This is a genomic window from Flavobacterium sp. U410 (assembly GCF_053570605.1).
In genome coordinates, this window is the sequence record NZ_JBSEFI010000003.1 from 1 (window position 1) to 115,343 (window position 115,343).

The 115,343-nt window shown below is 33.9% G+C and carries 108 protein-coding genes and 1 tRNA gene (1 of these 109 running past the window's edge); 59 read left to right on the top strand and 50 right to left on the bottom strand.

Features of this window, described 5'->3' with window-relative positions; translation table 11 throughout:
* Positions 1–1,199 (bottom strand): Ig-like domain-containing protein (locus tag ACUSJC_RS02860; RefSeq protein WP_449268042.1); only part of this gene is annotated, 1,199 nt, incomplete at its 3' end.
* Between the two features lie 134 nt (positions 1,200–1,333).
* Complete coding sequence (locus ACUSJC_RS02865) at positions 1,334–2,947, bottom strand: helix-turn-helix domain-containing protein (protein WP_449268043.1); 1,614 nt, start codon at positions 2,945–2,947, stop codon at positions 1,334–1,336.
* Positions 2,948–3,077: 130 nt separating this feature from the next.
* Between ACUSJC_RS02865 and lpxK the strand changes: the two genes are divergently transcribed.
* Both lpxK and ACUSJC_RS02875 read left to right on the top strand, forming a co-directional pair.
* Positions 3,078–4,070, top strand: coding sequence for a tetraacyldisaccharide 4'-kinase (lpxK, locus tag ACUSJC_RS02870; RefSeq protein ID WP_449268044.1), 993 nt, complete (start codon positions 3,078–3,080; stop codon positions 4,068–4,070).
* Positions 4,060–4,875, top strand: a complete 816-nt coding sequence (locus ACUSJC_RS02875) for a purine-nucleoside phosphorylase (protein WP_449268045.1) — start codon at positions 4,060–4,062, stop codon at positions 4,873–4,875. The genes lpxK and ACUSJC_RS02875 overlap by 11 nt, the downstream gene beginning before the upstream one ends.
* Here ACUSJC_RS02875 and ACUSJC_RS02880 read toward each other — a convergent pair.
* The 9 genes from ACUSJC_RS02880 to recF form a co-directional block, all read right to left on the bottom strand.
* The gene (locus ACUSJC_RS02880; protein WP_449268046.1) at positions 4,859–7,066 is read right to left on the bottom strand and encodes an ATP-binding protein; all 2,208 of its coding nucleotides are present in this window, start codon (positions 7,064–7,066) and stop codon (positions 4,859–4,861) included. The genes ACUSJC_RS02875 and ACUSJC_RS02880 overlap by 17 nt on opposite strands.
* A 73-nt stretch (positions 7,067–7,139) precedes the next feature.
* Positions 7,140–8,144: a type I glyceraldehyde-3-phosphate dehydrogenase gene (gene gap, locus ACUSJC_RS02885; protein WP_449268047.1), complete on the bottom strand. Its 1,005-nt coding sequence runs from the start codon at positions 8,142–8,144 to the stop codon at positions 7,140–7,142.
* Between the two features lie 4 nt (positions 8,145–8,148).
* Positions 8,149–8,802 (bottom strand): DNA alkylation repair protein, encoded by a 654-nt coding sequence (locus ACUSJC_RS02890; protein ID WP_449268048.1) that lies wholly within the window; start codon positions 8,800–8,802, stop codon positions 8,149–8,151.
* 12 nt (positions 8,803–8,814) lie between these two features.
* Positions 8,815–9,690, bottom strand: a complete 876-nt coding sequence (gene lipA / locus ACUSJC_RS02895; RefSeq protein WP_449268049.1) for a lipoyl synthase — start codon at positions 9,688–9,690, stop codon at positions 8,815–8,817.
* A gap of 62 nt (positions 9,691–9,752) precedes the next feature.
* Positions 9,753–10,325, bottom strand: a complete 573-nt coding sequence (locus ACUSJC_RS02900; RefSeq protein WP_449268050.1) for an RNA polymerase sigma factor — start codon at positions 10,323–10,325, stop codon at positions 9,753–9,755.
* Positions 10,316–11,431 carry a glycosyltransferase gene (locus tag ACUSJC_RS02905; protein ID WP_449268051.1) on the bottom strand — a complete coding sequence of 372 codons (1,116 nt, stop codon included), beginning with the start codon at positions 11,429–11,431 and terminating at the stop codon, positions 10,316–10,318. Before ACUSJC_RS02905 ends, ACUSJC_RS02900 begins: the two co-directional genes overlap by 10 nt.
* A 15-nt stretch (positions 11,432–11,446) precedes the next feature.
* Positions 11,447–11,653 (bottom strand): membrane or secreted protein, encoded by a 207-nt coding sequence (locus tag ACUSJC_RS02910; protein WP_449268052.1) that lies wholly within the window; start codon positions 11,651–11,653, stop codon positions 11,447–11,449.
* A 120-nt stretch (positions 11,654–11,773) separates the two neighbouring features.
* On the bottom strand, positions 11,774–12,781 hold the full coding sequence (gene murB / locus ACUSJC_RS02915) for a UDP-N-acetylmuramate dehydrogenase (protein ID WP_449268053.1): 1,008 nt from the start codon (positions 12,779–12,781) through the stop codon (positions 11,774–11,776).
* A 48-nt stretch (positions 12,782–12,829) separates the two neighbouring features.
* A complete protein-coding gene (gene recF / locus ACUSJC_RS02920; RefSeq protein ID WP_449268054.1) occupies positions 12,830–13,909 on the bottom strand; it encodes a DNA replication/repair protein RecF in 1,080 nt (359 codons plus the stop codon).
* A gap of 180 nt (positions 13,910–14,089) precedes the next feature.
* Between recF and ACUSJC_RS02925 the strand changes: the two genes are divergently transcribed.
* From ACUSJC_RS02925 to ACUSJC_RS02955, 7 genes are all read left to right on the top strand, one after another.
* Positions 14,090–14,875, top strand: a complete 786-nt coding sequence (locus ACUSJC_RS02925; RefSeq protein ID WP_449268055.1) for a tetratricopeptide repeat protein — start codon at positions 14,090–14,092, stop codon at positions 14,873–14,875.
* 6 nt (positions 14,876–14,881) lie between these two features.
* Positions 14,882–15,370: a 6,7-dimethyl-8-ribityllumazine synthase gene (ribH, locus tag ACUSJC_RS02930; protein WP_449268056.1), complete on the top strand. Its 489-nt coding sequence runs from the start codon at positions 14,882–14,884 to the stop codon at positions 15,368–15,370.
* 114 nt (positions 15,371–15,484) lie between these two features.
* Positions 15,485–15,781, top strand: coding sequence for a hypothetical protein (locus ACUSJC_RS02935; RefSeq protein WP_449268057.1), 297 nt, complete (start codon positions 15,485–15,487; stop codon positions 15,779–15,781).
* A 3-nt stretch (positions 15,782–15,784) separates the two neighbouring features.
* Complete coding sequence (mutL, locus tag ACUSJC_RS02940; protein ID WP_449268058.1) at positions 15,785–17,665, top strand: DNA mismatch repair endonuclease MutL; 1,881 nt, start codon at positions 15,785–15,787, stop codon at positions 17,663–17,665.
* The gene (locus ACUSJC_RS02945) at positions 17,662–18,414 is read left to right on the top strand and encodes a rhomboid family intramembrane serine protease (RefSeq protein ID WP_449268059.1); all 753 of its coding nucleotides are present in this window, start codon (positions 17,662–17,664) and stop codon (positions 18,412–18,414) included. Before mutL ends, ACUSJC_RS02945 begins: the two co-directional genes overlap by 4 nt.
* Before the next feature lie 46 nt (positions 18,415–18,460).
* A complete protein-coding gene (locus tag ACUSJC_RS02950) occupies positions 18,461–19,342 on the top strand; it encodes a rhomboid family intramembrane serine protease (protein ID WP_449268060.1) in 882 nt (293 codons plus the stop codon).
* Positions 19,343–20,374: an endonuclease/exonuclease/phosphatase family protein gene (locus ACUSJC_RS02955; RefSeq protein WP_449268061.1), complete on the top strand. Its 1,032-nt coding sequence runs from the start codon at positions 19,343–19,345 to the stop codon at positions 20,372–20,374.
* Here the strand turns inward: ACUSJC_RS02955 and ACUSJC_RS02960 are convergent, their stop codons facing one another.
* From ACUSJC_RS02960 to ACUSJC_RS02995, 8 genes are all read right to left on the bottom strand, one after another.
* Complete coding sequence (locus tag ACUSJC_RS02960; protein ID WP_449268062.1) at positions 20,375–20,986, bottom strand: WbqC family protein; 612 nt, start codon at positions 20,984–20,986, stop codon at positions 20,375–20,377.
* 90 nt (positions 20,987–21,076) lie between these two features.
* Positions 21,077–22,636 carry a signal peptidase I gene (gene lepB, locus ACUSJC_RS02965; protein ID WP_449268063.1) on the bottom strand — a complete coding sequence of 520 codons (1,560 nt, stop codon included), beginning with the start codon at positions 22,634–22,636 and terminating at the stop codon, positions 21,077–21,079.
* A 35-nt stretch (positions 22,637–22,671) separates the two neighbouring features.
* Positions 22,672–23,370, bottom strand: a complete 699-nt coding sequence (gene dapB, locus ACUSJC_RS02970) for a 4-hydroxy-tetrahydrodipicolinate reductase (RefSeq protein WP_449268064.1) — start codon at positions 23,368–23,370, stop codon at positions 22,672–22,674.
* 45 nt (positions 23,371–23,415) lie between these two features.
* Positions 23,416–23,982, bottom strand: a complete 567-nt coding sequence (locus tag ACUSJC_RS02975; RefSeq protein ID WP_449268065.1) for a DUF5683 domain-containing protein — start codon at positions 23,980–23,982, stop codon at positions 23,416–23,418.
* Complete coding sequence (locus ACUSJC_RS02980; RefSeq protein ID WP_449268066.1) at positions 23,982–24,881, bottom strand: ParB/RepB/Spo0J family partition protein; 900 nt, start codon at positions 24,879–24,881, stop codon at positions 23,982–23,984. The genes ACUSJC_RS02975 and ACUSJC_RS02980 overlap by 1 nt, the downstream gene beginning before the upstream one ends.
* 6 nt (positions 24,882–24,887) lie before the next feature.
* Positions 24,888–25,652 (bottom strand): ParA family protein, encoded by a 765-nt coding sequence (locus ACUSJC_RS02985; RefSeq protein ID WP_449268067.1) that lies wholly within the window; start codon positions 25,650–25,652, stop codon positions 24,888–24,890.
* A gap of 162 nt (positions 25,653–25,814) precedes the next feature.
* Positions 25,815–26,630 (bottom strand): formylglycine-generating enzyme family protein, encoded by an 816-nt coding sequence (locus ACUSJC_RS02990; RefSeq protein WP_449268068.1) that lies wholly within the window; start codon positions 26,628–26,630, stop codon positions 25,815–25,817.
* Positions 26,631–26,764: 134 nt separating this feature from the next.
* Entirely contained in the window at positions 26,765–27,367 is a 603-nt protein-coding gene (locus ACUSJC_RS02995; RefSeq protein ID WP_449268069.1) for a PAS domain-containing protein, read from the bottom strand.
* A gap of 181 nt (positions 27,368–27,548) precedes the next feature.
* Between ACUSJC_RS02995 and ACUSJC_RS03000 the strand changes: the two genes are divergently transcribed.
* The 4 genes from ACUSJC_RS03000 (at position 27,549) to ACUSJC_RS03015 (ending at position 31,190) form a co-directional block, all read left to right on the top strand.
* Complete coding sequence (locus ACUSJC_RS03000) at positions 27,549–28,115, top strand: hypothetical protein (RefSeq protein ID WP_449268070.1); 567 nt, start codon at positions 27,549–27,551, stop codon at positions 28,113–28,115.
* 346 nt (positions 28,116–28,461) lie between these two features.
* Entirely contained in the window at positions 28,462–29,853 is a 1,392-nt protein-coding gene (locus ACUSJC_RS03005) for an RtcB family protein (protein WP_449268071.1), read from the top strand.
* Positions 29,854–29,992: 139 nt separating this feature from the next.
* Positions 29,993–30,685 carry a peptide chain release factor H gene (prfH, locus tag ACUSJC_RS03010; RefSeq protein WP_449268072.1) on the top strand — a complete coding sequence of 231 codons (693 nt, stop codon included), beginning with the start codon at positions 29,993–29,995 and terminating at the stop codon, positions 30,683–30,685.
* Entirely contained in the window at positions 30,669–31,190 is a 522-nt protein-coding gene (locus ACUSJC_RS03015; RefSeq protein ID WP_449268073.1) for a tetratricopeptide repeat protein, read from the top strand. The genes prfH and ACUSJC_RS03015 overlap by 17 nt, the downstream gene beginning before the upstream one ends.
* A gap of 92 nt (positions 31,191–31,282) precedes the next feature.
* Here the strand turns inward: ACUSJC_RS03015 and ACUSJC_RS03020 are convergent, their stop codons facing one another.
* The gene (locus tag ACUSJC_RS03020; RefSeq protein ID WP_449268074.1) at positions 31,283–32,416 is read right to left on the bottom strand and encodes a methionine aminotransferase; all 1,134 of its coding nucleotides are present in this window, start codon (positions 32,414–32,416) and stop codon (positions 31,283–31,285) included.
* Positions 32,417–32,480: 64 nt separating this feature from the next.
* Here ACUSJC_RS03020 and ACUSJC_RS03025 point away from each other — a divergent pair, with 64 nt between their 5' ends.
* On the top strand, positions 32,481–33,383 hold the full coding sequence (locus tag ACUSJC_RS03025; protein ID WP_449268075.1) for a phytanoyl-CoA dioxygenase family protein: 903 nt from the start codon (positions 32,481–32,483) through the stop codon (positions 33,381–33,383).
* Between the two features lie 52 nt (positions 33,384–33,435).
* On the opposite strand, the gene scpA is transcribed toward ACUSJC_RS03025, so the two are convergent.
* From scpA to ACUSJC_RS03060, 7 genes are all read right to left on the bottom strand, one after another.
* Entirely contained in the window at positions 33,436–35,565 is a 2,130-nt protein-coding gene (gene scpA, locus ACUSJC_RS03030; protein ID WP_449268076.1) for a methylmalonyl-CoA mutase, read from the bottom strand.
* Between the two features lie 11 nt (positions 35,566–35,576).
* Positions 35,577–35,870, bottom strand: coding sequence for a type II toxin-antitoxin system RelE/ParE family toxin (locus ACUSJC_RS03035; protein ID WP_449268077.1), 294 nt, complete (start codon positions 35,868–35,870; stop codon positions 35,577–35,579).
* Positions 35,860–36,093 carry a hypothetical protein gene (locus tag ACUSJC_RS03040; RefSeq protein WP_449268078.1) on the bottom strand — a complete coding sequence of 78 codons (234 nt, stop codon included), beginning with the start codon at positions 36,091–36,093 and terminating at the stop codon, positions 35,860–35,862. Before ACUSJC_RS03040 ends, ACUSJC_RS03035 begins: the two co-directional genes overlap by 11 nt.
* Before the next feature lie 27 nt (positions 36,094–36,120).
* Positions 36,121–37,482 carry a methylmalonyl-CoA mutase subunit beta gene (locus ACUSJC_RS03045; protein WP_449268079.1) on the bottom strand — a complete coding sequence of 454 codons (1,362 nt, stop codon included), beginning with the start codon at positions 37,480–37,482 and terminating at the stop codon, positions 36,121–36,123.
* 21 nt (positions 37,483–37,503) lie between these two features.
* Complete coding sequence (locus tag ACUSJC_RS03050; RefSeq protein ID WP_449268080.1) at positions 37,504–37,848, bottom strand: FtsB family cell division protein; 345 nt, start codon at positions 37,846–37,848, stop codon at positions 37,504–37,506.
* On the bottom strand, positions 37,849–38,457 hold the full coding sequence (gene udk / locus ACUSJC_RS03055; RefSeq protein WP_449268081.1) for a uridine kinase: 609 nt from the start codon (positions 38,455–38,457) through the stop codon (positions 37,849–37,851). It abuts the gene before it with no gap.
* Positions 38,458–38,634: 177 nt separating this feature from the next.
* Positions 38,635–38,709 (bottom strand) — tRNA-Pro (locus ACUSJC_RS03060).
* Positions 38,710–38,862: 153 nt separating this feature from the next.
* On the opposite strand from ACUSJC_RS03060, the gene trxB reads away from it, so the two are divergent.
* Entirely contained in the window at positions 38,863–39,810 is a 948-nt protein-coding gene (trxB, locus tag ACUSJC_RS03065) for a thioredoxin-disulfide reductase (RefSeq protein ID WP_449268082.1), read from the top strand.
* 82 nt (positions 39,811–39,892) lie between these two features.
* Here the strand turns inward: trxB and ACUSJC_RS03070 are convergent, their stop codons facing one another.
* The 5 genes from ACUSJC_RS03070 to ACUSJC_RS03090 all read right to left on the bottom strand — a co-directional run bounded on the left by ACUSJC_RS03070 (position 39,893) and on the right by ACUSJC_RS03090 (position 44,254).
* Positions 39,893–40,726, bottom strand: a complete 834-nt coding sequence (locus ACUSJC_RS03070) for a GIN domain-containing protein (protein WP_449268083.1) — start codon at positions 40,724–40,726, stop codon at positions 39,893–39,895.
* Between the two features lie 161 nt (positions 40,727–40,887).
* Positions 40,888–41,628 (bottom strand): head GIN domain-containing protein, encoded by a 741-nt coding sequence (locus ACUSJC_RS03075; RefSeq protein WP_449268084.1) that lies wholly within the window; start codon positions 41,626–41,628, stop codon positions 40,888–40,890.
* Between the two features lie 29 nt (positions 41,629–41,657).
* Positions 41,658–43,349, bottom strand: a complete 1,692-nt coding sequence (locus ACUSJC_RS03080; protein ID WP_449268085.1) for a PspC domain-containing protein — start codon at positions 43,347–43,349, stop codon at positions 41,658–41,660.
* A 6-nt stretch (positions 43,350–43,355) separates the two neighbouring features.
* A complete protein-coding gene (locus tag ACUSJC_RS03085) occupies positions 43,356–43,691 on the bottom strand; it encodes a PadR family transcriptional regulator (RefSeq protein WP_449268086.1) in 336 nt (111 codons plus the stop codon).
* A gap of 107 nt (positions 43,692–43,798) precedes the next feature.
* Positions 43,799–44,254, bottom strand: a complete 456-nt coding sequence (locus ACUSJC_RS03090) for a DUF4870 domain-containing protein (protein ID WP_449268087.1) — start codon at positions 44,252–44,254, stop codon at positions 43,799–43,801.
* A gap of 155 nt (positions 44,255–44,409) precedes the next feature.
* On the opposite strand from ACUSJC_RS03090, the gene ACUSJC_RS03095 reads away from it, so the two are divergent.
* On the top strand, positions 44,410–44,865 hold the full coding sequence (locus ACUSJC_RS03095) for a DUF4442 domain-containing protein (RefSeq protein ID WP_449268088.1): 456 nt from the start codon (positions 44,410–44,412) through the stop codon (positions 44,863–44,865).
* A 149-nt stretch (positions 44,866–45,014) separates the two neighbouring features.
* Complete coding sequence (locus ACUSJC_RS03100; protein ID WP_449268089.1) at positions 45,015–45,920, top strand: TIGR01777 family oxidoreductase; 906 nt, start codon at positions 45,015–45,017, stop codon at positions 45,918–45,920.
* A 49-nt stretch (positions 45,921–45,969) separates the two neighbouring features.
* Here ACUSJC_RS03100 and ACUSJC_RS03105 read toward each other — a convergent pair whose 3' ends face one another.
* Positions 45,970–46,641, bottom strand: a complete 672-nt coding sequence (locus ACUSJC_RS03105) for a YceI family protein (protein WP_449268090.1) — start codon at positions 46,639–46,641, stop codon at positions 45,970–45,972.
* Positions 46,642–46,805: 164 nt separating this feature from the next.
* Here ACUSJC_RS03105 and ACUSJC_RS03110 point away from each other — a divergent pair, with 164 nt between their 5' ends.
* The 8 genes from ACUSJC_RS03110 to ACUSJC_RS03145 all read left to right on the top strand — a co-directional run bounded on the left by ACUSJC_RS03110 (position 46,806) and on the right by ACUSJC_RS03145 (position 54,039).
* Complete coding sequence (locus ACUSJC_RS03110; protein ID WP_449268091.1) at positions 46,806–47,354, top strand: nucleotide exchange factor GrpE; 549 nt, start codon at positions 46,806–46,808, stop codon at positions 47,352–47,354.
* A 76-nt stretch (positions 47,355–47,430) separates the two neighbouring features.
* Entirely contained in the window at positions 47,431–48,555 is a 1,125-nt protein-coding gene (dnaJ, locus tag ACUSJC_RS03115) for a molecular chaperone DnaJ (RefSeq protein ID WP_449268092.1), read from the top strand.
* Between the two features lie 153 nt (positions 48,556–48,708).
* Positions 48,709–49,629 carry an ABC transporter ATP-binding protein gene (locus ACUSJC_RS03120; protein ID WP_449268093.1) on the top strand — a complete coding sequence of 307 codons (921 nt, stop codon included), beginning with the start codon at positions 48,709–48,711 and terminating at the stop codon, positions 49,627–49,629.
* A 69-nt stretch (positions 49,630–49,698) separates the two neighbouring features.
* Positions 49,699–51,003 (top strand): ABC transporter permease, encoded by a 1,305-nt coding sequence (locus ACUSJC_RS03125; RefSeq protein ID WP_449268094.1) that lies wholly within the window; start codon positions 49,699–49,701, stop codon positions 51,001–51,003.
* A 1-nt stretch (position 51,004) separates the two neighbouring features.
* A complete protein-coding gene (locus ACUSJC_RS03130; RefSeq protein WP_449268095.1) occupies positions 51,005–51,838 on the top strand; it encodes a mechanosensitive ion channel family protein in 834 nt (277 codons plus the stop codon).
* Positions 51,839–51,996: 158 nt separating this feature from the next.
* Positions 51,997–53,160: a sigma-54-dependent transcriptional regulator gene (locus ACUSJC_RS03135; RefSeq protein WP_449268096.1), complete on the top strand. Its 1,164-nt coding sequence runs from the start codon at positions 51,997–51,999 to the stop codon at positions 53,158–53,160.
* A gap of 38 nt (positions 53,161–53,198) precedes the next feature.
* Positions 53,199–53,816: a DEAD/DEAH box helicase gene (locus ACUSJC_RS03140; RefSeq protein ID WP_449268097.1), complete on the top strand. Its 618-nt coding sequence runs from the start codon at positions 53,199–53,201 to the stop codon at positions 53,814–53,816.
* Between the two features lie 16 nt (positions 53,817–53,832).
* Positions 53,833–54,039: a putative signal transducing protein gene (locus ACUSJC_RS03145; protein ID WP_449268098.1), complete on the top strand. Its 207-nt coding sequence runs from the start codon at positions 53,833–53,835 to the stop codon at positions 54,037–54,039.
* Here the strand turns inward: ACUSJC_RS03145 and ACUSJC_RS03150 are convergent.
* Entirely contained in the window at positions 54,036–55,274 is a 1,239-nt protein-coding gene (locus tag ACUSJC_RS03150; RefSeq protein WP_449268099.1) for an MFS transporter, read from the bottom strand. The two genes, ACUSJC_RS03145 and ACUSJC_RS03150, sit on opposite strands and share 4 nt — an antisense overlap.
* A 136-nt stretch (positions 55,275–55,410) precedes the next feature.
* Here ACUSJC_RS03150 and ACUSJC_RS03155 point away from each other — a divergent pair, with 136 nt between their 5' ends.
* A complete protein-coding gene (locus tag ACUSJC_RS03155) occupies positions 55,411–56,364 on the top strand; it encodes a Fic family protein (RefSeq protein ID WP_449268100.1) in 954 nt (317 codons plus the stop codon).
* A gap of 118 nt (positions 56,365–56,482) precedes the next feature.
* Here the strand turns inward: ACUSJC_RS03155 and ACUSJC_RS03160 are convergent, their stop codons facing one another.
* Complete coding sequence (locus ACUSJC_RS03160) at positions 56,483–57,097, bottom strand: YceI family protein (RefSeq protein WP_449268101.1); 615 nt, start codon at positions 57,095–57,097, stop codon at positions 56,483–56,485.
* Between the two features lie 83 nt (positions 57,098–57,180).
* Positions 57,181–59,316, bottom strand: a complete 2,136-nt coding sequence (locus ACUSJC_RS03165) for a M3 family metallopeptidase (RefSeq protein WP_449268102.1) — start codon at positions 59,314–59,316, stop codon at positions 57,181–57,183.
* Between the two features lie 144 nt (positions 59,317–59,460).
* Here ACUSJC_RS03165 and ACUSJC_RS03170 point away from each other — a divergent pair, with 144 nt between their 5' ends.
* From ACUSJC_RS03170 to ACUSJC_RS03180, 3 genes are all read left to right on the top strand, one after another.
* Entirely contained in the window at positions 59,461–61,095 is a 1,635-nt protein-coding gene (locus ACUSJC_RS03170; RefSeq protein ID WP_449268103.1) for an ABC-F family ATP-binding cassette domain-containing protein, read from the top strand.
* Between the two features lie 177 nt (positions 61,096–61,272).
* Positions 61,273–62,655 (top strand): hypothetical protein, encoded by a 1,383-nt coding sequence (locus ACUSJC_RS03175; protein WP_449268104.1) that lies wholly within the window; start codon positions 61,273–61,275, stop codon positions 62,653–62,655.
* 148 nt (positions 62,656–62,803) lie between these two features.
* On the top strand, positions 62,804–63,706 hold the full coding sequence (locus tag ACUSJC_RS03180; RefSeq protein WP_449268105.1) for a phospholipase A: 903 nt from the start codon (positions 62,804–62,806) through the stop codon (positions 63,704–63,706).
* A 50-nt stretch (positions 63,707–63,756) separates the two neighbouring features.
* Here ACUSJC_RS03180 and ACUSJC_RS03185 read toward each other — a convergent pair whose 3' ends face one another.
* The 6 genes from ACUSJC_RS03185 to ACUSJC_RS03210 all read right to left on the bottom strand — a co-directional run bounded on the left by ACUSJC_RS03185 (position 63,757) and on the right by ACUSJC_RS03210 (position 68,869).
* The gene (locus ACUSJC_RS03185) at positions 63,757–64,251 is read right to left on the bottom strand and encodes a heme-binding domain-containing protein (RefSeq protein WP_449268106.1); all 495 of its coding nucleotides are present in this window, start codon (positions 64,249–64,251) and stop codon (positions 63,757–63,759) included.
* A gap of 79 nt (positions 64,252–64,330) precedes the next feature.
* On the bottom strand, positions 64,331–64,654 hold the full coding sequence (locus tag ACUSJC_RS03190; RefSeq protein WP_449268107.1) for an FEKKY domain-containing protein: 324 nt from the start codon (positions 64,652–64,654) through the stop codon (positions 64,331–64,333).
* A 60-nt stretch (positions 64,655–64,714) separates the two neighbouring features.
* Positions 64,715–66,607 (bottom strand): YfbK domain-containing protein, encoded by a 1,893-nt coding sequence (locus tag ACUSJC_RS03195; protein WP_449268108.1) that lies wholly within the window; start codon positions 66,605–66,607, stop codon positions 64,715–64,717.
* A 75-nt stretch (positions 66,608–66,682) separates the two neighbouring features.
* Positions 66,683–67,609: a hypothetical protein gene (locus ACUSJC_RS03200; RefSeq protein ID WP_449268109.1), complete on the bottom strand. Its 927-nt coding sequence runs from the start codon at positions 67,607–67,609 to the stop codon at positions 66,683–66,685.
* Between the two features lies 1 nt (position 67,610).
* The gene (locus ACUSJC_RS03205; protein WP_449268110.1) at positions 67,611–68,144 is read right to left on the bottom strand and encodes an RNA polymerase sigma factor; all 534 of its coding nucleotides are present in this window, start codon (positions 68,142–68,144) and stop codon (positions 67,611–67,613) included.
* 128 nt (positions 68,145–68,272) lie between these two features.
* Positions 68,273–68,869, bottom strand: coding sequence for a phospholipid scramblase-related protein (locus ACUSJC_RS03210; RefSeq protein ID WP_449268111.1), 597 nt, complete (start codon positions 68,867–68,869; stop codon positions 68,273–68,275).
* Between the two features lie 66 nt (positions 68,870–68,935).
* Between ACUSJC_RS03210 and ACUSJC_RS03215 the strand changes: the two genes are divergently transcribed.
* From ACUSJC_RS03215 to ACUSJC_RS03225, 3 genes are all read left to right on the top strand, one after another.
* Positions 68,936–69,817, top strand: a complete 882-nt coding sequence (locus ACUSJC_RS03215) for a PPK2 family polyphosphate kinase (RefSeq protein WP_449268112.1) — start codon at positions 68,936–68,938, stop codon at positions 69,815–69,817.
* Positions 69,818–69,905: 88 nt separating this feature from the next.
* Complete coding sequence (locus ACUSJC_RS03220; RefSeq protein ID WP_449268113.1) at positions 69,906–71,294, top strand: MATE family efflux transporter; 1,389 nt, start codon at positions 69,906–69,908, stop codon at positions 71,292–71,294.
* 98 nt (positions 71,295–71,392) lie between these two features.
* Positions 71,393–71,620, top strand: a complete 228-nt coding sequence (locus tag ACUSJC_RS03225; protein WP_449268114.1) for a hypothetical protein — start codon at positions 71,393–71,395, stop codon at positions 71,618–71,620.
* A gap of 6 nt (positions 71,621–71,626) precedes the next feature.
* Here the strand turns inward: ACUSJC_RS03225 and ACUSJC_RS03230 are convergent, their stop codons facing one another.
* From ACUSJC_RS03230 to ACUSJC_RS03240, 3 genes are all read right to left on the bottom strand, one after another.
* Positions 71,627–72,265, bottom strand: a complete 639-nt coding sequence (locus tag ACUSJC_RS03230; RefSeq protein WP_449268115.1) for a response regulator transcription factor — start codon at positions 72,263–72,265, stop codon at positions 71,627–71,629.
* A gap of 29 nt (positions 72,266–72,294) precedes the next feature.
* Entirely contained in the window at positions 72,295–73,053 is a 759-nt protein-coding gene (locus ACUSJC_RS03235; protein ID WP_449268116.1) for a sensor histidine kinase, read from the bottom strand.
* Positions 73,054–73,779: 726 nt separating this feature from the next.
* On the bottom strand, positions 73,780–74,433 hold the full coding sequence (locus tag ACUSJC_RS03240) for a hypothetical protein (protein WP_449268117.1): 654 nt from the start codon (positions 74,431–74,433) through the stop codon (positions 73,780–73,782).
* Between the two features lie 212 nt (positions 74,434–74,645).
* Here ACUSJC_RS03240 and ACUSJC_RS03245 point away from each other — a divergent pair, with 212 nt between their 5' ends.
* The 6 genes from ACUSJC_RS03245 to ACUSJC_RS03270 all read left to right on the top strand — a co-directional run bounded on the left by ACUSJC_RS03245 (position 74,646) and on the right by ACUSJC_RS03270 (position 80,440).
* A complete protein-coding gene (locus ACUSJC_RS03245; RefSeq protein ID WP_449268118.1) occupies positions 74,646–75,503 on the top strand; it encodes a hypothetical protein in 858 nt (285 codons plus the stop codon).
* A gap of 10 nt (positions 75,504–75,513) precedes the next feature.
* Positions 75,514–75,921 carry a hypothetical protein gene (locus tag ACUSJC_RS03250; protein ID WP_449268119.1) on the top strand — a complete coding sequence of 136 codons (408 nt, stop codon included), beginning with the start codon at positions 75,514–75,516 and terminating at the stop codon, positions 75,919–75,921.
* Between the two features lie 24 nt (positions 75,922–75,945).
* Positions 75,946–76,662, top strand: a complete 717-nt coding sequence (locus ACUSJC_RS03255) for a hypothetical protein (RefSeq protein WP_449268120.1) — start codon at positions 75,946–75,948, stop codon at positions 76,660–76,662.
* 74 nt (positions 76,663–76,736) lie between these two features.
* Positions 76,737–77,513, top strand: a complete 777-nt coding sequence (locus tag ACUSJC_RS03260) for a hypothetical protein (RefSeq protein WP_449268121.1) — start codon at positions 76,737–76,739, stop codon at positions 77,511–77,513.
* Positions 77,514–77,516: 3 nt separating this feature from the next.
* On the top strand, positions 77,517–79,205 hold the full coding sequence (locus tag ACUSJC_RS03265; RefSeq protein ID WP_449268122.1) for a S8 family serine peptidase: 1,689 nt from the start codon (positions 77,517–77,519) through the stop codon (positions 79,203–79,205).
* Between the two features lie 2 nt (positions 79,206–79,207).
* The gene (locus ACUSJC_RS03270; RefSeq protein ID WP_449268123.1) at positions 79,208–80,440 is read left to right on the top strand and encodes a peptidoglycan-binding domain-containing protein; all 1,233 of its coding nucleotides are present in this window, start codon (positions 79,208–79,210) and stop codon (positions 80,438–80,440) included.
* Here the strand turns inward: ACUSJC_RS03270 and meaB are convergent.
* Complete coding sequence (meaB, locus tag ACUSJC_RS03275; RefSeq protein ID WP_449268124.1) at positions 80,430–81,518, bottom strand: methylmalonyl Co-A mutase-associated GTPase MeaB; 1,089 nt, start codon at positions 81,516–81,518, stop codon at positions 80,430–80,432. The two genes, ACUSJC_RS03270 and meaB, sit on opposite strands and share 11 nt — an antisense overlap.
* Before the next feature lie 174 nt (positions 81,519–81,692).
* On the opposite strand from meaB, the gene ACUSJC_RS03280 reads away from it, so the two are divergent.
* Together ACUSJC_RS03280 and ACUSJC_RS03285 are read left to right on the top strand one after the other, a co-directional pair.
* Positions 81,693–82,604 carry an AEC family transporter gene (locus ACUSJC_RS03280; protein ID WP_449268125.1) on the top strand — a complete coding sequence of 304 codons (912 nt, stop codon included), beginning with the start codon at positions 81,693–81,695 and terminating at the stop codon, positions 82,602–82,604.
* A 1-nt stretch (position 82,605) separates the two neighbouring features.
* Entirely contained in the window at positions 82,606–84,006 is a 1,401-nt protein-coding gene (locus ACUSJC_RS03285; protein WP_449268126.1) for an FAD-binding oxidoreductase, read from the top strand.
* A 48-nt stretch (positions 84,007–84,054) separates the two neighbouring features.
* On the opposite strand, the gene ACUSJC_RS03290 is transcribed toward ACUSJC_RS03285, so the two are convergent.
* Positions 84,055–84,795, bottom strand: coding sequence for a DUF4197 domain-containing protein (locus ACUSJC_RS03290; protein WP_449268127.1), 741 nt, complete (start codon positions 84,793–84,795; stop codon positions 84,055–84,057).
* A 262-nt stretch (positions 84,796–85,057) separates the two neighbouring features.
* Between ACUSJC_RS03290 and ACUSJC_RS03295 the strand changes: the two genes are divergently transcribed.
* The 4 genes from ACUSJC_RS03295 (at position 85,058) to ACUSJC_RS03310 (ending at position 91,998) form a co-directional block, all read left to right on the top strand.
* Entirely contained in the window at positions 85,058–86,761 is a 1,704-nt protein-coding gene (locus ACUSJC_RS03295) for an acyl-CoA synthetase (protein ID WP_449268128.1), read from the top strand.
* A 102-nt stretch (positions 86,762–86,863) separates the two neighbouring features.
* Positions 86,864–90,283 (top strand): methylmalonyl-CoA mutase family protein, encoded by a 3,420-nt coding sequence (locus ACUSJC_RS03300; RefSeq protein WP_449268129.1) that lies wholly within the window; start codon positions 86,864–86,866, stop codon positions 90,281–90,283.
* 6 nt (positions 90,284–90,289) lie between these two features.
* Entirely contained in the window at positions 90,290–91,282 is a 993-nt protein-coding gene (locus ACUSJC_RS03305) for a hypothetical protein (protein ID WP_449268130.1), read from the top strand.
* A gap of 86 nt (positions 91,283–91,368) precedes the next feature.
* Complete coding sequence (locus tag ACUSJC_RS03310) at positions 91,369–91,998, top strand: hypothetical protein (protein WP_449268131.1); 630 nt, start codon at positions 91,369–91,371, stop codon at positions 91,996–91,998.
* Positions 91,999–92,007: 9 nt separating this feature from the next.
* Here the strand turns inward: ACUSJC_RS03310 and ACUSJC_RS03315 are convergent, their stop codons facing one another.
* Positions 92,008–92,994 carry an LLM class flavin-dependent oxidoreductase gene (locus ACUSJC_RS03315; RefSeq protein WP_449268132.1) on the bottom strand — a complete coding sequence of 329 codons (987 nt, stop codon included), beginning with the start codon at positions 92,992–92,994 and terminating at the stop codon, positions 92,008–92,010.
* A 239-nt stretch (positions 92,995–93,233) separates the two neighbouring features.
* Here ACUSJC_RS03315 and ACUSJC_RS03320 point away from each other — a divergent pair, with 239 nt between their 5' ends.
* The 3 genes from ACUSJC_RS03320 (at position 93,234) to ACUSJC_RS03330 (ending at position 97,219) form a co-directional block, all read left to right on the top strand.
* A complete protein-coding gene (locus ACUSJC_RS03320; RefSeq protein WP_449268133.1) occupies positions 93,234–94,676 on the top strand; it encodes a glycosyltransferase in 1,443 nt (480 codons plus the stop codon).
* 255 nt (positions 94,677–94,931) lie between these two features.
* The gene (locus tag ACUSJC_RS03325) at positions 94,932–96,869 is read left to right on the top strand and encodes an ATP-binding protein (protein ID WP_449268134.1); all 1,938 of its coding nucleotides are present in this window, start codon (positions 94,932–94,934) and stop codon (positions 96,867–96,869) included.
* Positions 96,866–97,219, top strand: a complete 354-nt coding sequence (locus tag ACUSJC_RS03330) for a response regulator (RefSeq protein WP_449268135.1) — start codon at positions 96,866–96,868, stop codon at positions 97,217–97,219. Before ACUSJC_RS03325 ends, ACUSJC_RS03330 begins: the two co-directional genes overlap by 4 nt.
* A gap of 2 nt (positions 97,220–97,221) precedes the next feature.
* Here ACUSJC_RS03330 and ACUSJC_RS03335 read toward each other — a convergent pair whose 3' ends face one another.
* Positions 97,222–97,443: a hypothetical protein gene (locus ACUSJC_RS03335; protein ID WP_449268136.1), complete on the bottom strand. Its 222-nt coding sequence runs from the start codon at positions 97,441–97,443 to the stop codon at positions 97,222–97,224.
* A 164-nt stretch (positions 97,444–97,607) separates the two neighbouring features.
* Here ACUSJC_RS03335 and ACUSJC_RS03340 point away from each other — a divergent pair, with 164 nt between their 5' ends.
* Complete coding sequence (locus ACUSJC_RS03340) at positions 97,608–98,141, top strand: hypothetical protein (protein ID WP_449268137.1); 534 nt, start codon at positions 97,608–97,610, stop codon at positions 98,139–98,141.
* 520 nt (positions 98,142–98,661) lie between these two features.
* Entirely contained in the window at positions 98,662–99,048 is a 387-nt protein-coding gene (locus tag ACUSJC_RS03345) for a DUF2147 domain-containing protein (RefSeq protein WP_449268138.1), read from the top strand.
* A gap of 219 nt (positions 99,049–99,267) precedes the next feature.
* Here the strand turns inward: ACUSJC_RS03345 and ACUSJC_RS03350 are convergent, their stop codons facing one another.
* Positions 99,268–102,384 carry a S8 family serine peptidase gene (locus ACUSJC_RS03350; protein ID WP_449268139.1) on the bottom strand — a complete coding sequence of 1,039 codons (3,117 nt, stop codon included), beginning with the start codon at positions 102,382–102,384 and terminating at the stop codon, positions 99,268–99,270.
* Positions 102,385–102,855: 471 nt separating this feature from the next.
* On the opposite strand from ACUSJC_RS03350, the gene ACUSJC_RS03355 reads away from it, so the two are divergent.
* From ACUSJC_RS03355 to proC, 10 genes are all read left to right on the top strand, one after another.
* A complete protein-coding gene (locus ACUSJC_RS03355) occupies positions 102,856–105,045 on the top strand; it encodes a glutamine synthetase III family protein (protein WP_449268140.1) in 2,190 nt (729 codons plus the stop codon).
* A 169-nt stretch (positions 105,046–105,214) separates the two neighbouring features.
* On the top strand, positions 105,215–106,048 hold the full coding sequence (locus ACUSJC_RS03360; RefSeq protein WP_449268141.1) for an OmpA family protein: 834 nt from the start codon (positions 105,215–105,217) through the stop codon (positions 106,046–106,048).
* A gap of 1 nt (position 106,049) precedes the next feature.
* Positions 106,050–106,499: a hypothetical protein gene (locus ACUSJC_RS03365; RefSeq protein ID WP_449268142.1), complete on the top strand. Its 450-nt coding sequence runs from the start codon at positions 106,050–106,052 to the stop codon at positions 106,497–106,499.
* Positions 106,500–106,608: 109 nt separating this feature from the next.
* Positions 106,609–107,787 carry an AIR synthase related protein gene (locus tag ACUSJC_RS03370; RefSeq protein ID WP_449268143.1) on the top strand — a complete coding sequence of 393 codons (1,179 nt, stop codon included), beginning with the start codon at positions 106,609–106,611 and terminating at the stop codon, positions 107,785–107,787.
* A 51-nt stretch (positions 107,788–107,838) separates the two neighbouring features.
* On the top strand, positions 107,839–109,368 hold the full coding sequence (guaA, locus tag ACUSJC_RS03375; RefSeq protein ID WP_449268144.1) for a glutamine-hydrolyzing GMP synthase: 1,530 nt from the start codon (positions 107,839–107,841) through the stop codon (positions 109,366–109,368).
* Between the two features lie 10 nt (positions 109,369–109,378).
* Positions 109,379–111,340 carry a LysM peptidoglycan-binding domain-containing protein gene (locus ACUSJC_RS03380; RefSeq protein WP_449268145.1) on the top strand — a complete coding sequence of 654 codons (1,962 nt, stop codon included), beginning with the start codon at positions 109,379–109,381 and terminating at the stop codon, positions 111,338–111,340.
* A gap of 6 nt (positions 111,341–111,346) precedes the next feature.
* On the top strand, positions 111,347–111,577 hold the full coding sequence (locus ACUSJC_RS03385; RefSeq protein ID WP_449268146.1) for a DUF3820 family protein: 231 nt from the start codon (positions 111,347–111,349) through the stop codon (positions 111,575–111,577).
* Between the two features lie 165 nt (positions 111,578–111,742).
* Entirely contained in the window at positions 111,743–113,356 is a 1,614-nt protein-coding gene (locus ACUSJC_RS03390) for a CTP synthase (protein ID WP_449268147.1), read from the top strand.
* Between the two features lie 36 nt (positions 113,357–113,392).
* The gene (gene yidC, locus ACUSJC_RS03395; protein WP_449268148.1) at positions 113,393–115,273 is read left to right on the top strand and encodes a membrane protein insertase YidC; all 1,881 of its coding nucleotides are present in this window, start codon (positions 113,393–113,395) and stop codon (positions 115,271–115,273) included.
* A gap of 54 nt (positions 115,274–115,327) precedes the next feature.
* Positions 115,328–115,343, top strand: the beginning of a protein-coding gene (gene proC, locus ACUSJC_RS03400) for a pyrroline-5-carboxylate reductase (RefSeq protein WP_449268149.1). The gene runs 800 nt beyond the window's last position; the window shows 16 of its 816 coding nt (coding positions 1–16); it begins with the start codon at positions 115,328–115,330; the stop codon falls past the right edge of the window.

Genomic DNA, 115,343 nt, shown 5'->3' on the forward strand with positions numbered 1-115,343 from the left:
TTATTGAGAACACTAGTTGTATCGTTTCCATCGAATGTGAAAGTATCGTTATTGGCTTCGACATTGTTTTCCACGGTAACGGTAACGGTTGCCGTGTCACAAGCAGCACCTTGACAAACTTCGTATTCGAAAGTAACTGTTCCTGAAAAACCAGGATCAGGAGTATATGTTATTTCGTTAGTAGCCGGATCAACACTTACCGTACCACTTGAAGGAGTGCTGAAAATCGTTACAGTAACAGGTAATGCTACAGTGTCATTTCCTAAAACATCAATAACTACCGGAGTGTTATAACTTGTAGTAACTTCATCATCTACTACTTCAAAAACAGAAATGAATGCTGAATTGTAAGCAATGAAAGCAGGGTCACTTGTACCACCAAGATCATAACGAAGGCGTGCTACGTTCATGTAGTTGGAAGAGTTAATTCCAAAAGCAGAAGCATCTCTCGCCCATAGCTTAATAGGTCTTGTTGAGTTAACAAAAGAAGGACCATTAGAAAGACCAGTATTAGGGTTGTAAAAATCAGCAGCCCAAGTTCCTAAATCCGGAGTATTTGAACCATTGGAAAAATCTATAGTTAGGACATTACCCACCAAGTTACCGGAAGCATCTTCAAAATAGATGGCGTCTAATGTAGAACTGGGTTGAGCCAATTGACTTACCACAATATCAGGAATACCATCGGCAATCATACTCAAATCAGGAATTGAGGATAGTAAAAAGTCTAAGGGAGCTGCATTTCCAGGAATATTTGTAATGGCTGTTCCTAAGTCAAGTCCGTTAGCTCCGTTATTTAGCATTTCTGAAAATAGAGGTGGAGTTGTGAAAGGACCAGGCTCTTGAGCGATACTTGTGCTACCGTCCCACATAGAACCGATAGCAAATAATAAAGGACCTCCACTGCCAGGAGATGTAGGAAAGGAACCATCTTGTACTGGTAAAGCCTTGTACGTTGTATTAGCATAAGTCACACCATTAGCATCCAAAAGAGCGTTGTTAACTCCTGTTGAGTACACAGTAGATGAAAATCTAAAAGCTAATAATTCGTGATGATTATTAGGATTTGTTGGATTCAAATTTCCAACACCAGATTCCCAGTATCCGCCAAAATTAGAGTAAATATAGTCTACGGTTTGGGATTGAAGTGTGAAAAAATTGAGTAAAAAGAGAATTAAAAAAAAGTAGATTTTTTTCATTATTTATAGGAATTACCAAATTAATATATTTTCAATTAATCTTGCAAAAATATGTCTATGTTGCCCGAAATTCCTATAGTTCTACTGTCCGTTTTCCGTAATTTGGATAGTATAAAAAGAGCTATTCTTTTGAATTATATTGTTTCGCCTTCTGATTCTAAGAATTTTATAAAATCGGAAGGAGGAAATCCTGTTATTGACTTGAAAACAGCGGAAAATTTACTATGTGAAGAGAAGCCACTTTTTTCAGCCAGATAACTTAATTTATATTGTCTGTATTGCGCATTGTTCTTAAGTTTTCTGATGATGTAATTAATCCGTAATTCATTCAGATAATTATTAAAATCTTTATTGTAATACTCGTTTAAAATGATGGATAAATATTTTGTATTTGTATTGAGTTTACTAGCTAAAGAAGGAAGGGAAAAATTATTCTTTAAATAATTTTCACCTTCTTCAAATTGTTTTAAGCCTTCAAGAATTTTGAGTTTGGTTTTTTCAGGCATCTGATTTTTCCTTACAACTTTTTTATTCGGATCTTCCAAATCTTCTTGCAGATTATTTTCATTTAGCTGGTTTTTCAAATCACGTATAATAGCTAACTGCTTTTTATCTCTTTCATGTAGATTGTTAAGAACATTTTTAAATCGTAAAAAATCTTTCTTTCTTTTTCTTTGGAACCAAAAAAAGGAGATGAAGATAATTATTAAAAGTAAGCTCAGCGATATTAGAAGAATGTATTTGTATTGGGTAATTCCTTTTTTATGAGTTGTCTTAAGAGAATCGATAAGATCGAGCATTACCTTTTTTTTGTTGGCTTCACTTTTTTCGTAAACCTTTAAATATTTGTCATTATAAAATGAATTTTTTTCCGCATTATAGGTTAACGACTCTTTATAATATTCGGCTAAAGTTTTGTATACTTCTAGTTTTAAACTCGAAGAATCAGAAGAGTCAGCGATACTTTCTGCTTTAGTTAAATATTCTTTAGCCAAAACAGTTTCATTCTTTTGAAAATAAGCCTGTCCTATTCCCGAATATATCATTCCTTTTAAAGAAGAATCGTCAGAAAGAATATCATTTAACATTGATAGTGCGTCCTGAAAAGATTGTAATGCAGTATCAGATTTGTTAAGATGTAAATATACTTTTCCAAGTAATGATTTATTTGTCGCAAAAAAGTATTTTTTTGTATTCCCTTCAGGAAGTTTAGTTAAATATTCTTCTGCTCTAGTAGCATATTCTTCTGCTTGTGTGAAATTTTCGTCCAGAATAGAATAATATGTTTCTTCCTGATAAACCATAGACAAATACAAATTTTTGGTATTTTCTTTTGGTATGAGTTTACTGGAGTTCAAACCTTTTTCAAGAAATTTTCTTCCTTCATTTGTTAACCCTATCAATCGGTATTGAGTAGAAAGAAAACCATATATTCTGGCTTGCCATTCATAGATTTTATTTTGGTCGGCAATTTCTTTTGCTTTCAACGCATAAAGGATAGCAGACTTATTGTCTCCTGTTTGTTGATGTAAATCAGAAGTAAGCATCAACGCTTTTAACTTATGTATCGGTTCCGGAGAATTCTGATATAAAGAATCTGCAATCAAAAAAGCTTTTTCAGGATCATGAGCTGCAATAGTAATAGCAGTAGCATTAAAAATACTATCAAACTTTGTATTTCCTTTTTCCTGAGCAAAGGAATAAATGCAAAAATTAAAAAGGTAAAAAAGCAGTAAAAGATATTTCATAGTCTTTATTTTTTACAGAAAAAAATAAAAGAGGTTGATTCTGTCTTTGGGGCTTACAAAAATATGATTTATTTAAAGAAATAGAAATTAATCTTTAAGTCTTTTCCTTTAAATAATTACCTTCGTACTTATGAATTTATTACGAAAATTTCTTTTCCCTTTAGGATTGATATATTGGTTAACAACCTATTGTCGCAATATTTTTTATGACAAAGGTTGGTTTAAAAGCTATTCTTTTTCGTTGCCAATCATTGCTGTTGGGAATTTAAGCGTAGGCGGAACCGGAAAAACGCCTCATATCGAATATTTGATTCGCCTCTTAGAAAATATAAAAGTAGCCACTTTAAGTAGAGGTTATGGACGAAAGACCAAAGGATTTATTCTTGCTGATGAAAAAGCAACAGCTTTAAGTATCGGTGATGAACCGTTTCAGTTTTTTTCAAAATTTAAAGATATTACAGTTGCGGTTGATGCTGATCGAAGACACGGAATTGAAGAATTACAAGAGAAGATTCACCCTGAAATTATTTTACTTGACGACGCTTTTCAACATAGAAAAGTAAAAGCAGGTTTTTATATTTTGTTAACCGATTATAATCATTTGTTTACTCAAGATTATATTTTGCCTTTTGGGAATTTACGTGAACCTTCTTTCGGAAAAAAACGTGCTAATGTGATAATTGTCACTAAATGTCCAGATGATATTTCTGAAATTGCGATGCAAAATATTCGCAAGGAATTAAATGTAGATGTTCCTGTTTTCTTTAGTAAAATTGTGTATGATACCTTTTTATGGAACAACAATCAGAAAATTAAAATTGAAGAAGTACAGGAAAGTAAGTTGATTGTTGCCGGAATTGCTAATCCAACCAGTTTTATCAATTTTCTGAAAAAAGATACCGATGACGTTTTGTTGTTTCCGGATCATCATTCGTTCTCTGAAAAAGATATCGAAACTATTTTAGCAACAGCCAAAGGACGAAAAATTGTAACAACGGAAAAAGATTATATGCGTTTGCAGGATAAAATAGGAGCCAATCAATTATGGTATTTGCCTATTACTATTGAAATTATAGAAAATCAAGATCAATTCGATAAATTAATACATGATTATGTGGGATAAAGTTCAAGAAACCGTTGCTTTTTTAAAAGATAAAACGAATCAATTTCAACCGGAATACGGAATTATTTTAGGCTCTGGATTGGGAGGTTTTGCTGATGATATAGCTGTAGAATATACAATTTCATACAAAGAAATACCGCATTTTCCGGTTTCAACAGTAGAAGGTCACAAAGGAGCATTACTGTTTGGAACGATTGGTAATAAAAAAGTTTTGGCTATGCAAGGTCGTTTTCATTATTATGAGGGCTATGAAATGCACGAAGTAACGTTTCCGGTTAGAGTAATGAAATATTTAGGAATTGAAAAACTGATTGTTTCCAATGCTTCAGGTGGAGTAAATCCAACTTTTAAAGTAGGCGACGTGATGATGATTAAAGATCATATTAATATGATGCCGGGACATCCATTAAGAGGAAAAAATGATGAACGTTTCGGACCGCGATTTTTAAATATGAGCGAACCTTATTCTAAAAAGATGATGGGAAAAGCAAAAGCAATTGCTGAGTCTTTACAGATTGATTTAAAAGAAGGTGTTTATTTAGCTTTACAAGGGCCAACTTTTGAAACGCTAGCAGAATATAAAATGGTGAAAGTATTGGGGGCTGATTGCGTTGGAATGTCAACGGTTCCGGAAGTAATTGTAGCTCGTCACATGAATATGGAATGCTTTGGTGTTTCTGTAATTACCGATATGGGAGACGAAGAAAATATAACCGAAGTAAATCATGAGGAAGTTTTGGAAGCTGCTAAAAAAGCAGAACCTCATGTGAGAAACTTGATTCAAAAACTTATTTTGGAGTATTAAAATATTCTGAGATAACAGCATAAAAATTATCAGGAATGAATGGTTTGGTAATCACATCATTCATTCCGAAAGATAATAACATTTCTCTGTTTTCATTTAAAGAAATAGCTGTTAAAGCAATAATCGGAGTAGTGCTGTTGAATTTTCGAATTTCCGCCGTAGCTTCAGTTCCGTTGATTCCCGGTAAATGAACATCCATCAAAACTAAATCAAATGTACTGGTTTTTAGCATTTCTATAGCTTCTTCTCCGTTGTCAATTACCGTACAATGAACTCCTTTTTTCTCTAACATTTTGATGGTTATCATCTGATTGATTTTATTGTCTTCAACCAATAAAATATTTTTTTCTTTAAAGCATTGCTCGTCCAGATACAAATCGTAAATTTCTTCATTAGAAAGAACATCTCCCTTTTCAAACTTTAATTCAAAACTAAAAGAAGTTCCTTTTTTAGTATCACTTTCTAAGTGAATTTCAGTGCCTAATAGCTCTAAAATTTTCTTAACAATAGAAAGTCCTAATCCCGTTCCTCCATAAGTTCTATTAATTTCTACGGAACCCTGACTGAAGCTCTCAAAAATAGATTCTTGTTTGTCCTTTGGAATTCCAATTCCGTTATCTTTTATTTCGAAATATAGTTTTATGGTCTGAAAATCTTCACTCAGTTTTTTAACTGTAAACCAAACATCACCATTTTTAGTAAACTTAATAGCATTATTCATCAAATTGATAATGACCTGCGAAAGTTTTGTAGGATCACCTATGAGATAATGCTCTATAGATTTATCAATGTCTTGGCGGCAGTCTACTTTATTTTCCAGAATGAATTCGTTAAAAGAATTGCGAATATTTGTCGTTAATTCATGAATGTTGAAACTGATTTTTTCAACCCTAGCCTTATCAGATTCTAAACGGTTGATCTCAAGAATATCGTTGATAAAATTTAAAAGATAGTTTCCCGAAAATTCTAACGATTTCAAATAATTCAATTGATTTGCTCTTGGCTTTTCCTGAAGCAGTAAATAGGTAATCCCGTTAATTGCATTTAAAGGTGTACGTAATTCGTGACTGACTGTCGCCATAAATTCGGCACGAGCCTTTGATGCTTTTTCTACTTTTTCTTTTTCTTCAATAAGCTCTTCATTTTTGTCCTGCAGTAACTTATTAGTACTAATTCTTATCTTGTTGTTCTTGTAAAGTGACAAACTTAAAAGTGAAAGAATAGAGATTAAAGCAATACTTAAAATACTGATGAGTTTAGAAAAACGAAGAGTCTTTTGCTGGCTTTTTTTCTCTTTGTCAAGAAGCTCAATGGTTTTAAGTTGTTTTTCAAACTGAATTCTATCATAAGCATTTTCATTGACATAGTTGCTGTAAAAATTGCCTAGAGAATCTGTAATGGTGACGTATTTTGTTAAATAATCATACGATTTTTCATAATTAGCATTAGCTTTATAAGTATCGCTGATTTGCTTTAAAATCTTTTTTTGTAAGCTTAAATTGTTGACACCCTCGGTATTTAATTTAAGTGCTTTGTCCAGTAGAGAAATACTTTCTTTGTAATTTTCAGACTTAAACTCTAGCAGCGCTAATTGGTAATAAGCTTCAATTCGGGTTTCCAATAGTGCGTCGTTCTCACTTGAATTATGGATGATTTTTTTGAAAATACCGGTTGCTTCTTTTGTTTTTCCTTTTTCGGCGAACAGAATTCCTTTTTGAAGATTAATCAATTCGATGGCATCAGTAAAATTGAGTTCTTGGAAAATAAGCGAAGCCTTTTTGAAATAAATATCGGAAAGTTCCGGTTTGTTTTTAGCAATATAGCATTTTCCTAAGTTATAGTAAGCCAAAGCTAAATTAGATTTCGGAACATTTTTTCCGTATGAATTAATACTTCTGATGTAATTATCTATAGCATCGTCAACTTTTTGAATTTCAAAATATATTCCGCCTAAAACCAAATAACAATCGCCCATTTTGTTTTGAAGATTGTTGTTTTTTGCAAAGTCAATAGCTTTTTCAGTATAAAAAATAGCCTTATTGAAAGACTTCTTGTCTTCTTTATTAAAAATGGCTATTTCTAAGTAATAATCAACACTATCATTAATTTGAGCGACCTCTTTGTATAAAGCCTGAGATTTTCCAAATAATGGAAAGAGAAGACAAGCTAACAAAAATAGTACTGTTCTCAAATACTTTATTTTTAAGGAATTAGAGTGATTCTTATTTTGATTGTGCAAAATGGAATATAAATATATGAAAAAATTATTTGGTAGCTATAAAATTAATCAAATTGATCAATCGGGAAGAATATCCGATCTCATTATCATACCAACCTACCACTTTTACCATTTTATCAATCACAGACGTTAATTGAGCATCAAATAAACAAGAATTAGTATTTCCAATAACATCTACCGAAACAATTGGGTCTTCCGTATAGGCTAAAATGCCTTTCAAATTGGTTTCCGAAGCTTTTTTAAAAGCCTGATTAATTTCATCAATGCTCACTTCGCGTTGTACATTAAACGTAATATCGGTTAACGAACCATCGGGAACAGGAACACGAATACCACATCCGCCCATTTTTTCGTTCAATTCCGGGAAAATTTTAGTCAATGCTTTGGCAGCTCCTGTTGTTGTAGGAACAATAGATTGTGCTGCTCCGCGAGCTCTTCTCAAATCTTTATGAGGCTGATCGTGTAAGCTTTGGTCGGTAGTGTAGGAGTGAACCGTAGTGATATAGGCTTGTTCAATATCGCATAATTCTTTGATGACCTTAATCATGGGTGCAGCATTGTTTGTGGTACAGCTGGCGTTAGAAATGACTAATTCTGTTCCGTCAACCAAATGTTCGTTCACGCCTAACACAATGGTTTTAATTTTTTCGTCTTCCGGTGGAGCCGATAAAATAACTTTTTTGGCACCCGCATCAATATGTTGTAAAGCTAATTCTTGGGTTTTAAATTTCCCAGTCGATTCTACCACAAAATCAATGGCTAAATCTTTCCAATTTAACTTTTTAATTTCTTTTTCATGGAAGAAGTAAACCAATTTCCCGTCGATCAAAATTCCGTCGTCGTTGTATTGAATATCGTTGGATAAAATACCGTGAATGCTGTCATACTTCAACAAATGACTCATGGTTTTATTGTCGGCAATATCATTGATAGCAACCACTTCTATAGAAGGATGATTGATGAGTAATCGGAAGAGATTTCGGCCAATACGACCAAAACCGTTTATAGCTATTTTTATTTTTTGTGACATAATATTATAGATGTTTACTGGCTTCTTTTTTACTGAGAGAATGCAAAGAATGTTTTTCAATGAATTCAGAAACCCATTTAGGATCTGATTTTGAATATTCCCTTAATGCCCAGCCAATAGCTTTATTGATAAAAAATTCGTTACTATTTAAATTAGAAGTGATAGTTTGAGTTAGAAAAGCGGTATTCGTATTTGATTTCGATTTTAATTGACAAATGATACTGGTTCTTCTCAACCACAAATTCTCTGAAGTAGCCCATTGCAAAATTTCTTCTTGTGCTTCCGGAAAATGTTGGAATATAAAACCCACAAGATGACTCGCTAACAAGTCGACACTATCCCACCAGAATTTAGTGCTGATTAATTGCTTGATAAGGTTGAGATCAGTTGGTGTGAGTTGTTTTTTTTTAGCAATTAAATAATCAATCACAACATATTGAAATTCACGTTCTTTTTCGTTCCAAAGTCCGTGAACTAAATCCCAATCAATTTCCTTTTCGCTCTTAAGATTTTGTAGAAAAGGTTTTTGAAGTGTGTTACGTATAGGTGTTTGAATACCTAAAAATGGAAAATTATTTTTCATATAATTTTCCATTTGCAAGCTCTTTTCAGGATTTCTGTGAGCATGAAAACTAGCTGTCAGTTGTTCTATATTCACAATAGAAATCGCTTAATGAATATGTTTTTCAGCATGATAAGAAGAACGCACTAAAGCACCGCTCTCCACATGTCTGAAACCTAATTCTTTTCCTATTTTTTCGTATTTTTCAAATTGCTCCGGAGTGATAAACTCTTTTACAGGTAAGTGTTTTTTACTCGGTTGCAAGTATTGACCAATAGTAACAATATCTACTTTAGCGTCTTTTAAATCGTGTAAGGTTTGAATCACTTCTTCTTCTGTTTCTCCTAAACCAAGCATGATTCCCGATTTCGTTCTGTTGATACCTTGTTCTTTTAAATAACGCAATACTTCTAAACTTCTGTCGTATTTTGCTTGGATACGGACTTCACGCGTTAATCGACGAACGGTTTCCATATTGTGCGAAACTACTTCCGGAGCAACGGCAATAATTCGGTCAATATTTTTTTCTACCCCTTGAAAATCAGGGATCAATGTTTCTAAAGTAGTTGTCGGATTCATTCTTCGGATAGCCTTTACCGTTTCTGCCCAAATGATAGAACCCATATCTTTGATATCATCGCGATCCACACTAGTGATTACAGCGTGTTTGATATTCATTAATTTAATTGAACGCGCTACTTTTTCCGGTTCTTCCCAATCCACATCTTCAGGTCTTCCGGTTTTAACACCACAAAATCCGCAAGAACGCGTACAAATATTTCCTAAAATCATGAATGTTGCCGTACCTTCACCCCAGCATTCGCCCATATTAGGACAACTACCTGATGTACAAATCGTATTTAGTTTGTATTTGTCAACAAGACCTCTTAATTCGGTATATTTTTTACCGGTTGGCAGCTTTACGCGTAACCATTTCGGTTTAGCTTCTCTTGGAGGAAAAACACTTTCTGTTTCTGTATTCATACTCAAATGTGTTTGAAAGGCAAAGATAAGAAGAATTCAAGAAACAATAGTTAAGATTGTGTTTAAGCTTTTTTCTTTTTGGTGATGGTTTCTGCCAAAAGTTTTTTGGCACGCAAAAGTTTAATTTTGATATTATTCAAAGGTTCATCCAAGATATCAGCCATTTCCTGATAGCTCATTTCTTGAAAATAGCGCAATTGAATAACTTCTTGATAAGCAGGTTTTAAGGTTTTGATGTGATTGAGTAGTTGCGAAAGATTTTGTTCTGTGATTAAATCGTCTTCAGCACTGGGTGTGTCATCGGCAACATTAAAACTATTGTTGTTTTCGTCATCGTTCATGTCAACAAATAAAGAAGATTTTTTTTTGCGCAACATGTCGATATGAACATTTTTTGCAATCGCAATTAGCCACGTATTAAAACCATATTCCGGATTGTAATTCGAAATTTTATCAAAAGCTTTAGCGAAAGTTTCAATCACAATATCTTCTGCATCATGTTCGTTTTCGGTGCGTTTCAGCATAAAACCATAGACTTCATTCCAGTAGAAATCCAAAAGAAAAGTGAAAGCCACTTGGTCGCCTTCTTTGGCCTTTTCAATATTACGCTGTATGATTTCCGAATTTACTTCCAATGAACCGGTTTTGAAAAAAGATTAGTGATAAAAACGTTTAATTGAGTGAAGATAAGGAAAATTTCAATGAATGGAAACCAATACATGACATCTTTCTCTTTTAATTTTCCTGCGGCAAAGCCTAATGAAATCCAAGCGAAAATATAGCGAAAAACTATAATTCCAACCACAATCATCCACTGGAATTGCAATGCTAAAAGTAATACCGCTAAAACGAAGAATAAAAATTGAGAGACAAAGAATAATCCCAATTGAAATTTATCGAATGATTTGTATAATTTGGCAGTAGAAACATGTCTTCTTTTTTGGTTGAACCAATCTTTGAATTTGGTTTTTGGCATAGAATAGGTAAAGCTTGCTTCTGAAAAACAAATGTCCGTATTGCTTCCGCTTGCCACCTGATTGATGAATAAATCGTCATCACCGGAACGAACTTGCATGTGGTCCATAAAACCGCGAACTCTAAAGAATTCGTCTTTTTTATAGGCTAAATTTCGACCTACTCCCATGTAAGGTTTTCCTAGTTTTGCCCAGGCAAAATATTGAGTTGCTGTTAAAAGCGTTTCAAAGCGGATGATTTTATTTAAAAACGAATTTTTAACTTTTTCGTAAGCGCCATAACCTAAAACAATGGTTTTGGTTGAGGTAAAATGAGCCGTCATTTCGGCAATCCAGTTTTGCGATTGCGGATAACAATCAGCATCAGTGAATAATAAGTATTCGTTTTTAGCAGCCTTAATACCTAAAGTCAAAGCGTATTTTTTGTTGCCCCAAAAAGCCTCGTTGTTATCTACTTTGACCAATTTAACGAAATTGTGTTGCTTTTCAATGGCTTCAAACAAATCGCGAGTTTCGTCGCTGGAAGCATCGTCAATTAAAACCAATTCGTAAGCCGGATAGTTTTGCGATAACAATAACGGGATGTATTTTTGAATGTTTTCGGCTTCGTTTTTGGCACAAACAATTACAGAAACCGGTACATTTTTAGGGGTCGCTGTTTGTGATTTGGTAAATGAAAATTTCCCAAAAATAAATACGTAGTAAACTAATTGAATAAAAGCGATAGCACCAAATCCAATAAGCAAGGTGTTGAGTAGAATAAGCATAAAAGTGAAGAGAAATTAGGCTGAATGACTAGTTTCGTTGCAATCTTTGTATTGGTCCGGAGTTCTTCCGCAAAAACTGCAAGATTCTCCTTCTTGATTTAAAAACGGACTTTGACTAGCGCAAGTTCCGGCAAATTTCCCGTCTTTTTTACCCCAAATTTTAATGGCAATTCCGGCAACTGCTAATAATAATAATCCTATGGTAAGTAATGCTAGTTTCATGATAATTCTATTTGAATGCAAATTTACAAAAGAAAAATGATTTATGAATAGAGATTTTTGATTTAAAATACTATCAATATTTTTAAGGATCTATTCTCTTTTTTCTATCGTCTTTTTTCTTTAGATGATGTTAACTTCAGCTTCAATAGCAATTCCGAATTGTTCAAAAATCGTTTGTTGAATGTTTTTCGAAACCTCCAAAATCTCTTGTCCGGTTGCATTGCCATAATTAACTAAAACTAAGGCTTGATTTTTATGAATTCCGGCATCGCCAAAGCGTTTTCCTTTAAAACCGGCTTGCTCAATCAACCATCCGGCAGGAACTTTAACTTCGGTTTCCGAGACTTTATAATGTGGCATATCCGGAAATTGAGTGGCTGTTTTTTCGTATTGTTCTTTAGTAATTATCGGATTTTTGAAAAAGCTTCCACTGTTTCCTAATTCTTTTGGGTTCGGTAATTTACTGCTTCTAATTGCAATAACAGCATCACTAATATCTTTGATAGTAGGATTGGTAATGTTCATTTTTTCCAATTCTGCGTCAATTGCTCCGTAAGATGTATTTAAAACGTGATTGTTTTTCGTTAGTTTGAAAGTCACGGCAGTAATGATGAATTGGTCTTTCAATTCGTTTTTGAAAATACTTTCGCGATAACCAAAGCGACATTCTTCGTTGGTAAAAGTGCTGTTTTCTAAAGTTTCAATAGCAATGGCTTCGCAAGTAAAAAGCGAATCTTTGATTTCTTTGCCATAAGCACCAATATTTTGAATAGGTGTTGTGCCCACATTGCCGGGAATAAGCGAAAGGTTTTCTAATCCGCCAAAGTTGTGTTTGATGCACCACAAAACAAATTCGTGCCAATTTTCGCCTGCATTGGCTTTAACCCAAACAAAATCTTCGTTTTCGTCTACAATCTCAATTCCTTTTAGTGCTACGTGAACCACTAATTTATGAATGTCTTGCGTTAAAAGCATGTTGCTGCCACCACCCAAAACAAAAATATCTTTTTGGTTTTCAAGAACTTCTTTGAGTTCGTTTACGGAAGTTACAGCGGTAAAAGCTTGAGCAAAAGCCTCAATGCCAAAAGTATTGTAGTTTTTTAACGAAAAGTGATTTTGGATATTCATGTTGATGCAATTGAAAAATCAAAGGTAAAAATAAGAATTGAACCTTATTTACAAATTGAAAATTTTATACGATTGGTGTGTTTGTTGCACAATTTTTTCCGTTCTATCGCTATGCGTGTCCGAAATAAAAATTTGTCCGAAAGTATCGTTGTTGACCATGTTTATAATCTTTGCTACGCGGAATTCATCTAGTTTGTCGAAAATATCATCAAACAGAAGCAACGGTAATTCGCCGCTTTTTTCTTTAATGAATTCAAATTGGGCCAACTTTAGTGCGATTAAAAAAGATTTTTGTTGGCCTTGCGAACCAAATTTTTTAATGGGATAACCGCTAATTTCAAAACTTAAATCGTCTTTATGAATACCGAAGTTTGTGTATTGAGCGGCTCTATCTTTGGCTATGCCATTTTGCAATAAATTTTCTAACGAATCTTCGCTCAATTGCGATTGATAAACCAAATTCACAGTCTCCGCTTGATCGGAAATCAAATCGTAATATTTCTTGAAGATCACGATAAAATTGTCTAAAAACTGTTGGCGTTTTTCAAAAATAGTATTGCCTAGCGGAGCCAATTGTTCGTTGTAAATCGCTAAAGTGTCTTGGTCAAACGTTTGGTTCAATGCAAAATATTTAAGCAAAGCATTGCGTTGTGCAATTAATTTCTGGTATTGCAACAATTGATTGAGGTACGATTGGTCTAAAACAGAAATAACACCGTCGATGAATTTTCGTCTCACTTCACTTCCTTCCGCAATCAAATCATTGTCAGCTGGCGAAATAATAACTAGTGGAATCAATCCGATGTGTTCCGATAGTTTTTCGTAAGCCTTATTGTTGCGTTTGATGATTTTCTTTTGTCCGCGTTTTAAACTGCACGACACTTTTTCTTCTTTGTCATTTTTAAAGAAAACCGCATCTAAAAGAAAGAACTCTTCGTCGTGCTTAATATTTTGAACCGCCAAAGGATTGAAATAGCTTTTTCCGTAAGCTAAATGATAAATAGCGTCTAAAATATTGGTTTTGCCAACGCCATTTCGTCCTACAAAACAGTTGATTTTAGTGTCAAAATCAAAATTTTGCTGGTCTATGTTCTTATAATTTAAAAGGGTCAGTTGCTTTAAAAACACGCGAAATCGTTCAGTTGAAAAGTTACGGATACAAAAGTAATAGATATAAACAGAATGGTAAAAGTAAAAATAGTTTTATTTAAAAAGTAAAAGCTTTTGTAGTAAATGAATGAAAATTGATTTATTTTTATGGCGGTTTCAATAAAAATTATATTTTTGCACCCAATAAATTAAAAATAAATGGCAACATATAACAAAAGAGGTTATAAAGCACCTAAACCTAAAGAAGTAGAAGAGAACGTTGAAAATGAATTTGAAGAAGTTGTAGAAACTGGTGACAGTACAACGGCTGAGGTTTTTAATACCCTTGATGAAACTGCTAATAAAGCAGAGGATTGGGTAGCTAAAAATCAAAAAGTTATTTTAGGTGTTGTTGGAGCTATTGCTGTGGTAACTTTAGGGTATTTCTTCTATAACAAGTTTATGGTTGAGCCAAAAGAAGAGAAAGCATTAAATGATATTTATTTAGCACAATCATATTTTAATGATGCGTTAAATAATACACAAGCTGCCGATTCTTTATTTACATTAGCATTAAACGGAGCGGAAGGTAAGTTAGGTTTTGTAGGTGTTGCTGAAGAATATTCAGGAACAAAAACAGGAAACTTAGCAAACTATTATGCAGGTATGTCATATTTACATTTGAAAGATTTCCAAAAAGCAGAAACGTCTTTATTGAAATTTAAGTCAGATGATATGTTTTTACAAGCAGCTGCTTACGGAGCTTTAGGTGATGCATATTCAGAATTGAATAAAGTAGAAGATGCTATTTCATATTACAAAAAAGCAGCTGAAGCTAACGAAAATGATTATACAACGCCAAGATTCTTAAATAAAGCGGCTCAATTAGCGTTGTTGAATAATAAAAAAGAAGAAGCCCACGGTTTATTTGTGAAAATTAAAGAAAACTACGAGAATTCTCGTGAAGCAATGAATATCGATATGTACATTGCAATGACTGAATAAGATTGTATGGCTACAGAAAATAAAAATTTATCACAATACGATAAAAACACAATCCCAAATGCGAAAGATTTTCGGTTTGGGATTGTTGTTTCTGAATGGAATGAAACCATTACAGAAGGACTTTTTAACGGAGCAAAAGCAGCTTTGTTAGATTGTGGAACACAAGAAGAAAATATCGTTCGTTGGAACGTTCCGGGAAGTTTTGAATTAACTTTTGGAGCAAAACGAATGATAGAAACTCAAAATGTAGATTGCGTTATCGTAATTGGGAGTGTGATTAAAGGGGAAACCATGCACTTCGAATTTGTATGTGAAGGCGTAACTCAAGGCATTAAAGATTTGAATATTAAGTATGATGTTCCGACAGTTTTTTGTGTTTTGACTGATAACAACATGCAACAATCTTTAGACAGAAGTGGCGGTAAACATGGAAACAAAGGAACCGAAGCGGCTATTGCGGCTATCAAAATGGTAGACCTAAACAAAAAGGCATAGTTTTTGTCTAAAATAGCAATAGAACATAATCCCGATTCGTTCGGGATTTTTTGTTAACAAAAAATTGAGAGAAAAACAGTCAAAAATCCCTAAATTTGAAAAAATTACCGGTTTATGCTTAAATTTGGAAGAGGATCGTTTAAATTGCCTAAAAACAAAAAGTTTAACTATACACCACGTCATTACGAAGGAAAGAAAATGGATAATCTTTATGATTTTGATTCCGTAATTCGTAAAGATCGTGATGCTATAAGTTATAATGATATGCGTGCGCATTGGAGTGAAGCTCGAGTAAATAGTCGTCACAGAGGTAACCGTAATTTCAATATGAGAATTATGATAATCGTTCTCATTTTACTTTTAATTTTTATGTATATTATTGATTTCGATTTATCGATCTTCAAAAAATAATAGATGTCTAGTATAATTCAACTCTTACCGGATCATGTAGCCAATCAGATTGCGGCAGGAGAAGTGGTGCAACGCCCTGCTTCTGTTGTCAAAGAATTGTTAGAAAACGCAATTGATGCCAAAGCAACTGATATTAAATTGGTCGTGAAAGATGCCGGAAAAACATTAATTCAAGTAATCGACAATGGCATGGGTATGACAGTTACCGATGCCCGCTTGTGTTTTGAACGTCATGCAACGTCTAAAATTCGTCATGCGGAAGATTTATTTGATTTGCATACCAAAGGATTTCGTGGAGAAGCCTTAGCGTCTATTGCGGCGATTGCACATGTGGAGTTGAAAACCAAACAAGATCAAGAAGAATTAGGAACGCATATCGTTATTGAAGGAAGTAAATTTGTATCACAGGAAGCCGCAGTTTTGCCTAAAGGGACTTCTTTTTTGGTCAAAAATTTGTTTTATAACATTCCGGCGCGACGCAATTTCTTGAAGTCCGATACTGTAGAAATGCGTCATGTTATTGATGAATTTCAGCGTGTGGCTTTGGCACATCCTTCTATTTATTTTACGTTGATTCACAATGGAAGTGAAATGTTTAATTTACCTTCTTCTAATTATCGTCAACGAATCGTAAATCTTTTAGGTGGTAAAACCAATGAAAAATTGGTTCCCGTAACTGAAGATACCGAAATCGTAAAAATTAGTGGTTTTATCGGGAAACCCGAATTTGCCAAAAAGAATAGAAACGAACAATTCTTCTTTGTAAACGATCGTTTTATTAAAAGTGCATATTTGCATCACGCTATTATGAGTGCTTACGAAGGTTTGCTCAAGGAAAGTAATCAGCCGAGTTATTTTTTATATTTACAAGTACCGCCTCATACTATTGATATCAATATTCATCCGACTAAAACAGAAATTAAGTTTGACGATGAACAATCATTGTACGCTATTTTGCGTTCAGCGGTAAAACATAGTTTAGGGCAGTTCAATGTGGCTCCGGTACTGGATTTTGATCGCGATCCTAATTTGGACACACCTTACGGCTATCGCGAGAAGGAAAGTGAAATGCCGTTGATTCAAGTGGATTCCAATTTTAATCCGTTTGCGTCAGAATCTCATTCGGTTACTACTAAAAAGAATAGTGGTGGCGGAAGTTATTCGTTTTCATCGCCTTCTTTTCCTAAAAAGGAAAATGCCTCTTGGGAAAGTTTATATGTCGATTTAAAATCAGATACGGAAGAAATTGCATCGATTTCGTTTGAAAGTGAAGAAGTGACCGGAAATTTATTTCAACACGAACAAAAAGCAGAAGAAGTCGCTTCTAAAACCTATCAGTTTCATAAAAAATACATTATCAGCTCCATTAAATCGGGAATGCTGGTGGTAGATCAAAATAAAGCACACCAACGAGTTTTGTACGAACAATATTTGGCGAATATTACCATTAAAACTGCGCCAAGTCAGCAATTGTTGTTTCCGTTAGAGTTGTATTTTTCTTTCGAAGAAATGGGTTTTTTAAAAGAATTGAAACCTTCTTTAGAAAATACAGGTTTTGTGTTTGATGCCATTGAAAAGGAAAGCGTCCAAATTTCAGGAATTCCGGTAACGGTTCAGGAAAGCGAAGTTTCTATAGTTTTGGAAGAATTAATTTCGAATTTGCAAAACGACATTCCTGAAAATAGTTTTTCTTTGAGTGATAGTATTGCCAAGTCGATGGCCAAAAGTTTAGCGGTTAAAACCGGAACGGCTTTGGCAGAAAAAGAACAAGAAAATTTAGTGAATGCATTATTTGCTTGTAAAGAGCCTAATGTATCACCGTTTAATAAACCAACTTTCATTACGTTAAGTGTGGAAGATATTGATAAAAGATTTACGTTATGATGAGAATGACCGACATGGTTAAGCATCTGCTTATCATTAATATTATATTTTTTGTAGGAACTTATTTTGTACCACAAGCCGAAGATTTACTGGCATTGCATTATGTTGAAAGTGACAAATTTCGCTTTTGGCAAATTTTAACCCACATGTTTATGCATGCTAATATCATGCATATTTTCTTTAATATGTTCGCCTTGGTTACTTTTGGTAGCGCTTTAGAACAGCTTTGGGGAAGTAAAAAATTTCTGTTTTTTTATATTTCCTGTGGTTTAGGAGCTATGTTATTACATACTGCCGTAAACTATTATTCTTTTAATGAAATAGTTCATGTTTTGGAAGCCAATAGTTTCAATAAACAGGAAATTATGAATATACTTTCGGAAGAAAAGTACGATACGCGTTGGCAAGAAATTTTAACCAATTCTCAATTCAACGGAATGATGCAAACGTATTTAGGAGTTGCTCTTGGTGCATCAGGAGCTATTTATGGACTGTTAGTTGCATTTGCATTTATGTTTCCTAATGCTGAGTTGATGATGATGTTTATTCCTGTGCCAATCAAAGCAAAATATTTTGTTCCTGTAATTGTCGCTATTGATTTATATATGGGCTTACAAGGAAGTTCACTTTTTGGTGGAAGTGGAAGTGGAGTAGCTCATTTTGCACACGTTGGCGGAGCTGTTGTCGGCTTTTTAATGATGTGGTATTGGAAGAAAAACCAATTCAATAACAACCGTTGGGATAGATAATTTCAGGAGTGAAGTAAAAAGGTAAAAGGTAAAAGAATCAGTTTAGATGGCAATACTAGAAGACTTAAAATTACAATACAGAGTAGGTGGTGTGGTTCAAAAGTTAATCTTTTGGAACATCGGGATTTTTGTGCTAACTATGTTATTACAACTTTTGTATACTACTGGAGTCTTGCCTTTTAATTGTTATGATTTTTTAGGCTTGCATTCTAATTTTTCGTATTTCTTAAAAACGCCGTGGACGATTTTTACCTATATGTTTGTTCATGCCGGCTTTTTACACTTGTTGTTTAACATGTTGGTATTGCATTTTACCGGACGAATTTTCACCACTTTTTTTACAGAACGTCAGCTTTTAGGTGTTTTTATCCTTGGTGGCTTGTTTTCAGGGGCAGTTTTTTTATTGTCTTATATGCTTTTAGGAACGGCTTCTGTTGTGGTTGGAGCAAGTGGCGCTATCATGGCTATACTATTGGCTACGGCTACTTATGCGCCCGAAATGCAAGTTCGTTTAATGCTTATTGGAAATATTAAGTTGATTTGGATAGCCATTACCATTTTATTTTTAGATTTGGTTCAAATGCCAGTAAGCAATACGGGTGGACATTTAGCACATCTTGGAGGAGCTTTATTTGGCTTTCTGTACATTAAAAGTTTAAAAAACGGAACAGATTTATCAAAAGGAATTTCCGTAATTCAAGAATTTTTTGAAAATTTGTTTGTCCCAAAGAAAAAAGCACCTTTTAAAACGGTGTATAAAAATACCACTACTACACAAAGTTCATCGAATAATAGTTCTAACGTGCCAACTGATAAAACAGTAGAACAAAAACGAATTGATGAAATTCTGGATAAAATTAGCCAATCGGGTTACGATAGTTTGTCAAAAGAAGAAAAAGATTTTTTATTTAAGGTAGGAAGAAAGTAAATGCAAAAAGAATCACTGATTACCAAAGTCGTATTTTTTTTCAATAAAGTGCTAGCTTTAGCAACTTTCCTTGCGTATATTTTGCCGTTTTTGGCACCCAAATTATTTCCTTTTTTAAGTGTATTAACGCTGTTAATGCCTTTGTTCTTGATGCTGAATTTCATCTTTTTTGTCATTTGGATTTTACAATTGAAGCGAAAAGCAGTTTTGTCGGGAATTGTGTTGTTAATCGGTTTTCCGTTTATCAGTACATTTTATAAATTTTCAGAAACCAATTTACTTGAGGATCCTTCCGATTTTAAATTGATGAGCTATAATGTTCGTTTGTTTAATTTATACGAATGGCTGCCTATAAAAGATGTTCCGGAACAAATCACAGATGTTATTCAGGATTATAATCCCGATGTATTGTGTTTACAGGAATATTCGCCAAATGAAAAGGTGAGACTTCGAAATTTTCCGTACCAATATGTAAAAGTGTATGGCGAAAGAAACAAATATGGTCAAGCTATTTTTTCAAAATATGAAATCATAAATAGTGGTGAAATTGACTTTCCGAATACAAGCAATAATGTTATTTATGCTGATTTGGTTCGCCAAAAAGATACTATTCGCGTGTATAGCATGCATTTACAATCCGTAAAAATAAGTACTGATATTCACGAAAAAATAGATGAAAATAAGTCGAAGTTTATTTTCAAACGTATCAGTCAGGCATTCAGCGAACAACAGTTACAGGCAGAAATTATTCAGAAGCATTTTTCAGGATGTTCATATCCCAAAATTATTTGCGGAGACATGAATAACAGTGCGTTTTCATACGTTTACCGAACCATTAAAGGTGATATGAAAGACGCTTTTGAAGAAGCCGGAAGTGGTTTTGGAAAATCCTATAATTTTGATTTTTATCCGGCTCGTATTGACTATGTTTTAACCGATAAAGATTTTGAAATCAAAGAATATAAAACGGATGTTCAAGTGAAATTAAGCGATCACTTTCCAGTTTATACACGAATTAATTTGAAAAAATAATTACAGTTTTTGATTCAATAAATAGTCCTTAGCGTGTCTACCTTCGTTAAAAAGTAAATCCAAAATACTTAAATTAGGTAAAAAACCGTGTTTTTCTTCGAAAACTTGAGTGTATTCTTCGTTTACGAAAATATCTTTTTTACCATTGACTAAATATCGGAAATCTGTTTTTTCCGGAACGTCATGGAAATATTCATCGGTTTTAGAAAAAGGAAAGTCAATACCTAAACAATCGTTGATAATTTGGAAAATTTCGAAATTCAAATCCAACATAAAAGTATGTTGTTTTTCAAAAACAGGTCTGAAATCGTCTTCAAAATATTCAAAAAAAGGCGAAGTTCTATAAGCGGCTTCTAACGATTTAAAGTGATTTTTTTGCCAATCAAAAGCATTTTCGATTTTTACATCTTTAAACTTTTGATGAACTTCTTTGGAATGTTTTAACGGAATGTTTAACATTTGAACGCCATTCGGACTGTAGATGTACATTCGGTTTCTGTTGGTTTGTTTTTGAAAATTATCTTCTATCTCAAAAGTAATAGATTCAGCTTGCGCCATAGCTACATAATGACTGATAGAAGGAAAATATGTCGGATGTAATATGATGTTCATTTGGTAAAAATCTTTTTGTCAAGCGAATGTATTTCAGCTTCCTTAAAATATTCAGATAAAAAGAACCCGAAACAAGTTCGGGGTCATTATTTAATTGTTTAATTCTTTTGCTTTTTTCTTTTTCTTCCAAAAATATTCGCCTACAAAATATAAGCCAAGTAAAACTAAGAAATATTTAAAATAAGATTGCGGTTGACCTTCACCAGAAACGGTAGTGAATAATCTGTCCCAACGGATTTTCCAGTTTTTCATACCATTGTTGATACCATCAATACTCATCCAAATGAAAATCGGTTTTCCTACAATATGATCTTCCGGCACGTAACCCCAATAACGAGAATCCTCAGAATTGTGACGATTGTCACCCATCATCCAATAATAATTTTGTTTGAAAGTATAAGAATTTGTAGGTATTCCATTGATTTTTATTTCGTTACCGTTTACTTCTAATGTGTTTTTCTCGTAATCGGTTATGATTCTTTTATAAAAAGGAAGCGTTTCAGTATTTAGAGCAACAGTAGCTCTCGCTTTAGGAATGTAAATTGGTCCCAGATTATCTACGTTCCAATCTTTAGTATGAGGGAAAATAGCTTTTTCAGATCCGTGAGAAATTATTTTTACCACACCTTTAATACCCGGAACGTTTTTCAAACGATTTACGCTTTCTTCAGTAAGTGCTGAAAATAATACAGTATCTTGGGCAGATTGATAGGCAGGATCTGTAATATTCAGTTCTTTTAAAATGTATTCAAAATTAGGTGGAGTTTTAGCGTCAAAAGCTACTTTGTATGAATATTGAGGTTTGGCTCTTTCCGGAAGTTGGATCTTTTTTCCGTCAATATAAACATAACCGTCTTTAATACTCAAAGTATCTCCCGGTAAGCCTACACATCTTTTTACGTAATTAGATTTCTTGTCGATAGGCTTGTCGGCCTTTCTTCCTGAACGATCAAAGAATTTATAAACAGTATCAACAGGCCAATTGAAAACTACAATATCATTATGTTCTACTTTTTGAAAGCCCGGTAATCTAAAATAAGGCAATTGTGGCCAACTGATATAGGATTTGGTATGAACAATAGGCAATGTATCGTGAACCATTGGTGCCGCAACAGTAGTCATTGGTGTTCTTGCCCCATAATGAAACTTACTCACGAAAAGAAAATCACCGACCAATAGCGATTTTTCTAATGATGAAGTAGGAATAGTAAATGGCTGTATAAAGTAAGTATGAACAAACGTAGCAACAATAATGGCAAATGCTAAAGAGCCAACAGTATCCATAGCTTTTGTAGGTGCTTTTAAATCGCGTTCTGCATGATAAGTTACGGATTGTGTATAGTTAACATAGGCAATAAAAAAACCAAAAGTAATTACACCTAAAAGCATTTCAAGTGTTGACTTTTTGCCAAAAGTTCGCAATGTTTCTATCCAAATAATGGGAAACATAAACAAATTGATAATAGGAATGAAAAGCAATAAAGTCCACCATGTAGGGCGGTTAATGATTTTCATCAAAACAATAGCATTGTAAACCGGAACGAAAGCTTCCCAAGCTTTTCGATTAGCAGCTATGTATAATTTCCAAGTTCCTAATCCGTGGATAATTTGAACTAATAAGATAAATAGTAACCAGTTTGATATATCCATTTTGTATTTTGTTTGTTCGTTTAATTCGTTTTTTGTTAAATTCCTAAGACGTCTTTCATAGTGAACACCCCTTTTTTGTCAACTAGCCATTCAGCAGCAATAACAGAACCTAAAGCGAAACCTTCTCTGCTATGAGCGGTGTGTTTAATTTCGATTTGATCCACTACACTATCATAAAAAATACTATGTGTTCCCGGAATGTTTTCAATTCGTTTGGCTTCAATATGAATTTCTCCTTCTTTAGGAGTTTCTAACGTCCAGTTCGTGTAATCTGTATTTTGGATAATTCCGTTTGCCAATGAAATAGCAGTTCCACTTGGTGCATCTAATTTTTGGGTATGGTGGATTTCTTCCATACTTACTTTGTAATCTCTCAAATTAGCCATCATTTTGGCTAAATATTCATTCAATTCAAAGAAAATATTAACGCCTAAACTAAAATTGGAACCGTAAATAAAACTTCCGTTTTTACTTTGGCATAAAGCCACCATTTCGTCGTATTTTTCTAACCAACCTGTAGTTCCGCTAACAACCGGAATTCCTTGTTCAAGACATGCTGAAATATTTTCAACCGCACTTGAAGGAACACTAAAATCAATAGCAACATCGGCATTTTTTAAGGCGTCAAAAGAATCTTGGCTTCCTTTTCGAAGAACAATTTCGTGCCCTCGTTCCAAGGCGATTCTTTCAATAACCTTCCCCATTTTTCCGTATCCCAAAAGTGCTATTTTCATGATGTGTTAGTTGTTGCTTGAAATATTTTGTTAGCTAATAAAATGTTAAAAATTTAGAGTGAGTCTAACACCTGTATTGAATTTATAATCGATTTGATTTTGATGAATGTCAGGAGCAACAGATAAGTTGTCATTAACGTTAAATTGCATTAAATGGGCGTCAACATTGGCGTCAATAATGTTTAGTATATATATCCCTGCAGTGATAAGCGCTGACAAATCTCGATTTCGTTGATGAAAACGCTGTGCACGTATTAATCCGTCATCAGCTAATCCGCCATAAACGGGATGTGAAGAGTCAGATGTTCCGTCTAGTCTTCTTTTGTATTCATCTCTATATTCGTGGTATTTTTTATTATTCCAGGAATAGAAATAAATACCGGCTGCTAAGCCTCCATATACAATGGGGAGTTTCCAGTATTTCTTATTATAAATTTGTCCAAGTCCAGGAACAACAGCAGAATAAAATGCTGCTTTTGATGGAGATAAAGGATCAATAGTAACTTTGGTAGTATCTAATGGTTGAATAGAAATTTCTTCTACTTCTTGAGCATTAGCTGAAAAACTCCAAAGAAACAGGAGAAACAATATTAAAAAACGTCTTAAGTTCACTAAGTATTGATTAGTTTCAAAATTCGATTAAAGTCCTCTTCCGAATGAAAAGGAATTGTAATTTTCCCCTTTCCATTACCGGCTACTTTTACATCTACTTTAGCACCAAAGAAGCTGGTAAATGCTTTTTTATCCGTTTCTTCTATATCAAAAGATTTTGAAGAAGCTGGTTTATCTGTCTTCGGTAATAAGCTTTCGTGATATTTTTTAACCAAAGCTTCTGTTTCACGTACCGAAAGACTTTGGGTAACTACTTTGTGGTAAATTTCGCTTTGAGCATCAAAATCATCAATGTTGATTAATGCTCTACCGTGTCCCATAGAGATAAAACCATCTCTCATTCCGGTTTGAATGATCGGGTCTAATTTTAGAAGACGAAGATAATTAGTAATTGTAGAACGTTTTTTTCCAACGCGCTCACTCAACTCTTCTTGCGTTAAGTTAATTTCATCGATTAATCGTTGGTAAGAAATGGCAACTTCGATAGGGTCTAAATCATGACGTTGAATATTTTCAACCAAAGCCATTACTAATGATTCGTTATCATTAGCTAAACGAATATAAGCTGGAATAGTACCTAATCCGGCTAATTTTGAAGCACGAAGTCTTCTTTCTCCGGAAATTAACTGGTATTTATTGAAATCTAATTTTCGAACAGTAATGGGTTGAATAACACCTAATTCTTTAATAGAAGTAGCTAGTTCTTTTAATGTTTCTTCATTAAAATTGCTTCTGGGTTGAAAAGGGTTAATTTCAATTGCATCTAATTCAAGCTCAATAATATTGCCTACAACTTTGTCAGCACCAGCATCTTCAACCGATTTAATATCGTTTGCCGGATCTTTTAATAAAGCCGATAATCCTCTTCCTAAAGCTTGTTTTTTTATTGCTTTCGCCATTCTTAATTATTTATTTTTCTTGATAATTTCTTCAGCTAAGTTTAAATAGTTGGTCGCGCCTTTACTAGCAGCATCATAGTTGATAATACTTTCACCAAAACTAGGTGCTTCGCTCAATTTGATATTTCTTTGAATAATCGTCTCAAAAACCATATTGTTAAAGTGCTTTTGAACTTCTTCAACCACTTGGTTAGAAAGTCTTAAACGAGAATCATACATAGTAAGTAGCAACCCTTCAATATCTAAGTCAGGATTGTGAACTTTTTGAACACTTTTAATAGTATTCAGTAATTTTCCTAAACCTTCTAAAGCAAAATATTCGCATTGGATAGGAATTACAACACTATCGGCAGCCGTTAAAGCATTTAAAGTTAAAAGACCAAGAGAAGGAGCACAGTCAATAATGATATAATCGTATTTATCTTTTACGCTTTCTAATGCTTGTTTTAGCATGTATTCGCGGTTCTCTTTGTCTACCAATTCAATTTCGATAGCGACCAAGTCAATATGGGCAGGAATAACAGATACGTTAGGAGAAGAACATCCTATTGTTGCTTCTTCCGGTGTGTTGCTGTGTTCCAGGATTTGATAAGTTCCTATTTCAACAGTTTCCACATCAATACCCAAACCAGAGCTGGCATTTGCCTGAGGATCGGCATCAATTAATAATACCTTTTTTTCTAGCACTCCTAGAGCAGCAGCTAAATTTACAGAAGTAGTGGTTTTGCCAACTCCTCCTTTTTGATTGGCAATTGCTATGATTTTACCCATTTGACGTTTAAAATTTTTGAGTGGTAAAAATACAATTATTTATTGTTTTTTCAACTCAATTTTGTTAACAATAGAACTTTTATGGCAAGATAGGAAAAACGTTCAGTTGAATGATTGAAGTTAAGATTTTTTTATAAAAAAAAGAGAAACTTTTGTTTCTCTTTAATTTATAGTTCTGGCTAATCTGAATCCGTAGAATTCGGAACTCACAAAAGGCTTGTCTTTAAGTCTGTTGGCACAGCGTAAAGAATAAAGCCTGCTGTCCCAGCTTCCACCTCTTAAACATCTCTCTGTTCCTCTTTCCGGTCCGTCAGGATTATCGCCACTTTCTGTTAAATAAAAATCTTTGTTATACCAGTCCCAACACCATTCCCAAACGTTTCCGCTCATATCGTAAATTCCTAATTCATTGGCTAGTTTTGTGCCTACTTGATGAATTTTTCCGGCGCTGTTTTCTTTGTACCAAGCCACAATTTCAGCTTTGCTACTGCCTGAGTATTTGAAGTTTTTTGTTTGGTTTCCGCCTTTAGCAGCAAATTCCCATTCAGCTTCAGTAGGTAAACGGTATCCGTTTGCAGAAAAATCGCAAGTATATTGATTGTTGACTCTTTTGTAAACAGGTTTATAGCCGTTTTTTTCACTTAGCCAATTGCAATAATTAATAGCGTCAATCCATGATATAGAACGAATCGGTGAGTTTTTTGATACATAGCTAATATTAGGGAACTTTAGTTTTTGATCTCTTACGTAAGCACTCCATTCGAAAATAGATACTTCAAATTTTCCGATTTCAAAATCATTTACGCTTACCTCGTGAGCTAATTGTTCGTCAGTTTCTATATATGGGTTTTCTTTTGTACCCATCATAAAAGTTCCTCCTTTTACAGTAACCATGTCTGGTTTATATTGGGCATTAATTGAATGGAAAGTGAAAAAAATAAAAAATAATTGTAAATAAAATAGGTAATTTTTTTTCATTTTAGGTTAGTTTTTAAATTATAAGGCGAAGTTATTTTAATTGAAAGTTAACTAATATGATATTTGTTAGTTTTTTGAAAAAAAAACAAAAAAAAGCGCCAGTAAGGCGCTCAAATATATATAAAAAATAATTTTTATCTTCCAAAAAGCTTTCCGAAAAATCCTTTTTCTTCAACAACTTCAATTTCGGGCTGAGGATTATTTTTCTTTTCATAATCAGCTAAAAGTCCTAAAACATATTGGTCATATGTTTTTCCTTGCTCTTCTAAGAAACCTGTTAAGTATTTTTCACAACCTTCTACACCACTAGCTTCTTCAATTTGAATTAATTTTTTGTAAAGAGGCTCAATATCCTTAGTTATAATTTCTTCAGGAACTGCAGTTCTTCTTCCTATATAATTAACAATTTCTCCTTTGTCATTTTCAATTACTTCATAATCCGTAATTACCCAATAATATCTTCCGGATTTAGCTAAGTTTTTAACAATAGCATGAAAATTATTACCTTGTTTTAAGTTGTCCCATAATACTTTAAAGATGACTTTAGGCATATCAGGATGTCTGATAATATTATGAGGCTTGCCTACTAATTCGTAATCTTCGTACCCTGAAGTGTCTACAAATGCTTCATTTGCATATTCAATAGTACCAAATTTATCTGTTTTACTCATTAAGACTTTAGTCTTGTCCCAAATGACTTCCTTGTCAATTACATTTGGTCTTTGTATTTCTTCCATGCGAGATTTGGTTAATATATTTGTTTCGTTGTTATTTGTATACAAAATTAATGATATTTGTCATATTTTTTTACAGAAAAAACGTTTTTTTTTGCTGTAAGCCTCATTGCGCTTTTTTTAACGGAAAGTTTTAAAATTTCATAAATTAAATAGTAATATTTTATTAAATACATTTTTTATCATGAACATAGTCCTCCTCACACCAATGGATATTGAACAGCAGAAAGTACAGAAAGCACTACAAAAAGCAGTGAAATTGAAAAACAACTACAACGTTATAGTGTCTGGAATAGGTCGGGAGAGTACTGCTAAGGCCATGATGAGCCTTCCTGAACATGATTTGTGTGTTCTGTTAGGTTTTGGAGCTATTATAGGACAAGAGAATGTTTTGCCTAAAGAACTAAAATTAGGAAAACCAGTCGAAATTACAGCTTGCTCTTTATACGGTTACCAAGGTGAACTTTTTGAAAACGGAAGATTAATAGTTGAAAATGCCAAAACCAATTTACCTTGTTTAACGTCTTTAACTTCTGATAAGTTTGTAAAAACAACCCATCTTACTACAGGAACTATTGTTAATATGGAAGATTATACATTTATGTATTTAAAGAAACCACAGGATTTTATCATTCGCATTGTGTCCGATTTTTTACCACATGCTACTGAAATTGATTTTTTTAAGGAAATTGAACAAATCTCTTTTGAAGAGGCTATAAAAGCAATTGAAGAAGCTAATTTTCAACTATAATTTTTACACGAACGAAAAAAATATTTGGAAATTTAAAAAATAAATACAAATCTTTGCACATCAAATAAATATTAACTCATAAAAACGAAGAAAAATGTTTGTACTACAATTAACATCTTTAAGTTACTCATCAGTTGGAACTGGTGTAACTTTTCTTCGTGGTCTTTCTGATATTTAGAACAAAAGAATTCAAAATATGAAAAAGCCCGAAGACAATTAGTTTCGGGCTTTTTTGTATTCTAGATTTTCCAAAATTTCCCCGGAACATTTTATCAAAATCCTGTTGAGGACAAATTTGCTATGGCCTATTTTGTTCCAAAGGAATCTATCATTTCAAATTTTTAATATGGGAAATAAATTATCAGGAAGAGATCTAATCAAATTGGGTTTTCCTAAAAATAATACAATCAATATAGCCTTAGGGCAAATTAACAGATATCGCAAAAGAGAAAAAAAAGAAAGTATTTTATCCGAAGCTAAAGAAGTGCTCTTGCATCCTGAAAAGTTCAAAAATCACGGAACTTGGGGAAAAGTAGCGGAAGGTTTAGTTAATCCGGTTCAAGTAAAGTTACAGCAATTACGAAACACCCGAGCGCCTTTTTCTATTTTCGGAGAAAACGAAATTGAAGAGCAAGCTAAGTTTCAGCTGTACGACGCACTAAAACTTCCTATTGCAGTTCAAGGTGCTTTAATGCCCGATGCACATTCCGGTTATGGGTTGCCTATCGGTGGTGTTTTGGCAACAGACAACGCGGTCATTCCGTATGGAGTTGGAGTAGATATCGGTTGCCGAATGAGTTTGTCGGTTTTCGATGTACCGGCTTCCTTCATGAAAGGGAAAGAAGAACAGTTAAAAGCAATTTTAACCGATCATACCAAATTTGGCATGTCGGAAACGCATAAAGTCAAAGCCGATCATGAAGTGTTTTCTCGCAAAGAATTCCAAAACATTCCGGTTGTCAAACAGCTATTGGATAAAGCTTACAAGCAATTGGGAACTTCCGGCGGAGGCAATCACTTTGTTGAGTTTGGCGTTGTCAATCTGCAAGAAACTTTACCTGAATGGAAGTTAGAAGCAGGCGAATATCTGGCGGTTTTGTCGCACAGCGGTTCTCGTGGTTTCGGAGCTAATATTGCGAAACATTATACGTATTTGGCAACTAAACAATGTCCGTTGCCTAAAAATGTTCAGCATTTGGCTTGGCTCGATTTGAACACGCACGACGGACAGGAATATTGGCTTGCTATGAATTTAGCAGGTGATTATGCTAAAGCTTGTCACGAAGACATTCACCGTCGCATAGCCAAAGCACTCGGAAAACGCATTGCATTGACTATAGAAAACCATCACAATTTCGCATGGAAAGAGCAGGTGAATGGCAAAGAGTGTATCGTGCACCGCAAAGGAGCTACTCCGGCCGCTCAAGGCGAACTCGGGATTATTCCGGGCTCTATGACGACGCCCGGATTCATCGTGATGGGGAAAGGAAATGAAGAAGCGCTGAATTCCGCTTCGCATGGTGCCGGTCGATTGCTTTCGCGAGGAAAGTGTAAAGCTACACTAACGCAAAGCCAAATCAAAAAAGAGTTGAAAGAACACAATGTTACTTTAATTGGTGGAAGTGTCGACGAAGCGCCTATGGCCTACAAAAACATTCATACCGTAATGGAATTGCAAAAAGAGTTGGTGAGTGTTTTAGGAACATTTACGCCTAAAATTGTGCGAATGGATAAATAATAAGAACGTTTAGAAGCGAATGGTTTCGGCTGTTCAGCCATCGGGCATTCCCGCTTTTCGCTGTATTTCCGCAAAATTGCGGAAGATGCCGCTGCAATCGGGGCTATTCGGCTGTCTAAGCAAATGTTTGAAAAGTAAAATGGACAAGATTATACAAATTACATCGGGCAGAGGTCCGGCAGAGTGCGACTGGGTGGTGGTTCAGGTTTTAAAAAAAGTACTCGAAGAAGCAGAAATGCTCAAAATTTCGGCAACGGTATTGCATCGCGAAGCAGGACAAGAAAATGGAACAGTAGTTTCGGCTATGGTGGCTTTGCAAGGGAAAGATGTTACCACTTTTACAGCTTCTTGGTTGGGAACTATTCAATGGATTGGCAAAAGCACTTTCCGAAAGTTCCACAAACGCAAGAATTGGTTTATAGGGATTTTTGAAGTCGAATCGCAAACGACATTTCAGTTTTCTGAAAAAGAAATTCAATACCAAGCCATGCGAAGTTCGGGTGCAGGCGGACAACATGTGAACAAAGTGAGTTCGGCAGTGAGAGCCACACACATACCCACAGGAATTTCAGTGGTAAGCATGGATTCGCGTTCGCAACATCAGAATAAAAAAGTAGCAACCGAGCGTTTGATGCAAAAATTACAAGAAGCCGAAAAAGAGCAATACCAAAATCAGTTTCAACAAGTCTGGATGAATCAAATGCAAATTGAGCGTGGAAATCCCATCCGAACTTTTGAAGGAACTGATTTTAAGAAAGAGAAAAAAGGAAAGCAAAACAAAAAAGAACGCCAAAACGGCAAAAAACAAATTAGAGATGCAATCAATAGATAAATATGTAGTTCAGGCATTGGATAATTATCCGTATTATTTGGAAGAATCGTTGGAATCTTTAGGATATGCTTTGGCTTACGACAATAAAAATGTATTGGCTTTATGCTTGTACGGACGTTTTTACGCCGAACAGTTCCAAGATTATGAAGCCGCAAAAGAATATTATAGCGAAGCTTTGGCTATCGATATCCATGCTGTTGTCGTGTATCCGTATTATGCCGAAACCTTGTTTTGGAACGAAGATTTAGACGAAGCTTTGAGATTAATCGACTTTTCTTTAACCGTTAAAGGTGTCGACAAAGTCATGATGTTGTTGAAAAAGAGTAAAGTTTTGGAAAAACAACAACAATGGAAAGCCGCTTTAGAAATCGTTAAAGAAGCTAAATTGTTAGATTTTTCTAATTATTCTTCAGAAATTGAAGAAACCGAAAAACGAATCAAAAGCAAAAAAGAGTTGTTAAAGGACAAGAAAAAGAAGAAATCTAAAGGGAAGAAGCAGCAATAATCGGAAGCAAAAAATGGATATGAAGAATTCTAAATATCTGCCTGAATAAAAAAGACACTGATAAGAAGTGTCTTTTTTGTTTTATAACAGATTCAAACATAGATATTACACAATTTTTCAGTAGCGGCAATCAAAGTTTCATCCGTTTTGGCAAAACAAAAACGCAGCATGTGTTTGTCGGTAGCATCTTCATAAAAAACGGAAATGGGAATAGAAGCCACACCATGCTCGGAAATTAATCGTTTAGCAAAATCAACATCATTTTCTTTTGAAATCGCGTGGTAATTCACCATTTGAAAATAGGTTCCGTCACATGGTAATATTTCAAAATGACTGTCTTTTAGTAAATTTTGGAATAGATCTCGTTTTGCTTTATACATTTTTGAAATCGCATCAAAATCAACAAATTCCAGATATTGAGCAATAGCATGTTGAGAAAAACTATTGACACTGAAAACCAAGAATTGATGCACTTTCTTTATTTCATTCATTAAATGTTCGGGAGCAATCAAATAACCGATTTTCCAACCCGTAACATGTAACGATTTTCCAAAAGAAGAAGCAATGATTGTTCTGTGTTTTAACTTTTCTCGGGTGTTAAATGAAATATGTGGTTGTGAAAACGTGATGTATTCATACACTTCGTCTCCCAAAACTAAAAGTTGAGGATGTTTTTCAAGAATAGTTTCTAAGTCTTCAAAATCTTCTACAGTCCAAATTCTACCTGTTGGATTATGCGGATTATTCACTACAATCATTTTTGTTTTTGGAGTTATCGCAGCCTCAATGGTATTAAAATTTGGAGTGTAATCTGAATTCAATGAAACACGTATAGGTTTTCCGCCTGCCACTAAGACAGATGGTTCATAACTATCATAACTTGGATCTAAAATAATAACTTCATCACCTTGATTTATAAAAGTATTGATAGCCGTGAAAATTCCTTGTGTAGCGCCGGCTGTAATGAGTATCTCAGTTGTACTATTTACTTTTCTGTTATATTGTTTTTGCGTTTGTTGCGCAATTTTTTCTAGTAACAAAGGCAATCCCGCCATTGGTGTATATTGATGGATATTTTCTCGAATAATACGTTCTGAAATGTGTAACAAATGCTCATCTTCCGGGAAGTTCGGAAATCCTTGTGATAAATTAATGGCTTTGTGCTGGTTCGCTAATTGCGACATCACAGAAAATATACTGGTAGTATTATTAGGTAGTTTTGACATGTGATAAATTTAAGAAAATAAATAATAATTTCATATTTTTGATAGGTACATAATAATACAAAATATGAATCCTATATCAGCTTCATTCCGAAATCGTATTTTACAAGGAGAATCTACAGCTACAACAAGTTGGGCTCAGGAAATGGAGTATTTGTATAAGAATGGAGTAGGACTAGACGAAGCTTTACACCACTTATATTTTGATAAGCCTTCCGTTGAGGATTTTGAAAAATGGATAAACAAAAAATCAGTTACGCTTATTTCTGTTGAGGATCAACAGGAAATGGTTTTGAGCGAAAGTGATTTGCAATTTTTTGAGACAAATGGCTATTTGGTGTTAAAAAATGCTATTGCTAAGGAAGATTGCTTGACTACTCAACACATTATTTGGGAATTTTTAGGAATGCAACCCGATAATCCGGATTCCTGGTATGTATCCCATCCTATGCAAAAAGGTTTGATGGTTAATTTTTTCGATCATCCCATATTAGAAAAGAACAGATCCTCAGCACGAATCAAAAAAGCATACGAACAATTGTATCAATCTCAACAAATATATAAGACTATTGATAAAGTGAGTTTTAACCCTCCTGTAACGTCAACTTATTCTTTTAAAGGAAGCAGTTTGCATTGGGATGTAAGCTTGCAACAACCTATACTGTTTCGATTACAAGGATTAATTTATCTTTCTGATTGTGGTTCAATGGATGGTGCTTTTCATTGCGTACCGGGTTTTCATCACAAAATAGGGGATTGGTTAACACAAGTTCCGGAAAACATACATCCGAGAGAATATGCTGTAGAAACTTTACAACCTGTGGCTATTACCGGGGAAGCCGGAGATATGGTCATCTGGGATCAATCTTTGCCACATTGTGCCACACCTAATCATGGTGAAAAACCTCGAATGGTACAATATGTAACTTATTTCGAAGAAAATTACAAAGAACCTACAGTGTGGATTTAAAATAAAAAAAAACACCTGCATAACGCTGGTGTTTTTCAATTAGAGTAGTAGTTTAATCCTCCATTAAAATATCTAAAATAGTAATGGCCGCATCGCTAATTTTTGTTCCCGGACCAAAAACGGCTACCGCACCGGCATCAAATAAATATTGATAATCTTGTGCAGGAATAACCCCGCCCACAATCACCATAATGTCTTCACGTCCGTATTTTTTCAATTCTTCAATTACTTGCGGAACTAAAGTTTTGTGTCCCGCCGCTAAGGAAGAAACACCTAAAACGTGAACGTCATTTTCTACGGCTTGTTTGGCTGCTTCGGTCGGTGTTTGGAACAAAGGTCCAATGTCTACGTCAAAACCGACATCAGCATAACCGGTAGCTACAACTTTTGCACCACGGTCGTGCCCGTCCTGACCCATTTTGGCAATCATAATACGAGGTCTTCGACCTTCTTTAGCAGCAAAGGCATCTGCTAATTGTTTTGCTTTTTCAAAGCTTTCGTCGTTTTTAATTTCTTTACTGTACACGCCACTAAAACTTCTGATTTGCGCTTTGTATCTTCCGAAAACAGTTTCTAATGCATCGCTAATTTCGCCTAAAGTAGCTCTGTTGCGCGCTGCATCTACTGCTAAATCTAATAAGTTTCCGTTTCCTGTTTTTGCACATTCTGTTAATTTGGCTAAACATTCGGCTACTTTTACGTTGTCACGAGTAGCTTTAATTTGTTCCAAACGCTCAATTTGCTGTTTACGAACAACTTGGTTATCTACTTCTAAAATATGTAACGGATCTTCTTTTTCTAAACGGTATTTGTTTACTCCAACAATAATATCTTGTCCACTGTCAATACGAGCTTGTTTACGAGCAGCGGCTTCTTCAATACGCAATTTCGGAATTCCGGCTTCAATAGCTTTGGTCATTCCGCCTAATTCTTCTACTTCTTGAATTAAAGCCCAAGCTTTTTCAGCGATTTCTGCTGTTAAACTTTCTACATAATAACTTCCTGCCCAAGGATCAACCGTTTTACAAATTTTGGTTTCTTCTTGCAAGTAAATTTGTGTATTACGAGCAATACGAGCCGAGAAATCGGTTGGTAAAGCAATAGCTTCGTCTAACGCATTAGTGTGTAATGATTGTGTTCCGCCAAAAGCAGCAGCGGCAGCTTCGATCGCAGTACGTGCTACATTGTTAAACGGATCTTGTTCGGTTAAACTCCAACCTGAAGTTTGACAGTGCGTACGCAATGCTAATGATTTATCGTCTTTTGGTTCAAATTGTTTCAATAATTTCGCCCAAAGCATACGACCGGCACGCATTTTTGCAATTTCCATGAAATGATTCATCCCGATAGCCCAGAAAAACGAAAGGCGAGGAGCGAAGTCATCTACTTTCATTCCGGCAGCTAATCCGGTTCTTACGTATTCCAAACCATCAGCTAGAGTGTAGGCCAACTCAATATCGGCGGTAGCTCCGGCTTCTTGCATGTGGTAACCGGAAATGGAAATGGAGTTGAATTTTGGCATGAATTTGCTGGTGTATTCAAAAATGTCAGCAATAATTTTCATGGATGGAGTAGGTGGGTAAATATAGGTATTACGCACCATGAACTCCTTTAAAATATCATTTTGGATCGTTCCCGAAAGTAATTCCGGTTTTACGCCTTGTTCTTCTGCAGCAACAATGTAGAAAGCCATGATGGGTAACACTGCACCGTTCATGGTCATGGAAACCGACATTTCGCCTAAAGGAATTTGGTCGAAAAGAATTTTCATATCTTCCACCGAGTCAATGGCTACTCCGGCTTTACCTACATCACCTACTACACGATCGTGGTCAGAATCATACCCGCGGTGCGTGGCTAAATCGAAAGCAACGGAAAGACCTTTTTGCCCGGCTGCTAAGTTTCTTCTGTAAAAAGCATTACTTTCTTCGGCAGTTGAAAAACCTGCATATTGACGAATGGTCCACGGACGACGTACATACATAGTAGAATAAGGTCCGCGAAGATTGGGAGCAAAGCCCGCAGCAAAACCAATTTGTTCTAAATTTTGAATATCTTCTTCAGAATAAGTCGGTTTTACTTCAATGCCTTCGGCAGTTGTGAAGTTTTCAACTCCGCTCGAGCTGACAACTTCTGACTTTTCGCCTTTGACTAATTGTAAATGTTGTATATTTTTTCTCATAGTTGTTGAAACTATTTTGGGTATTTATTTGAATTTTGTGAGGTATGAAAACAAGATAAAATTTTAATAGTCTCGTTATTTTCCTCATAGCTATAAAACAAGATAAAGGGAAAAACTTTTAAAGGAATTGCTCTGTACTGTTTATATCTAATTTGATAATTTGGATTAATTTCAAGTTTTTTATAAGCTTCTACTAATTCAGAATAAAATCGTAACGAAAGGTTTGGATTGATTTCTGAATAATAGTCCATGGCATTTTCAATTTCACGTTGAGCTTTTTTAGAAACAAGAATTTTAATATCCATATTTCTTTTTTAATTGCTCTAAAGATTCATTGGAAGTTATGTATTCACTTTCCGGTTCATGAACTCTTTCGTCTAAAATTTTAATTTGCTCTTGTGAAAGACCAGAATCTACTTCCGTTTTAGCAAGAATGATTACTTCGACTTCATCAGCATGGAAATCGTCAGGTAAAGTGATGTTTACTTGATTATTTTTTACTTTTACAAATCTTCTAATGGCTTCCATGGCGTTCTTTTTATGAAAGTTACAAAATTATTCTGAAGCTAATCGTTCTTGTTCCATTTTTTCGGCCAGACGTTTTTCGATGATTGGCGTAACCAATGTTTTTCTCGGATTTTGTTTCACAAACGGATACAATTCCAAATCGTTTTTCATTTGGTCATTCTTATTCGGATATTTATTGGTTCCCAATAAAATTTCTTTTCCGTTTTCGAATAATTCTTGTTCTTTTTGAGCGCTTTCTACAATTTTTCGTTGAATAGTTCCTTCGATTACTTGTGTGATGAAACCGCCATTTGCTTCAATATCTTTGAATAAACTCAATGCTTTTTCTGCTAACTGTTCGGTCAACGTTTCAATATAATAAGCACCATCCGCCGGATTGTTGACTTTGTCAAAATAACTTTCGTTCTTTAAAACCAAAAGCTGATTTCTTGAAATTCTATCGCCAAATTCGTTGTCTTTGTGATAAATGGCATCATACGCTAAATTGCTAACTGCATTGGCTCCACCTAAAATAGCTGACATACATTCGGTTGTGGTACGCAACAAGTTCACGTTGTAATCGTATAATGTTTTGTTTCGTTTGGTTGGAGTTGCGATGATTTGGCAATCGAAGGTATGGTTGTATTCTTTGGCTAACAAGTTGAAAAGTATTCGCAACGCTCTCAATTTGGCAATTTCAAAGAAATAATTAGAACCCACTGCAACTTCAATAGTGATTGGCGTATTGATGTTTTCGATGCGGTTGAAATATTCGTTGGCATGCGCTAAAGTATATGCAATTTGCTGAACAATATTGGCTCCCGCATTTTGATAGGTTGCTGCATTAATGTTTAAAAAGGATAAACTACTATTTTTAGCAATTTGGTTGAGTTTAGAAAAATCTTGTTCTAAATTTTCGAACCAATTTCCGTCTTTAACTAATTGCCCGATACTATCAATTAATAGTGTGATTTGATAGTTGTTTTGTTTTGCAAACGCATTAATTTTAGTTACGAAATCGTTTGAGATAAAAGGCAAATAAAAAGAATACGATGTGTTTTCGTTAGGTAAATCAGCGAATAGGTCTTCTAAAGAAATAGTATCGTTTTCAATTGAAAAACGAATGCTTTCTGCACCACGATTTAAGGTGTTTTTTGCTTTTTCATTAGCTTTACTAACATTGTGTACAAAAACATTTTGTAGAATTTTAAAATCGGTAACGTTAGTGGTAACGTTTACATTGTTTTCAAATTCGTCAACATGGTAAAAAGGCTTCACTTTAATGCCTTCGGGACTTTCCCAAACTAGGGTTTCGTTGTAGTCGGCACCTTTAAGTTCAAACTGAATTTTCTGTTTCCATTCTTTTGAAGAAACAACGTCGAATTCGTCAAACAGTTTTTCGCTTTCCATAATTAGTGTTTGGTTTGTATATTAAAAATCAGAGTCGTCTTCTTGGTTTTGGTTATCTTCATATTCAATAAGATAAACATCTTCGTTAGCTCGTTTCATGTAATATTTTTCGCGAGCATATTTCTCAATCTGATCGGTATTTTTTAGTTTCTTTATTTTAAGGCTGTCTTCGGCAATTTCTTTTTTGTAATAACTAATGTTGTCTTCCAGTTCCTCTATTTGTTTGTCTAAAATGCGATGTTCAAAATAAGAATAATTGTCTAGAAAAATCATCCAAAGAATAAATAAAAAAGAAGCCAAAACGTATTTGTTTCCTAAGTATTTCAGGAAAGGAAAACGATTGACTATTTCTTTTAATTTTTTCAATTATCGGATTCTTTGTTTAATTACGGCTCTTACTACGTCGATAGCAACAGTGTTGTATTTATCGTTCGGAATGATGATGTCAGCAAAAGCTTTTGTAGGTTCAATGAACTGTTCGTGCATGGGCTTTAAAGTGGTTTGGTAACGATTTAAAACCTCTTCCATATCCCTACCTCTTTCGGCAATATCTCTTTTCAAACGTCTGATTAACCTTTCATCAGAATCGGCATGAACATAAACTTTAATGTCAAACATGTCACGCAATTCAGGATTGGTTAAAATTAAAATTCCTTCCACAATCATCACTTTTCTAGGATGAGTTACAATGCTGTCATCCGTACGGTCGTGTGTTACAAACGAATACACGGGTTGTTCAATAGTGTTTCCGGCTTTTAATTCTTTTAAATGTTTGACTAATAAATCAAAATCAATAGCTCTAGGATGATCGAAATTGATCTTAGTTCTTTCTTCATACGAAAGATGATGCGTTTCTTTATAATAAGAATCTTGTGAAATGATACCCACTTCAGTAGAAGGTAACTCATTCATAATTTGATGAACTACAGTAGTTTTACCACTACCGGTTCCGCCGGCAATACCAATAATTAACATTTAGTGTTTTTCGTTTGTTTATGTAAAGCAAAAATAATTATTTCTAAAATATAAAGCCTCACTTTTTATTTTTTTGTGGTAAATTATTATAGTTTAAGGAGAAAAATGGAAATTATATACTTTTTAAGTAGAATATAAAACAAAAAAGACTTCCATTACTGAAAGTCTTTTTACCGGTCGGGGTGGCAGGATTCGAACCTGCGACCTCCTGGTCCCAAACCAGGCGCGATGACCGGGCTACGCTACACCCCGATTTTGTGAGTGCAAATATAGGGTTAAATTTTAATTTACAAAATGTTTTTAGAAATAAAATAGATTTATTTTACCATAACGAATTCTAATTAAATTTTAAGGAATTTTTCTTTCGAATAGTTTAAATTTGCTTTCGTAATAAAAAAATGAATTATGGCCGATACAATAGAAAAAGTTAAATGTTTGATAATAGGTTCTGGGCCTGCGGGTTATACGGCTGCTATTTATGCAGCAAGAGCTAATATGAATCCTGTGTTGTACCAAGGGCAGCAACCAGGAGGACAATTAACAACAACTAATGATGTAGAAAATTTTCCCGGATATCCTGATGGAATTTCAGGTCCGGACATGATGATACAATTGCAAGCTCAAGCAAAGCGTTTTGGTACAGATATTAGAGATGGATGGGTGACTAAAGTTGATTTTTCGGCTGCACCACATAAAATTTGGGTTAATGAAACCACAGAAATTCATGCTGATACTGTGATTATTTCTACAGGTGCTTCTGCAAAATATTTAGGATTACCTTCAGAACAACATTATTTGCAGTTAGGAGGAGGAGTTTCAGCTTGTGCTGTTTGTGATGGATTTTTCTATAGAAATCAGGAAGTAGTGATTGTTGGAGCAGGAGATAGTGCTTGTGAAGAAGCGCATTACTTGTCTAAAATCTGTAAAAAAGTCACCATGTTAGTAAGAAGCGAAAAATTTCGAGCTTCAAGAATTATGGAAGAACGTGTTCGTAAAACAGAAAACATTGAGATTTTATTGAATACGGAGACAGAAGAAGTTTTAGGAGATGGAAATGTAGTAACCGGAATCAAGGCTAAAAACAGAGCTTCTGGAGAAGTGTTTGATATTTCTGCAACTGGTTTCTTTGTCGCTATTGGTCACAAACCTAATACTGATATTTTTGCAGATTATCTGAAATTAGATGAAACAGGTTATATCATTAACGAAAGCGGAAGTACAAAAACAAATGTTCCCGGAGTATTTGTGGCTGGTGATGCTGCAGATCATGTATATCGTCAGGCGATTACTGCAGCTGGAACAGGTTGTATGGCAGCTTTAGATGCTGAACGTTATTTGGCTTCTCAAGAATAAGAGTTGAGATATCTTAGTTATTATTATATAGTATAAAAAATCCAGCTTTAAGCTGGATTTTTTATACTATAAATAGTATTGATTATTTTTCTTTCTTGTATAAAATAGCATTGTTGGTAAACTGAACCATTTCGATTTTAGGTTGACCATAAAGTTCAATCTCTGCTTTTCCAGAAGCTGAAATAGCGATTTCTTCTAAAACATTTACACGAGTTTTAACATGTCCTTCAACGGTTAATTCTAATTTTTTTAGTGTTAAATTATCAGATATTAACGAAGCATTGTTATCTAATCTCATTTTGGCGTCTGCAGCATCACCCTCAATATTAGCTTTGCTATTCTCGTACATGTCTAATTTGAATTCCGGTGAAGCTACTAAGGCTTTTAATTCAGCATTTTTACTTAATTCTAAAGTTGTATTTTGAGATTTTACATTTAATTCAGCCTCTGATTTATCATTTAGAATTAATGTAAAATAGGTTGAGTTTACATTTAAGTAAGAACGAGATCTGCCGTAGTTTTTAATCGTTACGTTTTCGCCTTGCAATTCGTTTAACGCATTAATAACTGTTTCTCCTTTGGCAACTACTAGTTTTAGATCATTGGTGTAGTTAATACGAATAGAGAATTTTTTTGCACTTGAAACGTCTTTTAAACTGGAAACTCGCAATGTATTTCCGGCAACCGAAAAATTAATAGCATCGTGTAAATTGTCATCGGCCTCGATTTCTACAGAAGGTTTGTATCCTTTTACCAGATATACTTCTAAATTATCTTCTACTTCAATATTCTCAAAACTTTCAATTTCGTTGATCGTATGCGTCACGATTTTAGAACCTTTAACTTTTTCTTTTTTTTGTGCCTGAATAAAAGTTATACTGAAAATAAATAGTGTAAGTAGTGTTAATTTCTTCATTTTAAATGGATTTTAAAAAGCTTTGCAAATAGTGTTCCAGAAAAGAAAACACATGCAAACAAACCTACATAAAAAAGAATTGTCAACCAAAGACTAAAACATTTTTTTACAAAAAAACATCGGCTGTAAGACCGATGTTCTTAATACTGTATTTTTTAAAATTATTGTTGGCTAACACTTCCTCCGGAACTTTTATCGGCTGAAATACTTTTAGGTTTGGTTACATAATTGATAGAAGAACCGCTAGAAGCATCTGCTTTTAAACTTTCTGTCGGGTTTACTGTAGTAGAACTTCCGCTTGAAGATTCTGCTTCTACATTTTGAGCTACTAAATTTTTAAGGTTCATGCTGCTTCCGCTTGAAGAATCGGTATCTAACGAAACTGTTCTTCCCGAAAGAGTCATGGTGCTTCCGCTACTGCTTTCGCAATCAATTTTTTCGGCTTCTACAGAAAAAGTAAGACTGCTTCCGCTGCTTGAATCAAAACCTACTGATGTACATTTAAAAGTATTGGCAGAACTCACACTGGCACCGCTTGATGATGATAAGCCAGTAAGGACGGGTAATGTAATATATACTTTTTTTGCTGAGCTTTTACGGATATTGGCATCAACATATACCTCTAATGTTCCGTCTTTTACTTCGGTAAAAATATGATCTTGTAAATTGTCATCAGCTTCAATGACTACTTTTTTGTCTTCTCCTTGTTTTATAATGACTTCTAAACCTGTTTTAGCTTTGATAGCCGTAAAAGGTTCAGTAATGGTTCTGTTTACCGTTACAACGTTTCCGTTTCCGTTTACACTTTGAAAGTTGGATTCAAATTTGGCACAAGAGTTCATTAATAATCCTATAATAATAAGGACTATGACTTTTGTAAATTCTACAATGATTCTAATCATGACTTTTGTTTTATAGTTGTGGTCTGTTTTTATTTGGTTTTGATGTTTATCTCATCATTTTTAACGTTGATATTCAGTTCTTTATTGTTTATTTTTAAAGAAACATTCTCGTTAATTGTATCGTGCTCAATATCATTGTATTCATCTTCATCAGATGGGCAAGTCAAGCACATGATTTTTTTCTCGTTCACTTGATAGATATAATCGCCGGAACTATAATGATAATTAAAAATATCATTGTCAGACCAATCGAAATCTTGCACACTCTCGTCTGGTTTTAAGTATGTTCCTTTTGGTAAATAGAGGTAAATGTTTATTTCCTGATCTCTGAATTTGTTTTGAAAATCAGTTGTGAAATAATTGTCTAAATTAATTTTATTTTTTTGTATTTCAAAATGATAATCAATTTTTTCAGATCGATCTCTGGCTTCTTTATGCGATTTACCGGTTGCGCTTTTTTCTATTTGAACATAAGCTTCATTATTTTCTGAAATTAGAAAATGAACTCTAACTTTAGTCGAAAAGATAATTTCGTTGTTATTGGCATCGTGCGTATATTTTGCATTTTCACGTTCATAAACACTTTTTGTAAAATAGTCGTTATAGTTCATTTTTACATATAAAGTATCATTTGGTTGTACGAAAAAAGTTTCTTTTTGAACTGATTTTCCATCGTAGCCAATAGCTGTAGCTTGTTTTAAGCCAAAATACGTTACACCAATGATAGATAAAATCCAAACTGCCAAAAGTGTGTATTTGAAATAATTGCTAATCGGTTTCATGTTGGTTACCAATAAACGCAAGCCTAACAATAACAAAGCTAGGAACGGAATTCCTACACTGAACAACAATAAAATCCCTTGGATCCAAAGTGGAACTTCAAAGTCAAAAGGTGTTTCTATATGGTTGAAGATGAAAGTGTCTGGCATTGATGAGGTAAAAATCATTACGACAGAGCCAATTAGAATTCCAAGTAAGGCCATGGACGAAAAGAAAATGATAAACGCACCAATGAATTTAGCCAAGAATTTAAAAATTGCTATAAAAACATCACCAATCGTTCTGCCAATTTGATTCGCTCCTGATTTTGCGGTATTCGTGATTTTTTCAGAATCGATACTGTTGATTTTATCGGAGATTTCACCAATTCCTTCCTTTACTTTTTTTTCGATATTTGAAATGTTAATCGGTTCTCCACGCATTTCCAGTTTTTGAGAAGTTGTGATAGCTTCGGGAATCAAGATCCACAATACTAAATAAATTAGGATAGAAGTACCAAAACTAATAAAAGGCGAAACAATGAATAAAATACGAACCCATAACGGATCAATACCAAAATAGTGACCAAAACCGGCAGCCACACCACCTAAAATAGAATTGTCGCGATCACGGTATAATCTTCTGGTTTTTGAAGTTGAAGTGGTAAAGCTAGTCGATTTTTTATTGTAATCGGTGTCTTCATCAATACGATAATCTTCGGGTTGTCCCATTATGGCAATAACCTCGTCAACTTCTGTTAAGCCTACAACTTGATTTTCGTTTTTTAAACGTTCTTGAAATAGTTCGGCAATACGGCTTTCAATATCGTTAATGATTTCGTCTCTGCCTTCCGGATCAAGCGAACGTTTAACGGCATCAAAATAGCGTGTTAATTTTTGATAGGCATTTTCGTCTATATGAAAGAAAAATCCACCTAAATTTATACTGATTGTTTTGTTCATGACTTTTTAGTTTTGACTGTTTCCAGTGATGATGTTTACTGCATCTGCTAATTCTACCCAAGTAGTGTTTAATTCCTTTAAAAACTCTTTTCCCTCATCGGTTAAACCGTAATATTTTCTAGGTGGTCCCGATGTTGATTCTTCCCAACGATAGGTAAGTAAACCATCGTTTTTCAGTCTTGTCAGTAGTGGATAAACGGTACCTTCTACTACAAGCAGCTTTGCTTCTTTAAGGGTTTCTAAAATTTCTGAGGTATAAGCATCTTTCTCTTTTAAGACCGATAGGATACAGAATTCTAGAATTCCTTTGCGCATTTGCGCTTTAGTGTTCTCGATATTCATAATTTTCTTTGATTTTTTAACTGAAGTCCACTTGTTGTTTTTCGGTGGACTTCAGTGTGCATTAAACTGTTCATTTTTTGATTGATTTGATTGATGATTGAAACGTACTATTTTATGAATTTTATGGTTAACGGATACGAAACTTCTTCTCCGTTTGCTGCTTTAAAAGCCGCATAAATAATTAAAAAAAATTCAAATAATTTGATGATAACCGCTAGTAAAACGGCTACAAAGCCTAAAATTATAATACCGCTAATATTTTGATTGGTTAGCAAACTATTAATGTTAATGTGGTTTTCGTCAAAGTTTACAGCTTGTAATTGGTTTACCAACCAATAAATGAATGTTGGAATAGCAACTGCTATAAAAATTATGGTGTACAATAAAATACTCAATTGAAAATTTAAAGCTTGTTTTCCGTGCGTGTCTACAAATTTTGATTCGTTTTTCTTTGAAGACCATATTAATAATGGAAATATAAAATTACCAAAAGGAATTAAGTATTGACTTAATAAACTTAATTGTAAAAGGGTAGCGGTGTTTTTTTCGTTAGAAGTTGTCATTTTACTATAACTATTAATTTCTTATACAAAGATAAGTCTAAAAGCAGGTATTATGTTACGCATAGTACTAATAATTAACAAATAATTAACATTTTAAAAAATAGTATGAACGCATAGTATTTTTTGTATTTTTACAAAAAATAAATCAAAAACAAATGAAATTTACACCGTCAAAACTAAATGCATTTACTTTCTTTAAGTTGCCTTCTGCCTATTGGAGTGGCGTGAGAGTAAAAGAGATAGAACCTGAAAAATGTGTGGTAACCGTAAAATACAAATGGTTTAATAAAAATCCTTTTCGTTCCATGTATTTTGCTGTGCAGGCAATGGCTGCCGAATTTACTACAGGAGCATTAGTAATGTATCAAATTCAGCAAAGCGGGAAAAGTATTTCTATGTTAGTAGCCCAAAATAAAGCTGTTTTTACTAAAAAGGCAACAGGAAGAATAACGTTTACTTGTATTGAAGGTAATATGATTAAAGAAGCTATTGGAAAAGCAGTAGCAACTAATGAAGGGCAAACTGTTTGGTTAACCTCAAGAGGTGTTAATGAAAAAGGAGAGCAGGTTTCTGAAATGCAATTTGAATGGACCATTAAGGTGAGAAACTGATAAATTCGTGAATGGATATACTATTTTTTAAATAATATATTGTTGTTCTATCTGTTAACAAAAGTTAATTTCCATACAATTAGCTTGGTTACTTTGTAAATTTGTAGTAAACCAAAAACTACAAAATAGTTTTTGTTAAATCATAAATCATGAAAGTCTTAATTACAGGAGCAACAGGTTTAATAGGTGGTGAGTTGGTCAAATTATTGCTTCAAAAAGGAATTCGAGTGAATTATTTAACCACCAATAAAAAAAAGCTAGTTAAAGAAGATAACTATCAGGGATTTTATTGGAGTCCGGTAAAAGGAGAGATTGATTTAGATGCTTTTGAAAATGTAGATTGTATCATTCACTTAGCAGGAGCTTCGGTTTCTAAAAAATGGACACCTTCTTATAAACAGGAAATTATTGAAAGCCGTGTTTTATCTACTCGTTTGTTATATCAATCTTTATTAAAAGATCAATTTGATGTAAAACATATTGTTTCTGCTTCGGCTATAGGGATTTATCCGGATAGCAAAACAGCTATCTATACCGAAGATACGACTCAAGTTGATAATAGTTTTTTGGGTAGTGTTGTAGCAAAATGGGAAGATGAGGTAAGTAATTTTACTAAATTGGGAATTATAGTGAGTCATATTCGTATAGGTTTAGTGTTGGCAAGCAATGGAGGGGCGTTAGTAGAAATGGTAAAACCTATTCGTTTGGGCATTGGAGCACCTTTTGGCTCTGGGCAACAGTATCAGTCTTGGATACATATTAAAGATTTAGTTCGCATTTTTTCATTTGTAACGGAGAACCAATTAGAAGGTATTTACAACGGAGTTTCGCCTTATCCTGTGACCAATGCTGAACTGACAAAGGCTATAGCTCAAGTAGTAAACAAGCCTTTATTTTTACCGGGAATTCCTAAAATTGCAATGAAATTTCTTTTAGGAGAAATGCATGAACTATTATATTCAAGTCAACATGTAAGTGCTCGAAAAATTTTAGATAAAGGATTTCAATTTAAATATGCTAATCTGGAAAAAGCACTACAGAGTTTATTACAATAAAAAAATCCCGAAATTTTCGGGATTTTGAGTTTCATATGTACTTGAAAAGTTATTTTTTGGTAGCTTTTACATTTACTTCCAATTCAATATCATCATCTACGAATTTATCTTTTAAGTCGTCAAAAACCGATTTTGAAGCGTAGTTTACACCCCATAGTGTTCTGTTGATTTTAAACGGATCAGAATGTAAAGTTACATCAGTATCTGTAACCGTAATTTCGGCAGGGAATTCTACAGGTTTAGAGATCCCTTTCATGGTTAGAATTCCTTTTACAAAATAAGCTCCGTTAGCATTTTCAACACCTGTAATTTTAAATTCGCTAGTTGGGAATTTTGTAGTATTAAAAAAATGATCTTCCGATTCTTTTCCGCCTAAGCCTTTTAAGTGTCCTTCTAATTTCGCTTTATCATCACCTTCTAAATCGGTAACAGTAATAGAAGTCATATCAACGATAAAAATACCGTTCTCAATTTTTCCGTCAGTAACAGTAAAACCACCTTCTTTCAAAGCAATAGTTCCGGTATGTTTACCGGTAGGTTTAGTTCCTGTCCATTTGATAGAGGAAGCGGCTGTGTCAACTAAATAATTACCAAGCGAATTTTCAGTAACAGCAACTTCAGTTGATTCAGGTTTGGTTGTTGTTTCTGTTTTTTCTTCTTTTTTGCAGCTGTTTAAGCTAATAAAGACTATTAGCGATAGACTTAAAAGGATTTTTTTCATAATGTATTGTAGTTTTTAGAATTAGTTTAACATCAAATATAATAATTTTCTTTTATATTTAGAATGTGTTTAAATAAAAACAGCTGTCAATTTGGCATTTTTTAGGAATTGGCAATACATTTGCTATCTTGAAGAAAAAAGTCTAAAAAATAATATACATACATATGAATCAAGAAGGTACTGAAAATGTTGAAAAAGATGCTGTTCAAAACGGAGGAGCAAACGATCCGATTGAAAATCAGGAGATTCAAGATCCTCAGATGACGATTGAGGAAAAGTTAGAGGAAGATTTAGCCAAAGAAAAAGATAAGTTTTTGCGTTTGTTTGCCGAATTTGAAAATTATAAAAAACGTACGAGCAAAGAAAGAATAGATTTATTTAAAACTGCCAATCAAGAAGTCTTACAAGCTATGTTACCCGTTTTAGATGATTTTGACAGAGCTTGGGCGCAAATCTCAAATTCAGAAGATGAAGCTTTGGTAAAAGGTGTGGAGTTGATTCATGAAAAGCTAAAAAATACATTAGCCTCTAAAGGATTAGAGTTGGTGGATGTGAAAGCGGGAGATAGTTTTGATGCTGATTTTGCTGAAGCTATTACTCAAATTCCGGCACCATCTGAAGAGTTAAAAGGTAAAATTGTAGACGTAATTGAAAAAGGATACAAATTGGGAGATAAAATCATTCGTTTTCCAAAAGTGGTTATCGGAAATTAATAATTAGAGATTGAAAAACAACTGTTCTTAGATAGGACAGTTTTTGTGTTTTCAACCCTCAAATCTCAACAGTAAAATGAAAAAGGATTATTACGAAATATTAGAAATTACCAAAACTTCTACAACAGAAGAAATTAAAAAAGCCTACAGAAAAAAGGCAATTCAGTACCATCCTGATAAAAATCCGGGTGACAAAGAAGCGGAAGAGAAATTCAAAATGGCAGCCGAAGCCTATGAAATTTTGAGCGACCCTGACAAAAAAGCACGTTACGATCAATATGGGCATGCAGCCTTTGATGGTAGTGGCGGTTTTGGAGGTGGTCACATGAACATGGATGATATTTTTAGTCAATTTGGAGATATTTTCGGAGGCGCTTTCGGTGGTGGATTCTCTGGATTTGGAGGTGGATTTTCCGGTGGTGGTCAACGCAGGGTGAAAGGAAGCAATCTAAGAATTAAAGTGAAACTAACACTTGAAGAGATTGTTAACGGCGTTGAAAAGAAAGTAAAAGTAAAGCGTAAAGTTCAGGCTAAAGGCGTTACTTATAAAACGTGTCCAACGTGTCAGGGATCCGGTCAAATTACAAAAATCACCAATACCATTTTGGGTAGAATGCAAACGGCTACGACTTGTACGACTTGTCAAGGGTCGGGACAAATTTTGGATCATAAACCTTCTGGAGCTGATGCTTACGGGATGATTATGGAGGATGATACAGTTTCAATCAAAATTCCTGCTGGTGTTGTTGACGGAATGCAATTAAAAGTTTCCGGAAAAGGAAATGAAGCTCCGGGCAGTAATAGTGTTCCGGGCGATTTAATTGTAGCTATTGAAGAACAAGAGCATGAGTTTTTAAAACGCGAAGGCGAAAATCTACATTACGACTTATATATTAGTTTTCCGGAAGCTGCTTTAGGTGTTTCTAAAGAAATTGAAACCGTTAGCGGACGTGTTCGTATTAAGCTAGAAGATGGAATTCAGTCGGGTAAAATTTTACGTTTGAAAGGTAAAGGTGTGCCAAGTTTAAATGGTTATGGGAATGGAGATTTGTTAGTCCATGTTAATGTTTGGACACCAAAATCCATGAATAAAGAACAAAAAGAGTTTTTTGAGAAAATGTTAGAAGACGATAATTTTAGGCCAAAACCTGAAAAATCAGACAAATCTTTTTTTGAAAAAGTAAAAGATATGTTTTCATAATTAAATAAAAATATATACATTTGAACCTCACTTTATTATAAAGTGAGTTTTTCTTTTTCATAGCAATTTTTCCCATCCTGCCTAAAAATAGGATGGGTTTTTTTGTAACATTTTTTGTAAACCAAGACTAACAGTAAAAACTAAAGTACTGTAATGGACTATATTCTAGACGTTCAAAATGTAGTAAAACAATATGGCGATTATACCGCTTTGAATAGTGTTTCACTACAAGTTCCCAAAGGAAGTATTTATGGATTATTAGGCCCAAACGGTGCCGGAAAAACTTCACTGATCCGAATTATCAATCAAATCACTATTCCCGATGGTGGAACTGTTTTATTAGATGGGGAAAAACTGAACCCGGAACATATCAAATATATTGGTTATATGCCGGAAGAACGTGGTTTGTATAAAACTATGAAAGTGGGTGAACAATGTTTGTATTTGGCGCAGTTAAAAGGTTTGTCAAAAACAGAAGCTCAAAAACAGCTGAAATATTGGTTTGAAAAATTTGGTATTGAAAACTGGTGGAACAAAAAAATTCAGGAGCTTTCAAAAGGAATGGCGCAAAAAATCCAGTTTGTAGTAACCATTTTACACCAGCCTAAATTATTGATTTTGGATGAGCCTTTTTCTGGTTTTGATCCGGTAAATGCAAATTTAATTAAGGACGAAATTATTGAACTGAATAAAAAAGGAACATCTGTTATTTTTTCTACGCACCGTATGGAAAGTGTGGAAGAAATGTGCGATCATATTGCTTTAATTCACAAATCAAATAAATTGCTTGAAGGTAAATTGACCGATGTAAAACGTCAGTTTAGAAGCAATACATTCCAAATCGGTATTTTGACCGATAATATTGAAGGCCTAATGTATCAGCTAACACAAAAATTTACCGTCGGACAAACCGATTTCAAATCATTGGATAACGATGTTAAATTAGAAGTTAAGTTAGGTGAACACAATTCAAACGAGTTGTTGTCTATTTTGACTTCTTTCGGGCAGGTAACGCACTTTGTAGAGAAAATTCCAAGTGTAAACGATATTTTTATTCAAACGGTAAGTAAATAATTTGTAAGGATGACCAAAAAAGAAGCTGCTTAAAAAGTGAGTATTGGTTATCAGCCTAAAACCTAAAAGATGAAAACATTATCCTTAATTATACGAAGAGAATTTATTGCTAAAGTCCGCAACAAATCGTTTATTGTAATGACCTTTTTGAGCCCGCTTTTATTTGTTGGAATGGGCGTTTTAATAGCAACATTGGCTTCCATGAACAAAGATTCGGTTACGCAAATAGCTATTCATGATGAGGCCGGATATTTAAAAACCGACTTTAAAAACGATAAAACAACACATTACATTGATTTGTCGGCAATGCCGTTTCAAGTAGCAAAAGATACAGCAAGCAAAAACTACGAAGGTTTGCTTTATATTCCTAAAGTAGATTCATTACAGCAATTAAAAAACAAAGTAGAATATATTTCAGAAGACAGTCCAAGTATTGAGTTTATTTCAGATGTAGAAACAATAGTTGATTCTGTTTTGACTTCCGATAATTTACAGCGTTTAGGGTTTAACCCCGATAAAATAGAAAAAGCAAAAGCCAATTCGTCTTTAAAGCTGTCTAAATTTTCCGGAGGTGAAAGTTTAAAAGGCTTGAATGAAATTAAAGTCGCTATCGGTGGAATGATGGGCTATTTGATTATGATGTTTATCATTATATACGGAAATTTTGTAATGCGAAGCGTGATCGAAGAAAAAACCAATCGTATTATCGAAATCATTATTTCTTCGGTAAAACCATTCCAATTGATGATGGGGAAAATCATCGGAAATTCATTGGCCGGACTCCTTCAGTTTTTAATTTGGGTTACCGTAGGACTAATTTTAGTATTTGTAGCACAAAGTTTCTTTGGTTTAGAAGTGGGAGCCGGACCGGTAAATCCTGCTACAGTAGAAATGGCACAACAATCAGCTGATTTCTCTAAAATTCAGTTGTATTTCAATGAAATCATGAACCTTCCTTTAGGTTTAATGATTACTTCTTTTATCATTTACTTCATCGGAGGCTATTTCTTATACAGTTCGTTATATGCTGCCATTGGTGCTGCCGTTGATTCGGAAACCGATTCGCAACAATTCTTACTACCTATTATTATGCCATTGATGCTAGGAGTTTATATCGGATTCTTCACAGTGATTAACGATCCTCATGGAACGGTAGCAACAGTATTTTCAATCATTCCATTTACATCGCCTATTGTAATGCTAATGCGAATTCCATTTGGTGTTCCTGCTTGGCAAATTATTTTGTCAATGGTGCTATTATTTGCTACCTTTACTTTAGTTGTTTGGTTTGCTTCAAAGATTTACCGTGTAGGAATCTTAATGTACGGCAAGCGACCAACGTGGAAAGAACTGTATAAATGGCTGAAATATTAAAATGCGTGAGCAAATAATTGACTTTCTTTCATTCAAATTAATTGATACGGATAAAATCGATTTTACCGTATGGAATTTGTTGTTGCTAATTTTTTCTCTTGTTTTTACAACCTATATTCTTCGGTTGATTCGTAATTTAATTACCCGTCGACTGCCACAGGAAGATAAAAATAAGTTTGTTAGCGTTTTTCAATTTATTAAATACATCGCTTATATCATTGCGGTAATGTTTACGCTACATACTTCCGGTGTCAATATTAATGTCTTTTTAACGGCTTCAGCAGCAGTTTTTGTTGGTATTGGTTTTGCGTTACAAACCTTTTTTCAAGATATTATTTCAGGAGTTCTAATGATTTTAGATCAATCACTTCATGTGGGCGATATCATAGAAGTAGATGGAAAAGTGGGACAAGTAACCGAAATCAAGTTGCGTAGCACGCGCATGAAAACGCGTAACGATCGCGTTATGATTATTCCCAACAACAAATTCATGACTGATCCTTTGTTCAATTGGACGCAAAATTCCAGAATCAATCGTGAACAAGTTTCTGTAGGTGTCGCTTACGGAAGTGACGTTCATTTGGTAAAAAAAATATTGGAACAATGTGTACAAGATGTTAACGGAGTGGTAACTACAAAGCCCATTTTGGTGCTTTTTGAAGATTTTGCCGATTCTTCCCTCAATTTTTCCGTGTATTTTTATGTCAATAACGGTATGGAAAGTCCCATTATTCAAAGCGAAATCCGATTCAAAATTGACGATGCTTTCCGAAGAAATAAAATAGAAATTCCATTCCCGCAACGCGATATTCACGTGTACAATTCTTTAAAATAAGAAGCGATTGGTCTGTGCGTTTTCCCCAACCATGTTCTGTCATCCGTTCTATTTCTGCAAAAAGAGATTTTACAGAAGATGTCACTTCTGCCGGGGCTAGGTAGCAATTGTTTTTAATTTTTCCTAACTTTGATTTATATCTGTAATACAACTATAAAATGCCTAAAATATTAGTGATAGAAGACGAAGCAGCCATTCGTCGTGTATTGAGTAAAATACTGTCTGAAGAAAGTGATACTTATGAAGTAGAAGAAGCAGAGGATGGCTTGCAGGGTGTAGAAAAAATAAAAAACGAAGATTACGATTTAGTGCTTTGCGATATTAAAATGCCCAAAATGGATGGCGTTGAGGTGTTGGAAGCCGTTAAAAAAATAAAACCGGAAATTCCTATGGTGATGATTTCCGGGCATGGCGATTTAGAGACTGCCGTAAACACCATGCGTTTAGGGGCTTTTGATTACATTTCAAAACCACCCGATTTAAATCGATTGTTGAATACCGTTCGCAATGCTTTAGATCGAAAACAACTGGTAGTTGAAAATAAAATTCTAAAGAAAAAAGTTTCCAAAAATTACGAAATGATCGGTGAAAGCGGAGCGATCAATCAAATCAAAGAAATGATTGATAAAGTAGCACCAACCGATGCCCGTGTGTTAATCACCGGACCTAACGGAACCGGAAAAGAATTGGTAGCGCATCAATTGCACGAAAAAAGCAATCGTTCGGCTAAACCTATTGTTGAGGTAAACTGCGCAGCAATCCCGTCTGAGTTAATTGAAAGTGAATTGTTCGGACATATTAAAGGGGCATTTACATCGGCCGTAAAAGATAGAGCCGGGAAGTTTGAAGCTGCTAATGGAGGAACAATTTTCCTAGACGAAATTGGCGATATGAGTTTGCCGGCACAAGCCAAAGTATTACGGGCGTTGCAAGAAAATTTAATTCAACGCGTGGGTGCTGATAAAGACATTAAAGTTGATGTTCGCGTGATTGCGGCAACCAATAAAGATTTAAAAAAGGAAATTGAAGAAGGTCGTTTCCGTGAAGATTTATACCATCGTTTGGCGGTTATTTTAATTAAAGTTCCGGCTTTAAACGAAAGACGCGAAGATATTCCGATGTTATTGAACCATTTCACACAAAAAATAGCAGATGAACAAGGAACTTCGGCTAAGAGTTTTTCAAATTCGGCGATTAAATTATTGCAAGAATACGATTGGACAGGAAATATTCGCGAACTTCGCAACGTGGTAGAACGCTTGATTATTTTGGGCGGAACCGAAATTTCTGAAAGCGACGTAAAACTTTTCGCAAGTAAATAATTCGCTAATCACTAATTCTTGTTATTAAGGACTAATTTATGCAATTAAAAAAAATAAATACAAATCTTCAAAAAGCGTTAATCGAAAGCGGTTTAACAGAAGCTAACGAATTACAAGAAGAGACTTTTTCGCCTATAAAAAGCGGGGTGGATTTAGTGATTCAATCGCCAAAAGGAACCGGGAAAACAACAACTTTGGTACTGAATATCATTCACAAGTTGAAAGAACCTATGGAAGAATCGCCTCGTGCGTTAATCATGGTTGAAGACAAGCAAAAGGTTTTGGAATTAGAAGAATTGTTCGAAAAATTAAATAAATACAACAAACTTCGCGTTTTCTTCACACATGATAAAACGGATATTGACGAAGATAAAAACGAAATTTCTGCAGGAATTGATGTTTTGGTGGGAACGCCTAATCGTTTGAACCAAATGTTTTCGGGTGCGGGTTACAACGTTAATAAGTTGCAAATTATCGCTTTCGACGATTTAGATTTAATGCTAAAAAGTCGTTACGATTCTACAATTTTAAGACTCTTGATGAGTATGGAAAAAGGCCAACGCGTATTTTTCTGCTCGCAAATTACAGAAAGAGTTGAGGTTGTCGCGTTGACTGATGAAGAGCGCGAACCTATTTTTTACGAAATGGAAGAATAATGTAACATATTAGGATATGGAAGAAATCAAAATATTTTCAGGAAGTGAAGTAGAAGCTTTAGCAATCAAACAACAATTGGAAGACCGTGGTGTAGAGCCGATTGTTAGAAACGGATTTGAATCGGCTCGTTTGGCTGGTTTCGGAAATACCGATGCTGCGGTGGAATTATATATTACAGCGGAAGATTTTGAAAAAGTAAAAGATATTTTTGAGAAGCTTTAAAATTTGATTTTCAATCGACTTACGATTAAAGCAATCAAAATTCCGAAAATTCCAATTACAGCAAACGAATATTTTAAGCTGGTGGCTTCGGCAATGTAGCCAATAACCGGCGGGCCCATTAAAAAACCTAAAAAGCTGATTCCGGAAACAATGGTTAAAGCCATTCCGGGTTCAACTTTTTCAGATTTTCCGGCGGCATTAAATATCGTTGGAACCACATTGGCAACACCAAAACCCACTAACATAAAGGCTAGTGTACAACTAATCACACTTGGGAAAATAACAGCCCAATATAAACCTGTAGAAATGGCTATTCCGCTGGTAATTAAAAGTTTTTTCGGGCCAATTTTCTCCACAAAAATATCGCTCAAAAAACGTCCGGATGCCATGGAAATCATGAACGAAGTATAACCTAAAATCACTAAATTCTGAGGTGCTTTGATAATGTCTTTAAAATACACTCCGCTCCAGTCAAACATAATTCCTTCGCTTGCCATTCCACAGAAACAAATTACTCCAAACCAAATTAAATTGGAATCTGAAATCTTGAAGAAAGATATTTTTGGTTTAGTTTCGGTAGGAATTTCTTTTTTGTTTTTTCTCTTTGGTTTTACTAACCAAGACGCATTGAAAATAACAATTAGTGAAACAATAAGAAAAACTAAGATAAAGTGAATAAAAGGTTTTAAATGTAAGGAAATCATAATCAAACCAAATAACGCTCCTGTAAATCCGGCTAAACTCCATGAACCGTGAAAACTACCAATAATAGGTTTGCTTAATAATTGTTGGGTAATAACACCTTGAGTGTTAACTGCGATATTGCAAAAATTACCAAAGAAACCAAACAAGAATAAACTGAAAGCCAATTGGTAAACCGTATTTGAAAATCCTGCAAAAATCAATAGAAAAGAGTAGAGCAGAAGACCAAAAATAGATACTTTTTTACTTCCGTATTTAGTTACTACTTTTCCCGAAAGCGGCATGGCTAATATTTGTCCGGCAGGAATAGCAAATAAAAGCGAACCTAAATCGGCTTCTGATAAATGCAAAAATGTTTTGATGTCCGGAATTCTACTAGCCCAACTAGCAAAACAAAATCCCATGCCAAAAAAGAAGAATGCTGTGGCTACTTTCACTCTGTTTTGAGAGGAAAGTCCAAGTTTAAGAAACTTCTTTTTGAACGTTACATTTGAGGTAATTTGTTCCAAGTATCGATAATTAACTAATGGCATAAGAATCAATTTAATGCAAAGATATGGCTAAGTTGTGTAATAGAATAATACAATTTTGTACAAAACAGATGCAAAATAATTAATATCGGATAAAATTTTTTTAAAATCAAAACGATATTAATACCTTTGTAGAAGAATGTGGACAATAGATATAACATACAGACAAGAGTTTGAAAATACATTTGAAAGACTCTATGATAAATTGGCAACTCTAAATAAAAATAGACCTTTGCCTCAAATGGCATTGGCTAAAATTAAAGAAGCCCTAACGATAGAATGGACTTATAATAGTAATAGTATAGAAGGAAATACCTTAAGCTTACGTGAAACACAAATGGTTTTACAAGAAGGAATTACTATAAAAGGAAAATCTTTAAGAGAACATTTTGAAGCTAAAAACCATGAGAAAGCTATTGATCATTTGTATGATTTAGTCAATGAAGATTATATTTTAAGAAGTATGGATGTTTTAACACTTCATGGATTTGTTCTGCGTTCTATTGAGGATGAGTTTGCAGGAAGATTAAGAAATGGAGGTGTTAGAATTTCCGGAGCAAATTTTATTCCTCCAAATGCACATAAGGTTCCAGATTTAGTAGATGAATTGGTTCAGTTTGTAAATGAAAATCCTTTAGAGTTAAATGATATAGAGTTGGCAACTGTTTTTCATCATAAATTTGTTTGGATTCATCCATTTTTTGATGGGAATGGAAGAACTGTGCGTTTAGTGATGAATTTATTGTTAATGAGAAGAGGTTTTCCGCCGGCTATTATTTTAAAAAATGATCGTAAAAAATATTATGAAGCATTAAATCAGGCTAATAATGGTAATTACCAAAAATTGATTCTTTTAATGTGTCAGGCAGTAGAGCGCACCTTAAATATTTATTTAAGTTTATTGCCTGACAACGATACAGAATATCAATTAATAAGTGATATTGTAAATGAGCCTGAAAGTCCTTATGGTCAGGAATATATTAGTTTATTGGCTCGTCAAGGAAAGATAGATGCTTATAAAGAAGGAAAAAATTGGCTTACTACTAAAAAAGCCATTGAAGAATATATGCAAAACAGAAAAAGAAAACGCTAACATGCGAAGTAACTGATAAAAAAAATCAAAGTTTTTACAGAATGTAGAAATGTGCTGCTAAATAAAAATGTCTGACTACAAGCCAGACATTTTTTATTATAAGTTGAGAGATTTTATATTATTCGAATAAAACAGCACCAGAAATAGCAACTTCGCTCCAAGTTTTGCTAACTCCATCAGCACCTTTGTGCAAGTCGAAACATGCTTTATTGATAGATTCAACAGCTGCTTGAGCTCCAAAATCTTCTAAATTAATTACACCTTCTACAGTGAATTTTTTGTTTTCGAAAGCTGAAGTAACATCAATCGATTTAGTAACACCGTTTAATGTTAAAGTTAAAACTGTTTTTCCTTCTTTAAAGTTGATTACTCCACCAATTAATTCAGTATCTTTTAATGCGCTAAAGAAGAATTGTTTTAATTTTTCGTCTCTTTCAGGATTGTTGGTAAATACACTACTTACCGGAATTGAAAAACTAGCACCTTCTAAAACAGCTTCAGGTGTTTCACCTTCTTTAGTGTTTTTTAATTCAATTTGAGTAAAACTACCACCTACCGCTACTTTATCAGTAGTTTTATAAGCAGTCCAGTTTACTTTAGTAGAATCTGAAACTATTTTTAAACCTACTACTTCAGGAGTTGTTTCTTCCACAGGAGTTTCTGTTTTTTCTTCTTTTTTACAACTAGTTGCTAATAAAGCTATAGCAAAAGCAAATACTGCGATTTTTTTCATAAGATTAGTTTTTAAAATTTTCACTCAAAGGTAAAGAGATTTTAACAGTTTAACAATTGTCAATAGTTAAAGAATGCTTAAGATTATAATTTTTGTTGCAGATCTTTTTCAACTTTTGAATTGGTTTTAAGACCTCGTTTTTTAAGTAAAGGTTCTACACTAGGTTCAGTTCCTCTAAAACGTTTGTAAAGTTCCATTGGATCTTCGGTTCCTCCTTTTTCTAAAATATTTTTTCTAAACGAAAGTGCCTTTTCCTGATTGAATAAAGAAGTGCTTTTGAATGCATCAAAAGCATCCGTGTCTAAAACGCCCGACCAAATATAACTGTAATATCCTGCAGAATATCCGCCGGCAAAAATATGATTGAAATACGTGCTTCGGTAACGAGAAATAATAGAAGAAGGTAAACCAATCTTAGCCATCGATTGTTTTTCAAAGGTTTTAGCGTCTGTTGTGATGTTCTCTTTTTGGGTATGATAATCCAAATCTAAAAGTGATGCCGCCAAATATTCGGTAGTAGCAAAACCTTGATTGAAAGTTCCGGCTTTTTGCATTTTTTCGATTAATTCCGTAGGAATGACCGCTCCGGTTTTATAATGTTTAGCAAATAGTTGTAATACTTCCGGTTCTGAAGCCCAATTTTCCATGATTTGAGAAGGAAGTTCAACGAAATCTCTTGGTACATTGGTTCCGGCTAAACTTTTATAAGTAACATTAGAAAGCAAACCATGTAAAGCGTGACCAAATTCATGAAAAAAGGTGTTAACTTCATCAAATGTCAATAAAGCAGGTGTGTTTTCTGTTGGTTTCGTAAAATTGCAAACAATAGAAATAATCGGAATTTGTCGTTCGTTATTTACTGTTTTTTGGCTTCGGTAAGAAGTCATCCAAGCACCGCCTCTTTTAGAAGCTCTCGGGTGAAAATCCATATATAGAATTCCTAAAGTGCTTCCGTCAGTATCGTGTACTTTCCAAACGGTTACATCTTCATGATATTTTGGTACATCTTGAAGTTCGGTGAATTGCAAACCGTATAAGTTTTGGGTTACCCCAAAAACACCTTCGCGAACTTGACTTAAACTGAAATAAGGTTTCGTTTCTTGTTCGTCTAAATCAAAGCGTTCTTTTCGAATTTTTTCGGTATAGTAACGCCAGTCATAGGGTTGAACATCACCTTTAATTCCGTCTTTTTGCATCATGACTTTAATATCGGCTTCTTCTTTTTGAGCCATTTCTAAAGCCGGTGTCCACAAATCCAATAATAATTTACGAGCTGTTTCCGGATTTTTTGCCATCGATTTCTCCAAAACATAATCGGCATGTGTTTTATAACCTAATAATTGAGCACGTTCGCGACGTAAATTGGCAAGATCAATCGCTATTTTTTGATTATTGAATTCGTTAGTGTGATTTGCTCTACTTTGATACGCTTCCCAAATTTCTTTTCGAAGTTTTCTGTTGTCAGCATATTGTAAAAACGGCATTACACTAGAATTGGATAAAGTAAAAATCCATTTTCCTTCTTTACCATGAGCTTTAGCGTCGGTGACTGCACTAGCTATTAATTCATTGGGTAAACCGGCTAAATCTTTAGCGTTTGAAATTATTAATTCATACGAGTTGGTTTCCGCTAGTACATTTTGACCATATTTTAACGTCAAAACAGCAATTTCAGAGTTTATGGCACGCAATCTTCCTTTTTGACTTTCGTCCAAATTAGCGCCACTGCGAACAAATGCCTTATATGTGTTCTCTAGAAGTTTAGTTTGTTCAATATTGAGGTTAAGTGATTCTTTTTGGTTCCAAATCGTTTCAATTCTTTCAAATAATTTTTCGTTTAAGTAAATATTATCATGATGGGAAGCCAAATTTGGTGCGACATCTTTTGTTATTTTTTGCAATTCATCGTTAGTATTGGCGCTATTTAAATTGTTGAGTACTATTGTAACTCGATTTAAAATTTCGCCCGAATTTTCCATAGCTAGAATGGTGTTTTCAAAGGTAGGAAAGGCGGAATTATTAGCGATTGTAATAATTTCTGATTCGTGCTCCTGGATTCCTTGCTCAATAGCAGGTTGAAAGTGTTCGTTTTTAATTTCGTTAAAAGGCGGCACTCCATAAGGTGTTGTGTATTTTGATAAAAACGGATTTTTAGATTCTTGAGCATTCATAGTCAAAACAGAAAATAAAGTGATGATAGTTATTTTGGTAATTTTCACGAAATGAAATTTTTTATAAAAGTAATTCTTTTGCAGAAAACGTAAAAGAATTATAACATGGAATACATTATAAATTAGATTATCTTTGCGCCTTTAAATTTGAGAAACTTTTAACTTTTAGACTTTTAACTTTAGATTGATACAATGATTACAGTTAACGATATTGCCGTTGAGTTTGGTGGAACAACTTTGTTTAGCGAAGTAACTTTTGCGATTAATGAAAACGATAAAATTGCCCTAATGGGTAAAAATGGAGCCGGAAAATCGACACTATTAAAAATTGTTGCAGGAGCAAATAAACCTACTCGAGGTGTTGTTTCGGCGCCAAAAGAAGCTGTAATTGCTTATTTACCACAGCATTTGCTAACTGAAGATAAACTGACTGTTTTTGAAGAAACGGCTAAAGCTTTTGAAGAAATTTTCAAGATGAAAGCTGAAATAGATAACATCAATGAACAATTAACGATTCGTACCGATTATGAAAGTGACGAATACATGAAGTTAATCGAATGCGTTTCTGAACTTTCTGAGAAATTTTATGCTATTGAAGAAGTCAATTATGAAGCAGAAGTTGAAAAAGTATTAAAAGGTTTAGGTTTTGAACGTGAAGATTTTAATCGTAAAACTTCTGAATTTTCCGGTGGATGGAGAATGCGTATCGAATTGGCTAAAATTCTTTTGAAAAAGCCTGATTTAATTCTTTTGGATGAGCCAACAAATCACTTGGATATGGATAGTATTCAGTGGTTAGAAGATTTCTTGGTTAACCAAGCCAAAGCCGTAATGGTGATTTCGCACGATAGAGCTTTTGTTGATAACATTACAAACAGAACGATTGAAGTTACTATGGGACGAATTTATGACTATAGAGCTAAATATTCGGATTATTTGGTTTTACGTCAGGATAGAAGAATTCACCAACAAAAAGCATACGACGAGCAACAGAAGTTTATTGCCGAAAATCAAGCTTTTATTGAACGTTTCAGAGGAACTTTTTCTAAGACAGAGCAAGTGCAATCGCGCGTTCGTATGTTAGAAAAATTGGTTTTAGTTGAAGTTGATGAAGTAGATACATCGGCATTGCGTTTGAAGTTTCCGCCGTCACCACGTAGTGGACAATATCCTGTTGTGGTGGAAGATTTGACAAAATCTTATGGAGATCACGTAGTTTTCAATAATGCAAATATGGTTATTGAGCGTGGTCACAAAGTAGCTTTCGTAGGTAAAAATGGTGAAGGTAAATCGACTATGATTAAAGCCATTATGGGCGAAATTCAGCATGATAGCGGAAAAATGGAAGTGGGACACAATGCGCAAATTGGATATTTTGCCCAAAATCAAGCAGCGTTATTAGATGGCGAATTGACTGTTTTTGAAACCATTGACCGAATTGCAGTAGGAGATATTCGTTCGAAGATCAAAGATATGTTGGGAGCATTTATGTTTGGAGGTGACGATATTCAAAAGAAAGTAAAAGTGCTTTCCGGAGGAGAAAGAACGCGTTTAGCCATGATTAAATTACTGTTAGAACCGGTTAACGTTTTGATTCTGGATGAGCCAACAAACCATTTGGACATGAAAACCAAAGATATTATTAAGGATGCTTTAAGAGATTTTGACGGAACTTTGATTTTAGTGTCTCACGATCGTGATTTCTTAGATGGTTTGGTGACCAAAGTTTTTGAGTTTGGAAATAAACGTGTTAGAGAACATTTTGAAGACATAAAAGGTTTCTTAGAGTTTAAAAAAATGGAAAATTTAAAAGAAATAGAAAAGTAAATAATCATATATTGAACGGTTAAGTTTACGTTTTTTTAAGTATTGTTAAAGTAATTATTTACAAGTTTATAATTTTGCTGTATAATATTTAATTTTACGTTAAATATTATAAAAAAGTTGATAAAAGTCATTTAAAAAAAGACTTTTTAGCAGTACTTTTGTGCAAAATTTTGATATATGAATTATAAAAAATTACTGCTATTAATCACCTTTATTTCTTACAGTATTTATGCCCAAGTAGGTATAGGTACGACAAGTCCAAACTCATCTTCAATTTTAGATGTTTATAGTTCTAATAAAGGAATGTTGTTACCTAGGGTAAAACTAAACAGTACTACTGACGTGTCAACTGTAGCAAGTCCGGCTACAAGTTTATTGGTTTATAATACCAACACCTTTTCCGATGTTACACCAGGATATTATTATTGGGACGGAAGTAAATGGGTTAGATTAGCTTCTGGAGCGGTTGCAAGTAGTGGAAATTCATGGAATTTAGATGGAAATTTATTACCTGATAATACTAAATTTTTAGGATCAACAAATTATTATCCATTAAATTTTAAAGTAAATTCGACTAATATAGGTCGTCTGTATCCTAATGGAGGGTTTTATTTTGGAATGAGTGCGCAGGCAAATGAAAATCGTTCTTTTGCTTTTGGACAATCAGCAGATGCCTCTAATCAACCCGATGCTTTTGCTATAGGAGGAAGTACAAATGCTTCTGGTTATCGCTCGGCAGCTATAGGTTATGGAGCGAGTGCCTCACAAACAGAATCTTTTTCAGTAGGTTTTAATGCTACAGCTTCCGGATATCGATCTATGGCTTTTGGAAATAGTGCTTTATCTTCCCAAAATGACGCTATTGCGTTGGGATATAATACCAGAGCGACAGGTCTTTCTGCTACCGCATTAGGTTATCAGGCCAATGCTTCCGGACAGAATTCAACGGCTATAGGTTATAATGCTTCAACATCTCAAGCTAATGCTATTGTACTGGGAGATTATACAAATACTAATAATAAAGTAGGTATAGGAACCAATGTGCCTGATGAGCGTTTACACATAAATGGTAGTATTAAAATTCAAGATGGGACTCAAGGTGCTGGAAAAGTATTAGTAAGTGATGCTAACGGAAAAGGATCATGGGGCGATTTAGATGCTTTAAAAGCTTATGGTGAGGTTTACATGACTAATAATGCTACATTGTCTTCTGGAGCAATAAATCTTAATGTAAATGGAGTAAGTCAGAATGTGAATTTAACTTCAGGATCTATAGCAATATTAAGAACCGGATTATATAGGGTTACCTATACAGTTACTATTTCAAAAAGTACAGGATCAGCAATTACACCTTATTTTTATTTAGGAGTGTATAGTACTCCAATTCCTGGGACTAGAACCTATTGTACGGTTTCCAATGGAGATACTCAGACTGTATCTATGTCAAAGCTTGTGAATTTGAATGCATATGAAAGAGTAATTTTATTTTCAAGTATGTCAGATAATAATACAAGCGTAGTAGGAGGAGCAACTACTTTAAATGTAGAATTAATTCGATGAGAATGAAATAATAGATATATGAATTTATCAAAAGAGAAGGCTAACCCTAAAAGTTAGTCTTTTCTTTTTTATATAGAAGTAATAAAAATCTGAATATAATTTTAAAATACTGGTTATTCACTTATTTTTGTTTGTAAAAGCATTAACAATGAAAAGAGATAAGAGTAAAAAATGTTTTCTGTTTCTTTGTGTTTTAAACATCTATTTTTCATATTCTCAACAAGGAGTGTTTTCGCTATCAGACGATTATATCGTTAAAAAATACTCACAACGTTGGGAATTGGATAGCATCGACCAACATGGAACTTTCCGATTAATGGCCTATAAACCTACGTATTTGGCTCCTGCACGGTGGTCTTCAAATCCTAATGACAAACCCTATAGCGAGAATCCGAATTATTCAGTAGCAGAAGCCAAACCATATAACAATATTGAAACTAAATTTCAACTGAGTTTTAAAACAAAAATAGTTCAAGGTCTTTTCAATAGAAAAGGCGATATTTGGTTAGGATATACCCAAAAGGCGCATTGGCAGGTTTTTAATGTTAAGTTATCTAGGGTTTTTCGGGAATTGAATTATGAACCTGAAGTGATTTTTATGTATCCTATTTCTTTTTCTTTTTGGAAAGGAAAATTCAAAGCGGCAGGGATCTCTTTAAATCATCAATCTAATGGAAAAGACTTGCCCACATCAAGAAGTTGGAATCGAATTATTTTTTATTTAGGTTATGAAAACGGCAATTGGTTGGTTACGCTACGTCCTTGGTTACGCTTAAAGGACGATGAAGATGAAAATCCATATATCACAAAGTATATCGGAAATGGAGAAATCAATGCTTCTTATACTTACAATCGACATCAGTTTTATACGATAGTAACACATCCGTTTAATCATTTAAAATATGGAAGTATTCAGTTAAATTATGTGTTTCCGTTGAAGGGACATTTGCGAGGACACGTTCAGCTTTTTGAAGGTTATGGCGAAACCATGATAGATTATAATCACCGTCAAACTACTTTAGGAATCGGAGTTTCTTTCTCAGACTGGTAGTTTTAAAGCATAAAAAACTCCATAAATTTTTATGGAGTTCATATTTTATCTTAATCTCTTTCCGGGCGTTTGTGTTCTTCAGCAGGTAAATTATTTGAAGTTCTGATTTCAGTTTCCAATTTTTTGAAATAATCTACTAAAGTAGTTTTCTGAGCTTCAGTCAAAGCAGCATTTTTGTGAATAATCAAATAACTTTCTAAAGGCATCGCACCTTTTTCAACTAACTCAGCCGATTCTTCTAATTTATGAGCTTGTCTTCTGGCTTCATACCTTCCAAAAGTAGAAAAGTTAAGTTCTTCGCGACCTTCGTCAATATGATCTTTCAAAAACCATCCGGCCGGCTGCACATAAGAATACCAAGGATAAACCGTTTGGTTAGAATGACAATCGTAACAAGATGTTTTCAAAATAGCTGCGACTTCCGATGGTGGATTTTTAATTTTTATGAAATCCTGGCTTTCATCAAAAGTGGGATTGGTTTTGTCTATTTGAAAGAATTGAAGGATAACTAAAATGATAACGATGGCTAAAAAGACTTTTTTCATAATAGATAACTTAAAGATTAAGCTTAAAGATACTAATTTTTGTAAAAGAAAAATGATAGATATAAAAATTAAGTAATCTTTAAGATTCCTTCCATTTGTCCAATCCAAAAGCTGATGTTTTGATCTCTTCAAGCCATTGTAAACCAAATTCTTTTTTCAGTTCGTCGAAAACCGTTTTGTTTTTTGTTTCATATTCTTCAAAATTTGCAAGTGCAAGGCAACCAAAATCGTGATAATGAATATGATATTTTTTCTCAAAAGCATTATCTTTTTGAGTGTAAGTCGAAGCAATTCCTCCCATCACGTAAATTGTTTTTATAGGCTTTTTAGGCTCGTTATTTTTATCTTGAGCGTTAATCGAAAAACTAATTAAGAGTAACAAAAAAGCGATTATTTTTTTCATCTTTAGCGTAATAAAACCCGCGTAAAATGTGAACACTTTACGCAAGTATAGTTTAAAATCTTAATTGACAGCATTGACCAATCGTATAAATTCTGCTTTGTAGCCTTCTGTATCATTCGATTTTCCTTGTGAAGCCAATGTTTTAATGTCGTCGCCAGCTGTTTTGCTGATTAATTTGGAATCACGTAATTTTAATCCAAACCAAGCAACTGCCGAACTGAATTTAAAATCATCAGAAGCTTTGGTCAATTCGATGGTTTGATCTTTTATGGTTTCCACAATTTCGATACTTTTTTCGCCATCTGGTTTTTTGTAGCGAAATTTAATTGTAGCCAATTCGTCAGAATAATTCTGAGTCGGACTAACATTGGAATATTTCAATCCGTCTACTTCTTTCAAATAATTACTTTTCACGCCCACAGGAATGATTTCATATAAAGCAGTAACGGTGTGACCGCTTCCTAATTCGCCAGCGTCAATAGCATCATTTTTAAAATCTTCCGGACGCAATTTTCGGTTTTCGTAACCAATTAAACGATAGCTTTGCACGTGTTTCGGATTGAATTCAATTTGAATTTTAACGTCTTTGGCAATGGCAAACATACTTCCTTTAAATTCTTTACCTAAAAAACGATTGGCTTCCTGAATGTTATCGATATACGCGTAGTTTCCGTTTCCTTTATCGGCTAAAGTTTCCATTTTGCTGTCCTTGTAATTGCCCATTCCGAAACCTAAACAGGTTAAAAACACACCGCTTTTTCGCTTTTCTTCAATTAAACGTTGCATGTTATTATCAGACGAAGCGCCCACATTGAAATCGCCATCAGTGGCCAAAATAACTCGGTTGTTTCCGTTTTTGATGAAGTTTTCTTGTGCAATTTTATAAGCCAATTCAATTCCGGCTCCGCCAGCCGTACTTCCGCCAGCTTGCAATTGGTCCAAAGCATTAATGATTGTTTCTTTTTTATTTCCCGATGTTGGCGGTAAAACCAAACCTGCCGCTCCGGCATACACCACAATGGCAACTTTGTCGTCTTTTCGCAATTGGTTGACCAAAACTTTCATCGATTCTTTTAATAAAGGCAATTTGTTCGTTGAATTCATAGAACCCGAAACATCAATTAAGAAAACAAAATTGGAATTCGGTAAGTCGTCGGTTGGAATTTCTTTTCCTTGTAAACCGATTTTTAACAATTTGTGATTTTCGTTCCAAGGGCAATCACTGTATTCGGTATGAATAGCAAACGGCTGATTGTTTTTAGGTTGCGAATAGTTGTATTTGAAAAAGTTGACCATTTCTTCCACACGAACGGCGTCTTTCGGAACTTTTTGTCCGTTGTTGATGAAACGACGAATATTGGTATACGAAGCATTGTCCACATCAATCGAAAAAGTAGAAAGTGGCGATTGTTTTGGACTCTCAAATTCGTTTTCAACTAAAGTTCCGTAATCTTCATTGTCGTTAGACGAAACAGCATTGGCATTGTCGTAAATAGGCTTGTGTTGCATTTGAATTCCTTGGGCATATACTTTTACCGCATCATATTGCGGAGACGATATAGCTTTTACAGTCATTTCGGAACTTTCCTTTTTTCTCTTTATCGATGTGGCACCAACCATTTCAACCGATTCTAATAGAAGGCTTTTTAACGTGACATTGATAACATTGGCTTTGCCTACTTTTCTTGTTTCATGCATGCCAACATACGAGAATTCTAAGATGTCACCTTCCTTAGCTTTAATAGCATATTTTCCATCAAAATCGGTTGTGGTTCCTTTTTTAGTTCCTTTGACGATAACAGAAGCACCGGCTATAGGACCTAATTCGTCTGAAACGATTCCGGTAATTGTTTTTTCTTCATTTTTAATGGTAAATGAATGTTTTAAGGGAGTAAAGCTTAAGAAAAGTATAAGCATAGCAATCCCTGATGAAAAGATTTTTACATTTTTCATGACGTATAGTTTTTAAATTAAACTTGATGTTATTTAGTTTTCAATTTGAGTTAAACGGATAACTGCGACTGAAAACTATTTCTTAGGTTTTCCGTTTTTAGTGGTGATGATGATAACGCCTTTTTCACCTTTTTTTCCATATAATTTGGTAGCATCGTCTCCTTTATAAATCGTAGTGGAAGTGATATCTTGTTCGGTTAAAGGAGAATATGGACTTGTAGGATTGGGACCAAAAACTTCCTGTTCGCTATATTCCACGCCGTTAATAATATAAAGTGGTTCCGCCAGTAGAACAATAGAATCGAGTTCTGTAGCATTCATTTTTGATAATTCTTTTTCAGATATTTTCTGTCCGTCGAGCAAAACTAAAGGTGCTAATTTTTTGGATTGCAAACTTTCTTCTTCGGCGATTTTATCATAATTGGCGGTAGTTTGAGTTCTCTTTTTGGCAGAAGTTGTTTCCATTAAGCTCATTTTTGTAGCTACAGAAATTTTCTCAGAAGAAACCGAAGGTTGCTTTACTTCGTCATCATATAAAGCCGGTGTTGAAATTTCTATTTTTTCGGAATTAATTTCTGCTTTTTTATGTTCTTCTAAGGCTACAGCATTTGGTTTCAACTGGATTTGCTCTTGAATCATTGCAGGTGCTTCCGTTTTTATAGCTGGATTTACAGGTTGCATAGGCTCAGCTTTTTCATTGGTCACAACGGCACTTTCTTCTATTATTGTTTTAACTTTTACAGTATCTTGAAGTACAATAGTTTGTTCCTCTGTTGGTAAAGATTCATTAGGTTGGTAAAAATGATAGGCAATTGTGCCCACAAGAACGACAGAAGCTGCAATGGCTACTTTTTTCCATCGGGAAGTTTCTTTTTGGGAAACATTAGCTTCCAATTTATCTTCTACACGGTTCCATACACTTTCTAGGTTAGGGAAGTCGGGTGTTTCTCCTTTTTGAGCAGCCGATTTAATTTTGTTATATAGTTTATCTTCTGTTTTCATTTTACTTTGCTTTTTGATAATAGTAGGTTGTTATCAATTCTTTTAATTTGCTTTTAGCAGCGTTCAATTGTGATTTTGAAGTTCCTTCGGAAATTTGAAGTTGGGCTGCGATTTCTTTGTGACTGTAGCCTTCAATGACAAATAAACTGAATATAGTTTTGCAGCCTTCCGGAAGATAGTGTACCAAATTGAGTAAATCTTCTTCCTCTAAATCGGTGACTTCTTCTACTAAGGGTTGATCGCTGTAAGCCACGTCCTCTAAATACAAATTGAAGTTGAGGTTTTTCTTCAATTGCAATAAACATTGATTTACCGTAATTTTTCGTGCCCAAGCTTCAAAGGCGAAGTTTTCTTTTAACTGTTCTAATTTTGTAAAAATGATATAAAAAGAATCGGCTAAAACTTCTTCAATTTCTTCTTCCTTTTTTAAGTAGCGTTTACACAAATAGTAAAGTTTAGGAGCCATGAGCTCGTATAACTTCCGCTGTGCATCGCGTTGCTGTTTTCTACAGGCCTGTATGATTTTTTCGTCCATCACAAGTATCGCTTTTTTATATAGAGTGTAAAAAAGAAGAAAAGGTTGGGAGCAAAGTGAAATTTTTTAAAGATAAAAAAATCCTCAACTGAAATTCAATTGAGGATTCATTTGTTTTATTATTGTAACTATTCTTTAAATACCATATCGATACACATAACGGCAGCAATAATCAAGTGTCGAACGGGATCATTTTCAGGAACGCTATTCCCGATTTCAATTACATAGTTGTCAGCACTGGTAAAAAATTCTTTTCCTATTCCAGCCCATTTTTTAGAAACATGCGCAATTTCAGTATTGTTTCGGTCTAAAAATTGAAAATCCCAACCTGTCCATTTTCCTTTTAATGTACACAAAGGGTGATCGTTTTTATCAAAAACTTCAAATTTTCCACCAAATGAGAAGAATTTTTGTTTAAAAACACCTAAAAGGCGTTGGTTTCCGTCTAAAACTTCTACATCTGATCGAAACCATGTTACGCCACGTTTTACAATCATTAATGGCTTTTGTTGTTCGTCTTTTATTTCAATTTCAAAAGGAGTCATTCGTTTATAATCGGTAAAACGGAATAATTTAGTGAAGAATCCTAAATTAGGTTCACGACAAGTCATTACCATTTTTCCATTTTCTAAATCAAAAATATCAAAGTTATTTGATGCTTTGAACATTCCGATGTGTTCTTTAACCAGAAATAAATTCTTGTTTAATACTGATGTTGTTTCCAATTTTTTGTACTTTTAGATTTGTCGTAAAAATAGAAATTAAACTTAATTTTCTGAAAAAAGTTAGTCATGAAAAACATTCCTATAGAAACTTTAAAAATAACCAAGTATGTTCAATTAGCAAAAGTTCCGACTTTTATAGATGTTAAGACATCGGAAAAGAAGAAAGAAAAAGAACTTCAAAAAGTAAGAGAAAAGTTGAGTAAGTTACAAGATAAGATGTATGCTCATAATAAATATGGCGTTTTAGTTTGTTTGCAAGGAATGGATACTGCCGGAAAAGACAGTTTGATTCGTGAAGTTTTTAAAGAATTCAATGCTCGTGGTGTTGTAGTGTATAGTTTTAAAACGCCTAATTCAAGCGAATTGGAACACGATTATCTTTGGCGGCATTATTTGGCGCTGCCCGAAAAAGGAAAATTTTCTGTTTTTAACCGAACGCATTACGAAAATGTTTTGGTTACTCGTGTGCATCCTGAATATATTTTAAATGAACATATACCAGGAATAGAAACAGTAAATGATATTACACCTGAATTTTGGGAGGACCGATTTGAAAGTATCAATCATTTTGAAAAGCACATCACTAGTAATGGTGTTATTGTTCTAAAATTCTTTTTACACTTAAGCAAAGAAGAACAGCGCCAACGTTTGTTGCGACGTTTGGAAAAAGAAGAACATAATTGGAAATTTTCACCCGGAGATCTAAAAGAGCGTGAGTTATGGGACGAATACCAAAAATATTATGAAGAAGCCATCAATAAAACGTCAAAGGCGCATGCTCCTTGGTATATTGTTCCGGCAGATAACAAAGAAACCTGTCGCTATCTAGTAGCCAAAACTATTTTAGAAGAGTTGGAAAAATACACAGACATTAAAGAACCGGAATTAGAGCAAGAAATAAAAGACAACATTAAATTTTATTATAACAAGCTGGCTTCGGAAGAATAAATAAAAGTTAATATTTCTCAAACCCGACAAGATTGAAATTCCTGTCGGGTTTTATTGTGTATATTTGCGGACATTTTTTGAAATCATCATGACATTAAGCCAATATACCAAAGAATTCTCATACAATCTCAGATTAGCCTATCCTATTATTTTAGGAATGTTAGGACATACGGTTGTCGGGATTGTAGATAATATCATGGTAGGGAAATTAGGACCATCAGAGTTGGCTGCAGTTTCCCTTGGGAATAGTTTTGTGTTCATTGCCATGTCATTAGGTATTGGTTTTTCTACTGCAATTACACCTTTAGTCGCAGAAGCCGACGGAAAATCGGATGTTGCAAAAGGTCGTGAAGCTTTTCACCACGGGTTATACTTATGTACTATTTTGGGTGTGGTTTTATTCACCATTATCTTTTTTTCGAAACCTTTAATTGCTTACATGAAACAACCTGATCATGTTGTTGAGCTAGCAAAACCGTATTTAGATATTGTTGCTTTTTCGCTTATTCCGCTTATTATGTTTCAGGCTTACAAACAGTTTGCAGACGGAATGAGTCAAACTAAATATTCCATGTGGGCGACAATTTTAGCTAATTTAACGAATGTCTTACTCAATTATTTATTCATTTACGGTGTTTGGTTTTTTCCAAAATTAGGAATTGTGGGAGCTGCTATCGGAACGATAGCTTCACGTATTGTAATGTTAGCATTTATGCATTATGTATTGAAGAGCAAACGAAAATTTCATCCATATTTTGAGGGATTTTCCTTGAAAGAAATTAAACGAGAAGTTAATATGAGAATCATCAAAATTGGTTCGCCTTCTGCCATGCAAATGTTTTTTGAAGTCGGATTGTTTACTGGTGCTATTTGGCTTTCGGGGAATTTAGGAACAAGTAGTCAGGCAGCAAATCAAGTGGCATTAAGTTTAGCGTCATTTACCTTTATGTTTGCTATGGGATTGAGTGTTGCAGCCATGATTCGTGTCGGTAATCAAAAAGGATTAGGGGATTTTCATAAGCTTCGTTTAGTAGCATTTTCCATATTTCTATTGGCCACCATTTTAGAAATTGCTTTTGCTTTAATTTTCTTTTTATTTCATGAACAATTACCAACAATTTTTGTCGATTTAAAAGATGTCGCTAATTATACTGAAAATTTAGAAGTAGTAACTATTGCAGCACAATTGTTATTAGTTGCTGCTATATTCCAAATTTCCGATGGATTACAAGTTGTAGTTTTGGGAGCTTTACGTGGCTTACAAGATGTAAAAGTTCCTATGTACATTACATTTGTAGCCTATTGGGTAATAGGTTTTCCAATATCCATTTATTTAGGAGTTTACACTAGTTTAGGCGCAATTGGGATTTGGATTGGATTATTGGCAGGATTGACAGCTGCAGCCTTATTTTTATTTATCCGATTTAACAATGAAACGAAAAAGTTGATTGTTAATGAAGTAAAAAAGGAAGAGTAAAAAGGGAAGAGTTGTTTTGTTTAATTATCAAATTGCCGAATCAACAAAGCAACAAATTAACTATATTAACTATATTTATAACTTATAACTAAAAGAAAATGAACTTACCAAAATTTGTACTGGCTGATAATTCTGATTTTCCAGAAGATATTTTTATCATTCACTTAGATTTTCCTCAATTTATTATCAATTTAAAAGACGATGAAGTGGAGATTTTAGAAGATGTAGAAGGAGAAGACGAAAAGGAATTAGAGAGCGAAATGGAACACTTAATTACTCTTGCGGGCGAATTTTACGATAGAGAAATGGAGCGTTACGAAGAATAAAAGAAGCTAGATGCTAAAGATTTTATTTTTAATGGCATAGATCACAAGACCTATTCTGTTTTTTGCACTTAATTTTACAAATAGGTTATCTCTGTAGCCATCAATAGTTTTTGGACTTAAGTTCATTTTATCTGCAATTTCCTTATAAGTCATTTCAGTACAGATTAATTTTAAAAATTCAATTTCTGTATCTTTTAATAATTCTTCTTTAGGAGATTTCCCTTTTATAGAATTAAGCAGGACATTATTGACTAAATTATTATGATAGAAGCCGGTTTCAACTGTTTTCTTTAAAGCGTGTTCCAATGTTTTTTTGTCAACATCTTTTAATAGATAACCTTTAGCGCCGGCCTTTATCATTTTCAGAATAGTATGTTCGTCTTCTTCAACGGTTAAGGCAATCACATCAATTTTCGGATAGTTTTCTGTCAACCATTTTGTAGTCTCTATACCATTCATGATAGGCATGTTAACATCCATTAAGATGATTTCAGGAGCTTTGTGAGATTTTAGTTTTTCAATGAGTTCTGTTCCGTTTTTACATAAAAAAGCAACATAAAAGTCCGGAAAACTATTCACTACTCCCGCAATAGCTTCTGACAATAAAGTGTGGTCTTCAATGATGGCAACTGTTCTTTTGTCCATAATCAAATTTTATGATCTCAATACAATAGTTAGTTTTGTGTATAAACAATCAAAAGGTTTGTTCCGATGTCAATTTTAGAGCTAAGTTTAATATCAGCTTGAATAAGGCTGGCTCTTTTTTTCATGTTTAGTAATCCGACGCCCATATCAAAGTTAGTTGATGTATCAAATCCTTTTCCATTGTCATTGGCTTCTATAATCAGTTTATTTTTTAAATTGTCATATTCCATGATTACATTGAGTTTTGTTGCTTTTGAGTGCTTTATAGTATTTGAAAAAAACTCCTGTAAGATCCTGAAAATGACAATTTCAGCTTTAGGGTTTACAGATGAAAAATTTCCTTTTAACTCTAAAGTTGATTCAATATAATTTAATCTGTTAAAACGTTCTATTTCAAGCTTAAGTGCGTCTTCTAAAGTGATTTGACTTATGTAATCCGGATTAGTGACTTTAGAAAGGGCACGAACTTCATTCAGAATTTTGGTTAAGTTGTTATGTAATTCTTGAGTATCAGCATGTTCTATTTTTTGAAGTTGAATTTTAGCCAATGTTAATAATTGTCCAATGTTGTCGTGTAGTTCCCAACTAATGTTTCGAAGAGTTTGTTCTTTAATTTCAATTTGTGATTCTACAATTTCACGTTCAAAGTTCTTCTTCTCTTCAACTTGTTTTATTAACAATGTGTTTTTCTTTTGTTGAAAAATAACAATGAGCAGAATAATGACAAAGCATAACCCTGCAAGCCCCAGAATGGCAAAAATTACTCCTTCGATTCCGCTTTGCTCCATATAAAACCAGAAATTAGTATGCAATTATAACTTAAAAGTAAGAAATAATTTATTATAAAGATGAATGGAATGGTGTTAGAGTTAGAATAATATTTTCTAACAATATAGAAAGGAACATTAGGAACAAAGTATATGAGGTGCGCAAAGCTCACCCAAAAAAGCAATGATTTCGTAATAAATAAAATCTTATCTGATCGCAATATTTCAAAAAGATAAATAATAATGGTGATAGTTATGAGTGATGCTCCAATGATGAAAGTATTTAGAAAATAACTTTTACAAAAATCTTCAAAATAGAAATTTATGATAAAAGAAAAGATATAGAAATACTTGAAAAAAGAGACTATCTTATAGTTATTTATATTTCTGACGTATTGACTATATATCCATAATAAGGCAGAAAATCGAACAATCTGATAGAAATTATAAATAACAAAGTTATTACTTGTTTTAAATGTGTATTGCATTATCAGCCCTAATACGTCGTTAAGGAAAGTATACCATAAGATAAACAAGAGAATCTTAAGCGGACTTTTGGAATATTTACGAAAAAAAAATGTTCCAAACAATGCCACAAAAAATTCTAACAAGATTAGAAAAAATCGAATATTTTCGGTAGAGAAGAGCGGTATTCGCATATCTTTTTCATTTAAATAAAGAAACTGTCTCAAAGATTAAAGATATATTTAAAATCAATAAAATCTTAAAAACAGTTTCTTCGTTTCTTTAATCATTTTTAGGAGGTGGAAACATGGCCAGTTCATTAAGTAATAAACTGGTTTCATTATTACTGTCTTCTAAAGAGGTATTATTATTTGTAGTGGTAAATCGTTTTATTTTTCTATTCTTCTGATACGTCAGTTCATCAATGACCTTTAATTTCCCGACTAGTTTGTTAGTTCCGTTATGTTGGATGGAAAAAGGAACATTTTCAAGTAAAGGATAAGACTTAGAAAGCTTTGAGCTGTTTGTTTTAATAGTAGGAGCAAAGAATAATGTTTCCCTGCCTGGCAATAATTGTTCTTGTTCTCTTTTAGAGTAACCATACGTTTTATTGGAAGGATATTGGGAGAAATAAATTCTTATGCCAGTAACCTTCGTTTGATTCAATTTGGAAACTTTATCTAATAAATTGATATAATTCTTTAAAGAATCCAGATCTATCCATGCAAATTCTGTTGCCTGATAAGAATCTTTTTCATGATTACTCTCAATAATATATTGAACTCCTTTTTCATAAGTTTCTTTCATCAGTATACCTTTCTTAACAGAAATGATATTATGTGGCATTGTAACTTCATTTGTTTTTTCTGTAGTGCATGAAGTAAAAGAAATTGCTAAAGCAATAGCAATAAAGAGAGTAGAATGCAATAGTTTCATGATATATTATTTTTTAGCAAAAATACCTTATTAAAATATACAATTTTAGGGGAAAAACACCCTTTTTGTGTAGTTTATTTCTATTGAAAATCAGGTAAAGTACTGATAATTAAAACTTTTAAAAACTTCAATTTTGTCCTGTCGATCGATTAATCTTTTAAACAGGAATGCCGAAAACTGTATAGAGTAGGTACAATAGAAAAAACATTTTTATGAGTTTATATAGTCAAATTTATCAGGGAGAATCTTTTTCAGAATCAGATTATTTTGAAGCAGTACGCTATGTTTTAGGCCCTGAGTATACTCATTTGGGAGAGGATGAGTTAGAAGACGTTTTATTATCACATGTTGAACAAATGTCTGAATCAGAAGCAGAAAGTTTTTGGTCTAATTTAGGAAATGTCGCGAGAAGTGTAGGTTCAGGAGTGTTAAAAGGAGTATCTGCTATTGCTCCAATAGCTGGAACTGCAGTTGGAGCAATCTATGGAATGCCTCAAATAGGAGGAGCAGTAGGAGGATTAGTAGGGAATCTGGCAGGAAATGCAGGTAATGCATTAGGAAATTCCAGAATTTCTCAAAACAGAACAGTAAATCGCAGGCCGGCACCAAGACCGCAATCAAGACCTAATTCAGTAGCAAATAGTCAATTGAGACAAACATGGAATGATACCAGAAATTACCTTACGAATGCAGGGAAAGCCGCTTTACCGGCAATCCAACAATATGTACAAAATAACCCTGTACAATTAAATCAGCAAACACAGCAAGGCGTAAAAAGAATCCAAGATTTATACAATCAATTAGGAGGAGTTATTAACAACCCTCAGTTTCAAGCTGGACAAGCGCAGCAAAGTTTAGGAGTCGCAAGTCCAAATGCACCGATTGAAAGTCATTCTTTTTCAGAGTTAATAGAATCTATTAATTATTTGACTGAGAATATTTTATACGAGTATTACAATGAAGGTTTTTTACCGGAAGAGGACTATTTCATTGATGATTATGGTCAGTTTATAGGTGCAAATAGCAATGAAAGAATAAACAGACTTGAGGATGTTTTAGCAACAATTTAAAAAAAATCTGATGGAAGCTTATATACAAATGTTAAAAGAGCAAAATCCTGAATTTGCAAAATACTACGAATTATTACAACCCATGATGCAAAAAGATACGGAATCTGAAGAGAACGTTGAAAATAATCCTTTTAAGGTCGAATTAGAAGACAGAATAAAAAAACTGGAAAGAATAAATAAAAAACTTTTTCAGATAGTTGAAAATTTGAAAGAACAACTTGAGGATAATATGGCTTTGAATGATGATTTAGCAAAAGCAATAGGAGCTTGTATTCACTGTTTTGGTCATGATCCTAATTGTGCAGAATGTCATGGAGCAGGTAAAGTAGGCGCGTATGTTCCGGATTTTATCTTATTTAATAAGTATATAAACCCAGCAGTACAAAAATTTAACAGACACTTTTTTAATAAAAATTAATAGTAACATTTAAAAAGAAAAATTATGTACGAATTTGAAAATTTTATCGATGAAGATTTATTAAACGAAGATTTATTAAATGAAGACCTTTTCGGGGAAGATCTATTAGAAAGTTTTGACGAAAGTTTTGATGAGGCAAAAAGAAGACCTTTTAATAGAAGAAAATTGGCTCCAATAAGTTCTAGCGTTCGACCACGTGTTGCCCAAAAATCAAATTTCGGTAAATCATTAAGTGGTAGAGCGGCAGATTATGCGACTAAAAGCGATTTGAAAAAAGCATTAGATTCCATCTCCGGAGATGTTAATGAATTGAAAAAAACATCAATTGCAACGAGCAAATCGATCAAAGCTTTGGATGCTAAGCATACAGAACTTGTAAAAATTGAAGCCAGAAAAAATGAAAACCAAAAAACGGTTTTAAAAAACATGCAAATGATGAGCATGATGGGATCTTTAATTAATCAACCTAAGTTAAAAGCAGATAATTTAAAGATTGTATCAGATGATAAAGGGATTAAAACAATAGAAGAAGTAACACCAGGAAATTCTATTCAAGTAGATCAAACATTATCATTACTATTACCTATGATGACAACTATGGGTGATTCTTCTACGGGTAAATCAGATAGTTCTAATATGATGTTACCAATGATTCTATTAATGAGTCAAAATGGTAATACAACTAGTGGAAATAATAATTTGTTACCACTTGTTATGATGATGACTATGATGAATAAATAAGAATTAAAAATGCCCATAGGTATTTTATGGGCATTTTTATTAGTATAAATTATTAATACTCAAACCTATTAGATATGAATGCAATGAATATGTTAATCAGTTATGTTTTTGCAGAGAGTAGTGCTCAAAAATATAATGTTGCCAATAAACAAAAACTACAAAGTTTAGCTTTAGTATCAGGTATGGTTTCACCCAATCCAATTTTCGCCTATCTCATTGTTGAGAATGAAGCAAAAAAATTGGAAGTGATTAACCCTGTGGTTGGAGAATCTGTTGTCATCATTGATGATAATTCAAATTCAAATTGTACAACAAGTACACCAATAAAAGAGGAAAGTACTGTTATAGTACAAAATACAGGTCCATCTAAAGAGGAATTTTATGATTTAATAAAAGGAGCCACACATGAAGCTCTAAAAGAAGATATTTCTCCAAATTTTTTAAGATCAAAAAATGTTGACGAAGTTCAATTGGAAAATGAAATCTTAGAATATTCAATTAATCAACAAAGAAAATCAATTGAAAATGCTGAAAGGGATTATGAATTTATAATTTCTCACAAGTATTTTAATGAATTGCCAGAATATGATAAGAAGACTATCATAGAGTTTAGAGAGACAATCATTGAAAAAGGAATTTTAGATAAATTTAAAAAAGTCTTTAATAACAAAAAATTCAGTGGGAATGTCTTTTTTTCATTAGTTAATATTTTTTCACTCTACAGCTCAAATTTTTTCTCTATTAGATACAGTTTAGAGAAAATTGAGTTAGAGAAAAAAGAATTTGAATCAAAGGAAGGTAGTATTGCGGATAAGGATACTTCAACTAAGAAAACCACTGCAAAAAAATAAACTATGGATCCTAGGCTAAAAGTAATTTTGTATGGAAATCCGGATGAAGAACTTTCTCTTCTAATGCGACTTAAAAGGCTATCAAACTATCCTGAAAATTGTAAAATCATTTCTCAGTTTGGTGATATTGTCAGTTGTAGAGTAAAGAGAAAAGATTTGGAAAAATTATACTACAGTAATGAAGTTCTTAGTTTAAAAGCTCCCAGAGTAATTCCTGCAGATAATAGTTTTGGTGAAACAAAAGGTGAAATAATCAATATCAAAAGAGATTATTCCAAAAAGAATAAATCAAATGTAGTCTTTGGTTTAATAGATTTTGGATTCGACTTTACTCATGAAGATTTCATTGATAATGGATTGACTCGATTCGAAAAAATTTGGATTCAAAACACAAACTCTGATGGGAATAATTATGGCTATGGAAAAATTATTGATTCAAATCTTATAAACCAAGCAATTCATAGTGAGTATCCATTTAAAAAAGCACAGTATCATCCCGGTAAAACAGATTTATTTGGAACAGGAACGCATGGAACGCATGTACTAGGTATTGCATGTAGTAATGGAAAAGTAGCGAATAAAGGATTCGCCTCTGATTCTCCTATTATAGCTGTTGATATGGGGTTAAATCTTGTAAACGGGTCTAATCTGTCTTTAGGGGATTCCGTAAAACTCGTAGAAGGTCTCGATTTTATTTTGAAAAATGCAGGCGATAGACCTGTAGTTATTAATATGAGCTTAGGAGGGCATGGTGATGCTCATACGGGGCAAACACCGGTTGAAATTGCTATTGATAATATTTTGACTTCCAGAAGAGGAACAGCTATTGTGCAAAGTACAGGGAATTATTTTCAGGCTAGGGCACATACATTTGGAGATATAAGAGAAGGAGAGACTGTTGATATTCCTTGGTTTTTTAAAAAAAGAGATATTACACCAAATGAAATGGAAATTTGGTATGAAGGCGAGGATGAGTTATCTGTTATAATAATGGATGATGACGGAACAATTTTATTAGAATCTACTCCTTTTAAAGACGAAATAATTGCTCGTAATAATGATGAGGTTGGTATTTGTTTACACCGAAAAAGCGAACCTAATACCGCTAAAAATCACATCAATATTTTAATCAATGGAAAGCAAAGCTCAAAGTTTTGGAAAGTAAAATTAAAAGGACGTAAGATAAAAAAAGGTCGCTATCATTGTTATATAGAACGAGATGATAAAGGACAATCCATTTTTTTACCGGATATTGTTAAAACCACGCATACAACAAACTCCATTTGTAACTCAAAATATAGTATTGTAGTAGGAGCGTATAATCAAGATGATGATTTAAGACCAGTTCTTCCTTTCAGTAGTTCAGGGCCTACAGCAGACGGAAGAATGAAGCCGGAAGTACTCGCTCCAGGATATAAAATTAAATCTTCTTGTTCTTCATCAATTAGAGATGCCAGAGCATTATCCAGACTTTGTTCTAAAAGCGGCAGTAGTATGGCAGCCCCTTACGTAGCATCAATAATTGTAAAAATGTTAGAGGAAGACCCATCACTTTCAATTTTTGAAATTAGAAAAAAACTTTTTGAGTCTTGCGAGTCTTTTAATAGTAAGAACAATCCATTAGACATTTTTAGAGCAGGATACGGTTATGTCACTCCTGAGAGAGTTTTAAATTTAAAAAAAACAAGTTAATCATGGAAAATTTATTAATCAATAATGAATCTGTCAGAACAGATTCCGGTTTATATTCGTTAAGTATTAGAAATAGTGTAGGGTTTAATGCAGTGAATAGTATTGAAGATGTTCAGACTATTCAGATAATGTTAAAAGAATTAGGGTATAATGTGCTTACAAATGGTATAATTATCAATTCTCAAAGTGATGCAACCATTACCTCAATTTTTAATTTTCAAGCAATTAATAGCTTAAGGATTTCAGGACAAATAGAGCCTGATGATGAAACCTATCAACTTCTTGTTCAAAGAGTAAAATCGCCTTTAGTAATTACAGAAAGTGATGATGAATCGATACATCAACCTTTTTTTACCAATGCTTTTATATTTAGAAGAAACGCAGGTAAGGCCGGAACTTTGAATGTTTTTTTTGAAGGAGATTCTTGGTTAGACTATCCGATCCCTAATGTTTTAGATTTATATGATACAATTACAAAAAGAAACAGTAGATTAAATCTTAATAGTTTACATTTTGCAAAATTCGGAGAAACAACCACTGATATGTATAGAGATAGAGCTGATTTTGAGCGATACTTATCAAGCTATAGAATTGATCGGATTTATTTCAGCGGTGGAGGAAACGATGTTTTTCCTAACCTAATTAGAATTATTAAAAGCGGTGTAACACGATTTGATAATTCATTTTTCACCGATTCAACTAAGCTTGCCGAGTTAAGAAGTATGCCTGCTGGAGATGAATTAAATCGAAAATGTGTAGCTTATAAAAGTTATTTAAACACAGCGGCTTTTGAAACAGCAGTTTTTAATAGTACAAACTTAACGTCTATCTTTAACACTATTAGAGATAATTATTTACGATTTGGAAGTATTATTAATGCACATTCGACTCCCAATTTGATTTTTTACATGCATACATACGATTATCCAATGTACAAATTAGGAGTTCGACCTTCTTTAGGAGTAACCTTGCCTATTGGTCCTTGGATAAAACCGGTATTTGATACTTTAGGAATTGCCGATCCAATTTTGAGAAACTTTATTATTATCCGTCTTTTGGATAAATTTTATTCTCTTTTATGGAGTATAAAAAGTCGATTTACGGCATTGGGATACCGTTTCGTAACTCGAATTATTGATTATAGAGGACTATTAAATTCTTCTGAGTATTGGAGAGATGAAATACATCCTAATTCAGCCGGAGCCGCTCGACTGGCAACGAGAGTTACTTTTTAAAATATTTCTCTAAAAGAATTTGAGCGGCTGCAAAAGGTGATATTTCATTGTTTTGCACCGCTTTTTTATTTTGATCTAATAAGGCTTTGATTTCTGGATTGTTATAAAAACGATTTTTTAATTGTTCATTTATCGTTTCCAGCATCCAGTATTGATTTTGCTCTTGTCTTTTGTGTTCAAAATATTGATTTTCTTTCGTTAGTTCAAAATATTCCGCTATGATTTGCCAAACTTGATCGATTCCTGTTTTTTCGTAAGCACTGCAAGTCGTTACTTTAGGAATCCAACCACTGTTTTTAGCCGGAAATAAATGCAATGCTCTGTTGAATTCAGTTTTAGCCAACTTTGCTTTAGCAATATTATCACCATCGGCTTTGTTAATCACAATGGTATCAGCCATTTCCATAATACCGCGTTTAATACCTTGTAATTCATCACCGGCTCCGGCAATTTTCAACAGCAAAAAGAAATCAACCATACTGTGAACAGCAGTTTCACTTTGACCCACACCAACAGTTTCAATAATAATGGTATCAAAACCACAAGCTTCGCATAAAATAATCGTTTCTCTTGTTTTTCGGGCTACACCGCCTAAACTATCTCCGGAAGCACTCGGACGGATATACGCATTTTCGTCTTTGACCAATTCTTCCATTCGGGTTTTATCGCCCAAAATACTTCCGTGACTAATAGAAGAACTTGGATCTACCGCTAAAACCGCTACTTTCTTTCCAATAGAAGTCAAATATTTCCCAAAAGCTTCAATAAATGTACTTTTTCCCACGCCCGGAACTCCCGTAATTCCTATTCGAACCGATTGATTAGCATGTGGCAAACAACCTTGAATCACTTCATTTGCTTTGTCTAAATGTTCCGTATTGGTACTTTCAATTAAAGTTATCGCACGGCTTAAAGCAATTTTATCACCTGTCAAAATTCCTTCAACTAATTCATTGGCAGAAGGTTGCTTTCTTCTGAATTGCTTTACATTTTGTGCAACGGATTGACTGACAGAATCAGGCTGGTTCACACCGTCTTTTTCATAAAGTGCTGTTGGAGTTTTACTGTGTTTTGCCACTTTAGTACGTTTTTGTGTAAAATTACTGAAAAGCAAAAAATAAAACAATTGTATGAATCATCTGTTTTTAACAGTATGCTCACTAATATTGAATTTTTCTAATTTTATAAAAGAATTAGAATGCTTTACTGATCGTTTCCTTTAACTTTGTTATACTAACGCCAATACAATAAAATGGATAATATTATTTTACTTTTTGGATGCCTGTTTTTAGGTGTTCTTTTTCAAAAAGTCCCGGCATTTCCCAAAAATGCACATCAAGCACTCAATCAGTTCGTTATTTATGTTTCCATTCCTGCAATGGCATTGTATTATATACCAAAAGTAGAAATTAATGCTTCTTTATTATATCCGTTAGGAATAGCTTGGTTAGGTTTTGGATTATCATTCGTATTTTTCTATGGATTAGGGAAATTACTAGGATGGTCTAAAAAATTGATAGGTTGCCTTATTGTCGTCGGTGGTTTGGGAAACACATCATTTGTTGGTTTTCCTGTCATTGAAGCTTTATATGGTAAAGAAGGTATTGAAACCGCTATTATTGTAGACCAACCAGGTTCTTTCGTAGTGATGTCAACCTTAGGGATTATTGTAGCGACGAGTTTTTCAAAAGAGACACCAAGCGCCAGAACACTTTTGACCAAAATTTTAAAATTCCCTCCTTTTTTAGCTTTCTTTCTGGGTTTAATGCTCAATATCGCAGAAATCGATTTTCCAACGGCTTTGCAAAGTGTTTTTCAAAGAGTAGGAGCAACTGTTTCGCCAGTAGCTTTAGTAGCGGTTGGACTTCAGTTAAAATTTGAACGTCGAAGTTTACACTGGCCTTTTTTAGGAGTTGGGCTGCTTTTTAAATTAATGATTACTCCTTTATTCTTTTTTGTATTGTACAAATTAGTGTTAGGAGCTGATGGTCTGCCGATTGATGTTTCTATTATAGAAGCCGCAATGGCACCTATGATAACCGGAGCAATTTTAGCGTCCAGTTATGGTTTAAAACCCAAATTAAGTAACATGATGGTGGGCGTCGGAATTCCACTTTCTTTTGTTACCTTAGCATTATGGTATTTTATTTTACTCCAATTTTAATATGGAAATAACGGCTCAGCATATCAATGAATTAACCGAAATTGTAGGTGCAAATTTTATCTTTACCGATGAAGAAACCCGAAAAAATTACGGTCACGATGAAACGGAAGATTATAATTTTCCGCCTCATGTAGTAGTGAAACCGGGCAATACAGAAGAAATTTCCAACATTGTAAAATTAGCCAATCAATATAAAATACCTGTAATTCCCATTGGAGGAAGAACAGGCTTAAGCGGTGGTGCATTAAGTATTCATGGAGGCATCGGACTTTCTTTGGAACGTTTGAACGCAATCTTGGAAATTGATGAAAGAAATCTTCAAGTAATCACTGAACCTGCCGTTATCACTCAAGTGTTGCGTGATACTGTTGCTGAAAAGGGATTGTTTTATCCTGTAGACCCTAGCAGTATGGGAAGTTGTTTTATTGGTGGAAATATTGCCGAAAATTCTGGTGGCGCTCGTGCTGTAAAATATGGTGTGACCAAAGATTATGTCTTGAATTTAGAAGTGGTTTTACCCAATGGCGAAATCATTTGGACAGGTGCCAATACTTTAAAAAATTCTACGGGTTACAACTTAACGCAATTGATGGTCGGAAGTGAAGGAACTTTAGGAATTGTAACCAAAATTGTGTTGAAATTATTACCGCAAAACCAATACAATGTTTTGATGTTGGTTCCGTTCTTCAAATCCGAACAAGCTTGTGAAGCGGTTTCAGCTATTTTTAGAGCAGGCATTGTTCCTAGTACATTAGAGTTCATGGAACGTGATGCTATAGATTGGTCAGTGAAATATATCGATAATATAAACGTAACGGTAAAACCCGAACATCAGGCGCATTTACTCATTGAAGTAGACGGAAATTATCCGGATGTTTTAATGCAGGAAGCTGAAAAGATTTTAAGCGTTGTAGAACAATTTGAAGTAGATGAGGTTCTTTTTGCCGATACTGAAGATCAGAAAAATGCTTTGTGGAGAATGCGTCGTGGTGTTGCCGAAGCAGTAAAAGCGAATTCCGTTTATAAAGAAGAAGATACGGTTGTGCCACGTTATGAATTGCCAACACTGTTAAAAGGAATCAAAGAAGCCGGGAAAAAATATGGCTTTCAATCAGTTTGTTACGGACATGCCGGCGATGGAAATTTACACGTGAACATCATCAAAGGAGATTTAACGGATGAGCAATGGCAAACGGAAGTCAGAAAAGGAATCGTTGAGATTTTCGAATTGACTAAATCTTTAAACGGAACATTATCAGGTGAACATGGTATCGGCTATGTACAAAAAGATTTTATGCCTATTATTTTCAATGATACCAGTTTAAATTTAATGAAAGGAATTAAGCAACTTTTTGATCCGAATAATATTATGAATCCGGGAAAAATATTACCGGATTCATAATATGATGTTATAGAAGTTTTACTACATCCTGAATGGATATTGAAAAATTTAATCTTGTAGTTTGAAAACTTTTTGAAGTAATTCAGTAGTTCTGGAATCGATATTACTTCTAATATCTTTTTCTTCAACAGCTATCATGGTGAAAACTCCCGATAAAGCCTTTTGAGTAACATAATCATTCAAATCAGGATTTACTTTTGTTACCATTGGTAAACTATTATATTTGGTTATTATTTTACTCCAAATAGCGTCAGCACCAACTTTTCCTAATGATTCTTTTACTACCGGATTAAATTTTGAATATAAATCAGTAGTAGTCGTATTCTCCAGATAAGTGGTAGCTGCATTTTCTTCGCCCAATAAAATGTTTTTAGCATCGGTAATTGACATCGAAGTGATGGCATTAGTAAAAATAGGTGTCGCTTCTTTAACTGCCTCTTCCGCAGCTCTGTTTAGTGATTTAATTCCTTCATCAGCTAAACTACTCATTCCCATTTTTCGCAAAGTAGCATCTACTTTTTTTAATTCATCGGGAAGTAAAATTTTTACAGCTTCATTTTTAAAGAATCCGTCAACAGCAGTAAGTTTAGTTACTTGTTCCGAAACTCCTTTGTTTAAAGCTTCTTTTAAAGCCGCACTAATATCGGTATTGCTTAGTGAAATTCCTGAAGTGGAAGAAGTGCTTGATGTAGTTGAACTTAATTTTTCTTCTGCTTTTTTGATCAGATCTTTAAACTGAGCATTTGAAAATAAAGGAAGTAAAACTAAAGCAAAAATAATTTTTTTCATGAGGGGTCCATTATGGTTAAACATAGTTAATCTATAACACAAAACATGCCAAGATCAATTCAATTTTGATAATTCAAAAATAATAAATTCTATAAACTGAGATTCTTAGCAAGCTGTTAAAGTGTATAAAAAGCTATGAAATGTTAAAAATTGCTAAAATGCTATATATTGATTTATTAAAATGCATTTTCGGAAAATATATAGATAAATTTTTAATAGTTTTATAAGAGGAAATAAAAAACAAACCAAATTGAACTAGAAAATGAAAAACACATTTAAACAAATAACAGAAATCATCAGCAATAAAGATTTTAAACAGTTGACCAATATAAAAATCGACAAACCCGAATATTTCAATTGGGTTTCAGAAATTTTTGAAGGAATTCATGTGAAAAATACACCTCAAAAAACAGCTCTGCTTTGGACAGACGGAGAAGAAACAGTTTCCTATTCCTATTCTCAAATGAGTGAAAATTGTAACCAATTATTAAATTTTCTAAGAAATAAAGGAGTACAACAAGGCGATATTGTTTTAACGCAATTGATGCTTCAACCGATTAGTTGGGCAGCGACTTTAGCAACGATCAAAGGTGGTTTGCAAATGATTCCTACGGCGACTATTATGGGGGTTCAGGATTTAGCGTATCGCTTTGAAAAAACATTGCCCAAAGTAATTATTTCTGATGTGAACAACGCGCATAAAACTGATGAAGCCGAAGAAGTTTTCGGAACCAAAATTCCGGTAAAAATCATTTGCGACGGAACCAGAGAAGGTTGGTACACATTGGAAGATATTGAAAAAGAAAGTACAGCTGCAGAAGCTGTGGCAACAAAAGCCGATGATACATTATTCATGTTCTTTACTTCAGGAACCACAGGAATGCCTAAAATTGTTTGCCATACACATTTTTCCTATCCGGTCGGGCATTTAACCACAACCACTTGGATTGGTCTGACTGAAAATGATATACATTATAATATTTCGCAACCGGGTTGGGCTAAATTTGCTTGGAGTAGCTTTTTTGCGCCGTGGAATGTAGGAGCCGCCATTTTTGCATACCATAGTAATAACCGTTTTGAAGCTGCTGTGACACTTGATTTAATTGCAAAACACAAAATAACGACATTGTGCGCGCCGCCAACGGTTTTGCGTTTGTTTATTCAAGAAGATGTAAAATCATACCATTTTTCATTGCGTGAATGTGTGGCTGCGGGTGAACCGTTAAATCCGGAAATTATTGAGGAATGGAAAGAAGCAACCGGAGTTTTAATTCGTGATGGTTTCGGACAAACCGAAAGTACATGTATGGTTGCTAATTTGCCGGGACAAAAAGTGAAGTTTGGTTCCATGGGGAAACCAACGTTTTTATATGATGTAGTTATTGCGGATAACGAAGGAAACATTTTGCCGGATAATGAAGAAGGAAACATTTGTGTACGAATGGAACGAGGAGAAACACCAAACGGAATTTTCAAAGGCTATTTATTCGATAAGGAAAGGGAAGCCAAAGCATTTCATAGCGGATTGTACTACACCGGAGATAAAGCCTATCGTGATGCCGAGGGGTATATTTGGTTTATTGGTCGCGATGATGATGTGATCAAAGCTTCTGATTATAGAATCGGACCGTTTGAAGTCGAAAGTGTTTTGTTGGAACATCATGCAGTTGTCGAATCAGCAGTAGTGGGCTCGCCTCATCATATTAAAGGTCACGAAGTGAAGGCTTTTGTGGTGTTGCATCACGAGCACGAACCAACCGAACATTTAGCGATTGATATTTTTATGTTCAGCCGAAAGTTTTTAGCACCTTATAAAATGCCGAGAATTATAGAATTTGTTACCGAATTGCCTAAAACCATTAGTGGTAAAATTCGTCGTGTAGAATTGCGAGCTTCCGAAGCAGAAAATAAAGCAAAAAATCAGCAATCCGATAATGAGTTTTTTTATTCTAAAGACCGAAATTAGGATTGTTTTGCAAAAAACATAATTTAAAAGCAGTAGGGTATAAAATTTTTACGAATAATGTAATAATTGATTATCTTGCATACCCAAATAACAAAACTAAAAATGGAACAGGTACAACCTTATCAACCTAAAAATAAAGTAAGAATTGTTACGGCAGCGTCTTTGTTTGACGGACATGATGCAGCCATTAATATCATGCGTAGAATTATTCAATCTACCGGGTGTGAAGTAATTCACTTAGGACACGACAGAAGTGTGGAAGAAGTAGTAAATACTGCCATTCAGGAAGATGCTAATGCTATTGCAATGACTTCTTATCAAGGAGGACATACGGAGTATTTAAAATATATGTTTGATTTGCTCAACGAAAAAGGAGCAAGTCATATTAAAGTTTTTGCCGGTGGAGGCGGGGTGATCCTTCCAACGGAAATCGAAGAATTACACGCTTACGGAATTGAAAAAATCTATTCTCCGGATGATGGTCGCGCCATGGGACTTCAAGGAATGATTAATGATTTAGTGCAAAGAGCCGATTTTCCGGTGGGAAATCAATTGAATGGAGAAATTAATCATTTGACAGAAAAGAATAGTAGAGCAATTGCTCGTGTGATTTCTGCGGCTGAAAATTTCCCGGAAATTGCAAAAGATACCTTAGATAAGATTCACCAAGAAAATAAAGAAACTACAATTCCGGTATTGGGAATTACAGGAACAGGTGGAGCCGGAAAGTCTTCATTAGTAGACGAATTAGTACGTCGTTTCTTAATCGATTTTCCGGAAAAAACGATCGGATTGATTTCTGTAGATCCGTCAAAACGTAAAACAGGAGGCGCATTATTGGGCGATAGAATTCGTATGAATGCTATCAATAATCCTAGAGTTTATATGCGTTCTTTGGCTACACGCCAATCTAATTTAGCTTTGTCTAAATATGTTGCTGAAGCTATCCAAGTCTTGAAAGCTGCTAAATATGATTTGATTATTTTGGAAACTTCAGGTATTGGTCAATCTGATACTGAAATTTTAGATCATTCAGATGTTTCGTTATATGTAATGACACCGGAATTTGGTGCTGCAACGCAATTGGAAAAAATCGATATGTTAGATTTCGCTGATTTAGTAGCGTTAAATAAATTCGACAAGCGTGGCGCGTTAGATGCTATTCGCGATGTAAAAAAGCAATACCAACGCAATCATAATCTTTGGGACAAAACGCCGGACGATATGCCGGTTTTCGGAACTATTGCTTCGCAATTTAACGATCCGGGAATGAATTCGTTGTACAAAGCCATTATGGATAAAGTAGTGGAAAAAACGGGAGCTGATTTACATTCGACGTTTGCTATTACGAAAGAAATGAGCGAAAAAGTATTTGTAATTCCACCGCATAGAACACGTTATTTATCGGAAATTGCAGAAAATAACAGAAGTTATGACGAACGTGCTTTGGCACAAACGGAAGTTGCTCAAAAATTATACGGGATTTTCAAAACTATTGAATCGGTAACCGGAAAACAACCGGAAATTACTAAGACTGGAATCGAGATTACGAATGCTAATAACGCGGACGAACAGTTTGTCAAACTATTATTAGCAGAATTCGACCGTGTAAAAATGAATTTAGATCCCTATAATTGGGAAATCATTGCAACATGGGACGAGAAAGTAAACAAATACAAAAACCCGATTTATAGCTTTAAAGTTAGAGATAAAGTTATCGAAATTAAAACGCATAGCGAATCGTTATCACATACACAAATTCCTAAAATTGCGTTGCCAAAATACCAGGCTTGGGGCGATATTTTACGTTGGTGTTTACAAGAAAACGTACCGGGAGAATTTCCGTTTACTTCAGGATTGTATCCGTTTAAACGTGAAGGAGAAGATCCAACGCGTATGTTTGCCGGAGAAGGCGGACCGGAACGTACCAATAGACGTTTCCATTATGTTTCATTAGGAATGCCGGCAAAACGTTTATCAACAGCATTCGATTCTGTTACTTTATACGGTAATGACCCTGACTTACGTCCGGATATTTACGGAAAAATCGGTAATGCCGGAGTTTCCATTTGTTGTTTAGATGATGCAAAAAAATTATATTCTGGTTTCGATTTAAGTCATCCGGCAACTTCAGTTTCTATGACAATCAACGGACCAGCACCTATGTTGTTAGGTTTCTTTATGAATGCCGCTATCGACCAAAATTGTGAAAAATACATTAAAGAAAATGAATTGGAGCATTTGGTTGAAGCAAAACTGAAAGAACAATACGAGAGTAAAGGTTTAGACCGACCAAAATACAATGGTGAATTGCCGGAAGGTAATGATGGTTTAGGATTAATGCTTCTAGGATTAACCGGAGACCAAGTTTTACCTGCTGAGGTATATGATGAAATTAAAGAGAAAACCCTATCACAAGTTCGTGGTACGGTTCAAGCCGATATATTAAAAGAAGATCAAGCGCAAAATACATGTATTTTCTCTACGGAGTTTGCATTGCGTTTAATGGGTGACGTCCAAGAATATTTTATCCAAAAGAATGTTCGTAACTTCTACTCGGTTTCAATTTCGGGCTATCATATTGCAGAAGCCGGAGCCAATCCTATTACGCAGTTAGCGTTTACATTAGCTAACGGATTTACGTATGTGGAATATTATTTAAGTAGAGGAATGGATATCAATGCCTTTGGTCCTAACTTATCCTTCTTCTTTTCCAATGGTATCGATCCCGAATATGCTGTAATCGGACGTGTAGCCAGAAGAATTTGGGCGAAAGCGTTGAAAAATAAATACGGAGCCAACGAAAGAGCACAAATGTTGAAATATCACATTCAAACTTCGGGTCGTTCGTTACACGCGCAAGAGATTGATTTCAACGATATTCGTACCACATTACAAGCGTTGTATGCAATTTACGATAACTGTAATTCGTTGCATACCAATGCTTACGATGAAGCAATTACAACACCAACGGAAGAATCGGTTCGTCGTGCCATGGCAATTCAGTTGATTATTAACAAAGAACTAGGGTTAGCGAAAAACGAAAATCCGATTCAAGGTTCGTTTATTATTGAAGAATTAACAGATTTAGTAGAAGAAGCTGTTTTAGCAGAATTTGATAGAATTACCGAAAGAGGTGGAGTTCTTGGAGCTATGGAAACTATGTATCAACGTTCTAAAATTCAAGAAGAATCGTTGTACTATGAAACCTTGAAACATACAGGAGAATTCCCGCTCATTGGTGTGAATACATTTTTAAGTTCTAAAGGATCGCCAACCGTGATTCCTGCGGAAGTAATTCGTGCCACAGAAGACGAAAAACAATTCCAGATTACAACGTTGAACAATTTGCAAAAAAATAAAGCCGCTGAGGTAAAAGGACAAATAGAACAAATTCAATCGGCAGCGATTCAAAATGAGAATATTTTTGAAAAATTGATGGAAGCCACTAAAGTTTGTTCTTTAGGTCAAATTACTTCGGCGTTATTTGAAGTAGGCGGTCAGTACAGACGTAATATGTAAAAGACTATGAGACGTTTATTTTTTATTTCTTTGATTATTTCTAATTTTTGTTTTAGTCAGTCAATTGATTTTGCAGACAAAAGACTAGAAAAAGAATTACTTGAAAACTTTGATGGAGTTTTAAAAAGTAGAATGAGTTCTTCCAATATGGATTCAAATAAAAATGGAAAAATTGAGATTTCTGAAGCATTAGATGTCCAAGAAATCCAATTGTATTTTAAAGATGATTGTTTTGAAACATTAGAAGATTTAAAATATTTTGAAAATCTTGTGGCATTAAAAATTGAATTGGTTCCATATTCTGAAACTGAAAATATTTTACATTTAAATCTATCTGATTACAGTAAATTACTTTATTTAGAGATTAATTCAAGTTGTATAAAATCTATTTCAGTTTCAAAGTGTGCAAAATTAAAAAGCATACTTATTAGAAATTACGATGGAGTTAATGCTGTAGAACTAAATGGAATAGCGGATTGTGAAAACTTAGAAGAATTGGAAATAGTTGGGGTTTCCATGAATAATTTAGATTTAAGTTTTAATAAAAATTTAAAAAAAGTATCATTATCTCAATTTAATGAAAAAGTACCGTGTAATGTGATTTTTCCCAATGAAAATAAAATTGAAACGATTGGATTAGAAAATTTAACTTTAATAAACCCGATTACATTACAAAATTTTGCTGAACTAAAAGAATTAATAGTAAGTCATATAAATTTTAGCGATGTAAGTTTTGAAAGTTTAAACAAAATGCAGACTTTTATATGTGTAGATAGTGAGTTAAAAACGATACATTTTAAAGAAAATAATAACTTTAAATACATACACATTTGTAATAATCCATTAAATGAGATTGAAGTTAATGAACAAGATTTGCCAAATTTAGTAGAGTTTTTAGTCACTACAGATATTTACGATAAACTAAAAGAGAAATACAGTGAGTTTTCTTTTTTTAAAAAGATAAAACCTGTAGAATCTATGAATTGTGGTATATGGTAATATAGAATTATAAGTAAACTCTGTTTATTAGGTCAAATTACTTCAGCGTTATTTGAAGTAGACGGTCAGTACAGACGTAATATGTAATGAGTGACTCTACTGGAAACAAAGAAAAAATAAAAGAAATACATCCTGATTGGTATCGGGATGTATTTCCTATGTATTATCTGATATTGGGCAGTTTTCCTCCTCATTCGAAACGTTGGGATTATCCTTTTTATTACCCCAATAAAATAAACCGTTTCTGGAAAATTTTAGCAGAAATAGCAAAAGTAAATCTTACGGTGCCGATTACTTCTGAAAAAAATGCTGTTGATGAACGCTTTTCCATTATGCAAAAACTAAACACAGGAGTTCAAAATTTAGGAAAAACAATTCTTAGAAAAGGAACGAGTGCTTTAGACACAGATATAGAAATAACAACATTTCAGGATATTTTAGCAATACTACAAAAACATCCGGAGTTGAAAAAGATACTATTACCGGGTTATTCTTCTAAAAATAGTACAGCCCAATCCTTTTTGAAATACATTAACCAAACTAAAGAAATCGAAATAATCGATTCAATTCCTAAGACCGTAAATTCCGGGACTTTTTTTCAGATTCGTGTAGACGGAAGAATTATTGATTGTGTGGTTTTAAACTCAACTTCTACCGCTAGTCGCATCAGCTACGATGATGTAAAAGCTCAATTTGAAAAAGAGCTCAATAGTTAGCTCTTATAATTATGATTGCATAATTTCTGCAAAATCAGCTATACTTTTTAATTTAGCCTTAAGATCATAAACCGGCGAAGTAATCATAACTTCATCAATTCCGAAATGTTTTATAAAAGCTTCCATTTCTTCTTTTACGGTTTCTTTGGTGCCAATAAAAGAGCAAGCTGTCATTTGTTTCACGTGTGCTTCTTCCATTTCGTTCCATAAACCATCCATAGTTTCAACTGGCGGTTGCATAAAATTACGTTCGTTTCTGATAATTCCCAAAAACATTCGGTAAAATGAAGTCGCTAAACGATTGGCTTCCGCTACAGTATCGGCGATAATAACATTAACACAAGCTAAAGTTTTAGGTTTTAAACCACTTTTTTCATCGCTGAAATTTTGATGATAAATTTCGAAAGCTCTTTCCATTTGTGCCGGTGCAAAATGACTGGCAAAAGCATACGGAAGCCCTAAAGATGACGATAAATAAGCAGAATCGGTACTGGAACCTAAAATCCAAAGCGGAACGTCAACACCTTCACCGGGAAAAGCACGAACTTTAGCCGTTTTGTTTTCTGTTGAAAAGTAGTGTTGCAGCTTGGCTACATTAGCGGGAAACTGTTGTGCGTTTTCAAAAAAGTTCGGATTTAAAGCATGAGCTGTCAGCTGATCGGTTCCGGGAGCTCGTCCTAAACCTAAATCAATGCGGTTTGGAAATAGCGAAGCTAAAGTTCCGAAATGTTCAGCGATAACTAGTGGCGAATGATTGGGAAGCATAATTCCGCCTGAACCTACACGGATTCTTGTTGTATTTCCGGCAATATGCCCAATTAAAACAGAGGTCGCAGAACTGGCTACACTTTTCATGTTGTGATGTTCGGCAAACCAATATCGGGTATAACCTAATGCATCGGCTAGTTGTGCCGTTGCAACAGATTTTTGAAAAGTTTCGGTTATCGTACTGCCTTCGCAAACGTGTGCTAAATCTAAAAAGGAATAAGGTATCATGAGGCAATTTTTTAATTTTAAAGAGTAAACTTATGAAAAAATGGGAAGAATACTTTTGTCATTATAACTCCTTTAACAGTTTTTAAAACGTTTGTTTTTACCCATTTTCACGACACAAAGTGTTACCTTCTAAATGGTCAAGTGTGTAAAAATTACACAATAAAATGGTGTTTTTGCCTTAAAATGGCATCGGTATATTCTTTGCTTTATCTGAAGTGTAGAAATTAAGATTACAGGTTATGAGCATAAATAATTCAAAAGAAAATACAGCCGTTATATTAGATTCTTTTTTTACATCAGGTAAAACTTCATCTAAAAGTATTGTAGAAAAAATAAGAAGCAGAGAAGGAATTTTTAACTATTGGAATTATTTCATTTTGATAGGCACTTTTACTCTTTTGCTTAGTTCGGTGGCTTTGGTTTATCAACTTCAACCACATTTTGAAAAAATTCATTTGGAAAGATTGAGTACCCCGTGGGGGCAGGTTTTTATATGGGGTACGACATCTTTACTGGTTTTAAAACTTTGTTTATTGACGTATATTTTCATCTTGTATTTACGTTATAAGCCTATTAAATCTGTTTCGGATGATATGTTGCCTACTTGTACAGTTATTGTTCCTGCTTATAATGAGGGAAAACAGGTTTGGCAAACACTAAGAAGTGTTGCTAACAGCAATTATCCGGCAGAAAAACTACAATTGATTGCTATTGATGATGGCAGCCAAGATGATACATGGGAATGGATGCAAAAAGCCAAAAGAGAATTAGGAGATCGTTTATCTATTTATCAGCAGCCTGAAAATAAAGGAAAAAGACATGCTCTATATCGTGGTTTTCAATTAGCAACAGGTGAAGTATTTGTAACGGTAGATAGTGATTCTATTGTAAAAGAAGATACATTGCGTAACATGACCAGTCCGTTTGTGGTAAATAAAGATTGTGGTGCTGTAGCCGGAAATGTTAGAGTTTTAAATAACGAGAAAGCTTTGATACCTAAAATGCTTAATGTTAGCTTTGCTTTTAGTTTTGAATTTGTTCGTTCGGCTCAAAGTATGTTGGGATCAGTATTGTGTACGCCGGGAGCATTATCTGCTTATCGAAAAGAAGCTGTGATGAACTGTTTGTCAGAATGGTTAGATCAAAAATTCATGGGGCAACCATCAGATATCGGAGAAGACAGAGCCATGACTAATATGATTTTAAAACAAGGATATCATGTTGTATTCCAGAGAAATGCTCATGTTTTAACAAATATTCCGGAGCGCTACAAAAATTTATACAAAATGTTTATCCGTTGGGAACGTAGTAATGTTCGAGAAAATATAGCTATGAGTAGTTTTGCATTCGGTAATTTTAGAGAAGGTTCAAAAACCGGTACACGAATTCTGTTATTGGATCAGTGGTTGCGAATTTTATTATCATACCCTATGTTATTAGTCATGTTTACTTTTATCGTGACGTATCCTTTACTTTTTCTAAGTTCAACTTTAGTAGGAATCTTAATATTCTCGAGTGTTCAAGCTTTCTTTTATGCAAAAAAACACGATTTAGCAGAATCTTTCTGGGCTTATCCGTATAGTGTTTTTTACGCTTTTACATTATTCTGGATAACACCTTATGCTATAGCTACAGCTAGTAGAAGTGGTTGGTTAACAAGAGGATTACCGGAGCAAAGTTAAAATCCCTGACATCTATATATTCAATTTGAGCGAGACTGCTAAATGCGGATCTCGCTTTTTTATACAAACTCTTTTAAAATTTAAAATGTGTACTATTAATAATATTTTTTTTGGTATATGTGTTTTTTTTTCTAAATTGGTAAAAGGTAAAGTATAATGTGTTGTGAAGTGTTATTGAAAAATATCAGCATTATTCTTGTTATTTCCCTATTTTTATACAGAAAAAGAACTATTAGAAAACAATTATAAACGAGCATGTTATCAAATACTATTAGGAATAATTTAGAGCTATTTGATTCCTTGCCTTTTTATGTTTGTATTACAGACAAAAAAGGAAATATTTCTTGGAGCAATTTATTATTTGAAACAGATGTTATAAAAGTTTATGGTTCCCAAAAAACGATTTTTGATGCTGTAGAGCTAATATGCAATAGCATTATGCTTGCAAAAAGAATCCAAGAAAAGTTACGTTTTAGTTCAGATTTAAATGAGGTTGTCTCTCTGCTGAATGAAGAATCTATCATTAAAGAAAATCTACAGATCCAACAAACAGATAATCAGGAGTTGGTTTTCTTTTTTAGATTTGCTGTTCATTCTAAGCGTTGTCTCAATAATTTGTTCTCAACCGCTTTTATTCATGAAGCTTCGGATACAATAATTAGTTATACACTTTCCGGAGAAATAGTCGTTTGGAATCTTGCAGCAGAAAAATTATTCGGATTGAAAAGGAATGATGTTATCGGATCAAAAATAGTTAAACTTCCTTTTTCCTCTTTTACAAAAGAAAAAATAACACAGGAAGTCATTGAATTGCAAAAGACAAAAGAACTAAAGTGCTCAGAAGAAGAAATTGCAGTTAATGGAGAAAATCGTTTTTTTAAAATTACAAGCCAACTCATTCTGGGAGGAAATAATGAAATACTGGGAATTAGTAAATGTTTTTCAGATATTACTTCTTTTGTAACTGCTGAAAAACTGCTTCAAAAACATGTTGAAAATTTACAATATCTTAATAATATTTGGGAAAGCTTGTCTCAAAATCTGGATGTTCAGAACATTCTTCAGATTGTAACAGATGTAACAACAAAGTTTAGCGGAGCAAGTTATGGTGCTTTTTTCTATAACTCGCTAACAGAAGACGGAGAAGCAATGAGACTTTTTACTTTATCGGGAGCTAAACGGGAAGATTTTATGAAGCTAGGCATGCCAAGAAATACCGATATTTTTAAAAAAACATTTAACAGTAAAGAAGCTTTTATTGCAAATGATATAACACAGCATGAAGACTTTGGTAAGAATACACCTCACAATGGGTTGCCAAAAGGGCATTTAGCGGTGAGAAGCTACATGTCAATACCTGTTATTTCGATGAGTGGAGAAAATTTAGGAAGCTTGTTGTTTGGACACTCAATGCCCGGGCGATTTTCGCAGGAACATATAAAAATGATGCAAAGTATAGCAAGTCAGGCAGCTATAGCATTAGAAAATTCAAGACTGTTGGAGAATGTAAAGACATTGTCTAATAAAAAAGATTTATTCATTACCGTAGTCGGACATGAGTTAAGAAGCCCTTTAACAACAATTAAAGGTTTTATGCAAGTGTTGGAAGAAGTAAATCAAGATGAAGAATTGCGTTTATACATAGACAAAGTTTTGGAACAGATTGATAAACTCAATTTCTTAGTTAATGATCTTTTAGATATTGGGCAAATAGGCGCCGGGAAAATGACATTAGAAAAAAGCGAATTTTGTTTGTCAGAATTAGTGAAAGATACCATAGAAACAGTTTCGTATGCACAAAATACACACGATATCATATTTGAGAACGCTCAATCAATGCTGATTTCAGCAGATAAAAGAAGAATTCAGCAAGTACTATATAATTTGATATCCAATGCTGTAAAATATTCTCCGGATGCGGATAAAGTAGTTGTTCAGGCAAAAACAGAAAATAGCGAAGTAATTGTTAAGGTAATTGATTCCGGAATAGGAATTTCAGAACAGCATATTCACAATATTTTTGACAGGTTCTACCGAATACCAACTCAAAAGAATATTAGCGGAATAGGAATAGGCTTGTTTTTATGTAGTAAGATAATTAAAAAACACGGAGGAACACTTTCAGTGAATAGTATTATGAATCAAGGTTCTGAGTTTGTTTTTAAAATTCCGATAGGCGTATGTTGGGCATGAAAATCTATATCTTGGAAGACAACTTAGCAATAGCACAATTAGTATTATTGTTACTTAAACGAAGAGGATATGAAGCCTATGCTTTTCATAGTATTAGTTCTCTGATTAAAGGGTTGGACAACGCAGCTCCTGATTTTTTTGTTTTAGATATAATGCTCCCTGATGGCAATGGAGTTGATTTGGCTAAATCCTTTAAAGGTTCTGAAAAATTTAAAAACATTCCCATATTATTAATGTCCGCTAACGTAGACGGAGTTGCAGAAAGTCAAAAGCTACATAAAGTAGGGTATATAGCAAAACCCTTTGATATTAAAGATTTTATGAATAGTCTGGAATTGCTTTCTAACTAACACTAATCTTTTCTGGAAGCAATAAAAGTACCCAAAACCAATAAAAGTGCTGATCCGCCTAAATAGAAATACCCGGTTTCTATCTTTCCTTTATTAGAGAAATCCATTTCTAAATCTAAAATCTCAACCTTTGATTTATTTTCTTTAATAATATAATATCCTTTGAATCCTAAAAATAGCCCAATCGATATTAAAATAGTTCCGATTATTTTTTTTGTTTTCATGACATTTAATTTTTTTGGTAAATTTAGCGACTTAAAGTAGTTGAAGCATTACAATCTGCTCCTTGATTGTTATAGAATTGCCATATATAACTAAGGGGATTTAATTTTTTGGCACGACTATTGAAAAGTATTAATTAGAATATATAAACATAAAAAATAAAGTTATGAAAAAAGTTATACTATTTTTAGCGTTAGCCGGAATGGCAGTTTTACAGAGTTGTACAAAAGAAGAATATTATGTGCAAGACGATAGTTATGATAGCGATACTATTAGTGAAGTTTGGGAATACACAAACGTAGATTTTTACTATGGAAATGATTTTAGTGTCCTTTTAAATTTTCCTCATCAAACTTATACTTCAGACATGATTCTTATGTACCACTTATATGATGTGGTAAACGGAAATGATATTTGGAGACTTTTACCACAAACATATTACTTGAATGGTGGAGGAGAATTGGATTATAATTTTGATTTCACTACTTATGATGCAAATGTATTCTTAGGTGCTAATTTCGATTTGAATACATTAGATTCAAGTTGGTCTCAAAATCAAATTTTTAGGGTGGTTGTAATTCCTGGTTATTTTAGTAATAAAATGGCAACCCCTAAAGAATCAGTTGATTTTACAGATTACGAAGCTGTACTGAAGTACTATGATATAGATGACAGTAAAGTAACTAAAATTAAACTATAAAAAGAAGGAATAACAAAAAAAGGCTCTGATTTTCAGAGCTTTTTTTATGCCCTTTCAAAATCTAATGTGATAGTTTCATTTTCTTTTTTATTATATCCTTTAGTCAATGTAGTATCTTTGAGATAAAGTTGCTAAGAACATGAAGTGGTCGGGTTTTAAAAAAGGGATTTTAATTAACCCGTTGGGTAAAACAGAAACTATTTGAGTTAAATTAAAAAGATTACATGTTAATCAAGTTTTTAAAAATCGGTGTTTTGAAGTTGTTGAACAGCCAATATTGAATTCAAATATAGTTAGAAACTATTTTAAGGTTTTAGAAGTGATAAGTTCTTTGAATTTTGATTCAGTATTATTTGACAGAACTATAACAATATTAAAAATTAGCTGATTTAATTTCACCCAATAGGTTAAAAATGAAAGCTTTTTGTAAAAATAAGAGTTGGGAAAAGTTTGAAAGCAAAATATTTTAACCTTGCTTTTTATATGAAAAATAGTATATTTGTTAGTAAAGTTTTTTGCTATGAAAAATTCTACTTTTTTAAAATCGAGTTTAGTTATCATTGGAGTCGTCATACTACTTTTGGGTTTTACACCTTCTAAAAGTGATGCCATTTTGGGGAAATGGGAGAGTCCAGATAAAGACAGACGAATAGAGGTTTATAAAGAGAATCATCTGTATTTTGGAAAAATTATTTGGCAACAATCTGATAAATTCAGAGCTAATGTTGGTGATATTGTCATTAGAGAAATTGAGTATCAAAATCCACATTGGGAAGGCAAAATTTGGGTTCCTGAAATTAAATCTGATTTCACAGCTAATATCTCACTGCCTTCACATAACGAACTTCGTGTGGAAGCAACTAACGGGTTAATAAAAAAAGTAAAGGTTTGGAATAGAATAAAATGATTTCTTTGTCTGTTAATCTATAATTTTACCCACGTCATTATATAAAAAATAAAATAGCTTATCTTTTGTCATGGACAAGTTGGATACAAAACAGTGTTAGTATTGCTTTTTTACACCATGAAAGAATAGTGTTCTGTTTTGTAAATTAAAAAAACATAATATCATTATTTAAGAAAAGAAACTGTCTCGAAAAATATCTTCGAGACAGTTTTTTATAACTTACTGTTTAACTAGGGTTGTAGCATCAACTATTTTTCCATTTATAATTAATGCAACAGAATATACACCATTAGGATAATTGCTTAAATCAATATTGATTTTTTCAGATTTTGGTTCTAAAATATAATTATTAGACACATCATAGCTTCCATAATCGCTTACAATCATCAAATAAGCAGAATTTGCTCCATTAAGTTTATAGCTTATATCTGCCTTGTTTTTTGCAGGGTTAGGAGCTATACTTTCTAATCTTCCTGATTTTAGTTTTACTTCTACTTCAGCATAATCTTTAAAGCCATCAAGAGTTGAAATAACTTCTAATTTATATTTGTCAGCTACAGCTTTTTCAATTTGAAGGTCTTTACCTTGATAGATTAAATTACCTTTACTATCATACCAATTGTAAAGAGCAGGCTCATTAATGTCTTTGGCGCTGATAGTTATTGTTTCGTCTGAATTAATTTCTCTGGTTTCTCCTGCATCAGCTTCAAAAGATTCTCGGGTTGATTTATTGACAATGAACGTTTCTCCTCCTATTATTTCTCTCGTTTCCAAATCTCTCTGAATGACATGATATACATACGTTTCTTTCTCGGTCAATCGCTCAGATAAAAAGTTGAAGTCTAATTTTAAAGTTACGATTTCTTCGGGTTCAAAAGAAAGATTGTTCAGGATAGCATTATTGTCTTCAACGATTAATCTGTTCTCTTCATTTGATCGGATTAGTCCTTGAGCATTTCCCCCTCCTTCAATCCATATTCTATAAAGGTAGTCATCCATTTTTAAGCTTACTTCTGCTTCTCGATAAATAGGTTGCTCTATTTCGGAATCATCTACTTTAAATTCCAAATAGAATTTCTTTCTTTGTCTAAAAGGATTGGTTATTGCTATGACACCACCTGGATTGATAACGTTGTTAGGTATAACATCTACAACAGTAACATTTTTCCATGCAATATTATTGTTATTGCGAACATTAGCATTTAGGTTAGTCGTTTCATAAAAGGTCATAGGATCATTTGTACTCTCAATTCGAGTTAATAGACAGAAATGCCATTGGTCGCCATCGTTTCCGTAATCAGCCGGATTAGGAACAACCCAAGGAAAAGTAAGAATAGCTTCCTCTCCTGGTTGAATAACAGGAATTGTTAATGTTCCTACAGGACTTCCCATACTGGCGCCTGTAATAGGATGACTGATACCGCCAAACCAAGGGTTAGGATAGGAAAGACCTGTTGATGCTTTGGCCCAGTATAATTTCAGTTCTTCATTACCAGTTGAAGCAACACAGCTTTTATTGATCACTCTTACTCTTACATAATTTGGATTTCCGGCAGAAGAATAATCTGGATTTTGATGTGTCAAACCTCCGTCATTGTAATTTCTGACCCAAATATCATTACTTGCCCACATATATGGAGTAATAGTGTTAGGCTCTGATCCTATATCGTCTGAAGAATCTTTAACATAAAGATCTAAATTGGCAGAATACATATTTTGAGCCATTTGAACGGAAGCATAGGAATCTATTAATCCATATCCCATTTCATTATTCCATGTTCCGTTGGGTCTTCCACTAGTGGTTGTGTATGAATATCCACCGACTTTTTGAGCGGTTTGTTCAATAATGTCTCTTACTTGTTGTGCAGTAAGACACGGATTGACAGACAAAATTAAAGCGGCTACTCCTGCAACATGAGGACAGGCAGAAGATGTTCCGTTAAATGTTCCATAATAATCATTAGAAGAATAACCATAGCTTCCTTGTCTGTCTGTTGTTGGTATTTTAACTCCGGGAGCTACAATGTCTAACTGAGTACCATAGCAGCTTCCCCAACCTTCTCCGTCACATGAGCTATAACTTTTTCTTTCGCCACAAGGACTCATCGCTCCTACAACTAGTACCTCAGGAACGGCACTCCCCGGATATCTGATATTTGTATTGTTTTCATTTCCGGCTGCAAAGACAACAACACATCCTTTTCCGCCTCTTCCATAATTAATGGCATCATAAATGGCATCCGTTATGATGGTAGAAGGACTATAGCCTCCCCATGAGTTACTGATAACTTCAACACCGTTTAGCCATGCCCAGTTGAAACCGCTAGCTAGTTGAGCAGGAGTATCTGAAAATAAAAGATTGATACTTATAGAAACAATATCAGACTCAGGAGCAACTCCACTTACTCCAAGATTATTATTCTGAATTGCACCAATAATACCTGCGCAAGCCGTACCGTGACTTCCTCTTACTTGAGAGGGAGAAGTTCCTGTGGTAGCATCAAATCCTGTTCCGTATACATTTGTGATTAAGTCAGGATGATCCATCTCAAAACCGTGATCATAAATAGCTACTTTTACATTGTTTCCTTTTGTAATGGTCCAAGCTTGCTCGGCATTAATGTCTATTCCGGAATAAGCAGAACCATATTGGCCTGTATTTAATAGTCCCCATTGGTTGCCATATAAAGGATCATTAGTAGCTTGTAAATCATGATAAACAAATTCAGGTTCGGCAGTAATAAATAATCCCGATTCTTTAAACTGATTTGCATATTCTAAAGCATTTTTACGGTTGTTTTTAGTACAACTAATCATGTACCAATCTTTCATATAAGGATCTTGTCCTAAGACTTCTAAATCGTTTTTTTGAGCATAATCATATAAGACTGTAGAACCCCCTGTATTAATTTTTACATAAAAATGATTGGTTAACCCTAACCTTTTTCCAGAAGTAGTTCTATAACATGGAGAAGCCTTAATTACAGATGGATGATTATTTAGTTTTTTTATAAAGCTAATATATTCTGATAAGTTGTTTTTAATATTATCAGAAATGGACAACTCTGTATAGTAATTCTTTAGAGATTGATCAGTAGCCTTATTCTGTACATAGCTTCTAAGGCTGTTTTCTACAAAGTCTGTTTTTGATGTAAAAAAAAGATTATACTTATTTAATTCAATGTTGTTTGAGTTAGAATTTAAACTGATAAATCCGCTGTCTATATCAACATAAATTTTTTGGTCATTGTAATAATAGTAGTAATTGCTTTGAGCTTCTAAAAGGTTGTGGCCAAATAGTAGCATTAAAATAAGTATATAAATATTGTTTTTCATGATAGTTTATAATTTTGATTAAGAAAATATATTTTTGAATTCTTCTATTTAAGAAGAGTAAGCTTCAAGGAGGATGGAAAGTTTTTAGAATCATTAAATAATTGAATATCTGCTTCATAATATTTAATAAAGGAGGTTGATTGTATCAAAAATAGAATATAAAAAAATATTTAAGGTACAGAAAAAATGTATATTTTGTTAAAATATAAAATATTAGCTACAATATTTTATTGTTTTTGTTTTAACATAAGTAATTTCATTCATTATGGTTGTTTAGATATTAAGAAGCGATTAATTAATAATTTTAATATTTGTAGACTATATTGATTAATAAATGTTGTGGTAGGATGTGTATTTTTGTATCTGTTTTTAATTATGTCTTAAAAAATAGGGGGTGTAATTAATAATGACATGAAATTTTGTATATTTGCCATGAATTTTTAAAGGTATAATTAAATAAAACACAACTTTATGTCGACATTTCGTTTTCAGACTTTAAAAGAAACTGCAAATAGAAAACCGGTTTCTGTTGAAAATCTAGACAAAAAATCAGTAATCTTTGGTAGCAATGTTTTTAATGATAAAGCAATGCGTCAATATTTAACTCCTGAAGCTTATAAAGCAGTAAAGAGTGCTATCGTAAACGGAACAAAAATCGATAGAAACACAGCAGAGCACGTGGCAATGGGTATGAAAGAGTGGGCTTTGTCAAAAGGAGTAACACATTATACTCACTGGTTTCAGCCTTTAACTGGTGCTACAGCTGAAAAACATGATGCTTTCTTCGAAACTTCATTTGACGGTTCAGATCCGGTAGAAAAATTCGGTGGAGGGCAATTGGTACAACAAGAGCCAGATGCTTCTTCGTTCCCTAATGGTGGTATCCGTAATACTTTTGAAGCTCGTGGTTATACAGCTTGGGATCCTACGTCTCCAGCTTTCATTTTTGGAACTACTTTGTGTATTCCTACGATTTTCGTTTCTTATACAGGAGAAGCATTAGATTACAAAACCCCTTTGTTAAGAGCTTTAAACGCTGTAGATACAGCTGCGACAGCAGTAGCAAAATATTTTGATAAAAACGTTAAAAAGGTAACCCCGACTTTAGGTTGGGAACAAGAATATTTCTTAGTAGACAGAGCTTTAGCAAATTCACGTCCAGATTTAACATTAACAGGCCGTACATTGTTAGGGCATTCAGCGGCTAAAGGACAACAATTAGAAGATCATTACTTCGGTTCTATCCCAACTCGTGTTTTAAACTACATGAGAGATTTAGAAAACGAATGTATGTTGTTAGGTATTCCGGTAAAAACACGTCACAATGAGGTTGCCCCTAACCAATTTGAGTTAGCACCAATTTTTGAAGAAACAAACTTAGCAGTAGACCACAACTCTTTGTTAATGGATGTAATGCAAAAAGTAGGTGAGCGTCATGATTTTAAAGTGTTATTACACGAAAAACCATTCAAAGGAGTAAACGGTTCAGGAAAACACAACAACTGGTCAATGGCAACTGATACTGGAATTAACTTATTAAGTCCAAGTAAAACGCCAATGAGTAACTTACAATTCTTAACATTTTTCATCAACACTATTAAAGCAGTTCATGAATATGAAGAATTATTAAGAGCTTCTATTGCATCAGCAAGTAATGACCACCGTTTAGGAGCTAATGAAGCACCCCCGGCAATTATTTCAGTATTCATTGGTCAACAATTAACAGCTGTTTTAGAAGAATTAGAAGGCGTTTCTAAAGGAAAATTATCTCCAAAAGAAAAAACAGATTTAAAATTAAACGTAGTTGGTAAAATTCCAGATCTACTTTTAGATAATACCGACAGAAATAGAACGTCTCCATTCGCCTTCACAGGAAATAAATTCGAATTTAGAGCTGTGGGTTCAATTGCAAACTGTGCTAACCCAATGACAACTTTAAACGCAATTGTAGCTAAACAATTGATGGATTTCAAAAAAGAAGTAGATGCTTTAATTGAGAAAAAAGGTCTTAAAAAAGACGAAGCTATCTTTAATGTATTAAGAGAGTACATTAAACAATCTCGTAATATCTTATTCGAAGGAGATGGCTATAGCGAAGCTTGGGAACAAGAAGCAGCAAAACGTGGATTGAGTAATCATAAAACAACTCCGGAAGCTTTAAAAGCTAAAGTTTCTAAAAAAGCAATCGCTTTATTTGAAGAGTTAGGGATTATGAATCATGTTGAGGTTGAAGCGCGTTACGAAATTGAATTAGAAGAGTATATTAAAAAAATTCAAATTGAAGGTAGAGTTTTAGGAGATATTGCTCGTAACCACGTGATTCCAACAGCTATTCGTTATCAAAATACATTAATTGAAAACGTAAAAGGATTAAAAGAAATCTTTGGTAAAGATTTTGAACCTTTAGCGAAAGAACAAATTTCATTAATCAAAGAAATTTCTGAACATATCGAAGCAATTAATTCTAAAGTTGACGAAATGACAGAAGAACGTAAAAAAGCAAATGCTTTAGGATCTACTGAAGAAATGGCAAGCGCTTATTGTTTCTTGGTAAAACCTTTCTTTGAATTAATTCGTTACCACGCTGATAAATTAGAATTATTAGTAGATGATGAAATGTGGACTTTGGTAAAATACAGAGAACTACTTTTCATTAGATAAGATTTTATATTATAGTTAGTTTTTTTAGCCTGCATTATTGAAAAAAGTGCAGGCTTTTTCATACCAAAAAGCACCTTTTCTCGTTAGGATAAAAAATATTAATTTTAGAAAAAGAAAAGATAAATTTTAAGTTTTCCTTAAAAAATCGTTACTTCGTAAAAAAAATAGAATGAATCGCATTTTTTATTTGTTATTTTTATTTTTTTCGCTTTCGGTCTTCTCTCAAGATACAATTTCATTCTATTTTGAAACCGATAAATTTGTGTTAGCATCATCCGAAAAAATAAGACTTAGAGAATGGATTATTCAAAATCGTAAATCAAAAATTTTATCAATCAGAGGGTATACTGATGAAGTAGGAACCGATGAATACAATAGTGGATTATCCCAAAAAAGAGTAGATTTTGTATATCGCTCTATAATAGGAAAGATAAATATCAGAGAAGATTTTAAAACGATTAGCTATGGTGAAAATTTTAAGCAATCTGAAATTAAAGCCGAAAATCGAAGAGCAACTATTTACTATCTCAAAGAAGAAGAGCTTGACAAAGAAAATCAAGTTTTAGGCATTAAACCCGAAGTAGAACCGGACACAATAAATATAGCGAAAGTCTCAGATGATGCTCCACTCCATGAAAAAGTAGCAGCTGCCAAGAGAGGAGATAAAATAATTCTAAAAAATATTAATTTTTATCAGAACACATTTCAAATCACCCCGGAATCTCAGCCGGCTTTGTATGATTTGTTGTTTGTTCTACAAAATAATCCAAGCTTAACCATTCAGGTTCAAGGACACATTTGTTGTGTAGATGATGACAGGAGAAATTTATCATTAGAAAGAGCAAAACAAGTTCGTCGTTTCTTAATGTTTAAAGGAATTCCCATGCAAAGGGTTTCCGTAACAGGTTATGGCGTTCGTTATCCTATTTATCCCATTCCTGAAGATAATGAAGAACAGGCAGCAGCCAATAGAAGAGTTGAAATAGAAATTTTAAGCAAGTAATATGAAATTTGCCAGACTAATAGTTTTAGTGACAGTATTGAGCAGCGCATTAATAGGTTGTAGTGATAATTGTTCGGATGTTAATGCACCGGATTCGTCTTCTTTATTCTTGGAATTCGTAGACCAAACTACAGAAGAAAACGTTTTTGAAAATGAAATGTTTACAAGTGATCAAATTGTTATTACAGATGCAGATGATGAATTAGTATCATTTAATTTTGTAGTCGATAAAAATTTTATTCATGTTACTTTTCCGGCTGGAATATTAACTGATGAAGTTGTTTATGTAACTTTAGAGAATACAGAAACATCTGAGACCAGAGAAATTGAGGTTCATTTAAGTACAATTGCCCAAGAAGAAGAATGTTATATACTGTATAAAACAGATAATGTTCAATTCCCTAATAATGAAAGTGCTCTAGTTGATGGAATTTATCGTGTTAAAATCTAAAATTTTAATTTCTGAATTTTAAATTTTAAAACTATCTTTGCAACACAACTAAAAAGAGAAATTATTTCAATAAAAAAGAAGTGATTTCCAACTAACAACACAACATTTAATGAGCTCTGAAAATAGCAAACGCTACAATTTAAGAGGGGTTTCCGCTTCAAAGGAAGATGTCCACAATGCAATTAAAAACATTGATAAAGGGTTGTTCCCCAAAGCTTTCTGTAAAATTATTCCGGATTATTTAACAAATGATGATCAATATTGCATCATCATGCACGCTGATGGTGCCGGAACTAAATCGTCTTTAGCCTATATGTATTGGAAAGAAACCGGGGATTTATCCGTTTGGAAAGGCATAGCGCAAGACGCTTTAATTATGAATATCGATGACTTACTCTGTGTAGGTGCAACCGATAATATTTTGTTGTCGTCCACTATTGGAAGAAACAAAAATCTAGTTCCTGGCGAAGTGATTTCTGCAATCATCAACGGAACGGAAGAATTAATTTCAGATCTAAAAGAACACGGCGTTACCATTCATTCAACAGGTGGGGAAACTGCAGATGTGGGCGATTTAGTTCGTACCATTATTGTAGATTCAACAGTAACGGCTCGCATGAAACGCGAAAATGTTATTGATAATGCTAATATTCAAGCAGGTGATGTTATTGTAGGTTTAGCTTCATTCGGTCAGGCAACTTATGAAAAAGGATATAATGGAGGAATGGGAAGTAACGGCTTAACCTCTGCTCGTCATGACGTTTTTGCTAAATATTTAGCCGAAAAATACCCGGAAAGTTTTGATGCTTCTGTACCAAACGAATTAGTGTATTCAGGTCAAACCAAACTGACAGATGCTGTTGAAGATAGTCCGATTGACGCCGGAAAATTAGTGCTTTCTCCAACGAGAACTTACGCGCCGGTTATCAAAAAGATTTTAGAAAAATACAATGCAAATGATATTCACGGAATGGTTCATTGTAGTGGTGGTGCACAAACAAAAGTGCTTCACTTTGTGGATAACGTTCACGTGATAAAAGATAATTTGTTTCCGGTTCCACCGTTATTCAAATTGATACAAGAGCAATCAAAAACCGATTGGAAAGAAATGTACCAAGTGTTCAATTGTGGTCATCGAATGGAATTGTACGTTCCGGCTGAATTAGCAAATGATATTATTGCCATTTCAAAATCGTTCAATATTGATGCACAAATTGTAGGGAGAGTGGAAGCTTCGACAGAGAAAAAATTAACAATAACTTCCGAATACGGAAAATTTGAATACTAAGATGTCAGTTCGAGCGGAGTCGAGAACATAAAATAAATACAACAAACAACAATGCAACACAACGTTTTAATTTTAGATTTTGGTTCACAATACACGCAGTTAATTGCTCGCAGAGTAAGAGAACTGAATATTTTTTGTGAAATCTATCCGTATAATAATCCGCCGGAAGATTTATCGTCTTTCAAGGCTGTAATTCTGTCTGGAAGTCCGTTTTCTGTTCGTGCAGAAGATGCACCACATCCTGATTTATCAGAAATTAGAGGTAAAAAACCTTTGTTGGCAGTTTGTTACGGAGCGCAATATTTAGCTCATTTTTCAGGAGGAGAAGTAGCGCCATCAAATATTCGTGAGTATGGTAGAGCGAATTTGTCTTTCATTAAAGAAAATGAAGTTTTCTTCGAAAATGTGAATGTGGGTAGCCAAGTTTGGATGAGCCACTCAGATACAATTAAGCAATTACCGACAAATGGTGTACGTTTAGCAAGTACTAAAGACGTTGAAAATGCAGCTTACAAAATTGAAGGTGAAACAACTTATGCAATCCAATTCCACCCTGAAGTATACCACTCAACAGATGGTAAACAAATGTTGGAAAACTTCTTAGTGAAAATCGCCGGAGTAGAACAAAGTTTTACACCAAATGCGTTTGTAGAAGAAATTGTAGAAGAACTAAAACAAAAAATCGGTAACGACAAAGTGGTTTTAGGATTGTCGGGAGGTGTAGATTCTACAGTTGCTGCGGTTTTATTGAATAAAGCTATTGGTAAAAACTTGTATTGTATTTTCGTAAACAACGGTTTGTTGCGTAAAAATGAGTTTGACGCAGTATTGCATCAATATAAAGATATGGGGCTAAACGTAAAAGGGGTTGATGCTTCGGCACGCTTTTTGGATGCTTTAGCCGGGTTAGAAGATCCGGAGGCTAAACGTAAAGCTATCGGACGTGTGTTTATCGAAGTTTTTGATGATGAAGCACACTTGTTAACCGATGTAAAATGGTTAGGTCAAGGAACTATTTATCCCGATGTAATTGAGTCTATTTCGGTAAAAGGACCTTCTGCAACAATTAAATCGCACCACAACGTAGGTGGATTGCCGGATTTTATGAAATTGCAAGTGGTAGAGCCTTTACGAATGTTGTTTAAAGACGAAGTACGTCGCGTGGGTAAAACATTAGGAATTGATGACGAATTGTTAGGAAGACATCCGTTCCCGGGACCAGGATTAGCAATCCGAATTTTAGGAGATATTACTCCGGAAAAAGTTAGTATATTGCAAGAAGTTGATGCTATTTTCATCAACGGATTAAAAGAACACGGTTTATACGACAAGGTGTGGCAAGCAGGTGCTATTTTACTTCCGGTAAATAGTGTAGGTGTAATGGGAGATGAACGTACGTATGAAAAAGTAGTAGCTTTACGTGCAGTTGAATCTACTGATGGAATGACTGCTGATTGGGTTCACTTGCCGTATGAGTTCTTAATGAAAGTTTCAAATGAAATTATTAATAAAGTGAAAGGTGTGAACAGAGTTGTTTATGATATCAGCTCAAAACCGCCTGCAACTATTGAATGGGAATAAAAATTTAAACATGGTAATACGTAAAATTGCATTTTTAATGTTATTATCTTGTAGTATGTTTGCTGCAAGACAAGAGCCTTATGTGAAACACAACATCGCAAAAGGTGAAACAGTTTATAGCATAGCTAGAAAATATAAAGTAACGCCTTATGATATCTATCAGTTGAATCCTGAAGCTAAAGATGGAATTAAGGAAAATGCAATTTTACTGATTCCGTCAAAATCTTCGACAAAAATTGTAACTGCCACAAAATCGGACGTTAAAACAGGAACTTCAATTTCGGTAGATAATACTTCGGCAACAACTCACGTGGTGAAAACCAAAGAAACACTTTATAGTTTAGCAAAGCAATATAGCGTTTCTGTAGCTGATTTAAAAGAGTGGAATCCTGAGGTAGCAGAGAATGGCTTGAAAATTGGTCAAGAAATAATTGTTTCTAAAGATTATCATCCGGATAATTCTAATGATACTGTCGAAATTACTACAACAAAAAATACAACAGAAGCTTTTTCTCATGTGGTGAAAACCGGGGAAACACTTTATGGGATTTCAAAACAATACAATTTATCAGTTGCTGAATTAAAAGAATTGAATCCGCAATTAGATGAAGCAGATTTGAAGATTGGAGATACACTTCAACTGAAAAAAGTAGCTCAAGAAAAAACGAATAATCTAAACGGTAAAGAATACACTTCAAGTATTGGTGTTATGGAACGTTCTTATGTGGTAAAACCCGAAGAAACCTTGTATAGTATTTCCAGAAAATTGAGTGTTTCACAAGAAGATTTATTAGCGCTGAATCCCGAAGCTGAAAACGGTGTTAAAACCGGGATGAAGTTAAAATTACCGAATACTTTTGTTTCAAAAAGCAAAGCAAAAATTGATTTAACAAAAACGTTAGATCTTTATACTCGAAAAGGCTTGGTTATCATGTTGCCTTTTAATGTAGCTAAAGTGGAAGCAGATGCAACCAGAACAGTTCCGGAATATATAAAAGATAGTAAGTTATTGAATCTGACACTTGATTTTTATTCAGGGGCGTTAATGGCAATCGATTCGGCAAAAGTGCTAGGGTTGCCAGTTGATGTCAAAATTTTAGATGCTGAAGAAACGAGTTCTTCTTCAAGTATAGTCAAATTAATTTCGGCTAATAATTTTTCAAACGTAAAAGCGGTTATCGGACCTTTTTATAATGCAAATGTGGAAAAAGCAGCCGAATATTTAGCGTCTAAAGATATTCCTGTGATTTCGCCTTTATCAAAAGAAAAGAGCAAGCCAATGGCTAATTTGTACAATGCTGTTCCTTTACAAGAAACAATGTATAAAGCCATCTTTAATTATATGTATGCTAAAGATGGTAATATTTTAGCCGTAGTTAGTCCGAAGAAAAACAGTACTAAAGAATATTTACAGCAAAATTATAAAGATGTTAAATATGCTACTTATAATGCAGAAGGAGCCATTGATTTAGAGAGTATTAAAGCAAATTTGGTGAGAAGCAAAAAGAACTATGTGATTTTAGAATCAGAATTGGCAAATCAAGTTCTGAATGTTACCAATGCGTTAGTGAAGTTTAAAAAAGAATACGATATTCAGTTGGTTGTTTTTGAATTGTATGATACTTTAGATTATGATGAAATACCAATGCAAAATTTGGTGGATCTGAATTTATTGTTTCCATCCAGTAAAAGAGAAATTACTACTCCGGAAGGTTTGATTTATGAAAATAAGTATAAAAAACTGTATGGAGGAGTAACGCCTAATTCCAAAGTAAATGCCGGCTTTGATATTACTTTTGATACGTTATTGCGTATTTGTCAATCAGAAAGTTTTGAGGAAACCGCTAAAAAGTATAAATCAGAACAAGTAGAAAACGGTTTTGACTATGAAGATCATGGAGGTATTATGGCCAACGATGCTGTGTTTATTCAGTATTATAGTGATGATTACACAATTAAACCGGCATTGTAATTTACATTGGACTCTAATCAAGAAAAACTTATAAAATTAGCTCATACAAAAATGCCTTTCGGAAAATACGAAGGGCGTTTTCTTATAGATCTACCCGAACATTACATCGTTTGGTATAAGCAAAAAGGTTTCCCCAAAGGACAACTAGGTGAACAATTAGCATTGGTTTACGAATTAAAATTAAATGGATTGGAAGAGTTAGTTCGAAATATCAGAAAACAATTTCCTAAAACATAATTCGTTTTTTAAGCTAAAAACTATCTCAAATTTTAGTAAAAAGAGTTAAAAACGGAATTAATTTTAGAATTCTTCAAATAAGCAAAATCTCCAATTGGCATATTGCCGAATTAATATTATCTTTGCCCAGTTTTTTAAACGACAACACAACAACTCAACAACACAATGAATCAAACAAAGTATATTTTTGTTACAGGAGGCGTTACGTCTTCATTAGGAAAAGGAATCATAGCGGCTTCTTTGGCTAAACTATTGCAATCCAGAGGCTATAGAACCACTATTCAAAAATTTGACCCGTATATCAATGTCGATCCGGGAACACTTAATCCTTATGAACACGGTGAATGTTATGTGACAGATGATGGTGCAGAAACAGATTTGGATTTAGGACATTACGAGCGTTTTCTTAATGTTCCGACGTCACAAGCTAATAATGTAACAACAGGTAGAGTATACTTGTCAGTAATTGAAAAAGAACGCCGTGGCGAGTTTTTAGGAAAAACAGTTCAGGTCGTTCCTCATATCACTAACGAAATCAAACAACGCATGCAGTTGTTAGGAAAATCAGGTGATTATGATATCGTGATTACTGAAATAGGTGGTACGGTTGGAGATATTGAATCGTTACCTTACATTGAGTCAGTTCGTCAATTGTTGTGGGAGTTAGGTGATGAAAACGGAATTGTAATTCATTTAACGTTAGTGCCGTATTTGGCTGCTGCCGGAGAATTAAAAACAAAACCAACACAGCACTCGGTTAAAACGTTAATGGAGAGCGGAATCAAAGCTGACATTTTAGTGTGTAGAACCGAACATGAATTATCAGACGATTTGCGTCAAAAATTGGCTCTATTCTGTAATGTAAAAAAAGAAGCAGTAATTCAGTCAATTGATGCATCAACAATATATGATGTGCCTAATTTAATGCTTGAAGAAGGATTGGATACGGTTGCTCTGAAAAAATTAGGATTACCGGAAAAACAAAATCCGGATTTAACACAATGGAATGAGTTTTTACACAAATTGAAAAATCCAAAACATACCATCAATATTGGTTTGGTTGGAAAGTATGTGGAATTGCAAGATTCCTATAAATCTATTTTAGAAGCTTTCATTCATGCCGGAGCTGCAAATGAGACAAAAGTGAATGTGATTTCTATTCATTCGGAATATTTAGATGCCAATACGGCAGAAAATCAACTAAAAGGCTTGGATGGCATACTTGTTGCTCCAGGATTTGGAAATCGTGGAATCGAAGGTAAAATCGAAACGGTTCGTTATGCTCGTGAAAACAATATTCCGTTTTTAGGAATTTGTTTAGGAATGCAAATGGCAGTAATTGAGTTTGCTCGCAACGTTTTGGGCTACAAAGATGCTAATTCAACAGAAATGAATGAAAGTACGGCGCATCCGGTAATCAATTTAATGGAAGAACAAAAAGATATTAAAAATATGGGGGGAACCATGCGTTTAGGAGCATGGAAATGCAGTTTGAAAAACGATACTTTGGCCAACAAAATTTACGGGAAATCAGAAATTATGGAGCGTCACCGTCATCGTTACGAATTTAATGGAGATTACTTGGCAGAAATGGAAGCGAAAGGTTTGGTAGCTTCAGGTTTAAATCCGGATACAGGATTAGTAGAAATCGTAGAAGTACCAACACATCCGTTTTTTATAGGGGTTCAATACCATCCGGAATATAAAAGTACTGTTGCCAACCCGCATCCGTTATTCGTAAATTTTGTAGCGGCGGCGGTGCAACACAAATCAAAATAAAAAGTTACTTAAACAGTAACAGAATACTGTAACTAAATGGAAGAAAAAAAGTTAGACGTAAAATCGATTGTCGGTTTTGTTTTAATTACTGGGATTCTGATGTGGATGATGTATTCCAATACACCGACACCAGAAGAGCTTAAAGAAAAAGAGAAACAAGAACAAGCTGAAAAAGCGAAGGAAACAGCTAAAGCAGAAGCAGATAAAGAAGTAGTGGTTGCTACTGATTCTGTAAGCATGGTAAAAGCTCAACAAGAATTAGGCTCATTTGCGTATTCGGCAACTTTACCTTCAGCTAAAAATGATTTTACTGAAATCAAAAATGATGTTTTAGCTTTAAAAATCGCTAATAAAGGTGGTTATATTGCAGAAGCAACAGTTTTAGGTTTTGAAAGATTCGAAAAAGATTCAAAACAATTAGTTCAGTTAATTAAAGATAATAATGCGCAATTCGATTTAACGTTAAGTACAAAAGACAATCGCGTATTACATACACAAGACTTGTATTTTGAACCTAAGTTAACGACTGAAGGGGAGAATCAAGTGTTAACAATGCAGTTAAAAGCCGGTCCTGATCAGTTTTTAGAATATCGTTATGTGTTGAAACCTACAGAATATATGTTGGACTTTGCTATTCGTTCGCAAGGATTAGAAAGCGTAATTGACGCTTCTAAGCCAGTAGATTTAGAATGGGAAATGAAAACATATAGAAATGAAAAAAGTATTTCTTACGAAAATCGTTATACTGAAGTTGTTTTTGAATACGAAGGCGGAAAAGATGATTACTTAAACGCACAAAAGAAAGAAACAGATGCGACTGCTTCTGACGTTACTTATGTAGCTTTCAAACAGCATCATTTCGTTTCAGTTTTGTTGACAGATACACCTTTTAAAACAGCGGAGTTAAAATCATATAACTTAGTAGATAACGAAGATATTGACACGTTATATACTAAGAAGTTTTTGGCAAAAATGCCTTTAGAATTGAAAAATGGCGGATTGAACTATACGATGAACATGTATTATGGTCCGGCTAAATATGAAATTTTAAACGGTTACGACAAAAATTTAGATGAGATTATGCCGTTAGGTTGGGGGATCTTTGGTTTCATTAATCGTTATGCATTCATTCCGGCATTTGGTTTAGTAAGTAGCTTTTTACCTTACGGAATCGCTATTATCGTGTTTACCATTTTGGTGCGCTTAGTAATGTCGCCAGTGACGTATAAATCGTATTTGTCTCAAGCTAAAATGAAAGTATTGCGTCCTGAAATTGCCGAGATAAACGAGAAGTATAAAGATAATGCCATGAAAAAACAACAAGAGACAATGAAATTGTACTCTACTGCGGGCGTAAATCCTATGGCAGGTTGTATTCCGGCGTTGTTACAAATGCCAGTATTTTATGCGTTGTTCCAATTCTTCCCGTCCATGTTTGACTTACGTCAAAAAAGTTTCTTGTGGGCAGATGACTTATCTTCGTATGATAGTATTTACCAATTGCCGTTTAGAATACCGTTCTATGGTGACCACGTGAGTTTGTTCCCGATTTTGGCTTCTGTTGCTATTTTCTTTTATATGAAAATGACTACCGGAGATCAGCAAATGGCGCAACCACAACAAGAAGGTATGCCGGATATGGGGAACATCATGAAAATCATGTTGTATATTTCGCCTTTAATGATGTTGGTTTTCTTCAATAATTATGCTTCAGGATTATCATTGTACTATTTCATTTCAAATTCAATTACTATCGGTATTATGTTAGTGATTAAAAAATATATCGTAAACGATGAAAAAATACATGCTAAAATTCAGGCAAACAAAACGAAACCTAAAAAAGAAGGTAAATTCCAGCGTAAAATGCGCGAAATGATGGAACAGGCTGAGGCGCAGCAAAAAGTGAATAAAAAGTAAATTCATAAATCTAAGCCCTGTTTCAATAACAGGGCTTTTTTTATATCTTGCAATATGAAAGTTTTAATCA

What these genes read in the sequence shown, in the direction of transcription:
- ACUSJC_RS03120 (WP_449268093.1), top strand. Translation starts at nt 48,709, where the DNA reads ATGGACTATATTCTAGACGTTCAAAATGTAGTAAAACAATATGGCGAT.
- ACUSJC_RS02955 (WP_449268061.1), top strand. Translation starts at nt 19,343, where the DNA reads ATGCAAAAAGAATCACTGATTACCAAAGTCGTATTTTTTTTCAATAAA.
- ACUSJC_RS03175 (WP_449268104.1), top strand. Translation starts at nt 61,273, where the DNA reads ATGAATTATAAAAAATTACTGCTATTAATCACCTTTATTTCTTACAGT.
- ACUSJC_RS03260 (WP_449268121.1), top strand. Translation starts at nt 76,737, where the DNA reads ATGAATGCAATGAATATGTTAATCAGTTATGTTTTTGCAGAGAGTAGT.
- ACUSJC_RS03000 (WP_449268070.1), top strand. Translation starts at nt 27,549, where the DNA reads ATGAACATAGTCCTCCTCACACCAATGGATATTGAACAGCAGAAAGTA.
- ACUSJC_RS03195 (WP_449268108.1), bottom strand. Translation starts at nt 66,607, where the DNA reads ATGAAAAATGTAAAAATCTTTTCATCAGGGATTGCTATGCTTATACTT.
- ACUSJC_RS03125 (WP_449268094.1), top strand. Translation starts at nt 49,699, where the DNA reads ATGAAAACATTATCCTTAATTATACGAAGAGAATTTATTGCTAAAGTC.
- ACUSJC_RS03280 (WP_449268125.1), top strand. Translation starts at nt 81,693, where the DNA reads ATGGATAATATTATTTTACTTTTTGGATGCCTGTTTTTAGGTGTTCTT.
- guaA (WP_449268144.1), top strand. Translation starts at nt 107,839, where the DNA reads ATGCAACACAACGTTTTAATTTTAGATTTTGGTTCACAATACACGCAG.
- ACUSJC_RS03020 (WP_449268074.1), bottom strand. Translation starts at nt 32,416, where the DNA reads ATGTCAAAACTACCTAATAATACTACCAGTATATTTTCTGTGATGTCG.
- ACUSJC_RS03285 (WP_449268126.1), top strand. Translation starts at nt 82,606, where the DNA reads ATGGAAATAACGGCTCAGCATATCAATGAATTAACCGAAATTGTAGGT.
- ACUSJC_RS03335 (WP_449268136.1), bottom strand. Translation starts at nt 97,443, where the DNA reads ATGAAAACAAAAAAAATAATCGGAACTATTTTAATATCGATTGGGCTA.
- ACUSJC_RS03265 (WP_449268122.1), top strand. Translation starts at nt 77,517, where the DNA reads ATGGATCCTAGGCTAAAAGTAATTTTGTATGGAAATCCGGATGAAGAA.
- ACUSJC_RS03215 (WP_449268112.1), top strand. Translation starts at nt 68,936, where the DNA reads ATGAAAAACATTCCTATAGAAACTTTAAAAATAACCAAGTATGTTCAA.
- ACUSJC_RS03205 (WP_449268110.1), bottom strand. Translation starts at nt 68,144, where the DNA reads ATGGACGAAAAAATCATACAGGCCTGTAGAAAACAGCAACGCGATGCA.
- ACUSJC_RS03255 (WP_449268120.1), top strand. Translation starts at nt 75,946, where the DNA reads ATGTACGAATTTGAAAATTTTATCGATGAAGATTTATTAAACGAAGAT.
- ACUSJC_RS03080 (WP_449268085.1), bottom strand. Translation starts at nt 43,349, where the DNA reads ATGAACAAAACAATCAGTATAAATTTAGGTGGATTTTTCTTTCATATA.
- lpxK (WP_449268044.1), top strand. Translation starts at nt 3,078, where the DNA reads ATGAATTTATTACGAAAATTTCTTTTCCCTTTAGGATTGATATATTGG.
- ACUSJC_RS03290 (WP_449268127.1), bottom strand. Translation starts at nt 84,795, where the DNA reads ATGAAAAAAATTATTTTTGCTTTAGTTTTACTTCCTTTATTTTCAAAT.
- ACUSJC_RS03105 (WP_449268090.1), bottom strand. Translation starts at nt 46,641, where the DNA reads ATGAAAAAAATCCTTTTAAGTCTATCGCTAATAGTCTTTATTAGCTTA.
- ACUSJC_RS03380 (WP_449268145.1), top strand. Translation starts at nt 109,379, where the DNA reads ATGGTAATACGTAAAATTGCATTTTTAATGTTATTATCTTGTAGTATG.
- mutL (WP_449268058.1), top strand. Translation starts at nt 15,785, where the DNA reads ATGTCTAGTATAATTCAACTCTTACCGGATCATGTAGCCAATCAGATT.
- ACUSJC_RS03220 (WP_449268113.1), top strand. Translation starts at nt 69,906, where the DNA reads ATGACATTAAGCCAATATACCAAAGAATTCTCATACAATCTCAGATTA.
- scpA (WP_449268076.1), bottom strand. Translation starts at nt 35,565, where the DNA reads ATGAGAAAAAATATACAACATTTACAATTAGTCAAAGGCGAAAAGTCA.
- ACUSJC_RS03230 (WP_449268115.1), bottom strand. Translation starts at nt 72,265, where the DNA reads ATGGACAAAAGAACAGTTGCCATCATTGAAGACCACACTTTATTGTCA.
- ACUSJC_RS03355 (WP_449268140.1), top strand. Translation starts at nt 102,856, where the DNA reads ATGTCGACATTTCGTTTTCAGACTTTAAAAGAAACTGCAAATAGAAAA.
- ACUSJC_RS02905 (WP_449268051.1), bottom strand. Translation starts at nt 11,431, where the DNA reads ATGCTTATTCTACTCAACACCTTGCTTATTGGATTTGGTGCTATCGCT.
- ACUSJC_RS03245 (WP_449268118.1), top strand. Translation starts at nt 74,646, where the DNA reads ATGAGTTTATATAGTCAAATTTATCAGGGAGAATCTTTTTCAGAATCA.
- ACUSJC_RS03345 (WP_449268138.1), top strand. Translation starts at nt 98,662, where the DNA reads ATGAAAAATTCTACTTTTTTAAAATCGAGTTTAGTTATCATTGGAGTC.
- ACUSJC_RS03140 (WP_449268097.1), top strand. Translation starts at nt 53,199, where the DNA reads ATGCAATTAAAAAAAATAAATACAAATCTTCAAAAAGCGTTAATCGAA.
- ACUSJC_RS03170 (WP_449268103.1), top strand. Translation starts at nt 59,461, where the DNA reads ATGATTACAGTTAACGATATTGCCGTTGAGTTTGGTGGAACAACTTTG.
- ACUSJC_RS03100 (WP_449268089.1), top strand. Translation starts at nt 45,015, where the DNA reads ATGAAAGTCTTAATTACAGGAGCAACAGGTTTAATAGGTGGTGAGTTG.
- ACUSJC_RS03135 (WP_449268096.1), top strand. Translation starts at nt 51,997, where the DNA reads ATGCCTAAAATATTAGTGATAGAAGACGAAGCAGCCATTCGTCGTGTA.
- udk (WP_449268081.1), bottom strand. Translation starts at nt 38,457, where the DNA reads ATGTTAATTATTGGTATTGCCGGCGGAACCGGTAGTGGTAAAACTACT.
- ACUSJC_RS03040 (WP_449268078.1), bottom strand. Translation starts at nt 36,093, where the DNA reads ATGGAAGCCATTAGAAGATTTGTAAAAGTAAAAAATAATCAAGTAAAC.
- ACUSJC_RS03015 (WP_449268073.1), top strand. Translation starts at nt 30,669, where the DNA reads ATGCAATCAATAGATAAATATGTAGTTCAGGCATTGGATAATTATCCG.
- ACUSJC_RS03025 (WP_449268075.1), top strand. Translation starts at nt 32,481, where the DNA reads ATGAATCCTATATCAGCTTCATTCCGAAATCGTATTTTACAAGGAGAA.
- ACUSJC_RS03035 (WP_449268077.1), bottom strand. Translation starts at nt 35,870, where the DNA reads ATGGATATTAAAATTCTTGTTTCTAAAAAAGCTCAACGTGAAATTGAA.
- ACUSJC_RS03340 (WP_449268137.1), top strand. Translation starts at nt 97,608, where the DNA reads ATGAAAAAAGTTATACTATTTTTAGCGTTAGCCGGAATGGCAGTTTTA.
- ACUSJC_RS02935 (WP_449268057.1), top strand. Translation starts at nt 15,485, where the DNA reads ATGCTTAAATTTGGAAGAGGATCGTTTAAATTGCCTAAAAACAAAAAG.
- ACUSJC_RS02925 (WP_449268055.1), top strand. Translation starts at nt 14,090, where the DNA reads ATGGCAACATATAACAAAAGAGGTTATAAAGCACCTAAACCTAAAGAA.
- ACUSJC_RS03005 (WP_449268071.1), top strand. Translation starts at nt 28,462, where the DNA reads ATGGGAAATAAATTATCAGGAAGAGATCTAATCAAATTGGGTTTTCCT.
- ACUSJC_RS03145 (WP_449268098.1), top strand. Translation starts at nt 53,833, where the DNA reads ATGGAAGAAATCAAAATATTTTCAGGAAGTGAAGTAGAAGCTTTAGCA.
- ACUSJC_RS02875 (WP_449268045.1), top strand. Translation starts at nt 4,060, where the DNA reads ATGTGGGATAAAGTTCAAGAAACCGTTGCTTTTTTAAAAGATAAAACG.
- ACUSJC_RS03185 (WP_449268106.1), bottom strand. Translation starts at nt 64,251, where the DNA reads ATGAAAAAAGTCTTTTTAGCCATCGTTATCATTTTAGTTATCCTTCAA.
- ACUSJC_RS03130 (WP_449268095.1), top strand. Translation starts at nt 51,005, where the DNA reads ATGCGTGAGCAAATAATTGACTTTCTTTCATTCAAATTAATTGATACG.
- ACUSJC_RS02995 (WP_449268069.1), bottom strand. Translation starts at nt 27,367, where the DNA reads ATGGAAGAAATACAAAGACCAAATGTAATTGACAAGGAAGTCATTTGG.
- ACUSJC_RS02980 (WP_449268066.1), bottom strand. Translation starts at nt 24,881, where the DNA reads ATGGCGAAAGCAATAAAAAAACAAGCTTTAGGAAGAGGATTATCGGCT.
- ACUSJC_RS03295 (WP_449268128.1), top strand. Translation starts at nt 85,058, where the DNA reads ATGAAAAACACATTTAAACAAATAACAGAAATCATCAGCAATAAAGAT.
- ACUSJC_RS03225 (WP_449268114.1), top strand. Translation starts at nt 71,393, where the DNA reads ATGAACTTACCAAAATTTGTACTGGCTGATAATTCTGATTTTCCAGAA.
- ACUSJC_RS03330 (WP_449268135.1), top strand. Translation starts at nt 96,866, where the DNA reads ATGAAAATCTATATCTTGGAAGACAACTTAGCAATAGCACAATTAGTA.
- ACUSJC_RS03150 (WP_449268099.1), bottom strand. Translation starts at nt 55,274, where the DNA reads ATGCCATTAGTTAATTATCGATACTTGGAACAAATTACCTCAAATGTA.
- ACUSJC_RS03300 (WP_449268129.1), top strand. Translation starts at nt 86,864, where the DNA reads ATGGAACAGGTACAACCTTATCAACCTAAAAATAAAGTAAGAATTGTT.
- ACUSJC_RS03070 (WP_449268083.1), bottom strand. Translation starts at nt 40,726, where the DNA reads ATGAAGAAATTAACACTACTTACACTATTTATTTTCAGTATAACTTTT.
- trxB (WP_449268082.1), top strand. Translation starts at nt 38,863, where the DNA reads ATGGCCGATACAATAGAAAAAGTTAAATGTTTGATAATAGGTTCTGGG.
- ACUSJC_RS03085 (WP_449268086.1), bottom strand. Translation starts at nt 43,691, where the DNA reads ATGAATATCGAGAACACTAAAGCGCAAATGCGCAAAGGAATTCTAGAA.
- lepB (WP_449268063.1), bottom strand. Translation starts at nt 22,636, where the DNA reads ATGGATATATCAAACTGGTTACTATTTATCTTATTAGTTCAAATTATC.
- ACUSJC_RS03095 (WP_449268088.1), top strand. Translation starts at nt 44,410, where the DNA reads ATGAAATTTACACCGTCAAAACTAAATGCATTTACTTTCTTTAAGTTG.
- ACUSJC_RS03370 (WP_449268143.1), top strand. Translation starts at nt 106,609, where the DNA reads ATGAGCTCTGAAAATAGCAAACGCTACAATTTAAGAGGGGTTTCCGCT.
- ACUSJC_RS02950 (WP_449268060.1), top strand. Translation starts at nt 18,461, where the DNA reads ATGGCAATACTAGAAGACTTAAAATTACAATACAGAGTAGGTGGTGTG.
- lipA (WP_449268049.1), bottom strand. Translation starts at nt 9,690, where the DNA reads ATGAATACAGAAACAGAAAGTGTTTTTCCTCCAAGAGAAGCTAAACCG.
- ACUSJC_RS03110 (WP_449268091.1), top strand. Translation starts at nt 46,806, where the DNA reads ATGAATCAAGAAGGTACTGAAAATGTTGAAAAAGATGCTGTTCAAAAC.
- ACUSJC_RS03235 (WP_449268116.1), bottom strand. Translation starts at nt 73,053, where the DNA reads ATGGAGCAAAGCGGAATCGAAGGAGTAATTTTTGCCATTCTGGGGCTT.
- ACUSJC_RS02990 (WP_449268068.1), bottom strand. Translation starts at nt 26,630, where the DNA reads ATGAAAAAAAATTACCTATTTTATTTACAATTATTTTTTATTTTTTTC.
- ACUSJC_RS03250 (WP_449268119.1), top strand. Translation starts at nt 75,514, where the DNA reads ATGGAAGCTTATATACAAATGTTAAAAGAGCAAAATCCTGAATTTGCA.
- ACUSJC_RS03365 (WP_449268142.1), top strand. Translation starts at nt 106,050, where the DNA reads ATGAAATTTGCCAGACTAATAGTTTTAGTGACAGTATTGAGCAGCGCA.
- ACUSJC_RS03360 (WP_449268141.1), top strand. Translation starts at nt 105,215, where the DNA reads ATGAATCGCATTTTTTATTTGTTATTTTTATTTTTTTCGCTTTCGGTC.
- yidC (WP_449268148.1), top strand. Translation starts at nt 113,393, where the DNA reads ATGGAAGAAAAAAAGTTAGACGTAAAATCGATTGTCGGTTTTGTTTTA.
- ACUSJC_RS03305 (WP_449268130.1), top strand. Translation starts at nt 90,290, where the DNA reads ATGAGACGTTTATTTTTTATTTCTTTGATTATTTCTAATTTTTGTTTT.
- dapB (WP_449268064.1), bottom strand. Translation starts at nt 23,370, where the DNA reads ATGAAAATAGCACTTTTGGGATACGGAAAAATGGGGAAGGTTATTGAA.
- ACUSJC_RS03155 (WP_449268100.1), top strand. Translation starts at nt 55,411, where the DNA reads ATGTGGACAATAGATATAACATACAGACAAGAGTTTGAAAATACATTT.
- ACUSJC_RS02985 (WP_449268067.1), bottom strand. Translation starts at nt 25,652, where the DNA reads ATGGGTAAAATCATAGCAATTGCCAATCAAAAAGGAGGAGTTGGCAAA.
- ACUSJC_RS03310 (WP_449268131.1), top strand. Translation starts at nt 91,369, where the DNA reads ATGAGTGACTCTACTGGAAACAAAGAAAAAATAAAAGAAATACATCCT.
- prfH (WP_449268072.1), top strand. Translation starts at nt 29,993, where the DNA reads ATGGACAAGATTATACAAATTACATCGGGCAGAGGTCCGGCAGAGTGC.
- ACUSJC_RS03200 (WP_449268109.1), bottom strand. Translation starts at nt 67,609, where the DNA reads ATGAAAACAGAAGATAAACTATATAACAAAATTAAATCGGCTGCTCAA.
- ACUSJC_RS02910 (WP_449268052.1), bottom strand. Translation starts at nt 11,653, where the DNA reads ATGAAACTAGCATTACTTACCATAGGATTATTATTATTAGCAGTTGCC.
- ACUSJC_RS02865 (WP_449268043.1), bottom strand. Translation starts at nt 2,947, where the DNA reads ATGAAATATCTTTTACTGCTTTTTTACCTTTTTAATTTTTGCATTTAT.
- ACUSJC_RS03270 (WP_449268123.1), top strand. Translation starts at nt 79,208, where the DNA reads ATGGAAAATTTATTAATCAATAATGAATCTGTCAGAACAGATTCCGGT.
- ACUSJC_RS03180 (WP_449268105.1), top strand. Translation starts at nt 62,804, where the DNA reads ATGAAAAGAGATAAGAGTAAAAAATGTTTTCTGTTTCTTTGTGTTTTA.
- ACUSJC_RS03160 (WP_449268101.1), bottom strand. Translation starts at nt 57,097, where the DNA reads ATGAAAAAAATCGCAGTATTTGCTTTTGCTATAGCTTTATTAGCAACT.
- ACUSJC_RS03075 (WP_449268084.1), bottom strand. Translation starts at nt 41,628, where the DNA reads ATGATTAGAATCATTGTAGAATTTACAAAAGTCATAGTCCTTATTATT.
- ACUSJC_RS03350 (WP_449268139.1), bottom strand. Translation starts at nt 102,384, where the DNA reads ATGAAAAACAATATTTATATACTTATTTTAATGCTACTATTTGGCCAC.
- ACUSJC_RS03315 (WP_449268132.1), bottom strand. Translation starts at nt 92,994, where the DNA reads ATGATACCTTATTCCTTTTTAGATTTAGCACACGTTTGCGAAGGCAGT.
- ACUSJC_RS02960 (WP_449268062.1), bottom strand. Translation starts at nt 20,986, where the DNA reads ATGAACATCATATTACATCCGACATATTTTCCTTCTATCAGTCATTAT.
- ACUSJC_RS03390 (WP_449268147.1), top strand. Translation starts at nt 111,743, where the DNA reads ATGAATCAAACAAAGTATATTTTTGTTACAGGAGGCGTTACGTCTTCA.
- murB (WP_449268053.1), bottom strand. Translation starts at nt 12,781, where the DNA reads ATGAATATCCAAAATCACTTTTCGTTAAAAAACTACAATACTTTTGGC.
- ACUSJC_RS03190 (WP_449268107.1), bottom strand. Translation starts at nt 64,654, where the DNA reads ATGAAAAAAATAATCGCTTTTTTGTTACTCTTAATTAGTTTTTCGATT.
- ACUSJC_RS03320 (WP_449268133.1), top strand. Translation starts at nt 93,234, where the DNA reads ATGAGCATAAATAATTCAAAAGAAAATACAGCCGTTATATTAGATTCT.
- ACUSJC_RS03045 (WP_449268079.1), bottom strand. Translation starts at nt 37,482, where the DNA reads ATGGAAAGCGAAAAACTGTTTGACGAATTCGACGTTGTTTCTTCAAAA.
- gap (WP_449268047.1), bottom strand. Translation starts at nt 8,144, where the DNA reads ATGTCACAAAAAATAAAAATAGCTATAAACGGTTTTGGTCGTATTGGC.
- ACUSJC_RS03325 (WP_449268134.1), top strand. Translation starts at nt 94,932, where the DNA reads ATGTTATCAAATACTATTAGGAATAATTTAGAGCTATTTGATTCCTTG.
- dnaJ (WP_449268092.1), top strand. Translation starts at nt 47,431, where the DNA reads ATGAAAAAGGATTATTACGAAATATTAGAAATTACCAAAACTTCTACA.
- ACUSJC_RS03090 (WP_449268087.1), bottom strand. Translation starts at nt 44,254, where the DNA reads ATGACAACTTCTAACGAAAAAAACACCGCTACCCTTTTACAATTAAGT.
- ACUSJC_RS03240 (WP_449268117.1), bottom strand. Translation starts at nt 74,433, where the DNA reads ATGAAACTATTGCATTCTACTCTCTTTATTGCTATTGCTTTAGCAATT.
- ACUSJC_RS02945 (WP_449268059.1), top strand. Translation starts at nt 17,662, where the DNA reads ATGATGAGAATGACCGACATGGTTAAGCATCTGCTTATCATTAATATT.
- ribH (WP_449268056.1), top strand. Translation starts at nt 14,882, where the DNA reads ATGGCTACAGAAAATAAAAATTTATCACAATACGATAAAAACACAATC.